Raw genomic sequence first — 115343 nt, forward strand, 5'->3', positions numbered from 1 at the left:
AATTCGCGGGTTAATTTGCCGATGGCGAGTAAGAGCTCGTCTTCGTTTTTGTTTTTCTCTAAATCCATGGGTTTAAGATTTTAATTGGACAGATAAAGTAACAGAAATTTACCCCATCTGTTCGCAGCCGTGGAATTTTAAGGGATAACCAATGAAACAATCCCACTCATTTATCGCGTATTTAACTTCTTTTACTGCCATTCATTTGGTTAAATTGTTTTGAGCAGGATTTATAAAACCTATCTCAATATGATTTATGAAGCGTGAAAATGCTAAAAGCATGACAAATTGGTCCTTGGCCAAAAGCGTATGTTTTTATTCAAGTCAAGCTTCCCAATTTATTTGGATCTGCCATTCCGGAAAAATTGAGAGGAATCATTTTTTATTTATGGAAGATACTTTTAAAAATGTAAAAAATTAATCGTTTGGGAATAAAGCCGATACCTTGGTTAAAATATCAGATTTGAAAAATTGGATGAGTTCTCATCAAGTAAATGAATTGGGATTTTTAATACTTGGTATTTGAGACTAGTCAATAAATTAGCGATGCTAATAGTATATCAGAATTGAATGGAATATTGTGTCGTGGGTATTTGTTTGGGTAAGGAATTGTCCCTGATAGAGAAAGGATCAAATGAAGGTAACATTCCATTTTAGAGTGCAAATATTTTAGTGCTCTATGAAAGAATTTACACATTTTTTCAGTGATAGTATTTGGGCATTGGCAATGCATTTGTTGAGAAAATTAATTCAGGAAATTGCAATTGGCCATTGGTAAAATGGATTTAACCGAAAAATATTATTTGTTTGCATTGTAGCGAAAGACCCTGCTAATCGCAGATATGATCTGTGGGATAACCCTCATTTTAAAATTTAATACTAAGCTCAAAAAACTCAAATGCTGTATGTAGCACAAATACTCGAGTTGGAATTAAGAATGAATTCTTAACACTTGCCGTATTTTGTGAGGAAGTTTGAACTCTGAATTGCTACTGGTTTTTATTAAAACTGTAAGGGTATCTTCCGCGATACTCTTCATAAAAGCCATCGAAGGAAATTTTATCGTTGGATTTTTCCATGGCTTTAATGAGTTCATCTACACTATTGACCTTCTGTCCATTGACGTGGGTGATGATGTAATTGGGAATCATATTGGTATTCCAAATTTTACTCTCCCTATAAATGCTAAGGACCCTCACGCCTTTCGTTTTAATATTGGCAATTTCTTTTTCACTAAGATCTCTGAGTTCAAATCCATATTCTACCAGCACCGGATCTCGTCGTGTGCTGATGAGCTCTGTAGAATTGATTTGATTTTTTAAAATCGCTTTGGTTGAAAATTTTGATCCATTTCTCCAATAAGCCAAACTTACAGGGGTTCCAGGTCTAAATCGACCTATGATTTCCTGCAGTTCGGACACCGAATGGACGATTCTATCATTGACTTCTAAGATGATATCATCCGGCCTCAATCCGGCCTCATCTGCTGCTCCGTCTTTGGTAATGTTGGAGATGTACACACCTGCAATCCGTTCAAGTCCGTATTGTTTGGCGCGTTGGTTGTCCACATTTTCAATGGTGACGCCCAACAATCCGCGTTGAACGTTTCCAAATTCCTGTAGATCATACACCACTTTGCGCACAAGATTTGATGGAATGGAAAAAGAATATCCTTCATAGCGACCCGTGAAAGTCATAATGGCAGTATTGATTCCGATGAGTTCGCCTTCAGAATTGACGAGAGCGCCTCCGGAATTACCCGGATTAACAGCAGCATCTGTTTGGATAAATGACTCTATCCGATATTGTTGGTTGTTGAGTATATTTATATTTCTCGCTTTTGCAGAAATGATGCCAGCCGTAACCGTGGATTGCAATCTGAAAGGATTCCCTACGGCAAGGACCCATTCACCAATCTGTGCAGAATCCGAGTTTCCAAAAAGCAAGTAGGGCAGCCCGGTCGCTTCTATTTTGAGTACGGCGAGGTCAGTATTTGGATCAGTACCAATCAACTTGGCCTGGTATTCGTGGTTGTCATTGAGCATGATCTGAATGGATTTGGCTTTCTCAATCACGTGGTTGTTGGTAACGATATAGCCATCTGGAGAAATAATGACACCTGAACCAGTGGATACACCCTTGTTGACCATGGGCATCAGGTCCTGACCATCTTGAATGCATTCAATAAACACCACAGCCGGCGTTGAAATTTTTGCTGCTTCAATAAAATGGGTAGGGGCGCTGGAGTGAAGATTGCTGTGGATCCGATCTGATTTTATCAGCCTCTCCAAGACTTGTTGGTTTTCAAGATGGCTTTTATCGGATTGCTGGAGCGCTGTATAAGAATCAATGTAAATAAAATGATGCAAGGCCCAGGTGAGCGTGGAAGCCAAAAGGGCGGTGGAGGCGACAATAATCCATAATTGTTTGGTCATAAACTATTTATGTATAAAATAAATATTTAATAATTTATTACAAAAACCATGCCTCTTTTTAAGAGAAAGGCATTGCTTTCGTTGTCAAACAAATAGGAGCTCTTATGGATTAACGAATCAAACTTAAAGTTGTCTTAAGTTCGACCAACCTGTTTGAACCGCAAATATCAAGTGTGCCGATAAACTGCACAATGTAGCTATCCATCGGAGCCAACTGGCCTTGATAACTTCCATCCCAGGCTTCATCCGGATCATTGCTTTCGAAAACCATCTTGCCCCAACGATTGTAAATTCGCAGACTGAATCCATTGGGTTCAAAAATAGCATCCTGGTCAAAAACTACTTTAAATTCATCGTTTTCTCGATCGCCATTGGGTGTAAAAACATTCGGCAAATGAATCTTGTTCTCCGCACCGCTTTCTTCCTGTTCCAAAGTAAAGAAAATCTTCATCGAGTCACAACCGTTTTTATTGGTAATGTAGGCGACGTAATTTCCTTTCGTCATAAAATTTTGAAGTGAATCGCGTCCAATGACCTCCCCGTTCTCGTTTCTCCACTCAAAAATGGCAGAATCATACGGAAAGTTAGATTGTTTGAACAAATCATACACATTGAGAGAAGTGTCTTTGCAGATCGTATGTGTCACTCTCAACCCATCGTACATCAGGGGTAAACCCAGTAATCTTCGAATGACAACAGTGGTGTCGAATTGACAATCAAATTGGTCATATATCCTGATAATATGGGGCCCTTCATCCAAGCCACTGTAAAAGTTATTGGGGTCTTTGGGACTTCCATCCACACTGTAACGGATAGGGGGCACACCCTCTTTGATAAAAATACGGATGCTGCCATTGGGTTCTGATCCGCAAACATGGCTCAGCTCTATGCGATCGAGGACAATGGTGGCGTAGGGCTGTACGACCAGAGTACCTGTATAATCACAACCGTTCTTTTGATAGACGCGATAACTATGTCTTCCTTCAAATTCAAAAGTGACCGTTCTTCCAAAATCATTGCTGCTCATTCTTCGATCGAAAACATCTCTCCATGAGATGGAATCAAAAAAACCAAAATCCGGAACCGTAAAAGTCACCGTCCGATTTTGGCAACTAAACCAGATCGGGTTAGGGATTCCGGCGGAGTGAACCACGGTATCGATCGTAACCACCATCGTGTCTGTAGAAATACATTCAGGGTTGGGTGTGCTGATGCGTGTGACATACGTCCCCGGAACGCGAATTATTTGGCGGATATTTCTTTCCTGACTGGATGAAATGCCAGGCCCTTTGAATTCAAAGCTGTAACTTGTTTTGTAATTCAACAAAGAAGCTGTAATGTCTAGGGTATCCTGACGACAGGTAAGCAATCTGTCCTGACCCAGCAGCGCTTGTGGAATGTTGAGATTCTTGGAAACTACAACGGTGTCGTATGAATCACAACCGTTGACACGATCCTCGACTTTAAAAACATATTCACCGGGTTGATCCACCACAGGCCTTCGCATGTTTGCATTGTTGGGATGAATTCCCGGCCCTGTCCAGCTCAAATTGGCATTGGCGTCCGCAATATTGTAAGATCCATCCAATACCACCGATACAAAATCACAGGTGATTGCTTTGTCCAGACCTGCGCTGATAATGGGCTGACCATCTTCTTTTGTAATCAGAATCGAGTCCAGGATTTCACAATTGAGCACAGTATCCCTTATCAGAATGTAATATTTTCCTGCCTGGCGGACGATAATTCTGTTGAGATTTCTATCCGCATCCGATACATTCGGACCTGCCCAGAAAAATTTTAGGTTTCTTCCGGTGGATTGGCTTGCATCCAATATTACAGTATCAGATCTGCAATTTAGATCTGAAGTTTTAAACAAATTAATTTTTGGAAGGCTATCAGGTTCTCTGACAATTACCGTATCAGTTGCCTCGCAGAGAGAAATCAAATGCTTGATGTGTAGGACATAGGTTCCGGGTTCTGAAATTTTGGGAGCAATGCTGTCCCTGTTTGTACTGTCAATGCCGGGCCCCGACCAGCTAATTTTGTAGTCTGCCCCCATTGAGCTAAAATTTCCACCAATGGTGATAGATGTCGAATCACAGGGCAAGGTTCTTTCTCTGCCGACGTCAGCCAATGCGGGTGTGCGGTTGATAAAAACCTCAACAGTGTCTGATGTTTCGCAGTTGTTTTGTAAATTCTGAACCCTCAGGACATACAGCCCGGGACGATCAACAGATTGAATGATTTCATTTTTGTTGCCCAATGAGATGCCCAAACCTGACCATTCCCAATAGTAACCCTGAATTAAATCCGAGCTGTCAGGAATTAACATTACTGTACTGTCCACACAATTGATCAGTCTGTCTTCTCCCGCATAGGCCAGGGGTCTGATGGTATCTATGGAAATCAAAATACTGTCAGAACCCATGCAGCCACTCAGTGAATCGATCACCGTGAATATATAGAGTCCTGGAGTTGACAGGCTTGGGTTTAATTCAAATTTGTTGGAAAAATCAATCCCGGGTCCCTCCCAATAAAATCCCCGATTTCCAAAGGTGTCAGGTCGTGTTACATCCATTTTAATGGCAGTAACAAGACAGTTTAAGGTTTGATCTGAACCCAAACCGGGATCAGGAGATGCAAACACCTGAATCCGGATCAAAGTGTCATGCGTGCAACCTTCAGGACTGAGGGATCTTGCCCTATACAAAGTGGTGACATTGGGGCAGATTTCAATTTGTGAGAGGGTGTCCCTGTTTTCCCAAATGGTCAAATTTACGGAATCCGAATTCAAATAAACCAAAGTGCATTCTCCTCTGCACAGCAAGGATTTATCCACTGTTACAGCAAGATTTGGCTGTGCCAATTCAACGATTTCCACAGTATCACTTCCAAAGCAAGCTCTTTGATCCTCTACCAATAAAATCACAGATCCTGGAGTTGAAACCAGGGTAATTTGTTCGGAAGTTCCGTCACTCCACTGGTATTTCTGCATTCCATCTGGGCCACTCAATTCTGTAAATTCTCCCTGACAGTAACTTAGCTGACCCCGTATTTCGCCATCTACATTGGGTGCGAATATCAATCTTACAGGGGGACAGGCAAAAACCGGAGCCGGGGGAAAAATAATTTCATTGCCTAGTAGGGTGGTGCCCTGGCAGTGACAATTTACATCTGAGATTTCACGATAATTGTAATAGTCAATGGTATCATACACCCATTCCTCTCGCCATTGTAAATTAATTCTTTGAATAGAATTCAGTGGGACAGGGTTTTGGTTGCCATCCGTTCCGTACAATTCAAAAATGATAGGCTCAGGTCCGTAGTGAGTGGGGCCGTTGGGAAGACTTAAAATAAACGCTTCGCCTCCGATTTCAATCAAAGAAACAAAATCCAACTTATGGTGATTGTTGCCATCAATATAATACCAGTTTCCTCCAAGGTGAACCGGAATAGCAACCCGAATCGTATCGATCAGCAAGGTATCAAGACAATCATTGGGATCCGAAAAACATTTTTCCAGAGGACATTTTTGATTTAACTCTTCCAACAATCCACCAGTGATAATACTGATAAATCTCTGAATGTCATTCCTTACGATTTGGTTGTTTTCGTCGAGTTCTATAAATGGAGGTTGGCTGGTGGTCCAGTTAAGTCTGGCAGTATCTCTTTGAACAAGAATGTTTTGTGAAATACTGTCCACCATGCAACTGTTAGAATCAATGCCAAATAGTTCTTGTTTGACCTGGTATGTTTCACATTCGCCTCTGATTGAAAATCTCCAAAGAGGTGTCAACGGAATAAATCCATTCAAAACCCTGATGGGCCCGCAGGAATCGGTCGGAGAGACATGACAGGGGGTGGATTGATAATTCAAAGAAATTGTGTGCTCTGTCTCCTGTAACCTAAAATTCCGGTTTTCAAATTGAATTTGAATGGTGTCTGTACTGATACAATTGCCTTGATCAATGTGATAGACAAATGAATATTCGCCACATGCTGTGACCCGTACTCGGATGCCTCCGGGAAACATGCTGTCCAATGAGATCAGCTGTCTGGAATCATTGCAATTAAAAGTCCAGAATCCACCTGGCGGACTGCCAATCAGATCCGCATCATAACCACATACCAATCTGTCCTCGCCAGCATCTGCACAATCCTGTGCGGACAAGGAATCAGAGTGAAAAAATAAAATGACAAGGAATAAGAAAGCTGATTTTACCATATGGGACGGTTCATTGAAACGGCAACAAAATAATGAGAATACATCAGACCTAAAGATTAAAAATTTCCTGATGACCAACCTATTCTTTTTCAAAGAATTAAGGAAGTAATCCAAATAAAAGGAATTGCAGTCAAGAATGCCCAGACCCGATGTTAGCGTATCAGCAATTGTTCTCTACCAGGCCCGGTACTCAAATATTTAACACTTACTTTCGCAAGCTCTTCGATTCTTTTTGTAAAATCAATCAGTTCCTTGGGCAATTGATGAAATGGGACATTTGGAATGGCCTGTTTCCAACCTTTCATTTCATACAACTTGACTGATTCAATGTCATTCATATCATAAGGCAACTCATGGTTCCATTGGCCATTTAATTGATAAGCTTCTGCCAAACAGATTGTATCAAAATCATTGAGTACGTCTGCTTTGGTGATACAAAGGTCTGTGACGCCATTGATGATGCAAGCATAACGAAGCTGAACAAGGTCAAGCCAACCACATCTCCTTGGTCTTCCAGTGGTAGAACCAAATTCGTTTCCGGATTTTCTCAAGCTTTCCCCGGTCTCATCTTCCAATTCTGAGGGAAACGGTCCAGATCCAACCCGTGTGCAATAGGCTTTGGCAATGCCAATAACACGGCGAATATTGCCCGGAGAAATTCCCAATCCGGTGCAGACTCCGGCGGTGATGGTATTGGAACTCGTGACATAAGGATAGGTCCCAAAATCAACATCGAGCATGGTTCCCTGAGCACCTTCAGCCAGTAAATTTTCTCCTTCGTTCAGGCGGGCGTGCAACCAATATTCTGCGTCAATTTTTTGAATCCCGCGAAGGGAATCTAGACTGTCAAACCATCGGGTTTCTTCAACATCAATATCAAATTCAACTTCGGGAAATTGACGAATAAACTGCAAGTGTTTTTGCTTTAATTTTCTGTACAATTGTTCGAAGTCAGCTTTGTCAATGTCGCCCACCCTCAGACCATTTCGACCGGTTTTGTCCATGTAACAAGGGCCAATTCCTCTCAGCGTAGATCCAATTTTGTCCTTGCCTTTAAAGTTCTCTGAGGCGAGATCAATCCAACGGTGTCCGGGAAGGATCAAATGTGCTTTTCTGGATAACAACAATCGGTCCAGAGCATCTTGTTTTTTAGGCAAAACAGATTGGATTTCTTTCTCCAGTGTAATCGGATCCAAAACCACCCCATTGCCTATCACATTGTAAACTTTGTCCCGAAATATTCCCGAAGGAATGGTGTGCAACACATGTTTTATACCATCAATATACAGGGTATGCCCGGCATTTGGTCCTCCTTGAAATCTGCAAACAACGCTGTATTGATCGGCCAGGTAATCGACGATCTTGCCTTTTCCTTCATCCCCCCATTGCAGCCCCAATATTACATCTACAGGCATTGGTTTTGATCATTTGGTAAAGCGCGAAGGTAGTTAAATTAAATATAATCCAAGATCTGATTGGCTTGCTCAGAAGTATTTCTGCCAGGGTTTCATAGATGGTTTGCAAAAAACATAGTTTCCAGAACTGAGTCCTGGATCTGTAAACAACAGACCCCATCGCAGGGTCTCCAGGCTGCAATGGAATTGCGGCCACTTGCAAATTTCCTTCCAACAACGAGACATGTCAGCTGACCAATGAATGTCGTCCAGAATAATACAAGTTTTCTTTGTCAGGAAGGGTAGTAATTTGGTCAAATACCTCTTGGTCGCTTCGCTTTGATGATCCCCATCCAGAAAAACCAGATCAAATGAAGGCCCCGTATATTCGTCCAGGAATTGGTCAAAATTTTTGTTTTCAATTTTAACATGAGTCATCCTCAAATTAGCCAAAAGGGTTTCAGCTTCCTTACAGAAAAATGGGTTTCCCTCAATTCCGGTTACCCGTGCATTGGGAGCGGCCAGACCAAGGGCCAGGCTGCTGATACCGAGACAAGTGCCCAATTCCAGAATGGATTGGGGATTTAGAAACCGGCACACTCGGAACAGGCTGTGCAAATGCTCTAAAGGCATCACAGAGCGGTGGGCAAACCTCCCCAAAATTTGACCGGCCTGTGACCTGGAAATTGAAAATTCGTCTTCAGGAATGAGTTCTCCACGGGAAACGATCTGGTATCTCATTTGCCAGATCAAATCAAAAGCATAATAATATTGGTCATGATCAAAGGATTTCTGAACCAGTTGAAATAGTCTGGGAGAGTGCAGTTGGTAGATGGTCTTGGACCGAATCCAGTAATCCAGGTAAATGTGAATTCTGTCAATAAGTTTCATCATATCTTACATCAATATATATAATTTATTTATATTTGTGTTTTCAATGGAGAATATATGACAAAGGTCGCAATTGGATTTAGTTTGATCTGTTTCGTTTTGCAGATGGGAATTGGGCAGGTCCGTTTTTCTCAATCGGGTCTGAGTCAGGAATTATTTTCTGGAATGGTCATGTCCGCTGCCGACATCAATGGAGATTATCAGGATGATTTATTGGTTCTGGATCAGGGAAGGTATTTGTGGGCTGGATACGGTACAGGAAAAGCACATTTTATCTGGGTGAGAATTCCGGTAACAACGGCAGTGCCACTTTGGTCCATTTCGGTGGCAGACATCGACCGAAATGGATTGGCAGATATAGTCTTGGGTGGAGATGAGCCCAATTTTCAAGTTCTTTATCAGAGAAGCCAAGGCAGGTTTGAAGCTACGCGATTAAACTTCCCCTATTTTTTTTCTCAAGCGGCTTGCTTTTATGATATCAACAAGGATGGTTGGATCGATCTGACCATTTGCGATGACAATGCCAAAACCAAAGTTTTTGAAAATCTGTCCGGTACGCTAAAAAACAACACCGCATGGATCGATCTCAGCATGGACCCCGCAAGCAATGAAGCCGGGAATTACGGATGTCAGTGGTCTGATTTTGATCAGGACGGAGATGGTGATTTGTATATTTCAAAATGCCACCCACATGCAAAGGATCCCAGAGATCCGCGGAGGGTCAATTTGTTTTACAAAAATGACGATCAGCGTTTTTTAGAGATCAGCGATCTGATGGGGATAGATTGTGGTGACCAAAGCTGGGTCTCTGTTTTTGGAGACATTAACGGAGACGGTAGAACTGATTTGATGGTGGCCAATCACTATGCGCCGAGCAAGGTCTATTTGCAAAATCACTTCGGGACCTATGATGACGCGACCATTGCTTCCGGGCTGGATTCTAAATTGGCCATTTTTCAGATGCTTTTGAGGGATCTTGACAACGACATGGATCAAGATTTAATCCTTTGCGGCAATGGCACTGAAATCTGGCTCAACAATGGTCGTGGCTATTTTGAGCAAGTTCAAACAGGATTGACTCCCTTCAGCTCCATGGTAGTTGGTGATTTTAATGAAGACGGCTTTCTGGATTTATACGGATCTTATGCTTATCTGATCAATAATATTTCAAACATTCCCGACAAGTTGTGGATCAACAATGGGAATGAAAATCACTGGATAAAACTTGGCTTAAAAGGCAATCTGTCCAATACGAATGGCATTGGAGCATTGATATACATCTGGACGGGAGGCACCATGCAATATCAGGAAATGCTGAGTGGAGAATCGTATGGAATTCAGAATAGCCTCAATCTCCACTTCGGGCTTGCTGATCATGAAGAAATAGACAGTGTAATTATCAAATGGCCTTCCGGGCGTGTTGATCGGTACGAGCAGTTATCGGCAAATCAATTTTATCTGATTACCGAAGGGCATTGCGCGGTTGAAAGGCAGAACTTAAGCCCGGCTATAGATACCATTGTATGTCTGGAGCAAAGGATTGAGCTGAGGGCAGAGCAGTTGGAAGATTCCATGATATGGAATATCGGCATTTTTGGACAAACCATAGAAGCTGATTCTTCAGGGCTGTATTTTTTTAGAATTGCAGCAAGTGACGGTTGTCAGAAAATTTCAAAGACGGTCAGTATACTGCTCAATCCTGAGGAGCACCCCAGATTGTCCCATCGATATCAGCAATTGATTTGTGCGGGCGAAGAAATTCAATTGTCCGTACCGGGATACAGTAATTTGATTTGGGAAAATGGAAGTTACGATGCCAATAGAATACTTTCTCAGGATGGAATTTATCATGCAATGGTGAAAGGACTCTGTTCGGATTGGTCTACCGACAGTCTCAAACTGACCATCGTGGATTTGCCAGTAGATCCAATCATAGAAAATGTTACTTTGACAGGTCCAGGATCTGCTACACTGATTTCCGATCAGATGAACACCGAATGGTTTAAGTCCAGGGAAGACAAAGAAGCCATATTTGTAGGAGATCAATTTATTACTCCGGTTTTACAAAACACGACCCGTTTTTTTGCTAGGACATTTTCGGTGGGAGATTTTGACCCGGTTACAGGAGGTCCTCTGGTGCCTGAATTCCATACAGCCGCTTACCACGCTCAGCATTTGAATCCAAGGATGGAATTTAAAGTTTTTCAAGATTTGATTTTGGATAGTTTGACTTTATATACAGATCGGGAAGCCAAGAGGACCATTCAACTTTTAGATGCGGATTGGTGGGTGGTACAACAACAGGATGTTTGGTTGACACCGGGTAAGAATCGAGTTTTTGTGGGTTTTGAATTATCCGGTCCCAACACGACTTATTTTTTAACGACCTCCACAGATACCAACATGGTTTACCTGAATTCAATGTCACCGAGATTGCAGCGCAGTGATCTCAATGTCCGGTATCCGATTCATCTGGAGGACAAGTTGAGGATTGTCCGATCTCAACATGGCGAGAATTATTTTTATGCATTTTACGAGTGGACCGTTCGCCCGAAACCACATCAATGTTATAGCGATTGGCAAGAGGTGATCGTCCAGATAGAGCCTTCTTCTTTGGACGACAATACGGACCTTGGGGGTTGTCGCTGGTGGCTAGCAGACGGCATGATCGCATGGGAGAATTGTGCCAATCGTAAAATCAACTACAGACTAAGTGACCTGTTGGGTCGAGTTATTTATGAGTTTCATCCAGGGAAACACGGTTTCAACTTAAGTGCGATTCTTGGGACTGGAATCTATATTTTAACTGTGACGGGGGATAAAGGAAGTATTTCATCCTATAAAATAACAGTGCATTGATTTTGTTTATTGAGTAAAAATATGAATGCAATTTTAATCTACAACCATATTTTATTTGAATTTTCATGGTAATTTATTGTCTGGTGTATAAGTGATTCATAGCAATGGGAAAGGCTCAGATCTTTCTTTCTTCCGAAATTTAATATTGACATAAACCTTTGTTATTTTATCCATTTAAGTGTTTCCTCATTCGACAGATTTAACTTCATTTTGAAGCAACATTACAAAATCTCTTTGATTTAATTTGAGAGTATATCATATTTGGTGATTCGCTAGATGGTGCATTGTAAGTTGCTAGGGTATTTTTGTATTAATGAAGGAACTATCTGAGTAGCGACTACATGAATTCAGAAAGCCCTTCCTAAGGACAGAAAGACTCTAAAAAGTTGAATGTTCCTAAAATAATAAAGCCCTTCTGTACAACAGAAAGGCTTTATGTTGGGTGGGGACTTCCTTCGGAACGTAAGATACTTATTGTTAAAATAATAAAGCCCTTCTGTACAACAGAAAGGCTTTATGTTGGGTGGATGATCCCCAAGTTGGCTTGGGGACGACCCAAAGGGTGGATGACCGGGATCGAACCGGCGACCCTCGGAACCACAATCCGATGCTCTAACCAGCTGAGCTACAACCACCAGATAATCATCAATCCTTGGATTTGATGGCGGAGGAAGAGGGATTCGAACCCCCGGACCTGTTACAGTCAACGGTTTTCAAGACCGCCGCATTCGACCGCTCTGCCATTCCTCCAAACGGCCGGCAAAGATAAGTCAGGCAACAGAATTATCAAAACCGTGTAGCAAATAATCACATTCAACAAAACAAAAGGCGACCCGTATGGATCGCCTTTCAGAACAATCTTTTATCTAACCTAATTAACTTCCGCAATGGAGGCAGCCGTCTTTCATTTCACAGACCTCTCCTTCTTTCATACTGTCAGTGACCACCGCACTGACTGATATGGAATCCAGAAGAGCACCTACGGTCTCGCTGCTGTATTTATTGCTCATCTCAGCGCCATGCGTGGTCTGGATGATGTCCACCTCGCTGTTTTCTTCGGTGACAAATCTTTTGTGGTGTTTTTCACCAAGGGTAAACTTAATGGGATCTACGGCGGATTTGGTGCGCAAATAATACATGCCGGTCTTAAGACCTTCCTGCCAGGCATGAAAATGCATGGAAGATAGTTTGCCAAAAGTGGCATTTTCTAAAAACAGGTTGAGGCTCTGGCTTTGACAAATAAATGCTCCCCGGTCAGCACTCATGTCGATGATCGCACGTTGGCTAATTTCCCAGGCAGTCTTGTAAAGTTCCTTTAACTCCTGAGGGATGGAAGGAATGCGTTGCACAGAGCCATTGTGGGCCATCAAAGTCTCTTTCATTTCTCTGTTCCACAAACCGAGACGGATCAAATCTTCCAATAGGTGTTTATTGACCACCATGTGATCTCCCGACAAGGTTCTGCGCGAATAAAAATTGGAGGTGTAGGGTTCAAAACACTCGTTGTTGCCCAGTATCTGAGAGGTTGAAGCAGTTGGCATGGGTGCCAACAGCAAACTATTGCGCACACCGTATTTCATGACATCTTTTCGAAGACCTTCCCAATCGTAGCGGTCTGGTGTGGGTTCTACGCCCCACAAATCAAACTGGAATTCACCTTTGCTGATCGGACTTCCTTCAAAAGATTCGTATGGACCGTATTTTTTTGCCTGTTCGCATGATTCGCTGACCGCCGCATAATAGATGGTCTCAAAAATTTCTTTGTTGAGCTTTTTGGCACCTGCAGAATCGAAAGGAAATCTCATCAGGATAAACGCATCAGCAAGACCCTGGACACCGATGCCGATGGGGCGGTGTCTGAAGTTTGAATTTCTGGCTTCAGGGATCGGGTAATAGTTGATGTCTATAATTTTATTGAGGTTTCTGGTGATGACTCGGGTGACATCTTCCAGGGTTTTGAAGTTGAAACTTCTGTTTTCAACGAATTTTGGTAGAGAAATACTGGCCAAGTTACAAACAGCCACTTCATCCGGAGCGGTGTACTCGATGATTTCAGTACAAAGATTAGAGGACCTTATCGTGCCCAGATTTTTTTGATTGGATTTTTTGTTGGCTGCATCCTTGTAGAGAATGTAAGGGGTACCTGTTTCTATCTGGCTTTCCAGGATATTAAACCAAAGTTCTTGCGCTCTGACAGTTTTACGCGCTTTGCCTTCGGCTTCATAGCGATGGTAAAGGGCTTCAAATTCTCCACCGTAGCTATCGTAAAGTCCCGGAGCTTCGTTTGGACAAAATAAAGACCATGAGGCGTCATCTTTCACCCTTTGCATGAACAAATCGGGAATCCAAAGCGCATAAAATAAATCTCTTGCCCTCATTTCTTCCTTTCCGTGATTTTTCTTCAGTTCAAGGAAATCTTCAATGTCCGAATGCCAGGGTTCGAGATACACGGCAAATGCTCCTTTTCTTTTTCCGCCACCCTGGTCCACATACCTGGCCGTGTCATTGAAAACCTTGAGCATTGGGATGATGCCGTTGGAAGTGCCTCCAGTACCCTTGATGTAAGATCCTTTGGCGCGAATGTTGTGCAGGCTCAATCCAATACCACCGGCGGATTGAGAGATTTTGGCACAACGGCTCAAAGTTTCAAAGATGCCTGAAATCGAATCATCGGTCATGCTCAACAGAAAGCAGGAGGACAATTGCGGTTTAGGGGTGCCCGCATTAAAAAGGGTAGGGGTAGCGTGGACAAACCATTTTTCGGACATGAGATGATAGGTCTCAATGGCGGCTTCAATGTCGCAACCGTGGATACCAACTGCTGCACGCATGAGCAAATGTTGAGGACGTTCGACCACTTTTTTGTCCATGCGAAGCAGGTAGGATTTTTCCAGGGTCTTGAAACCAAAATAGTCAAAACTATAATCGCGATCATAGATAATGGCAGAATCCAGCTTATCGGTATTTTGACGGATGACCTCTATGGTTTCGTCGCTGATGAGTCCTGCTTTTTGATCTGTATTTGGATCGATATAGTTGTAAAGCGCCTCCATGGTTTCACTGAAGGACTTGTTGGTATTCTTGTGCAAATTGGATACGGCAATCCGGGCTGCTAAAATGGCATAATCAGGGTGGACGGCAGCAAGAGATGCAGCAGTCTCTGCCGCGAGGTTGTCAAGGTCTGTTGTCTTGACACCATCGTACAGGCCTTGGATGACTTTTTTTGAGATCTCAATGGAGTCCACAAACATTGGATCCAGACCGTAACACAATTTTTTAATTCTTGCGGTGATTTTGTCAAAACTGACGTTTTCACGTTTGCTGTTACGCTTGATAACTTGCATGATAATTAAAGTTAAATGTTAGAAAAAACGGTTTAGTGATTCGAATTTGATTAGAATTCTTCGTCAATGGTGAATACCTTTTTTTCATGCCCGGCGGTCACCCCGGCTTTTTGGTACTCTGCTACGCGTTTTTCAAAGAAATTGGTTTTGCCCTGTATCGAAATCAAATCCATCCAGGGAAATGGATTCTCCGTTTGATAATATTTCTCATTGCCGAGAGACACCAGCAAGCGGTCTGCTACGAATTCAATGTACTGGCACATCATATCCGCATTCATTCCAATAAGTGCCACTGGTATGGCATCGGTGACGAATTCTTTTTCGATTTCTACGGCCTGAACAATGATATCCTGAATGGTTTCTTTGGGAAGTTTGTTTACAATATGCTGGTTGTACAACAAGCAGGCAAAATCACAATGCATTCCTTCATCGCGGCTGATGAGCTCATTGGAAAAACTCAATCCGGGCATAAGTCCTCTTTTTTTCAACCAGAAGATGGAACAAAATGATCCGCTGAAGAATATCCCTTCCACTGCTGCAAATGCGATCAATTGTTCTACAAAACTTCCCTGGCTAATCCAGCGAAGTGCCCAGTCCGCCTTCTTGCGCACGCAAGGGAGGTTGTCGATGGCGTTGAATAGAAAATTTTTTTCTTCTGCATCCTTTATGTAAGTATCGATCAACAAGGAGTAGGTCTCAGAGTGAATATTCTCCATCATGATTTGAAAACCATAGAAAAATTTGGCCTCGGTGTATTGCACCGAACGAACCATGTTTTCAGCCAGGTTTTCGTTGACAATTCCATCGCTGGCAGCAAAAAATGCCAGAACATGTTTTATAAAATGCTGCTCGTCTTTGGTGAGTTTGTTTTGCCAATCTACCAGATCTGCTTGTAGATCAATTTCCTCTGCAGTCCAGAAACTTGCCTCCGAATTTTTGTAAAATTTCCAAATATCGTCGTGTTGTATTGGAAAAAGGACAAATCGATGTGGATTTTCCTGAAGGATTGGTTCTGGTTTTTGATTCATTTTTACAGAGTTTGATGGTTGGTTTAGCATTGTTTTTTTCTAGGGGGCTCAAAGGTATCAGGAACTTTGAGATATATGATAATAATATATATATATTTTTTTTATGAATTTGTAAAATATTCTGTTTGATAAAGTTAAATGAAAATTATGGCTCCGTTTTTCAAATATAACATATTAAATTAAAATGTCATATTTATTCAACAAAGATAGACGCGAATGCAAATTTTGCAAGCAATACTTTTCCACATATTGTGGAAAACTTTAATAAGTGGAAGATCTTTAGAGCATTAACATGGGGCAATCGGGTGGAATACAAATAAAAGCTGTTTATAATACTTAAAAATATATCAAATAATCACTTAGATATATGTATTTTTACAAATGTGAGTGCGGTCCGCTTGCTCAGATCATGTCCTTTTTCCGAAAGAACCAAGTGATGCCAAGGCTGAACAAGATTGAAACGAATACGATCAGAAAAAAGGCATATTTGTTATGACCCAACCCGAATGGAATTGGAACATTCATACCGAAAAAACCAGCGATCAATGCAGGAAACAATAATGTAATGGTGATGACCGTCAATCGATTTACAAATTTATTCAGGTTGTTGGATATGATCGAAGTGTATGCCTCCATGGTGCCGTTGAGAATATTGGTGTACAATTGTGCCACCTCACGGGCCTGGTTATTGTCAACAATGATGTCCTCAAAAAACAGACTCAGATCTTCATTGTCCTTAATTCCCAGCAAGTCGGTTCGCCTTACCTTTATTTTAAGTAGTTCATTGGCGTTGAGGGAATTGACAAAATAGACCAAACTTTTTTCGATGCGCAGAAGATTTTTCAATTCTTCGCTACGGCTGGAATTATAGAGTTCCTCTTCGATCAGACTGCGTCTGAGGTTTAATTTTTTCAGACATTCCAGAAACATCAACACATTTTGTTCAAAAATTTGGAGGGCGAATAGTCTTTCATTTCGCGGATCAAAGCCCCTTACCTTCATGTCCACAAACTTTTCAAGAATAGGGCTCTCCTGCGAACAGACCGTTATCATTTTACCTTGCGTAAATATGATGCCAAGCGGAATTGTAATATAAATGGGGTCGTTCTCTTTTTCCGTCTCATTGTAAACAGGGGTATGAAGGATGATAGATCGGGCTTCTTCGTATTTTTCGTATCTGACACGCTCTTCAATATCAAGTGGGTCGGTCAGATAGTCAGACGCGATGTCCAGGCTTCCAGCCAATTGCGATATTTCATTTTCTTGCCAGGGAGGGCTGATGTGGATCCAGTGAGCCTCTCTCAGAAACTCCTGTTGGAAGAACTGACCTTCTTTGATGCCAAAGTAACGGATCATCTTTTTTATTTTCTGAGAGTAATAAAATCATTTTTAGGTCTGCTGAATTTCGGCTACAAAAGTACAAAAATCGGACCAAAACCAAAGACTCATTTATGATCCAAAATAAATTCACGAGCCGCCCCATGCACTTGTATCAATTTAAGGATGCTTCAAGCATTTGGCAAATTCTTATAAATTGAGCTTGTCAATGCTTAAAACGGGGAATTAAAGGCATCATCTTCGAAAAAGACACAAAAATCCTGATTTCCAGACTCGACACCTTTTATTATCAGCTTATGGTTTTATAATCAATCACATAGATAAAGTAAATTCGAATATTTAAATAGGCAAAGTATCCAACATTTCAATTTTTTAAATGCATACAGTACATACCTGTACGGCCATACTTTACCTCATTATTAATTAAGTATTAATTTTACCCTTCATACTTACAATTTATGCTTCTACAAAAATTCTATGTCTCTCTGATTTGCATCTTGCTGTTATTTAAAATTACCCATGCACAGAAATGGGGTTATGTGACCATGATTGCGCCTTCCGGATCTACGGCAATCACCTTACTGGATACGAACAGCAGGGTGGTAAAGACAATCACCGGCCTTAGTGGAGTCACCGGATATTCTTCACACATGGTTCCGGGCGGCTCTATCTGGCGTACTGTGGGAACAAATAACTCCACTTTTCGGGGAGGTGGAATTCACGGACGAATCCAGAAAATAGATTACAATGGCAAGTTATTGTTTGATTACACCATATCCAATGGCCAACAGTGTGCTCATCACGATATTTGCCCTATGCCCAATGGCAATGTACTTGTCATTGTCTATGAATTAAAAACCGCGACAGAAACCATGGCCAAAGGAGGGCCAAATTCAATCCGATACAACGAAAAGTTGCTTGAACTGAAACCAACGGGTCTGAATACTGCAGAAATTGTTTGGGAATGGAATCTTTGGGATCATTTATGTCAGACCACCAACCCTTCCCTGAGCAATTATGTGAGTTCAGCGCTCAGTAACCCTCATCTCCTCAATATTAATTATTTAAACACAAGGACGGATTGGGTCCACATGAATGGAGTAGATTACAATGAGGAGCTGGATCAGATTGTTTTGTCCTCTCATTTTTTAAATGAAATGTGGGTGATTGATCATTCTCTGAGCAAAGAAGAAACGCGCAATAATTCAGGAGGCAAGTATGGTGTAGGAGGAGGATTTATCTACCGCTGGGGAAATCCGGCGGCCTATGGTGCATCTGGAAATACAATTTTTAAAGTGATGCACGATGCCCATTGGGTCCCTAAGGGCAGACCCAGGGCAGGTATGCTGGCCGGTGTCAATAATCAGGGAGTGAGCAACAACCAGACAGCCATAGATTATTTTCAACCCAGCTGGGATGGTGAGAAGTATACTAAAAACGGTAACAACGCTTATCCTCCATCTACATATTCTTTCAGACATGCTGCTTTGGGTTATACCAGCAACATGGGCAGTGCCCAGGAGCTTCCAAATGGTAATATTTTGGTTTGCCTCGCCATTGCCGCACGGGTCTATGAAGTTGATTCTACCGGCAAACAACTCTGGAATTACCAGGGGATGATGCCCATTCCACAGGCTTTCCGGTATTCAAAATGCTTTATTGAGAACCCGACAGTGCAAATTACAGCATCTTCTCAACTCATAGAGCCCGGAGAATCTGTTCAATTAAGCAGTACGGTTGGTTCTACAGGCAGTACTGGCATCATTTATTCCTGGAGTCCTGCGGAAGGTTTAAGCGATCCGAATATAGCCAACCCTATCGCTACTCCGCAAAAGACCACCAAATATCAATTGACCATCAGCTCAGCAGAAGGTTGCACCGCAAGTAGTGAAGTGACCATTCGGGTGAATGTCATGGGAGCGATCGATTTGGAACTCAGTGCAGAAGATGATCAGATTTGTCTGGGTCAAATTACCCAATTGTTTGCAGAGGCAAACGGAGGCTCGGGTAATTACACCTACGAATGGTCATCAAATCCCGCAGGATTTAACTCCAATCAAGCGGATCCGTATATAAATCCTGAAGAAAATACCTGGTTTTATGTTTCAGTAAATGACGGAACCGAAACAGCGACCGACAGCATATGGATTGAAGTATTGCCCTTGCCCGATCAACCGAGCATTCGCAAGGAAGACAGTTTGTTGATTTCTTCAGCCTCGATGGGCAACCGCTGGTTTTTTTATGGCAATATTATAGAAGGTGCCATGGATTCCAGCTATCACCCAACGGAACATGGATCATATCAGGTGCAGGTAGTGGACAGCAATGGTTGTGCATCTTTCTTATCCGAACCTTATGAATATTTTCCCAATGGGAACAGAAATATTACAGCAGGATTCGATTGGTCCATTGTACCCAATCCGGTAATGGAAAGTTTCAGGATCGTTTCCTCTCAATTGCTCTTGGATAAACAAATAAACATCATCGATTTAACGGGAAGAGTCTATTTCAAAGGCAATGCATCTGGCATTGTGCATACCTTAGATTGGCCGTCCGGCACTTATCTCGTAGGACTTGTGTCTGCTCAAAAAGCGGTGGAATACAGGAGAATCATCATCAACCATTAATGTTTTGAAAGTTGTAATATGAATTATGCAAGCCTTTTTTTTGGTTTCATTCTATTGGTTTTTTTGCCGACCGCAAAGGCTCAGGAATTTTATGATCTGGATGAAATTCAGACCATCCGCATCTATTTTTCATCAAGCAATTGGAAACAGCAAATGGATACGGCCAAAGCGGGAGAGGAAGGCTATACTTTGGCAGATTCAGTTATACTTAATCAGAAGAGGTTTTTAAATTGTGGTGTAAAATTTAAGGGGAACAGCACTTACTCCGTGAACAGGAATAAGAATCCTTTGCACATTAAATTGGATTTTGTAAATTCTGCGGATTATCAGGGCTACGATGACATTAAGCTGAGCAATGGATGGAGTGATAATTCGATGATCAGGGAGCCCCTTGCCTATTTCATTCTAAGACAATATATGAATGCTCCAAAAAGCAATTTTGCGAAAGTATATATCAACAATGCCTACTATGGCCTGATGCAGAACACTGAAGACATCGATAAAAGGTTTGTCATTAAAAATTACCTGAGCTCCTATAATACTTTTGTAAAATGCAATCCTGAATCAATCGGTGGAAGTATTGGCAATGGTTCAAACCTGGAGTTTTTGGGATTCAATAAAGCAAGCTATACCAGTAAGTATGATGTGGAGTCTGATACAGGTTGGTCAGCATTCATGGATTTATTGCATTCGATCAATCAGGATTTTGAGCGTTTTGAGCAGATTGTGGATATCGATAAGGTGATTTGGATGTTGGCATTCAACAATGTTCTGGTCAATCTGGACAGTTACTCCGGTTCTTTCAGACAAAATTATTTTCTTTACCAAAATCATCATGGCATCTGGATACCTACGATATGGGATCTCAACATGTGCTTTGGAGGATTTGCCACACCGGGTGGAATCACCTCGGTTTTAACCCCTGCTACCATGCAAACCATGCCGTTTAATTTACACCGCAATGAATCCGGCTGGCCATTAATTTTTAAATTGCTCAATGAGCCATATTATTACAAAATGTACCTTGCTCATATGAGAACCATTTTGAATGAGAATTTTGTACAGGGACAGTTCAAAGATCTGGCCAATCAACTGCACCAAATGATTGATCAGGAAGTTAAAAATGATCCAAATTCTTTGGTCGCTCACGATCAGTTCTCACGTGCACTGACCGAAAATACTCCGGGCTACAATGGTGCTCCTGCCTCACCCGGCTTATTTCCTTTAATGGATGGCAGAGCCAATTATTTGCGCAATGTTTTGTCGTCAACCCCTCCGGCAATTGAGACGCCCCTTGTAAATTCTGCGCGCAGTTTTATGAGCACTGTTACAATTTCTGCTCGTGTCACCAATGCAACCAAAGTATTTCTTTTTTACAGAAACAAATTATCTGATTCATTTATCAAACTTGAAATGAAAGATGATGGAATGCACGGTGATGGAATGGCAAATGACCAGATTTATGCAGAAAGTTTTCTTTTAAATTCCGCGACGGCACAATATTATGTATATGCAGAAAATACCAATACCGGCCAATTCATGCCGGAAAGAGCTGCCCACGAATTTTATTCGATTGATGCCATAACACGCAGTGCAACTGCTGAAGATTTGGCCATCAATGAATACCAAAGTTCTAACAATGACATCATTTACAATGAAAAAGCAAATTTTGCGGATTGGATCGAAATTTACAATAAGTCAAGTGATATTCTATCCCTGGAGGAAATTTCTTTGTCAGACGATCCTTCTAAAAATAAGAAGTGGAACTTTGGGGCAGGACAATATATTCTTCCCAATGAATACAAGCTGGTCTGGGCAGACGATGAAAATGCGAATTATCTGGATCCCCATACCAACTTTAAGCTTGGAAACAATGATGCATTTCTTTCTATGAGTCATTCCGGTAAAATTATTTACGCCAATACCTACGGATCTATTCCTTCGAACAAGTCTTTGGGTCGATGTCCAGATGGGACAGGCCGATTTTTTATCTTGGACAGAGCCACTCCAAGAGAAAAGAATGCTTGTGCGACAGATAATGAAAATCTTCAGGATATCCTCTCCGTCAAGATTTTTCCCAATCCAGCCACTTCTTTTTTATCCATAGAAAGCGAAGATCCTTTTCTGCAGACTGAGATCATTGATTTAGCCGGCAAGACATTGGTGAATAAAACAGATCAGAGAACCATTCCATTACAGGACTTTGATTCGGGGATATTTTTGATCAAAACAACGGACTCTTCCGGAAGAGCCAGCTGGTTTAAATTTTTAAAACTTTGACCAAATGAAGGCCATAGAGTATCGCTTGAAATTGGAATGGACCGGCAACCTTGGGAAAGGAACATTCGGCTACACTCAATACGACAGGTCCTACCGGGTGAGTATGGATGGCAAACCCGATTTAGATCTCTCTGCGGATGTGCACTTCAGAGGAGAACCAAACAAATACAATCCGGAAGAGATGTTGCTGATGGCAGTATCATCCTGCCACATGCTGTGGTATTTGCATCTATGTGCCGATGCAGGAGTCATTGTGATGAATTACATCGACAGACCGGAGGCCACCTTGACTTTTGATCAGAATGGTGTCGGAAGAATGGAGGGATTTGTCTTAAAACCGGAGGTGTCTATTTCACCGGACAGCAATGCCAGTCGCGCCATAGAGTTGCACAAGGAAGCCAACAAAAGGTGTTTTATCGCCAACAGTCTAAATGTGCCGATCCACCACAAACCTGTTGTACTGTAGTATTTATTTATTCCTGGGTCCAGTTGGATCGAAGGCCTTGTACCTTTTCAAAAGAGTCTATTTTGTGAATTGTAGAAATATATTATATTTGTAAGCTTATTGTAAAATTCAAAAATTCATTCTATGAAAACCAATTGGAATCAATTTTGGCTTATAGTTCTTTTTGTTTCGATGTTTTCTTGTGATCAAGAAACCGGAGATTCCATTCAAGTGGACGATTCTGTTGCTACTTATGGAGCAGAGGCAGTTTTTGAATGGTATCGCCTGGAATGCAGAATTATCAAAGAGACACCGGGGTTTTTCCCGCCGCAGGCAGCCAGGGCTTTGGGATATACCGGAGTTGCACTTTATGAAAGTCTGGCACCTGGTTATGAGAAGCCCATAAGTTTGGCCGGGCAAATCAATGGTCTGGACACGGATATGTTGCCAAAATTGGAGTCTGGTTTAAAATACCATTGGGGGCTAGTTGCAAATGCCTGCTTGTCTCAAATAAACCAATTGATGTTTGAAAAGAGAATCACGGAGGAAAATAAGACCAGGATAAATGAATTGGAGGACAAATGGGAGGATCACTATTCTGAAGGCCAAAATGCTGCGGTGATCAATCGGTCCGTAAGTTTTGGGAGGTCGATGGCTTTGGCCATATTTGAGTATTCTAAAACAGATGGCGGCCACGAACAATATATAGACCCTTTCCAACTTCCTTATACATGGCCGGTTGTACAAGGGGCTTGGATTCCAACAGGTCCGGCGATGAATCCGTTGGCCCCAAAATGGCCCTCAAACAGACCTTTTCTCACGGACAATATTCGCGAGGCGCAACCTTTGCCGCATGTCGCTTATTCAACCGATTCTGGTTCTGAATTTTTTAAAGAAGCACAGGAAGTTTACAATGTTGTTACCAAAGCCAATTCGGAGCAAAAAGAAATAGCGCGTTTTTGGGCAGATGATCCGTTCAATACCTGTACCCCTGCGGGGCATACTTTTAATATTCTTACCCAGTTGTTGGAGGAAAACAGATCCGATCTTGGAATGGCTGCGATTGCGTATGGACGATTGGGTATTGCAGAGAATGATGCGTTTATTGCATGTTGGAAAACGAAATATGATTATTTTCTGATTCGCCCTTTCAGTTATATAAGACAGAATATTGATCCCAATTTTCAGACGATCATTGGCACACCTCCTTTTCCTGCCTTCACTTCCGGACATGCTACAGAGGCAGCTGCAGGTGCCGCCATTTTTGCAGACTTATTTACGAATGGGGATGGAAACTATGCTTTTACCGATCGCACCCAAATCCAGTTTGGTTTTTCGATTCGAAATTACAACAATTTCTTTCAAATGGCTGCAGAATGTGCGGATTCAAGATTATTTGCAGGTATCCATTACAACATGGACAACCTCAATGGATTGAAAATGGGACGTTGTGTTGGGGATAATGTCAATAAAAAAATCCGTTGGCCCAATAATTAATTGGGCAAGAGTGAATGGAAACAATAGAATGAGGTTCATCTATTTTCTGGTATTTTGTTCATTTCCTTTCTTTTGGTTAAATTGCTTTTTAAAAGATAATACTGCAAAGAATAAAGCCGAGCTTCAAAAGCTTGCCTCCCTTTTTTGTAAAGCTGAAAACCTGAAAGAAAAAAGATTCAAGCTTGCGGCAGAATTCAATACATTCGGAGATTCTCAAAACTCTCTTCAAGATAATTATTTCAGCGGAGAGAGAAAAGACTCTTTGATGGAAATAATGAATGACTTGGTACAAGAGACTAAAGTGATTGCGGATTCTATTCTTTATGTCCAAGATAAGATCTATAAGGATCTTGATATTACTGAGCGGAAAAAAATGGATTCTTTGTTTTTGCATGAAGTGAGCATTTTATGTCCCAATCTTCATGCGGAGCAATAATGTATCCAATTGGGAAATTGCTTCTTGATATTGGAATAAATGTTTGGATGTCTGTATTTTCAGGTATGCATATTCAATGTTTATAATCTTAAATTGTCAAAAGGATCCATCCCTGGACAATCGCAACAAGCAAGCAAATCTGTTTGAAAATCCAAGCCTTTAAGATTTTATCTTTTGACTCAGTTCTTGATTCTAAATTCCAGAATATCTTTTTAGATGCTGGCCTTAGAAAAGAAATATTAAGTACTCTAAAAATCAAGGCCACTGATCCGCATTTCTGATCAACAAGTGTGGTTATCGACCATCGTTTACTTTTTAACCATCCCTTTGATAAAGTCGGTTCAATTGTTTTGTGAGATTCTTGAGAATGTTATATTCCTGCTTAGAATCGTGGAAAAATTGAAAAAGACCTAGGATTAGGATGCTTCATTTTTTGATGCAATATTTTGATCCAATTCTTTGCCAAATATAAAATCATAAAATGGAATGGTATATCCCTTTTTAAGTAGAAAAAACAATGCGACACAAAACAAAGTGCTGAAAAGGATGATTGCGAAACAAATGCTTTGAATGACAATACCATCCTCATGTCCTTCCTGGAGCGGAAGGGTGGCAATGACAGCTGCTCCAAGTCCCTTTGGAATCATGATGGACAGGGTTGCTTTGTCCAATAGCGGGGTGGATTTAGAGATGACAAGCTTGACGGCAAATATTCGTACTACGAAAAGGGCCAGGGTGATAACTGCCCCCCATAAAAGCCAGTCGAGTCGATTGATTTGAATGCTGACGCCGATAAATACAAAAAAGAAAGTACGCAACAGAAAGACCATTTCACTAAAAAACTCTTTTTCTACCTGAGGCAATACAATACTTTGATTGGGAATGATTTTTTCCAATAGTTTGGGTTCGAAGTATTGCAGGTTGCCAATGGCAATTCCAAACGAGAGTGCCGTCAGTGGGCCACTAAAATGCAGATATTCTGCAAGGCCGTAAAGAATAAACAGAAAGGCAGGGGTTGAAAATTTGGTTGTTTTCAGGGTGGGAAATTGATTGATGATAAATGACCAGGCAAACGCTCCGCCGATACCAATAAACAGTGCAATAATCAGGGAAGCAATAAACTGAGAAGCCACCAGATTGGGATCCACCTGCCCGGTGATCATTAAACCCAGAATGCTCAGTGGAACGGCCAGCGTATAAACATCGGTTTCAGCGGATTCAATGATCAGGGTGGTCGAAGTTTTTGGCCGAACGGCAATTTTGCGAACCAATCCCACCACCACAGCAGAGGAAGTTCCACCCAGGGTCGAACCGATAAAGAGACAAGTTAATACAGGCAGGTCAAAAATAATTTTACATAAGACGAAAATGCTGAGCCATGTCGTAAAAAATCCAACGGTCGTTATTCCGGCGGATTCTTTAAAGGATGATCGGACTTCAGAAAATTTTAAATCAGTGCCACTTTCAAAAAGTATAAATATCAATACCAAATTGCTAAACAGAGAACCAAATTTGCCAAAGGACAAAGGATCCACCAAATGAAAAACAGGACCAATTAAAATCCCTATGAGAATTAGACCCAATACATCCGGAATGCTTTTGCGCTCAAAAACTCCATTCAGATAGTGACCCCAGAAAATGAAGAGCCCAATAATAATTATGATCAGTGAAGTTTCCATCGTGAGGTCTTGGGTTTTAGTGGATTTGAATTTGATTTAATTTTATTATGAACTGGTTGTTTTGGCTTTTATTTTATTCATTTGACTTTCAAACTTAAAAAATTGCAACTTTTACACCAACTTTGATAGGATTCATGCTGTGGAAATTTGTTTATATAAACGTAATATTCAGTGAATAATATACATTTACTATTTCTCATGTATCATTTTAACAGATTTGATAAATGATTCAATTTTGAATGATATGGCTTGCAAACATTTCTGCTTTGGCCTTGTACAATTTCAATACAAGCATTTGCAATGGACAAAAATACACCAAAAGAATATAGATCAATTGACAAATTGAGATTTCGATTTTTTGAAAGCTACTATTCAATACAACATTTTGAGATTTTTGACTTAAAGGATTGAGTATCGGTGTTTTCGATTTAATTTGGGTTTTGGGATGCTGTCCAATATTGAGTTCGTAAATATTTTATAAACTTCCATGCAATATTACAGCTGTCCAAAATAATTTTTACAAATCAACATTCCCACTTTTTGTCGCGCACGACTGAACGATCCAAGCTAAAAGCTTGGTAGAGTGCGACAGCGCTCTAAGTGAAGGAGCCGCGAAAGCGGATAATTAAAGCAGAGAACTATCTTTGTTTTATCCCTTGCGCCTTGTGTCCAATTTGTTAGCAGGCCAAAAGAAAGTAACATTCATGAAGTTTGATAAACAAAGGAAATTTTTTAAATTGCAATAACTGTTATGGGGGTTCAATTTGATAATAACGGTTTAAAATTAGTATTCACTTGTAAATCACTGGTCACATATCAAATTTAAACTTATTTTGGACAGGTGTGATGCAATATATTATCAAAAGGGAGCTGAAGTGACTGCATTTGTTGTGTCACCCATGGGTAGAGAACAGCAAAGGCGGTGACATGAATTTCTTTTACCCAAAGCAATGTTTGCGAGGAAAGTTAAAATGGATTTGATAGTAATATTAAAGAATATTTATGTTCACTTAAATAGGAGTAAATTCACATGAGTCCAATTTTATATTGCATCAGAAGAGTGATTACTGCAAAGAATACTAAAAATGATCAGGGATTGCTTGATGCAGAAGCGTATGCCAATTTTTTTCATCTTTTGTTTTCTTTCAGATTTTTATAGCGAAATTGATATTAGGATCTTGCATCAAAATTTCTTTTCAATTGCATTTTGATCAAATGCTGGAAGATCATTCAAAAATAAATGGGTAAAACCAATAAAATTAGAATTCTTTTATACTTCCCTAATCACAAAATTCAGAACTATCGTTTATTTTCTTTAAATCTTATCATTGTAAATAATTATCCTTTTCCTGTCAAGAGCAAAAAGAAATATATTGTAATACATGAAAACCATAAAGATAGTCGGCAGATCTATTTCACTGAGCAGTGTTTCGGGATGGCTTGTACTAATTTTATTGATCTCTCTCCCATTTCATAGAGGTCATTTGGATTGAGTAGATGATATTGGATTTAGCAATTATCCTGTTAGGGTAAGGTATAAGGCTTGAAGAAAAGATATCCGTTTAAAGCACTGAGTTTCATAGATTCTTTATTTGCCCAGGAGCGATCAGGAGGGATGGGGAAATTATAAATTCCTTTAGTAATTTGAGCAATTTAAGCCAGGTTTTGCAAGTAATCTTTATAAGCAATTGAACTTACTTAGAAGAAATTTCTACCTGCCGGGTATTTATTGTTGTCTTTGAGTATGGTCTATTTTGTAAATTTAAAATTTGAATTTAAAGTAAATTCGAATTTGAAACAGACATTGGCTCTGGCTTCTTGGCCTTCCGGGTGGTTCGTTTGACCAAATATATGCACGGAGTCAGGAGCAAGTACCCAAATTCCTGAAAGTAATCAACACCCATTTCGCAACCATTCGCAAGCTCCGCATTGTATTTGATGCCTTAGATATGAAGCTATTCTCTAAAAACACCGATACCTTTGGAGCGGCATGGGATACGTTTTAGCAGACTTTAGAAAGTGGTCCCACCTGGGCTTCACGCCTCTGGCGTGATAAACTTCTCGCCCAGGCAAAATTAAATTTTCAATAAAGTGGTCCCACCTGGGCTTCACGCCTCTGGCGTGATAAACTTCTCGCCCAGGCAAAATTAAATTTTCAGTAAAAGTGGTCCCACCTGGGCTTCACGCCTCTGGCGTGATAAACTTCTCGTCCAGGCAAAATTAAATTTTCAGTAAAAGTGGTCCCACCTGGGCTTCACGCCTCTGGCGTGATAAACTTCTCGCCCAGGCAAAATTAAATTTTCAGTAAAAGTGGTCCCACCTGGGCTTCACGCCTCTGGCGTGATAAACTTCTCGCCCAGGCAAAATTAAATTTTCAGTAAAAGTGGTCCCACCTGGGCTTCACGCCTCTGGCGTGATAAACTTCTCGCCCAGGCAAAATTAAATTTTCAGTAAAAGTGGTCCCACCTGGGCTTCACGCCTCTGGCGTGATAAACTTCTCGCCCAGGCAAAATTAAATTTTCAGTAAAAGTGGTCCCACCTGGGCTCGAACCTCAATATATTATTAAACACTAATGAACAATAACAAACACATTATCAAATAAATATAAAAAATACAGAACTTTAATTGTTTATTCGTGGTTATTAAAAGACGTTATTCTGTTGCAAAAAAGGAGGCAAATAGGGTGGCAAATTTTAAATCATCAATGTTTTTTATGGGTAAAGTGAGAGTAGTTATTAATAAGTCAAAGAAGGATCAAATGGGCTTGTGTCCTTTAAAAGTAAGAGTGACCCAAGGAGGAGTTAGAAAAGAGATCTATTTGCCAGATATAAAGGTAAAGCCAAGCAATTGGGATTCTACCAAACAAAGACTGATCAATGATCCAATGCTAAATGTTAGAATTCAGAATACCATTATGAAGCTTAATCAGGAAATAAACAAATGTCTTGCCCAAGATATTCCAGTCTTACCTGTAGACATCCTCCAAAAAGTCCAAAGTGGTACTATTAAGGCTACAGCTCCGGTATTAAATGCTGTTGAGTACTGTCAATCCCATTTTATGAAAAATTTATCTTTAGCATATAGCACAAGGAAAACTTACAATAGTTTTATAAAGGTACTTAAGGAATTTGATCCCAAAATTACACTGGATAAAATGGATGTAAATTGGGCTTCTAGATTTAAAGAGTTTCTTTTAAAAGAAAAGAAATTAGGCTTATACACTATAAATACAAGACTAAAGCATGTTAAGAGTATATGCAAACATGCGTATGATAACAAGGTTATTTTAAAATACCCACTTGAAGGGTTTAAATTATCTAAAGCAACTTCTAATAGGGAGCATTTGTCCATGGAGCAACTTAGAATATTAGAGTCCATCGCACCTGATGGAACTCTAATTAATACTTACAAAGCTTTTCTTTTTAGCTGCTATACAGGATTGAGATTTTCTGACTTAGCTACCCTCACCTATAAGAACATATTGATTTTACAAAAATCCACCGTTCCAGAATACAGGCTCCAATATCAAATGAGTAAAACTGGAAAGCAAATGAATGTGATGCTGTGTCAAAGAGCCTTGAAAATGATAAACATCAATAATGTTGGTAGTGAACTAATGGTATTTGATTTTTTATCACCCAATGATTTGGCCAAAAGCTCAGATAAAATGGCAATGAAAATTGAATCAGCCAATGCTCTTGCCAATAAGAGATTAAAGATTATTTACCAAGATGCTGGGATAAAGGATCATTTGTCTTTTCACTGCGCAAGGCACACTTTCTTTTGTATAGCCCTTGAACTAGGGGTTGACTTAATGAGCTTAAAGGAGCTTGGTGGCCATAGTGATTTAAAGGTAACCCAGGAATATCTTAAGGTAACAGACACTCGTAAAAATGAAGCAATGTCAAAATTTGATTCAATTTAATATTGATCGCTTAGCAGGAAAATTCAAATATTAGAATTGAATAAATTATTGATTTCATCTCATTTTTTAATTTTAGATTGTTATTTATTAATACATTATGTATTATGAAAATAAATATATATACTTTGTAGTATACTTCCCTTTACCTTTGAAGAACTTTGGTGCAATTGTTATCAAAGTGAAACTGATTTCTCTTGCCAAATATTTAAAAGTGCAAATATGAAATCTTAATCTTGGAATAATAATAATATGGTCTACCAAGATTAATGAAAGACCAGTAAGTTGTTCCTTAAGTGGAGGTAGTTACGGATACCTTTTTCTGAGGACTCCTGAAGGTGACAGTTTCCAAATAATAGAAGAATTTATTTTGTGGTTAATTTTTATTAGCGGTTAACCCTATGGTATTAAATGATAGAAGAATCTGGCTATTTATTAATACCATATAGTAAGGCTGATGTTTGATTTTTTAATTTTTTAAATAAATATTATGTTTTTGAAAATGTTGTCACCTGAACAAAAATGGATTAGTCAGGAGTATGCTATGGCCAAAACAGGCCTTAAAAGGACCACTCTTTATTTAATGCGATTACGCAATTTAATAGAGTGGAGCAAAGTGGGTAGGAAAGTGTTTTACAATAACCAAAGTATTGATGAATTACTAGATCGTAATTCAAATGAATTTAATTTTAAAACCAAAAATGATGCAAAATGAAAAAATTTAGACATATGCTTGAAATAGATTTTAATCAATTAAAAAAAGGAGGTAATAATGATTAATACAAAAATTCCATGGGCTGAACATACATGGAATCCATGGATGGGATGTGTAAAAATGTCAGCTGGTTGTGATTATTGTTACATGCATAGAATTTTGGCAAAAAATGGAAGTAATGGTTCTATAGTGAGGCGAACTAATCCTAAAACATTCAATAGTCCAATTCAAATACTTAGAGGGTCCTTAATTTTCACATGTAGTATGTCTGACTTTTTTATTGATGCAGCAGATCCATGGAGAGATGATGCTTGGAAAATTATTAAAAATACACCTCATCATACATATTTAATTCTCACAAAAAGAGTAGGAAGAATTAAGAATCATTTACCTTCTGATTGGGGGAATGGATATCCAAATGTAATACTAGGCACTTCTATAGAAGACCAAGCAGTAATAAACAGAATGGTGGTTTTGTCAAATCTTAAAACGCCTGTAAGTAGTTTCAAGCTATTTATAAGTGCAGAACCATTAATTGGTCAAATAGATTTTATTCAAAATCCAACACTTGAAGCTGCATTTGTGAAAATAGATTGGATTATAGCAGGTGGTGAGTCTGGTGATGCACCAGTAGGGACTCCAAATGTACCATTCTGTTACAGACCTTGTGACTTAAAATGGATTGATAAAATAATTGGAGATTGTAAGCTACACAATATGCCATTTTTCTTAAAACAAGTAGGGAATCATCTTGCTAGGGTACACAAACTTAAAGACAAACAAGGTGGAAATATTAATGAATGGGATCCAAATTATCAAATAAGACAATTTCCATGAAAGTATTATTCCTTACAAAACAAATAGGAGCAAAAAATACTCCTAACAAGAAAGTTAGCATAAAGGATGTTACAGCAATAGTAAATATTCCTAGTAACTTGGAAATAAGGGGGCTCATTAGAGAGTCCCCTATTCCAGTTAAGCATTGTTCTGAAAATCTTAATCAACAGGCGGACAAAGTAGCATATTTAATTTCACAGATAATAGATAGGCAAGCACTTAAGAAACAAAGTCAATTAGGTGTTGAATATGTTAGAATGAATTCAAAAATTATGCAGGAAACCATAAGAGATTATGATATTTATCTAAACTGGATGGTGAAAAATGGGATATTGGATTGGGACCCAATTTATATTCTAGGTGGGCATTCTAGAGGCTATAAACTAGGATTAAAGTACCAACAAAAGGGTATTCAGAATCATGTGATTACTTACCCTGTATTAGTTAATAAATTAGGAAAGGGAAATATTGATGCTCATTCAAAACAAAAATACCCAAAGCTGTTACATGATCTTAAGAGCTTAACAATAGAAAACTATAAAGGTGTAATTGAGGAGACAAATATTGGAAAATATAAACAATTGGCTTACAAAATCTCTGAATCAGAAATAAATGAAGAAATTAAAATAAAGGTTAAAAAGAGTGTGTACATTGGAATGAATAAAAAACAGTTGAAAAATGCAATTCACAAGCGTGCTATTGATAAAATTAGCAGCTGGCAAAATGCACTTTGTAAAATCAATGAGAAGCAATTTTACTTCAATCAGGACAAGACTTCATCTAGATTACATACCAGTGCAGTATCCATTAAAAAAGAGCTTAGAAAGCACCTAATGATAAATGGTCAAAGATTAGTAGCCTGTGATATAAAGAATTCCCAACCATATTTCAGCACTGGCTTATTTCTAAATCCTAAAAAATTTGAAAATATAATATTAGATTCAATACACCATTATAAAGGAACAAATCTAGATTGGGTATATGAAGCAGTCACCAATATGTTAGTAAAATTTGAAACTAGAATATTTCTTGATTCAACTAGGAATTATATCGATTTTGTTGCAAGTGGTGAATTATATGAGTTTATGGCTAAAGAATTATCAGTTTTAACTAATAAAAAATGGTCCAGAGAAGCAGCAAAATTGGAATTGTTTAAGGTATTATTTAGCCCACCTAGGTATAAAAATATCCTTGGTAGAAAAATTATGAAAAAGCATTTTCCTGAAGTTTTAAGGTTTTTTACCCTTATAAATTACGGATTCAGAAAAACTAAAGCTCAAACTTCCAATTTAAAGAATTATAGAGGTAATAGATTATCAAGAATTCTTCAAATTATGGAAAGTGAAACTGTCCTGGATGTTATTTGCAAAGAGCTGGAAAAATCTTATCCTAATATTCCTTTAATAACTATCCATGATGGAATTGCAACTTCTATTGGAAATCAGTACATTGTTAAGTCTATTATGGAGAGAATTCTTGAAGAGGAAGTAGGGATTGCTGGTAATGTAGAAATTGAATGGGATAAATGGGGAATTGGCAGATACCCTGCATATTAATCCTGATCTTAACCAATGGTTTATGGAAAATTTTAGGATCAGCCCAAGGCTTAAAATCAATATAATTTAATCATATTATTGTATATAAATATAATATATATTATAATTAATTTAATGTTTTAAAATTTAGAGCTTTTGGTTTATTTTAAGCCCTTGAAAACCACCCAACACCATATGCCCAATCAAAATCCTGAACAAAAGGCGAGAGATCAGATTGATGCCCTCCTGACAGCCAGTGGATGGTTGATCCAGGATTTTAATAGGATAAATCTTGCTGCAGGCCAGGGCATTGCCATACGTGAATACCAAACAGATGTGGGTCCTGCTGATTATGTCCTGTTTGTAGAAGGCAGGGCTGCAGGTGTGGTGGAGGCCAAGCGCGTGGAGGATGGTGGCAAAATGTCTATGCATGAATCACAGGTGGAGGATTACTCCAGGGCTAAATTGAAATACATCAACAACGAACCCCTGCCTTTCATATACCTCAGCACAGGTGAAATAAATCGCTTTGCGGATGCAAGAGACCCCAAGCCCAGATTCAGGGAGGTATTCAGCTTTCATCGTCCTGAGACATTGGCCAAGTGGCTGCGCAAGGGAAAATCCCTGCGTAAGGCTCTGCATGAAGATCTGCCAACCCTCATCACAGAAGGCCTAAGGGATTGTCAAATAGAGGCCATTACCAACCTGGAAAAATCTTTTGCATCTGCGAGACCCAAAGCTTTGGTGCAGATGGCCACAGGCTCTGGGAAGACCTTTACGGCTATTACCACAGTCTATCGTCTGCTCAAACATGCAAAAGCAGAAAAGGTCTTATTTCTGGTGGACACCAAAAACCTGGGTCAACAGGCTGAAGGGGAGTTTAGAAAATACCAGCCGCAGGATGACAACCGCCTGTTTCCTGAATTGTATGGTGTCACCCGCCTGAACAGCTCTTACATCCCACAGGATAGCCAGGTGTACATCAGCACCATCCAGCGCTTGTACAGCATCTTAAAAGGCACTGAACTGGATGAATCAGCCGAAGAAGAAAATCCAGGTGAATTCTCCTCTCAGGCCAGAGAACCCATGGCAGTGGTGTACAACGAAAAATTGCCCATTGAGTTTTTTGATTTTATATTCATCGATGAATGCCACCGCAGCATTTACAACCTTTGGAAACAGGTATTGGACTATTTTGATGCCATGCAGGTGGGACTCACCGCCACTCCAGACAACAGAACCTTTGGATACTTTAATCAAAACATTGTATCAGACTATGGCTATGAGAAAGCGGTCATCGATGGAGTGCTGGTCCCTTACAATGTGTACACCATAGAAACCCAAATCACGCAAAAAGGAGCCAGCATCAAGTTGGGTGAGATGGTGGATAAGCGCGAGCGTCTTACCCGCAAGAGGTTCTGGGAGACAGTGGATGAGGACGTGGAGTATAGTGGCAAACAACTGGACAAAGACATTGTAAATCCAAGCACCATTAGGACCATCATACGGGAGGTAAAAGACAAATTACCTCTGATGTTCCCAGACCGTTTTGACAGCAAAGGGGAGTTTGAAGTGCCCAAGATGCTCATTTTTGCTAAGACGGACAGCCATGCAGAGGACATCATAGAGATCGTCAGGGAGGAGTTTGACGAAGGCAATGATTTCTGCAAAAAGATCACCTATCAGAGCAAGGAAGATCCCAAAACCATCCTCTCCCAGTTTAGAAATGATTATTATCCACGCATCACAGTCACCGTGGATATGATAGCCACAGGTACGGACATACGCCCCCTGGAGGTGCTTCTTTTTATGAGGGATGTGAAAAGCCGCAGTTACTACGAGCAAATGAAAGGTCGTGGTACCCGCACCTGCTCCTTGGAAGAATTGAAAAACAAGGGTACGCCCAGTGCCAAATTTTCAAAGGACCACTTTGTGATCATTGATGCCATAGGGGTGGAACAATCCCAAAAGACAGACAGTCGCCCTCTGGAAAAAGCCCCAGGTGTATCCCTCAAGGAAGTGCTGCACCGCATAGCAGTGGGAGACCGCTCTGAGGAAATGATGAGCACCCTGGCCAATCGTCTCCTGCGTCTGGATAAACAAATCAACGAGCATGAAAAACAGGAGTTTGAGCAAAAAGCCCAAGGTCGCAACATCCCTCAGGTAGTCAGGATGCTACTGAATGCCCATGACCCTGATACCAAAGAAAACATCAAACAGGAGGTGCACAGGGAAATGCATGGACAGGCTCCCGCAGAAATAGAAAAGGAGGTTGAAAAAAGGACACATAAGGTACTGGAGGAAGCCATCCAGTGCTTCCACAATCCAGAATTGAGGGATTACCTCGTAGATGTCAGAAAAAAGTATGACCAGATTATCGATATAGTGAACATGGACAGCCTGACGAAGAGTGGCTGGGTGAAAGACCAGAAAGCCCATGCAGAGGAGCTGGTCACACACTTCAGAAGCTGGATAGACGAACATAAAAATGAAATCACAGCCCTGCAGATATTCTACGACCAGCCTTATAGGCGCAGAGAGCTCAGCTATCAGATGATCAGGGACCTGAGTGAGAAAATACTCCTGGAGCGTCCTACGCTCGCTCCCATGAAGGTCTGGAATGCCTATGCAGAACTGGAGAAAGCAGTGGGCTCTCCCAAAAATGAACTGGTAGCCCTGGTAGCCCTCATACGCAGGGTGGCAGGCATCGATGAAGCCCTGACCAGCTATGACAAAACAGTGGACCGCAACTTCCAGCAATGGCTGTTTAAAAAACAGGCAGGCACCCTGAAATTTACCAAGGAGCAAATGGAATGGCTGCACATGCTCAAGGAGCAGATCGCTACCTCCATCCATATAGAGGCTGATGACCTGGATTACACTCCCTTTGACTCCAAGGGTGGCAAGGGCAAAATGTGGCAGCTCTTTGGCGCAGAGATGGAGACAATCATTAATGAATTAAACGAGGTACTGGCGGCATGATAGAAGGAGTTATTGACAAGCCTAATCAGTGGGAAATTATAAAAATTGACCTAATAGGAGAACTTTTAAGAGGAATTACGTATAAAAAGGAACACTCTTCAATAGCTCCAATAAAAAACTATTTGCCAGTTCTAAGAGCAAATAATATTAATGGTGTGATCAATCATGAAGACCTAGTCTACGTTGATAAATTATATTTTTCAGATTTTCACTTTTTAATGAAAGGCGACATTTTATTTGCCATGAGCAGCGGAAGCAAAAATCTTGTTGGAAAATCAGCTCAAGTAAAAGAAGATTTTAAAGGTGGATGGGGCGCATTTTGTGCTGTTTTCAGAACTCATAATTTTGTCGACAACAATCTTGTGGCTTATTTTTTTCAAGCCCCATCGTATAAGACTTATATCAGCAATATTTCCAAGGGTGTTAATATCAATAATCTAAAAAGAGAACATATAACCAATTTAAACTTCCCCCTCCCCCCCCTCGCTGAACAGCACCGCATAGTGGCTAAAATAGAGGAGCTGTTCAGCAGTCTGGACAAAGGCATCGAGGCTCTTAAAACTGCGCAGCAGCAGCTCAAGGTGTACAGGCAGGCAGTGTTGAAATATGCATTTGAGGGTCGGCTTACAGAGGAATGGAGAAGGAATAATAGCCACCCTGTGCGTAATAAAATGCTTATAAGCCAAATTGAGGAAGCAAGAAATAAATATTATAAAGAGCAACTTGCTGAATGGGAGAGAGCAGTTAGTATGTGGGAAAAGATTGCAGATAAATCTAAGAAGCCTTCTAAGCCTTCTAAGTTAATTGAGCCTGAACCTCCAAGTGTTGACCATGAAAACAAAAAATGGGCAATACCTCATGAATGGTTGTGGACACAAATAGGATCTATCTGTTTTGTTACCAAGCTTGCTGGTTTTGAATATTCAGACTACGTTAAGTATAATGACAATGGTGATTTATCTGTTTTAAAAGCAGAAAATGCAGGACCAAATGGATTCAAAAGAACTGAGTATTCAAAAGTCTACTCAAGTTCAGTGCAAATGCTTAGAAGATCATTTTTGTTTGGCGGTGAATTATTAGTGGTATTTGTTGGTGCAGGAACGGGAAATGTTGCAGCTGTTCCAAATGATCAAAAATATTTTTTGGGACCAAATATTGGGATGGCAAGACCATATCTAGAAATCAACTCTAAGTATTTAGAATATCAGCTGCAGTCAGCACTTGGTAAAAGAATGCTCACAGCAACAATTAAAGCAGTTGCCCAACCATCATTATCAATGGGCACAATCAGACAAACTCCAATTGTTTTTACTTCTCTGGAAGAGCAAAATAAAATTGTCCAAGAAATTGAATCCCGCCTCTCCGTCTGCGACAAGATAGAGGAAAACATAGCGCAAAGCCTGCAACAGGCAGAAGCCCTTAGGCAAAGCATCTTGAAAAAAGCATTTGAGGGTAAGTTGGTCCCGCAAGACCCCAGTGATGAGCCTGCATCTGTTCTCATGGAAAAAATTAAAGCTGAACGAGCTGGACTAAATAAGAAAAAGTTAGTAAAATAATTGACGACTAAAATAAAAAGGAAAAAGTGCGATATGGCATCAACAAACGTGATAATACTTAATCGATATACCCAACTACCTGTCCTTCTCGATTATTTAGAGAGAGAAAAATTGGTTTTACTGGATCCTAAATCTTGGGAAGATAAAAACGACTCATTGATTATTGAAGAGTATAAGAAAAGAGCCTCAGTGAAATATTTATTTGCTCTATGTTTTGTCTTGGGGCATGAAACAATCCACCACTGGAAAACATTTTCAAATGGCTCAAGTGGATGTTGCATTGAATTTGATGCAGTCCAGTTGATTAATATTTTCAACAATGACAGTCAACTTCTCCATGGTCAAGTAAAATATAAAAAAATCAATGAATCAAAGCCAGGTAGTTTTGCGTTGGGTGAAATTCCATTTATAAAAAGATTGCCCTACAAACTTGAAAATGAGTATCGGGTTATTTGGCGAGGAAACAATCAAAACAACTTTGAAATTAATGTACCCATTAATATTGTTCAAAGAATAACTTTCAGTCAGCAAATGCCTATACCCGTATTTGAAACTGTTAAATCTATTTTGATGGATAGATATCCTAGCTTGAAAAGAAAGATTTTTATGTCAACTTTATATGAAAATAAAACTTGGATTAATAACTTTAGAGTAATACAATGAGCACAGAACAAAATAATACTTCAAGCATCATCTCCAAGGTATGGAGCTTTGCCACTGTCCTGAGGGATGATGGCGTAGGATACGGAGACTACCTGGAGCAACTGACCTATCTGCTTTTTTTAAAAATGGCAGATGAGTTCAGCAAGCCTCCCTACAACAGAGATCTTAAAATCCCACCAAAATGCAACTGGCAAAGTCTGACCGACAAAAAAGGGGCTGAGCTGTTTGATCATTACGTGCATACCCTGCATGAGCTGTCCAATGCTAAGGGATTTTTAGGTCAGATTTTCACCAAGAGCCAAAACAAGATCAATGACCCCTCCAAGCTGGCAAGGCTCATAGCCATGATAGACAATGAAAACTGGAGCACCATGGGTGCTGACCTCAAGGGCAAGATCTACGAGGGCCTGCTGGAGAAAAATGCGGAAGACACCAAAAGTGGTGCAGGGCAATATTTCACGCCCAGGGCACTTATCAGGGCCATGGTGACCTGTGTAAGGCCTGAGCCTATGAAAACCATAGCAGACCCTGCCTGTGGCACAGGAGGCTTCTTTTTGGCTGCCTATGACTTTATAGCAGATCCCAAAAACTACAGTCTGGACAAGAAGCAAAAGGAGTTCTTGAAGCTGAAGACCTTTTATGGCAATGAGATAGTGGCCAATACCCGCAGGATGGCCCTGATGAATCTTTTTCTGCACAACATTGGTGATTTTGAAAGCGACACCTTCATATCCCCTGCAGATGCATTGATTTCTGACAGTGGTCTGAGAGTGGACTATGTGCTGGCCAATCCTCCCTTTGGCAAAAAGAGCAGCATGACCTTTACCAATGAGGAAGGAGAGCAGGATTCTGAAGACCTCACGTACAACCGTCAGGACTTTTATGTGACCACCAGCAACAAACAGCTCAATTTTGTACAACACATCAAAACCATGCTGAAAAGCGATGGAAAGGCTGCTGTGGTATTGCCAGACAATGTATTATTTGAAGGAGGGGCTGGTGAGACCATCCGCAAGAAATTGCTTGAGGTAACCAACCTGCATACCATTTTGCGCCTGCCCACAGGGATATTTTATAAGCAGGGGGTAAAGGCCAATGTGCTGTTCTTTGACAACAAACCAAGCTCCAAAACTGCCTGGACCAAAGAGATTTGGTTCTATGACTTCAGGACCAACATACACTTCACCCTCAAAAAAAATCCCCTTAAATATGACGACCTGGCTGATTTTATAAAATGCTACAACCCTGAAAATATCCACAAACGCAAGGAAACCTTTGATCCAGATAAAAATCCAGAAGGACGCTGGAGAAAGTTCAGCTACGAGGATATTATTGCCAGGAATAAGACAAGCCTGGATATCACCTGGATCAAGGATAAAAGCCTCACTGACCTGGACAACCTGCCAGACCCTGATGTCTTGGCTGAAGAGATCATCGAAAATCTGGAGGCCAGTGTGGAGTGTTTCATGGAGATCATGGGTGCGCTCAAAAAATAAGGCATGGATTTACTAAAAAAGGAATTGAAAATACTCTTGATGCTGGTCTTTTTGTCAGGCCTTGGCTGCTTTGGAGGAGGGAGTTCCACAAGCTCCAGTTATTCAGATAATTCATCTGAACCTGAAGATGAAATTCAGGAGAATAAAATACTGAATGGACCCTATTGCGCAACCGTCCATTACTTCAACCCAAATACAGGCACCCAATCCGATTACCAATTGATTGTTGAGGTATCTGACAACCAGCTGCAGAGGATCAATTTTCCACAAGGATGGATGGATCAGTCTAATTTTTCAATGGTAGAGTTTGATGCCAACGGAAATACCCAATTTGTGAATGATAAGGGGTATCAGTATTCTGTGGAAATTATTGGCGAAGCTGATGACTGTTTCTCTGGCATGCCTGCCTTAAATCAATGTCTGGCGATTTTGGAAAATGGAATTCAATGTGAAAGAGTAACAGATAACCCAAATCGACTGTGCTGGCAACACCAAAGTGCAATACCCCCTGCTGAATCAAAACGAGTAACCGAGGCTGTATTCATCAATACAGATGGAAACGTCAAATTAAGAGTCAGTGAGGAAATGCGGGAAGAGGACATAAGAAAATTCAATTTAGGAGATTTTATCTCGCTTAGGGAGTACATCAACACTTTTGACTTTAAAACCACCGCTAAGCTTATGTACATCGAAGAGTTGGGTGATAACATCCTTTTTATCTCAACCTACACTGGAGGAGCTCACTGCTGTGTGCGAATAGAGGCATTCAAACCAGATAGAGGGTCTGATTTTTATTACTATTTGGACAGAATGTCCTTTGATGGCGAATTTATGAAGTTAGACTATCCATTTACAGTGAACCTATGGCATGAATATTTTCATTGCCCATACGCCTTTGGCTTCTCTGAATGCAATTATAAATTTTATAACGATTATCTACATATCGTAAATGGAAAATTTGTCCCCAAAGCCCAAGGAGACAAGGATCAGCTGGAGCAATGTTTACTGGAATTTTTTAGGACCAACCAAGTCCCTGAATTAATGGACAATTTTGATGAGGGTCAAAGAGAGGTGATACTCAATTCCTTAAGACAATTGTATAATCTCACCGAGGATATGGAGTACATCAAAAATCTCTACATGGAAAAAATGCCTCCAGTCAAGGATAAGCTCAAATTATGGAATGAGATGTCAGAAATCATCCTGTCCCAAAAAAGAACTTACGAAAAATTCCCATTTAGATGATTCGCTGAGCATTTCAAAGAATTAAAAAATTCAATTTTTTCTGACTGAGATAAAACCCGGATCTGTATGATTAAATACAAACCCGGGTTATTTTAAATTTTTACTAACATAATGTATAATATTAAAGCAGCCAGCTTTCCAATCTTCCAGCCTTTCCTTCAGCCAGTTCTTTGATGATTATATCCCCATTCACTCCTCGATCTATAAATCCATCTATATAGGAACTTTTATTGGCTTCCGTCATCAGGTTGTATAGATTCCAAAGGCTTATCTCTCCAGATTTGGATGAAAAGTTGGGGTCTGAAAAATAACCCCTGACCACTGAGTTTATCTGAGCGTCTGTGATCAATATTTCTGGAATTGAATCTCTCTCTGGATGGTGGGGATACATTCTGCATTTTCCAATAAAATGTGCAAACTGACTTTCTGTCAGGCTATAATTACCCAACTCCTCCATCCAGTTTAAGTGATTTTCAAACTGATATTTTTCAATCATCAATTTGATTTGCTGAGCGATTATTCTTAAAGAGTTTGCCTTTAAGTCCAACACTACCCCATCTGAACAAATGCAAAGATTGGAACATACCCATACCTGAAATCCCACGAAGAATTTGAAGTGCTGATGGGCCCTGTTATCCTTGCTCAGATTATCCCATGAATAGGATTTTACGCCTCCCACCACTAAGGAGAGCTCCTGACCTTGAATTACAGATTTAATATTTCCAATCTGATACAAATACATCATCCTTTCGTAATAGAGGGTCTTTTCATGGGGCAACAGTTCAACTGCCCTTTTATTGCGGGCTTCTGGAATTCTGCCCATGATTGGATGAGATACCCTGATCTGAGGCTTTGATACTCTGAAATCATGAAAATTTGACAGCACATCCCCTGTAATTTCAATCAATTGGGATTGGGAGATCAAAGGATGGTTGTCTTTGGTGAATACAGGGATGATATGCTCCTGCCTTAAAGCTTCCAGTTCACAGGGCAGTGTATTGGCTACTATAAAGGGCTTATCCATTTCATCCAATAGAGGATTAATTGTTTGTAGTTCCATTTTGCATTGATTTTGAGTTAATTAAATAATTTTTTCGACTTGTAAACTGTCCCAGAAGTTCTGGGAAGCGATCTTTGGATTGATAATACACCTGGCTAAGTTCATTGAGATCCTGGGCTCCCTCTATTCTCCTGATAACCTCCTCTACACCCTGATGACACCACTCCCTGATACTTCTGCCAGTGGATTCTGTCAGCATAAATTCAGGCAGATTGATAAACAGTCCTGTCCTATCCTTGCTGCAACTTGCATGATGCCTGATATCAAGATCAAATACCAGGGTAAATTCATAATCCACTCCATCTCTTTGAATGGCTTTCAGACCTACTTTTTCTGGGACCAGCTTACCATTGCCCTTGTCATTGAGTACATAATCCTGCTTAACCCTGAGGGTGGCGATGATGTGGGCATTGGAGCTTAGGATTTTAGTGATCAAGGCATTGTGCCTGGGTGTAACCTTTGCCCAATTGGAAAATGAATTTCCTGTAAGAGATGCGTGAAAATCAATCAGAAATTCCCAGGAATGGGAAAGTGAGTCCAGGATGATCACCTCCATGCCCTTTGATTCAGCAAGCTCGATGGCCTGGATGTATTTCTCAGGACTAAAGGGCGATTGAATAGCTATAATATAATACGTGCCCAGATGATCATAAAGATCAGATGAGCCATTTTCAGTGTCAATGATGCACACCTTTTCAAGATTTCCACATAAACCCTTAGCGATCAAAAGTGAGGAATAGGTTTTACCAGAACCTGCAGGCCCCTGAATGGCCATCTTAATGCTGGCTTGTCTTCTTTGTGCTTTGCGTATATTCATGTCTTAAATTTTATTACATTTGTAAATCAAATAAATACAAAAGAGGAAAAGGCGTACACTCAAAGCATACGCCCCTCCTGAAATGGCAACAGCTAAGCTTCAACCATTTTGCCATTAGTGCTGAATGTTCTCAGATCTGCCTTTAGCATTTCACCAAGAGGATCTTGAGTGTACTCCCACCTGTGAGAAAGTACCACTGACTCACCAGTCTCAGGAATTGTGTAGTTGTAAGGCTCACACTCTTGCTTGATGATAGCACCTGGAATTTTTTGACCTACCATAGTGGCTGCAATCTGTTCAGAAAATGTGGACATTATGCTACACTTTTTGGAAGTTGCATAGAATTTCCCTGTGGTTTGAGATTTGATGATCTCTAGATCACCTTGAAGGACCAGTACCACAAAAGACTGACCCTCCTGATTTTGCCTTACGGCATAAGAAACTACTGTTACCATTTGAAAAAAATTAAAAAAGTTATAAAATCCCCTGGTTGCAGGGGGGAGGGTATTTTTACTCTCCAAGAACTAGCCGGGGGCGTTGGTTGGGAGGTAAAGTCTTTCAATGCAAAAGACAAGTCTATTTTATAAAAAAAATGGTGAGTTGAATATGTATACTAAAGGTATTAATTGAACTACCTTTAGAAAAAAATAGTGAATCAACTAGAGGTAAATTAATTTTGGAGTTATTTTTGTTTACTAAAGTTTAGTATAGTTCACAAAAAAGGGTGGCAAAAAAGGAGGCAAGCAAATGTAATAGGTTGGTTGTCAGTGCTTTTAAAGGGTGAAAAGTGGTCCCACCTGGGCTCGAACCAGGGACCCTCTGATTATGAGTCAGATGCTCTAACCGACTGAGCTATAGGACCATCCTTAATTTTCTAAGGATTTTGTCGTCTCACCATCGATTACTACTACTAAACTGAAAATGAGACAATTGAAAAATGAAGTAGCGAAAAAAGTTGACCCATAAGGATTCGAACCTTAACAAACAGAACCAAAATCTGTGGTGCTACCGTTACACCATGGGTCAATTTCCTTCAAAAGAAGTGCAAATTTACAAGCTATTGCCAACTTTGAGAAAAATTTTTTGGAAAGCCCCGGTTTCCTATATTTTCGGATGCATTCGCTCTTATTCTTGGGGCCAATGGTTTGCAGGCCAGCCAATCTGCAAAAGGCATAATCAATTTATTAACAAGCCACTATAATTTGTTTTGTAAAAAATGAACTTTTCAAATCGCCTGTGGCTCGAAAATAATCTTTAGGTTTGCAGCGAAAGCACAAGTTCAATGGGTCAATTGGCAAAATCAATTTTTTCATGGCAAAATTCTTTTATTTCTCTGTCCTTTTTTCTTTGATTCAAATCCACGCAAGACCCCTGTATGTTTCAGCAGATTATGGCAATGACAACAATGACGGCAGTAAGCCTACCAATGCTTTTAAGACGCTGCAGGCAGCCGCCGACAAAACCAGACCCGGTGATACAGTCTGGGTGGATTATGGAATATATCAGTCAAAAGCCAAAGAGATTCTTCGGATAAAAAATTCGGGGACCGACAAAAAGTGGATTGTCTATAAATCCATCTCTGAAGACAGACCCATTATAAAAATTCAATTTGACGCTGCCATTTTAATTGACGGAGCGTCGTATATATCCATTGAAGGTTTTGAAATCAAACAGGATGATGAGTGGTATGACAAAATGTTCTTGGGGGCTGACCCCGATTTTAAAACTTCTACAGGCAATGGAATTACATCCCAGAGGGTGAGCCACAAATCTAAAATCTGCCATCACATCAAAATTCAGGACAATTTGATACACTCTTGTCCCGGGTCCGGTATCTTTTTTCAACACGCAGATTACCTGACCATACAATTCAACCAGATTTACGAAAATGGAGAGCTTAATCTAACCAATAACAGCGGAATTCGAATTCAACATTTGGTGGAATTTGATCAAAACGAAGGAGTACATATACTGATTAATGGTAACACCATTCATCATCAAAGAAGAAAATCCAGGCTGGAAGAAGAAATTGCCGATTGCGACAAAACATATAGCGGCAGTGGGATCTCCGTTCGCGACAATCGCTATGCCACGATAGACGCTTCCTCAAAAGGTTATCTTCAACCCATCCAAATTTCCAACAACGTGATTCACAACAATTCAGGCATAGGGATAGATGTGATTGAGACGGATCATCTAAAAATCATTCACAATACCTGCTTCCGGAATAACCGCAATATTTTTGTGAAATGTGGAGAACTCTATATTCGAAATTCTACAAATGGAGTTGTAGCAAATAATATCTTTTATGCAAATCAGGACAAAAGAGCAAGTCAGATCAACAATTTTGAAAGGTTTTTCATAAGTCACAATTTGTATTTTAATTCTCTCCAGTTTACAAGGGGTGAAGTTGATTTGGTGACAGATCCAATGTTTGTTAAAGCGAATAATTTTGAATCATTGGTTGATTTTCAACTGAAGTCGAAGAGTCCTGCCATAGATGCGGGAAATAAGCTTTACACCACAGCTTATGACCATGCGGGATCAGTTCGAATTCATGGCAGTCAGGTTGACATTGGGGCATACGAGTACATAGGCTCCAAGCCACATCCAAGAAATTACAAACCTGCCCATGTAGATGACAAAACCATTAAACTTTTTTGGCAGGCCGGCTATTCGGAAACCACCGATCAAATCCTGATTTCCAATCACAAAAATCGCAATTTTTCTGCCAGGCTTTTCAGGGGCAATGGTGTATTTATTCAACAGGTCATAGAAGATGAAAATAGCTATGGTGGAATCGAATTTGATGTCTCTGATTTTCCGGAAGGCTGGTATTTTGTGGTAGCCTATAATCAAATAGATTATTTTGTACAGCGATTTTATGTTAAATAATCACAGACCGGTGTCCGGGGATTGCACACTTCGCTCAGCCAAAATGTGATAAAATTGTACCTTTAGGCGCTAATTTTTAATTTAATCAGAATAAATACTCTCAAAGCAATGAAAAAATTTACTATTTTATTGGTTTCCTTATGTTTAGGAATTGCACTACCCGCGCAAACCGTTTTGTGGGGAGGCCCTAATGACCCCAACTCAAGTTTTTCAGCCGGCTTGGGCAATTGGACCACAAGGGGCTTAAGTTCCAGTATATCCGATTCTGCCTCCAATGCCATTTGGTCCTATACGGCTTCCGGAAATTCCCGGGGAGCTTATTCCGATTTGGCAGGGAGGATCAATTCACCCACTTTTGCCAACGGTGCCATCATTTTTGATTCGGATTTTCTCGACAATGGTGGGGTGGAAGGGAATGAGGGAAAAGGGGTCGCACCTTCCCCACACAGTGGTTCACTCACCAGTCCTTTGATAGATTGCTCAAGTTTTACTTCAGTAGCAGTTTCGTTTTATCAGTATTATCAAAATTTCTTGTCCGAATGTTTTTTGGAAGTGAGCGTTGACAGCGGATCTACTTGGACCAGAATCAGAATAAACCAAGACATCCTGCCAGGTAATGGCACTGCCAGAAACAATCATCAGGTAATTGACATTACTACCCATGCGGCTGGAAAATCAGGCGTCCAACTGCGTTTTATCTTTGAAGGTGATTACTACTTTTGGATCATTGACGATGTAAGCCTGGTGTCCCTTCCTGATTTGGATGTTGCGCTTGTCCAGGCTTTTTACAGTCCTTCAGCTTATAGCCAGCCACGTTCACAAATATGCCAAGATACTTTTAGGTTTAGTTCTACTGTGAGCAACCTTGGAGGTTTGGCACAAAATGAAGTGGTGCTTAAAGTGGAGGTATTGGATAAAGACAGAACCAGTGTTTTGTTTACCGATAGCACAGTGATTTCAACCCTGGAAGTAAATGACGACAACCGCAATATAGCAATGGCAGAACATTTTGTTCCAGACCAATTGGATTTGGGAAAATATTTCATCCGTTGGACCATAAGGGGAGGAGTTGGAACGGACTATAATCCAAGAAACAATGCCAGATTGGATTCCTTTGAGGTTTCATCCAGTCAATATTCTGTCGCTCCAAGAGTGAGGGGTGGTGTACGAGCCAATGGAGGGACTGCCTATTCTGTGGCAGCGCTCTATAAGACCTCTGATTGCTGGAATCAAAATGATAAATTCCTTGCCAAGGGAGCTGAATTTTCGCTGGTATATGGCTCTGGTGCTACCATCAAAAATTATATTTTCAAAATTTTACTTTTGAAAGTTCAGGATACCGTCAATGCTGATTTCAGTAATTTTTCAGCGGAGGGAGGTGTGTCCGGTGCGTCCACTGAACTATTGTCAGAAGAATTGTTTACAGGAGATGATGAAGCTGCTTATTCAATCATTGCCATTCCATTGACGGACAGCCGTACAGGCGGAGATCTGGTTCTATCTCCAAAGAGCCGTTATTTTCTGGTGGCCAGTCATCAAAATGAACCAAGTGAAGATGAAAATACCTGGAGATATCACGGTTCCAGTCAGGAGAAAAATTATAGCGGACATCCATTTACAGTGCCGGTCATTGACAATGCCGGATATTGGTTTGAATCATGGCCTGAAGGGGAGGCGCCATTCTTGAGATTAAATATTGAAGTGGTGACTAAGACAGATGAAGTAGCTCTGGCAGATCATGTATTGCGCGTATTTCCCAATCCGGTGGTGGATGATAATCTTCAATATCAATTGGAATTTGAAAACCCCACCAACGCAAACATTACTGTGTTTGATGTAAATGGAAGACTGCTTGATTTTATCAGCCACAAAAATGTAGTACATCTTAATCAGGAACTCAATGTATCAGGTTTGGCCGCTGGGCAATATTTTATCAGAGTTTCTACAGAAGAAGGAACAAAGACAAAATTGTTTAGCGTGCTTAGATAATTAGATCCTTCATTTTTAAAAACATAGTTGTCCGGCTTGAAACGTTATTTCAGCCGGACTTTTTTTTTACAATTTCTTATTTTTCTGATATATACAGGAAGTAGATCTTTTGGATTGGTTTTGTCGGCTAAACTCATTTGCCCGTATTCAAAGAATTGATGAGCCTTTCATGGATGTAAAAATTACTGAGAAGAAACATGCTCTTGTTCTATTTTTTGACCCCATTTTAAATCCATTGATCTTAGCGAAGACCCGCCTATTGAAAAAAAAAGCTGCTTGTTTTGCAAGCAGCTTTTCACCAATTCACGAATCTCAATTTACATATATTTCCTTCCCAATTTATTTTTTGTCAGAAGCCCCGAGTCCAGTTTTTGGGTTGTTGTCATCGATGTTCATCATCATCGGTACTGAGGTCCCATTGCCAATAATGATTTTTGAATTGCTGGATTTACTTAATTCCAACCATGCCTCCAGTGTTTTGTATTGAAGTATGTTGGGTGTAAGCCCTTCTGTTATAATTTTATTGGCATCTCTAAGTGCTTCGGCCTGAATAATTTTTCGTTCTGCTTCTTTTCTCTCTTGTTGAAGGACAAATTCCATTCTTTGAGCCTGTTGCTCAGCTTCCAATTTATCTTCAATGGCTTTGTTGATATTCTTTGGTAAAGAGATGCTTTTTAAGAGCACATTTTCCACCAAAATACCTTTGGATTTGAGGGTTTGCATCATTAATTCCCGGATGGCCACTTCGATCTCGGGACGATTTCCGCTGTGCATGTCTTTTGCAAAATATTTGCTGGTAACATCTGCTACAGCTGATCTGAATACCGGTAAGATAATGGTCTCTTCGTAGTCCAATCCCACTTCGATCAATAGATCTTTTGCAGATTTCTGTATCACCCTGTACAAAATTGAAACTTCGCTTTGAATGGTAAGTCCTTCTTTGGAAGGAATATTAATATTCACTTCAATATTTTCAGTTTGGCCTGAAACTTTAATAATAGTGCTCACAAACGGATTGTACACTTTTAAACCACTGGTATAGACCTTGTCATTGTATTTACCCAAAGTCCTTTTAATACCAAACTGACCTTGCTTTACAACTGTACAGGAGCTCAGGAGCAGGGTAAGCAATAGAAAGAAGAGGAAACCAATGTTTTTACTTGACACCATCGTTTTATTTTTTAAAATGTGATCTAAAATATTGAATAAAACAAGCATCCAATAGACATGTTTTGAATTTATTCATTTTAAGAATTATTTAAGAACCGATCGGATCAAACAACATAATATCAAACGGTTTAGAAAAAGGGGATTCTTAGAATCTCTTTTAGAACCGGATGTATTGAGCAGGATCCACGGGATTGCCTTTGTGCCATAGTTCAAAGTGAAGATGCGGTCCTTTGGTGAGGGTTCCTGTATTGCCAATGATGGCAATGGCTTCTCCAGAGCGCACGTTTGTTCCTGTCCTTTTGAGTAGTGCAGAATTGTGCTTGTAAACTGAAACCAGGTTGTTTGCGTGTTGAATTGAGATGGTATGCCCGTTTTCCAGGGTCCAATCTGACTGGATCACAACTCCGGGAAGGATGGATTTGATGGGCGAATTTTCAGGAGCAATAATGTCCAATCCGAAATGGTCCTTGTCCGGGCCAAAATGAGCTCCAAGAGTACCTTTTAATGGAGAGCTAAAAGGCAAATCGTACAGATCTTTATCAATATCAGTACCGCTGTTTGTAAAATTTCTGATCGGTTTACTTTGTTGTTTCGTGCTTTGTGATTTCCCGAGATTTTGCTGGTAATTGGCTCTTAACAAAGAATCTTCTTTTATTTTGGGAATTGGATTGCTAACTTCCTGATTAATAGTAATGTCCTTGGTGACATCGGCAGTTGTGATGGGTTCGTTGGAGATCATCCTCCTGAAATTATCAATATACACCTCTCTTGCTTTAAGTTCCTTGTCCAAATTTTCCAATCTTTTTTCTAATTGGATGAATTCACCTGTGTTTTTGACATCGCCATACCCTGGGATGTATGTTTTAAGAGGTGTTGCTATAATTAATGCCAAAAGAATTAATCCAGAAGCAAAAAACAAGGAACTGAGTAAAATATAAACATTCAACAGGGTTAATTTGTAGGTTTCAATTTCTTCAAAGGTATCTTCTTCTCTGATTATCAGCAAGAAACGCTTTTTAAGATGCGACTTAACTTTATCTTTTATTTTTTTTAGATCGAATGCCATTAATTTTACATTTTCATACAATAAAAAGCCTTGAAAATCTGTTATCTGCAGAATCAAAAAGCCGAATTTACTGGTTTATGTTTGTGAACAAATCATCCTTTTTGTTTTTTGCCTTTTCCCTTATCCTGTTTTTTAGTGCTTGCGTAACTAAAAGAAAGAAAGGTGATTCCTCTGCTCTTGGTCGCTTTTATCACAACACAACCGCAAAATATAACGCATGGTTTAATGCCAATGAAATACTCAAAACCAGCCTTCTCAACTTTGAGAGAAACCATAAAGATAATTATTCAGAGATACTCCCGGTATTTCCTTACAATGCCATAGCCAACCCCGACTCGGAAAAACCAAATCTTGATAAAGCCATCCTGAAGGTTTCTACGGATATCTCGATGCACCGCATCAGCCGTTGGACGGATGATTGCTATTTTATTTTGGCGAAATCCCAGTACCTGAAAAAGGATTACGAGACAGCAGAAGAAACCTATAAATTTTTACTGGAAGAGTATAGTCCCGCCAGCATCATACGGAATACAAAAAAGTTGAAGGAAAAGTCCAAGCTGGATCTCAAGAAGGAGAAGCAAAGAAAGTTAGAAGAAAAAAAAGAAGCTGCTGAAGCTTTAAAAAAGGAAAAGGCGAAATCCAGCAAGGCAAAATCAAAGGCAAAGCAACAGGCCAAAAAGAAAGCCCAGGCAAAGAAGAAAAAAGGAAAAACGGCCGCGAAGCCCAAAGTCAACCAAGTTCCTGCTTCCAGCAAGAAGGCGGATACCAATCCGGTGGTTAAAAAATCAGAGGATCGAGCACTTGCACCCATCACCGAAATTAAGAAGACAGAAAAAACACCCAACCTAAAAAATGTGGGTTCAAAGTTGGTACCACACAGACCGGTATATTGGGAAGCATCCATCTGGTCAGCCAAGAATTTAATAGAAAGGGCAAAATACTATGAAGCCGCATCCATCCTGAAAGAAATCGATTCGGATGCCAACACCCCTGAATATCTTTATGAGGATCTGAATGCCACATTTGCACATGTCTATCTGCGTCAAAATAAATATGAGCAAGCCATTCCCTATTTGAAGAATGCGATTGAATTTGGAAAATCGAAAAAACGCAAGGCCAGGTATGCTTTTATTTTAGGTCAATTGTACCAAAGGTTTAATCGGCCGGTGAGTTCAGATGAATATTTTGGCATGGTCCTCAAAATGAATCCGGGGTATGAGTTGAGATTTCAATCCAAAATGAACCTATTGCTCAATCAAGGATTGGGGACAGACAATGTGGCTGAAACTGAAAAATCCATCTTAAAATTATTAAAGGATCCAAAGAACAAGGATTTTGAACCCGAGATTTATTTTGCCCTGGGGCAGATTGCATTGAGGGCAAATAGAAGAGAAGAGGGAATTAACTATTTAAAACAATGTGTTTCAGCGCAGGCTACTAACAATGGGATCAAGTCCAATGCGTATCAAGTTTTGGCAGACCTTCATTTTGAATCCCAACAATATGGACTTTCAAAAAATTATTTTGACAGCACTTTGTTGCTTTTGGCCAAAAATGATCCCCGACGGGCCTATCCATCTAAAATGGTGGCTAACCTGAGTGAAATTGCCACCCAGCTTGATATCATTTATCTGCAAGACAGTCTGATCAAAATTGCAGGCCTTTCTACAAAAGAGAAGAGGGCTTTGGCAATACAGATCAAAAATCGCAATAAACCCAAAACGGTCAATCCAACCGGAGCAGGTGGATCGATGATTCCTGAAAATGCATTTGATAAAATGGGAATCGGCAGCAGCGGTTTCGGAGAGCGATTTGACCGAAGTCTGGTGGGGCAATCAGATGCCAATGCAGGTGGTAAAGATGGCAAATCAAGTAGTTACTTTGCCTACGACCAAAGGGCATTAAACAAAGGAAGAAGTACCTTTGAACAAGTTTGGGGAGTGAGAAATCTGGAAGACAATTGGAGAAGATCCAATAAATCTTCATTTGTTTCAGAATTCGAATCCATTACCCAGGGATCGGATGACAAAGCGGGAGAGAACCTGGAAGAGGACCTGGCGAACATCCTGCGCGGTATTCCTACTACTGAACAAGAGCTTGATGCAGCCCATAAAAAGATCCAGGAAGCCATGTTTAAATTGGGTGTATTGTACCGGGAGAAAATTGAACAATATAAAAAATCCAAAGAGACTCATCAGGATTTGCTGACCAGGTACCCCACATTTGACAGGAGAGAAGATGCCTTGTATTATATTTACCTGAACTGTGTCGAACTCAATGAACGGGAATGCGCCGATTGGGCTTCGAACGAACTGCAAACACAATATAAGAATTCTCGATACACCCGCATTCTTACCGATCCTGCTTTTGCCAGAAGTCTGGGTCAGAAGAAAGATGAATTGGTAGAATCCTATCATCAGGCTTATAAACTGTACGATGAAAAAGCATTTGAATCTTCTTTTCAGATATTAAATATCATAAAAGCAGGAAACAGATCTCCGCATCCGATCGATCCAAAGATTCAAATGCTATATGCTTTGTGCATCGCAAAGGTCTCCGGAAAAGATGCCTATATGGAAGAGCTAAAGAATCTGATTGCTCAATATCCGTCAACTCCTGAGGAAAGCAAAGCCAAGGAGATTATGCGATTCTTAAAAGGGGATGAAGAAGCATTTGGAACAGTCTCCATCACTGAAGCCAAAAAAATTGACTTCAAGCAGGAGGACAATAAAACCCATTTTGTGTTTCTCATATTTTTTAACCCTCCGGAACGACAAATGGATAAGTCCAAAATTGCCTTATCCGATTACCATGCCAAATACCATAAATTGGACAATTTAAAAATGACCAGCCTTGAGTTTGATAAAGATAAAAATACTTCCTTGATTTTGATTCGGCAATTTGAAAATAAATCAGCTGCCATGAAATATATTGCATCTGCTCAAAGAAACCAGGCCGAATACATTCCCGGAGTATCCAATTATGAGTTATACACTTCCACGCAAGCCAATTATCGATTAATTTTAGAAAACAGATCTTTAAAGGAATACCAGGAATTCTTCAAGCAGAATTACGTGCAATAAAAAAATGGCAAAGCCAATAAGCCGAGGAATCGATTTTAAGTCACAGCAGTTGCAATTCCACCAATTTCTGATAGATACAATGTGTAGCGCCTGAATGCTCCAAAAGGTAGTTTTTTAACTTGACTGCTTTATCGGTGCACCAGGATTCCTGTTCTGCACATTGAGCCAGTTGGGTGAGTGAATCCGGGTGTTGAATTTCAAATCCTATACCTAAATGGATCATTGATGCAGCCTCCGGAAATTTTCGGTGGGCCGGTCCAAAGCAAACTGATTTAAGATGAGCGGCTGGTTCCAGAATATTGTGAATACTTTTTCCAAATCCCCCACCCACATAAGCGAGGGAGGCTTTGGCATAAATGGACGAAAGTTGTCCTATCCCATCAATTATCAGAATGGGTAGATCAGTAGCTAGATTAAGATTTGAAAGTCTTACAGTGGCTGCCGGAAATTGGGACTCTATTTTTGCAAGATGTTTTTCATCAGGTTGATGAGGCGCAAGGATCAACTTCCAAAGATTATGATTCATGTTCTTCCAGGAAGAAGCAATTAAAGCCACATCATCTTCCCAAACGCTTCCTGCGACTAAAATTTTTTTACTTCCACAAAAATGGTTAACCAGTTCTGAAATTTCAGGGTTTTTGGCTATTTGAAGAACCCGGTCTAGTCTGGTATCACCACAAACTGTGTAATGTTCGATTCCAAGCCGACTTGCCAGAGTGGAAGATTCATTGTTCTGGAGGAAAAAATGCCTTCCTTGCAGAAGGATTTTGCGGAAATGGTTCATGAATGATCTGAATAAAATGTGATCTGACCTGAGGTGCATCGAAATATACACAAAGGGAATCTTGTTTAAATTCAGCTGATGGAGTGTCTCGTACCAAAAATCGTATTTTACAAAAATTACCAATTTGGGTCTGACCATTTGAAGAAAGGCAGAAACATCGCTTTTTGTATCCGATGGGAAATAGCTTACGACATTGACCTGATCGTAATTTTTTCGAATTTCGAAGCCGGAAGGAGAATAAAAGCTGAGCCACAAAAATGCCTGCGGATGATTTTTTCTAATTGATTCAATCAATGGTCTTCCCTGTTCAAACTCTCCAAGTGAAGAGCAATGAATCCAAATGGATTCTCTATGATCTGGATTCAAATGGACGTATTTCTTCTTCCATTGATTTCTTCCTTTTTTCCACAACAATGCATCTTTTCTAAAATAGGATGCAAAGCTTATCAAACTAAAATAAAGAGATACAAGCAATCTGTAAATCCACATCAATAATTGAATTTTTCACCATAATCCCCAATAAAAAAGGGTAGATACCAACCAAATTTGAATTGCAGGTATATATCCTTTCTTGAAATTCCTGATTCTGATTGCATGGTGTCGTAATTATATGATCTTCTGCTTTGTGTAAAACCCAAGATGGGTTCGAATCCTGTGTAAAAATTAATCCTGCCTGAATGACTTCTAAACTCATAACCGATAAATCCGGTGACAGATAGCCCATTGGTGAGTCGATCGTGCCCCTGTCTAAAGGCCAGATTGATTTGGCTTGCTGATCGTGAATCATCCTGGATTCTTATCCGATGTTGCAAAAAACCTAGCCCTAAAGACCACTTGAGCCCGTGTTTTGCCATTGACTGCGATCCGAGGGAAAAAATACCACCCGTAAAAATCTGGATATTGAAAGCCCTTTGTCTTAATCGAACATCCGTTTGGAATCCATCTTCTCCAATGATTTGCCCAAGGTCTGATGTGCGGTAGGGTTTCAGCACATCCTCATAAACCCTTGTTCCAAACAAGTAGGTCCACTTTATCCCAATGGGAAAGTGATATTGCGGGGGTTCATAGCTCAAACCCAATCCAACACATTGATTTGGACCATAACGATCACTCAGTTGCGCAAGAGCAGAGCCATAACCCAAGTGGATGTCCACAAAAATACCTTCATTGTTCTGCGCCACTTTTGAATTTTGTGAATGAACATTCAGCAGAATGAGCAGAAAAACTAAAGTTGATTGAAAACGAAGCATGTTGGTCTTTTATAGAACTTAAACGTTTGAATCGCAGGAATGCACAAATAAATGAAAATAATAAAAATTAAATTCAGCTCTTCCGTGCATTCAATGCAAACAGCTTTGACTCATAAAATGCAATCGATTGGTTTGGGTCCTAAGATCGAATATTACTTCCAGGCGCAAATAATACCTCCCATCAGCATCAATGTCAAGGTCCAAAACAAAGTGTTGATAAATGTCAGTTTGAATGATTTTTTCTCGTACATCCCATTGGTGGCCATAATGGGCAACACCAAAAATATTCCCACGAGCATCCCATGAACCATTCCATGCCTAAAAGTTCGAAACTCATTGGCGTATTCACCCTGACCTTCAAATTTGGCCAAAACTTCTTTTGCAGCATCTGCTCTGGCAGGATCTTCCACTGCATTTAACAGAGCACTGTGTACTCCTAATTGATGAATTGTAATGGGGTTTAAACTCATAGATAGCATAAATGAAAACAGGAGGGAAAGAATCATGGTTCTGGCCATGTTGAAATCTTTTTCGATGGCTTCTTTGGTAAGGCCCGTTTCTTTCATCCAAACAGTGCCCATTACTTTTTCATGATACCAAATAAATCCCAAAAAGCTGGGAACCAATGCAGCTACTAAAATGGCAATCCAATTCATAAAATTTGTTTGAAGTATTAAAAAAATTAGTAAAAATAACTATTTCACAATATTAAATTTTTGGACCAATGCACCATCCTGGGTGACCAATTCTACCAGATAAATACCGGATGGAGTTTCAGGAATTTTTAAATGTGCGATTTGTTGCCCTTGCATATAATGCGTTTTTGCAAGGAGGGTTTTGATTTTTTTTCCTTCAGGATCCAATAAGTTTATTTGAATACTTTGGTCTTTATTTAAGGTAAAATGAACGCTGATTTCTGAAACTGCTGGATTGGGAAATATAGAATATAGTTCAGATTTGATGGGAAAGTCCAATGGATTTGCATCAGGATCATCTAAATTGAGCACCAGGTTTTCATCACCAGTTTGATACAGGACATAGGAGAGTGGAAGATAGAACATTTCGTCCGCGGTACCTTCTCCCCAGGTTACCAATTTAGGGGGATTGTTGGGGTTGACCGGATTATTTACTGTATTGTCGTAGGTAGCAAAAGCATGTATTTCTGTGCCTTGTGGCAATACAATTAATTTTTTAAAGTAGTATCCACCCTGCCAGTTAAAGTCCCAGTCGGATATTTTGATCAGGTTGATTTGTTTTCCATCAGGGAGTTTGGCATATACTTCCCAGTCTTTTCCAAGCATGTGGCAATGTGGCCAAATTCCGATCAGGCTAATTTTCGTTGGAATCCGATAAACTGCATGAAATTTTTTCACCTGGTTGGATGGGATAATAAAGGGCCCATCCACCAAATCATTGGGTAATAAAATTTTGGAAAGTACATTTCTTTTTGCGGGTTCTGAAGCAAAAAACAAATTCACCACCGTACTATCTGATTCATCTACGCTGGTAGGTGCATAATGCATTTGCAAGACCAGATCTGAGCCTTTTGGCAGTTTCTGTGACATGCCATTTGTAAATACATTTGGTTTTTGCCCCGGAACATATCCTGGCAATTGGGGGTTGCCGGAAATGAAACCTCCATTGGTAAACCCATATTCAGGAGTTTTGGCATCTTCTTCCCGGGCTTTTCCGGTTGGATCCGCCCAAAACAAGGTGTGGTGGACTATTTTGCCATTTCCTGGCCTCATTTCCAAAGCCACAAGATCTTTATCTTCTGCAAGCTGGGTTGGAATCACAAAGTACCTGTATTCATCGTATCCTGTGCCCTTGTGAAGGTAGGATTGCGAAAAACTCAAAGTCAGATCAGGTGTACCAATTTGAGAACCTTTTGGGAAATTGGGGAAGGGCGGTTCCTTGGACATATCGCCTGGAGGCATTCCTGCATCCACCCATGCACCGATCATTTTTATCTGAGCATCTGTCAGAAAATTTTCATGTTGGTAGTTTTGATAGGTCGGATCTGGTTTCCAGGGGGGCATGTATTTAGATTGGGTCACATATTTTATATTAAGTGCCCGATCGCGGATCTCATTGTAATTGGTCAAAGGAAAAGGTCCGATTTCACCGGGTCTATGGCAGTTTGAGCAGTGTTTGTAAACAAGCGGTGCAATGTCTTCCGCAAAATTTTGTGAATGAAGGGTTCCGAAAATGAAAAGGAAAAAGCAGAAGCTGATGTACTTTGTCATAAAAGGTATTAATTGGTGTTGTAAATATCCAAAAATTATCACGAATGATTAAAGTTTTGTCAAAAAGCAACCAACTGCCTCGGTTTGAAAGGGCTGAAACTGCTTACCCTTGCTGATGTTTTCAAGGCAATCGTTCAATTCTCTGTTTGAAGCTCTGGATTTTCGCTTACCAATTGCTGCCCAACGGTCATCGATTCGCCCTTGATAAAGAACCGTTTTGGTAGGTTGATGAAAAATAATCACCTCGGGCATGACTTTAATGTGGTAGAACTTTGCCAATGATTGTAAACTATCCATTTTCCAAGGAAGGGGTATTTGGTACTTTTTGTGAAACTGATTAATTTCGGAATAGCTCGAACTGGGTGCCGGATAAATGGCTTCCATTTGGATGCTGTCGTTTTGATATTTTGACCACAATCGGATTATTTCAGGTGTATAGGATTGGGTAATCTTACATTCTTCCAACATAAAAAAATATACTTTGAATGTAGGATTTTGTCCGGAAATTTCTGAGATTTGAAACAGGATCCAAAGTAAAGACAGCACAAAGGATGATTTGATGGATATCATCTTTCTAAGACCCATCTAATGTGATAAAGTTTAAACCAGGGTATATCGCCATTCCTCAATATTTTAAGATGAGCAGGATGGGTCAATTGTAATGAATGTTACATTTTTTTGTTGGAGAAGAGTTTAACTTTGGGGCTTTAAAAAATGCCATGGACATTATTGGGTATATAGCCTCTGTTGTGATCGGAATATCTTTGGGTTTAATTGGAGGAGGAGGAAGTATTCTGACGGTACCTGTGCTGGTCTATCTTTTTGGAGTTGATGTGGTTACTGCTACTGCATATTCACTCTTTATTGTGGGTCTGACCAGTTTGGCTGGATCCATGGATGGTTTTAGGAAAGACCTGGTCGATCTCAAAATGGTGGCATGGTTTGGGATTCCTTCTTTAATTGCAGTTTTTTGTTCCAGAGCTTTTATCGTTCCATCCATTCCTGAGACTGTTTTACAGCTGGGCGGATACGAACTCACCAAATCTGTTTTTTTAATGCTTTTGTTTGCCATTTTGATGCTGGCCGCTTCATTTGGCATGATACGAAAGTCAAGAGTTGAAAATCAGCCTGCCTCAGAAAAAAGCTCATTCAATTGGATTTATGCTGTAATGGAAGGAGGAGTGGTGGGAGTTCTGACCGGAATGGTTGGTGCGGGGGGTGGATTTTTGATCATACCTGCCCTGGTGATATTGAGTAAACTTCCCATGAAAAAAGCGGTCGGGACCTCACTTGTTATTATTGCCATTAAGAGTTTAATTGGATTTTTTGGAGACCCACAACTTTTACAATTCGATTGGTGGTTTCTGATTTCAGTCAGTTTTTTTGCAATTTTTGGAGTTTTTATTGGTGGCAAATTGTCAAACCAAATTGATGGCCAACTCCTTAAACCAGCCTTTGGATGGTTTGTTTTGATCATGGGCTGTTTTATCCTAGTAAAAGAACTTTGGTTTTAATTGAAAATATAGATGGGGTTTTTGACTGAATATGTAAGTTTTGTTACAGAACAAATCTTTAATTAGTCCGAACTTTGTGGTATCAAATAATAAGCACAATTTATGAAAGTAGAACAAATATATACGGGATGCCTGGCACAAGGAGCCTATTATATTGTCTCAGAAGGAGAGGCAGCCATTATCGATCCTTTGCGGGAGATTCAACCATATCTTGACCGAATCAAAAAAGATGGAGTTAGGCTTAAATATGTATTTGAGACCCATTTTCATGCCGATTTTGTCTCCGGGCACCTTGATCTTAAGCGAAAAACGAATGCGGAAATCGTTTATGGTCCGAATGCTGAATGTGAGTTTGAGTGCATTTCTGCCGTAGATGGTCAGATTTTTGAACTTGGCAAAGTAAAATTTAAAGTACTTCATACTCCCGGGCACACCATGGAGAGTACATGCTTTTTATTAATTGATGAGAACAATAAGAATCACGCTATTTTTTCAGGCGATACTTTGTTTCTTGGAGATGTGGGCAGACCAGATTTGGCTCAAAAGGCCAGTAGCATGAGCCAGGAAGATTTGGCTGGAATGCTTTATGATAGTCTGATGACTAAGATCATACCCCTGGAAGATGATGTCATTGTCTATCCTGCACATGGAGCAGGAAGTGCCTGTGGAAAAAATATGATGAAGGAAACGGTGGACAGCTTAGGTAATCAGAAGAAGGTCAATTACGCACTCAATCAGCCGGACAGGGACACATTTATTAAGGAAGTGACTGCAGGTTTGTTGCCTCCGCCCGGGTATTTTGGAGCAAATGTCAGCATGAATAAGAAGGGTTATGAAAATGTGGAAGATGTGATTCACAGAGGCCTTACTCCATTAAATCCTGAAGAATTTGAACGATTGGCTGAATCCAGTTCAGCTTTGATCTTGGATACAAGAGATGCTGCATTATTTTATCAAAAATTTATTCCTCAATCCATTAATATCGGATTAAAAGGTGACTTTGCCCCTTGGGTTGGATCAATGATTGTGGATGTAAAGCAAGCTATTTTATTGGTAGCAGAAGAAGGTACCGAAGAAGAAGCTTTGATTCGGTTGAGCAGAGTCGGTTTTGACCATGTTTTGGGCTATCTCAAAGGAGGGATTCAGAGCTGGGAAGCAGCAGGGAAGGAACTGGATCGTATAGATCGGATTGGGGCCGAATCATTTAAAAATTTATATCAAGAAAGACATCCAGTTGTACTTGATGTCAGAAAAGAGTCAGAATATGACGCCGAGCATGTAGAGGGAAGTATAAACAAGCCTCTTTCAGAAATTAACGATTGGATACACTTGCTTGATCCAAATATTCACTATTACATTCATTGTGCTGGCGGTTATCGAAGCATGATAGCGGGCAGCATATTGCAGGCCAGGGGATTTAGAAATTTCAGCGAAGTGGAGGGAGGATTCAACGCCATTCGAAAAACAGCTATTCCTGTAACTCAGCTTGCGTGTAAAAGCAAATTAAGTTAGATATCTTTCCATAACGGTATGTGTAGAATTTATGGCGTCCTTGACGTCATATCAGTAGTTATTTGCAATTTAATTTTTTCAAATTTATAAATTTATAATTATCATGGGTATATTGAGTAATTTATTTGGTTTTGGTACAGGAAATACGGATCTGTCCAAAATGATCCAGCTTGGCGCATTTCTGGTGGATGTCAGGACGCAGGCAGAATTTTCAGCAGGGACGTTTAAAGGTGCAGTAAACATTCCACTGGATACTTTGGAGCGCAACATTTCCAAGTTCAAAGGGAAAGAGAACATCATTGTTTTTTGTAGAAGTGGTGCAAGATCAGCTCAGGCTAAGTCCATACTACTACAGCATGGAATTCAAAACGTATTCAATGGTGGTGCCTGGGATGAGCTGGCCAGATTGGTAAAATGAAGAACAAACTTAGAAAGCCGAGATCTTTTAACGGATAATCAATAACTTCTTAGGGTTTCTTCGGGATAGTTGCAAGAAATAAATTCCATTTGAGAGAGCCTCGACATTCAGCTCTTTGTAGTTGACACCCTGATTGGTTTTTATGGGGTGGCTTGAATAAATTTTGCCAGAGATGTCTGAAAAGCTTATTTGTTCCTGTTGATCACTATCCGAGTAGTATTCCAGATAAATGGTATGATTTGCTGGATTTGGATAAACGGAATAGGTATCTTCATTGTGTGCCAACTGGTAAACAGCCTGGATTTTCATCTCATTGATTGGAAAAATATTTAAAGGGGATGAAAAGCTTGTATCCTTCCCTATGAGCCAGTAGGCAAATCTATAGCCAGGCTTTCGGGTGGCATTCAACTGAACGGAGTTGCTCGTAAAATATTGGCCTGAAAATGGAAAATCATTTAAAGTCAAGGAATTTAGCTGTATGACACCCGCATCTTTTGGCAATGTTTCAACTGTAATGGTACATAGCGAATCTTGTTTCATTTCCTTCCTGATATGCTCAAAAGCAAATTCTGGTCGGAAAGTGATGTAAGTTCTAAGCTTCGTATTTAATTCGTTCTTCCATTCGCCTACATTCGAACCCCATTTGTTGAAGTGAGCATGCATGGCTGATTCGAGGAATAACTCAAGACTATCTAAAACTGCCATCATTTTGGATGGTCGAAATGAAGTATTGATTAAATCAGCATATCGATTGATAAAATAATTTTTGAAAGAGTCATTTTTTAGCAGCGCTTTGAATATCGAGATGTGTTTGTTGTGGTCTGCCACAGGCCCGAGAATTCTGCCTAAGTTACTCTCGGTGTGTGCTGCCCATGGAAATGCATTGAGACATACGTCAGAATCATAAAACAAGTAATTCCATTTTCCCTGATCCTTTTTTCTCCAATACTTGACATTGTTGTTGGGCCAATCCCAATTGTTGAAATAAGTCTCAGCAATCAGATAATCACAAAAACCGGGGATGTCCAGAAATTTCTCTGTAAATTCATAATTTTCTTTCTTGCTTAAGTCATGCGTGACAATGTAATGATACAGAGAATCAAAAGCCATTCGATCTCCCGTTATTATCAAACTGTCGTCCTCCAGGAAGTCAATTTGCTCTGGCAGTAGTTTGTATTTTGCAAGAGGGTAATAGGAATCGAGTTTTTCCCTGACCTCCATGAGACCATAAAATTCACCATTTATATATACAATAACAGGTTGATACCCATTGGCAATTACATTTAATTTTTGACTGTTTATATAATGGCATAAATATCCATCTCTCAAATGTGCTTTGTTAAAATCACTTCCGGAGTTTCTCAAAACAATTCTTTTAAATAGATCAGACTCAGGTAGAGAAGGAAAGAAGGGGAAATTGATCAGGGCTTGTCTGTATTTTTCTTTTGCATAAATCCTCATTGGTTTCATTGCCTGAGTTCTGGTTGATTTTCCGCCATGAACGGCAATGTCAAACCTTCCTTCAAAAATTATTTCCCCAAGATTTGAAAAATAACTAATATGGGCTGGTATCTCCTTCTCGGACCAAAAGTTGGCCCCATAATAGGGATATTCAGAAGAGGCATTTGGGCCTGACATAAAAATACCTGTTGTACTGTCAAAAAGTAACTTTGAATCAACAGACAAATAAAGCAAGGGCATCCGGTAAGTTGCGGTGTCCATGTGAAAACTTGAATGAACGATGTCTGAGCTCAATCGTGTATGATTATAAGCGATGGCTTTGACAGTCATGCTTTGATTCACCAGAATGGGACTATGATAAATTAATGATTGATCCGTAGGATCTGTCCCATCGGTTGTATAATATATTTTAATTCCTGCCTGAGTTGAGTTTAATTCTACTTCAATTGGCTGATGGTAAAAACCTGATGGTAAACTAAACTTAGGGTTTTGAACTTCGCAACTTTGGGATTCTTCATTCGATTCATTTTTTTCAAGTGGGGTAGCCTGACCAGAACAAAACCATTGTCCCATCATGTCAGAAACATAAGTGTGATCAACAGGAATAGGCCCAAATTGTAAGGAATCGATCCATCCCTTTTCATTCGACCAAAGTCCAAGAAATTCTCCATCTTTGGAAAGACTAAAATTGGTATGCCATTGTGAGGATACAATTCCATCTTTTCCGGAAGCAAAAAAGAGATGGAAGGATTGAGGAGGCATGCTTATCGCGGGTATGGCCCATTTATTTGGCTTATCCGGATTGTCCGTCAGAAAAAGGTTTTTGATGGTCAAGAAGTTTGAAGAGGAATTGTAAATTTCAATCCAATCCTCATATTTGAATGAGGCATCCGGCAACAGGGTTTGATTGTCAGGACAAAATTCTGATAATCTGATTTGCGCAAACGACCCATTCAATATCATTGACCCGAGAAGAAGTCTGATAAATGGCTTCCACAGATTGTTCATTGTGCATTTTGTTGCAACCACAGATCTCATTACAACGCTTAAAATGGATAAATTGATTACATTTATTTGCCTTTGGCATGGATTAAAGTTATTAGTTTTGTCATTGAATTTTATATTTTGCTTGTTTTCAATGCTTTAATTTTTATTTCGGGGAAAGATATTCTGCCTTATGCCAAATTTAAAAGAAATGTGTAACAGCGAATTCAATTCGTCAGGGCTCTTGTATTAATATTGAATGATAAAGGGATGGTGAAGTTTTTCCAAAATATACTGGTTTTAATTTTATTGATTGGTGTTGTCGATTTCGGTCACTCACAATATGCAATTGGATTGAGGGGCGGTGCAGTCATTTCCCGTTTCCAGTTTTCTGATCCGATAACTGAGTTGGGGGTTCAATATAGAACCCACTTCCAGGTAGCAGTTCCCCTTCAAATACAATTAAATTCACGCTTGTACTTACAGTTTGAAGCACAGTTTATTCAGAAAGGAGTCCGCCTTTTTTTTAGGGACCAGGTGGACTTTTATGACTATCGGATCAATACACAATTGATTGAATTTCCAGTATTGTTAAAGATGAATTTTAGTAGTTGGGACTCCAAATTGTTTTTATTTGGAGGACCAGGCATGGCTTATTATATGACAGGTAAATACAGAGAATATTACTCAGAAAAAGACGAAATATTTGATATCAGAAACCGGGTCGATTACAAAGGGGTCAATCGGTGGGATATCATCTTGCAGCTAGGTGGAGAATTCGCCTGGACCCTCTTTAGAGATTGGGAAATGTTTTTAGATGCAAGGTATCATTTTGGTTTTATCAATTTTGATTATTTGGCGATCGGACCATTGGATGAAGTCCATTCAAGAAGTATTTCCTTGAGTATTGGTGTAAAGAAATTATGGGAAAATTGAATTGGTAAAAATTCAGAGAACTCAGGATGCAGACGATAATTGGTAAAGACGTTGTAAAATCAGCTCAATTGTTAAGAGAAGGAAACGTAATTGCGATACCCACCGAAACAGTTTATGGTCTTGCTGGAAATGCATTAAACAGCAAAGTGGTCAGTCAGATATTCAACATAAAGGGAAGGCCAATCACCAATCCCTTGATTTTACATGTCAACAGCGTTGATCAAGCCAAGTTGTACAGTTCTGAATGGCCTGAATGGGCAGAAATACTTTCGATGGAATTTTGGCCCGGACCTTTGACTCTTTTGCTAAAAAAGACTGGATTAATCAATGATCAACTGACTTCTGGCTCTGATCGGGTAGCCATCAGAATACCCGCTCATTCCATGACCAGAGAATTATTGTCGATGCTTGATTTTCCTTTGGCGGCGCCAAGTGCAAATCCATTTACTTACATCAGTCCAACCACAGCAGAGCATGTTTTGAAACAACTCGGTGGTAAAATTCCGTATATTTTAGATGGAGGTCCATGTAAGAAAGGACTTGAGTCCACCATCGTCGGAATGGAAGAAGGTCAGATATATATATACAGAGAGGGCGCTGTCACCGCTGAGCAAATTTCTAAATGGTTGGGGCCTATCAAAATAAAGGTTAAGAATGATGAAGATAAATCGACTGAAGCTCCTGGAATGTTGCAAAAGCATTATTCTCCGTATACCAGATTATTAGTTACAGAGGATGCAATCTCATGGAAAGAATTGGGACATGAAAAAAAGCTTGGTTTTGTGTTATACAACAGCCCTGCTTATTTATTTGAGGAATTTCCTTGCGTTGTCCTTTCACACACCAAAGATCCGGATGAGGCTGCTTCCAATTTGTATGCAGCATTGCATGCACTGGATGCAATGGGTTTGGATCTGATCATCGCAGAACTTATGCCCGCAGAGGGAATTGGCAGGGCAATCAACGACCGTTTGAGGAGAGCTGCTAATTCATAAAACAAGGTGGAGCCCAAAATACGCCTGCAGTGGCAAGAGCTTGAAAAATTTTTAGACCCAATCTTGAATGAGGTAGTTCATTGAAGACCTTGGTGTTTATGGATTTAAGTTATTGTATTTATATTTGCAGGGTTTCATTTTGTAAGGATGACTTTGTGTTTTTTAAAATTGAAATTGTTAGATGAATACGGAGTATAGAGTCTTATTGGTGGATGATGATCGCACTTTAAGTCCTTTGGTAAAAGAATATTTACAGGCAAAATCTTACCAATGTGATTTGTTTCACAATGGATTTGAAGCCTTGAAATTTCTCCATGAAAATTCGGTGGACATTTGTGTGTTGGATATCAAAATGCCATTAAAGGATGGCTTTGAATTGGCCAGAGATATTAGAATTTTACTCCCGGAGGTCCCTTTCTTATTTCTTACTGGCGAGACGGATAAAGAGGATCGCATTAAAGGATTGGAGGCTGGGGCGGATGATTACATCATTAAGCCTTTCAGTATGCAGGAACTCGAATTAAGGATTCGGGCAGTTTTGCGAAGATACCTTGGACACCATAAACCAAAATCTGATAGCCTAATTTATCAAATTGGCATCTACCGATTCAATCCTTCCAGTAGGGAGTTAAAAAATGAGCAATCCATCAGAAAACTCAGCGCCATTGAAGCAAAATTATTGAACTTATTTTGTCAGTCAGAAGATTGGATTATTGATCGTGAAGTGGCATTAAAACGGATCTGGTCTGATGAAAATAATTTTCGCGAGAGAAGTTTGAATGTTTATGTCAGTAAGCTTAGAAATTATCTTAAGGAGGATCCTTCCATAGAGATTATGAACATTCATGGTTCAGGATATAAGCTTTATTTTAAATAGTCGTTCACAATTGTCCAAAATAATTTTTACAAATCAACATTCCCACTTTTTGTCGCGCAAAAAGTGGACAAAAACGCAGCCTTTTCTAAGGCGGCATCTTCCTTGGTTCTATTGGGCTTAATTTGGTTCATTTTGCAAAGTTCTCTGTTGGGACAGATTTTGGGCGCTGTATATTGACGCTCCATAATGTCATTTCATTTGGATGGTATGTTTGATGGGTGCATCATATTAGTTTCAGTTAAAGGAGCGACAATATAAGGCGCTATTTCCAAAATCTGTCCTTCTTGGGCCGCTGACGAAAAGGCTCTTAATATTAATCAATATTTAGATTGAAATATCAGGAAGAATGATGGTTTTCAAGCATTTCAATGCGGCCTAGGGCTCCGTAGCTCGGGTACCCAACCAGTGAATTTCGCGGTCATGCTAAAAACTGTCTGAGCCCAACGGAGGAGCTACCCACAATGACGGAGTTTGCGAAGCGAGGATTGGGGAGCACAGTAGGAGAGGTAGAGGCGAGTTTTTTTAGCATAGCGAAAGAGCTGCAGTTGGGTGAGCGAGGAGTCCAGCCGCGAGTTTTCTTTGGTTTCTTTCTTTTGACGACCAAAAGAAAGTAACATGCATATAGTATGAAAAACATAAAATATTTTTTAAATTACAATAGTTGTTATGGAGGTTCAATTTTAAAATATCGTTACAAAATTTGTATACACTTGTAAATCAATAGCCATATTCTCAAATTGAAATTATTTTGGACAGATGTGATAGTCGTTTTTTATTAATTCGGTGATTGAATTAATTTTTTCTTTTAACTGAAAACTTAATTCCAAGATTTGACCATGCGCGTCAAAGTGATTTGAATCAGTTTGTTTTTCTAAAGTGTAAGCCATATTAACCGCATCAACATCCTGAAGATATGCCAATTGTGTTTTTAAACTGTGTGCTTCAATAGAAGCTTTTTTAAATTCTTCATTTTGAATGTGCGAGATGAGTTTTTCCAGTTGCCGTGGTGCTTCATTGTTAAAATTATAGAGAAATTTATGAACAAGTTCTTCATCGCCAAATAAATTTTGCAATAAACTTAAATCAATCACGGTTCCAGTTGTTTTTTAAGTTTATAAAATAAATCAACGGGGTCGATGGGTTTGGTGACAGTATCATTCATACCGCTATCCAGGCATTCTGTTATTTGTTGAGAGATGGCGTTGGCAGTGAGGCCGATAATGGGTATGGATTGGGCTTTTTGGCGATGGTCTTTTCTGATAAGTTTGGTGGCCATAATTCCATCCATAACAGGCATTTTAACATCCATAAGAATTAGATCGTAAATGTTGTTATTTAGTTTTTCAATGGCGATTTGGCCGTTCTCCGCGAGGTCCACCACCGTTCCAGGCATGTGCTTTTTAATTAATTCAATCGCCACCAATTGATTTATTGGACTATCTTCCACCAAGAGTAGCTTATAACTATTTTTGAAGACGAGTTTTTGAGTTTCTCCTATCGATTGGGTCTCATTGGCTTTCGCCTCCATATGGATGGAAAAGAAAAACTCAGAGCCCTCACCATGCTTTGATTTTACGGTGAGTTTACCGCCGAGAATTTCTACCAGATGCTTGGAAATAGACAGGCCAAGACCAGTACCCTGATTGCCAATAATTTCTTTTTCATGAATTTGTTCGAAGCTTTCAAAGATGGTGTCAAGTTTCGCGGCAGGGATACCAATCCCCGTGTCTTTTACTTTGAAGTTTATTTGATAAGTACCATTTTTATTTTGAATGGATCGTACATCCAAAAGCACGCTGCCTGTATCCGTGAATTTGATGGCATTGTTGATGAGGTTGGTGAGAATTTGAAACAATCTGACTGGATCGCTCTTTAAAACATTGGGAATCTGTTCTGAAATCTGAATTTGGAACAAAAGATTTTTCTCTTGTGCTTTGGCAGATAATAAAGTATTAATTTGATCCAACAAATTTCGAATGTTGAAGTATTTTAGAACAATGGAATATTTTCCACTTTCGATTTTTACCTGATCCAAAATATCGTTGACAATGAAGAGCAGGTTTTCGCAGGATAATTGAATCGCATTTAGGTATTGTTTCTGTTTTTTATCAAGGTCTGTATCGAGTAGTAATTTGTTGAGTCCAATGATGGCATTCATTGGTGTTCTAATTTCGTGACTCATGTTTGCCATAAACATGGTTTTGTATTTTGCCGTTTTTTCAATTAGCTCATTTTTCTTTTTAAGTTCCAGGGATTTTTGATTAATTCTATAATAGATTGAAATCAAAAGTATTGAAAGGCCAAGCAGTGTTCCATAGAATAAGTTGGTCATATAGAAAGGAGCTGTTACTTCTATCTCCAACCTTATTGGATTTTTTGATTTTACACCATCTTCAGTCATGGCGTAAGCCTGAAAGATATAGTTACCAGGTTTTAAATTCGTATAGATGACCTCTCTTTTGTTTTCATTGTTTATATATGCCTCATCAAAGCTTTCAAGTTTATAATAATAGCTGATCGATGATTGCCTGATGAAATGATTGGATGCAAATTTGATGGAAAGGGACTTATCATGAAAATCGATTTTGATTTTATCAACAAATTCAGGAGCCAATTCTGTTGGATATGGCTTGTTGAGTACTTTTATTTCTGTGAGGTATATGGCGGGAGAACTTGTATCTTTTTTGAAATGGTCAGGCTCTACAATGGCAAGTCCATTAGACATACAAAAGTAAATTTGACTTCCATTGTATGAATACGATTTTTGATTAAACAATCCCTTTCCGTCTATTAAGGAGTATTTATTTAAGTAAGCATTCATTGGTTCATATTTATACAGTGTACTTCCAGCTCCAATCCATAAGTTTCCATATTGGTCAGTCTCCATGCTGTTGGTAAACTTTGGCAAATAAAATAAAGTATCTGACCTTTGGATTGAGCGGGTATTCAGATTGTACTGATATACATAGTGAGTGGTGCCTACCCAAATTGTGGAATCCAATGCTGTTATTTTTGTAATATTGCCCTCAATATTTTGATTATTTTCATTCGTAAGAATGTCTAAATTGTTTGAACTGGGTTGATACCTGCATAATTTCTTATTCAATACAAAATATATTTCACCGCTGTTCGATTGACATAGTTTGGATATTCTTCCAATATTCAAATTGTTATTTAGTTTTGAAGGTGCAATTAATTTATTGATTTTGGTTTTTGTATTATAAAAGTGAATGCCTTCTTTGGAAGGTACAATGATTTGATCGGAATTAAATTGATCAGGAATTATAAAATTGTAGCTTAAATCTTTAAAAAACGCCGCATGGTCCAATTCTTCCATGGTGAACAAGCCTGGATTAAATTTATAAAGACCATAGTGGTATCTTGTGCAATATATATTCCCTTTAGTGTCTCTGAATAAATTGCTTAGTTCCTGGTATCCTTTTTGTTTGTTTGGTGAAAAAGAAATTTCTTCTTTGAATTTCATATTTTTATCTATAAAATATAGTCCTTTTAGTGTGTTGACAAAGAAATTTCCCATCGAATCATCACAAGCCATAAGGACAGAATTTTGAATGTTGTTTTTGCCTTTTGCGATCTGGACTAACTTGTAGGGATTGCTGTGATGGGGCAACATCGCAAGACCGTTGAATAAGCCCACCCAAATATTTTGATCTCTGTCCAGGAATAAGGAGTAGACATTATCCCCTTGGAGTCCGTCTGGATCAGACGGATTGTATTTATAATGCTGGATGATTTTTTTGGACTTTGTGTCATAACGTATCAGACCATCGGTGATGGTCCCAATGTTCATCACTCCGTTGGCTTGTCTGAGGATGGAATGAGTACCACCATTTAACACAGCCAGCTTAAGATCTTCAAACTTTTTAGCGTTTTTATCAAATATTGACAGGCCGGAAGAATGGCAAATCCATATTTTTCCATCCGTATCTTCTTCCATACCCAGGACCTCAATGGGTTCTCCGGTCAAAGGATTTTGATAAACATATTGATCAAGTGATTTATGATTCAGATTTACTTTGTAAAGTCCGGTGGTTCCGCCGATCCAAATATCTCCTTGTTGATCTATGCGAATGGATCCACTGTGTCTGCCATGTCTAAATTCCGGATGCAAATAGTGTTCAAAGGTCTCCTTAAGCGGGTCAAAACAGTCGACACCCAACGAATGTACGATCCATATATTTCCCTTGCGATCTTCCGCAATGTCTTTGCAGGAAGAATGTGCCAGCGAAAGTGGATTGTTAGGAGAATGATCATATCGTTTGAACTTTCCCGTTTTCCTGTTAAAGTTGTTAAAACCATTGGATGTGCTGACCCAAAATTGACCTTTTGAATCCTCTAAGAAACAGCTCACCCAGTTTGCTGATAGAGAGTTGCTGTCTTCTTCATTATACACATAACTGGTAAAATCAAAACCATCAAATTTATTTAGTCCACCCATGGTGCTAATCCAGATAAATCCATACCGATCTTGCTTAATGTCAAACACGTGATTTTGAGACAGACCATCATTGTTGTCCTTAAACAACCATTTTTCAAACAAGTGCTGTCCATAGCTCATGTTTGTTGAAACAGACCATCCTAAGATTATCCAAATTCTGTAATAAGTGAGCAAATTTTAATTTTTGATACGGCAAGTTAGCTGGATAATATGATTCAGCATCCATAAGGGTGGATCATCGATGTGTTTTTTTACCATTTTTAATACTTTTATCTTTAAAATTGAGTTCAATCAATGTTTTGTTTGCCCATAACTCGATTTTTTTTAAAGTAAAGTGATTAAGGCATCCGGCTTTTAGAACGAATTTCCCTGAATCTATAAAAAAACCCACCCCTGTTACACAGAAGTGGGTTCGAAAATATTTTAATTAAACCTTATTTTACTCAACAACCCATAACCTTAAATTGGGATTACCAAGATTCACACCTGCTCCGGAAGCATTGAAGATGGAAACTCTGATTTGGTTAGGATTTACAACATAAGCAGAGATATGACATCCCTTTAGATCTGCGTCAATTGAAGCAACGATTATGTTCCCAAAGTTGACGCCCTGTACGTTAATAATGGGAGATAGAAAGGTCTGGTTGTTGCTTATGGTTCCAATATTTATACTTGAAGCAGAAGTGCCACTGGTCGAGATTTCGATGGTTCCGGGACCGTTTTTGACATCAATTCCTTTTCCTGCTGTAATGGTGGAAAGTACCGGAGTTCCGTTTGCTGCACCGATGGGTATCTGGCCATTGGTTGCGACCCCGAGTGAATGAACGCCATTGGTACCCCTTCCTACCATTAAACTATTATTGGTAATGTTTGCCACACCCGTACCTCCATTTCTGACAGGAAGTATGTTGGTGACTTTTTCAGTTAAGTCAATGGTTGAATTGGCAATGTCCTCGTTAAGAATTTCTTGGTTCAGTATTTTAGCGGTTGTAATCGCGTCGTCGGCGATGTCATCTGAATAAAAAGCATAAGGTACAGACATAAACTGTTGATTGCTTACCAAGCGGAAATTGCCGTCATTTCTGCTGGATATCTCCACTTTTAAAAACTGGTCAGCATCTATCCATGGAATGTCCAACAATCGTGTATACAGGCTATTGGTGCTTCTGGTTCCTTTGCCAATGATAAGATTGAACAAACCAAATTTATCCGTGGTGGTGGTATGTGTTTCTTCCCACTGGATCGCCCCATTAAGTCCTTTTGTAATTGAGAATCTCACACCAATGGATTTTTCATACAAAGGCTTTCCTTCGACATCCATTCCAACAATTTCTTTACCAAATTCATCAATGGCGACGGCCTGAAAATAGATGCCATTTAAATCGCCAATGTTTTGCGCCATCAAGCCAAAATTTGTGATGGTGATGCAAATAAATATTGCTTGAATTATTTTTTTCATATCATTTTAGTTTTATGGTGGAATAATTAAAATTTAAATTGCAAACCCAGAGTCAATCCTAGGGCTGTATTGGACGATTTTTGATCTGTGGTTTTTTCTAGATTGCCAAGTCCCAACAAATAGTCAAAAGACACATAAGCTGACATATCATCGGTCAAAACGATTTCAGCACCCGGCGAGAAAATCAATCCTAGATCAGAAGTTTTCATTGATTCTTCTTCAATAATGTTAAAATGATTGTTGTTGAGAACCTGAGATCCCTGAAGCATTTGGGCTAAATAAAATGATACCATCAGGTAAGGACTCACATGGCCTAATTTGTATTTATACCCAATGCCCAGATTTTCTTCAAGATACTTTAAGTTCCAGGAATACTGACTACCATCATAACTAAGGGTCGAGCCGGCATTTCTCATTCCCACGCCTATTCTCAACATAAGACCCATATCGAAATCATACCTGTAGGAAATTCTATATGCCCCGGTATAGATCCCGTTGTATTCCTTATTGAGTTTTTCCCCCTGACTGTCTTTGAATTTAAAATTCGAAAGCAACTGTGATGCATCAATCGTAAGAGATGATTGTGCAAAACCTATAAATGTCCAAAACATGAGGACTACACTAAGCCAAGCATTTTTCTTCATAACATGGTTTATTTAGATTATTTGTGAATAATTAATTGATAAGTTATTGACGCACCTTCGGGATCTGAGATCTGCACAAAATAGTTGCCATTGGGAATGGCCTGTAAGTCCATGGTTTGCACGGTCCAATTTTTCCAAATTTGATGGAGTATTGTTTTTCCAGTCAGATCCGATAAGGTAATCTGAGAAGTTTCATGAATGCATTCTGAGAAAACATGTAACTCCCCCGAAGTTGGATTCGGACTTAGGCGAAAATAAAAATTAGAAAGTTGTTCCTTTGGGAGTTGTTTGATTTTGAGAATTACTGGTTGTTGAAATCCCTGAAACACGGCTTCATTTTGCGAACCAATACCTGCACAGGAATAAACTTGTCCAACGGTGGAACTTAGATAGATTTGTTCCACCGGCCCGGAGGACCCGAGACAAGAAATAGCCTGTCGTTTAAGGGATTGTGATACTAGATTGTGGGAGAGCAAAACCATTGTAGACACAAGGATTGCACTCCAGTGTGGGTTAAATTTTACAAGCTTCATAAAAATGGTTTGTATAGGTAATTTAAATGTGGCACTTACAAAAACATTGGTAATACGCATGAACAATCTTCAAATGGTCGAGTGCAGCTTTTAGAAAACAACAACTTGGAATCGGGAATGGGATTTTTCAAAGCAAAGTTAAAAGAATTCTGCTTTCAAATAGAAATATTCCATTAAAAAAAATAAGATTTAAGACTAAAGAAGTTGTAAGGCATTAAAAAGGGTAAAAAGTTGGAAGATTGCGATTAGAGTTGAGCGAATCCAATGGCAGAGCGCTTATCCAAAAGGGTTTTTGTATCATAAAAAACCCCAGCCTTTTGAGCCGGGGTTTTTATATTTAGTCTTTGGGAATCACCTAACCAAAATTTATATCATGATAAAATCAAACCGTTGTTTCATAAAAGTAACCAGAATGGACTATCGGAAGAGATTTGCATTTCTTTGGCCTTTGGACTTCAAAATGCGTCACTAAGTATTTGTAAATCAATCCCTAACTTATTAACCCGTGTTTACCCTGCCTCCGATAGTCCAGCTTCTGGATCCCATTTTCAATATTTATTCAAGCAATCGATACTCTTTACTTTTAAATTGTATTCGATGATACAAAGGTCAGGATTTGTAAATTGTCATGTCTCAGGGAAAACCCTGATTTTTAAAACTCAGGGTTTTCCCTGAGAAAACGCTTTGTCCAGAGGGATCTGGATCATCACGGAAGTACCTTGATTTGGGCGAGAGTCCACTTCCATTTCCCCATTCAGGTAATTAACCCTTGAGCGAATGTTTTCAAGACCCATTCCGTTCGTTTTCAACTGTGTATCGTACCCAATGCCATCGTCTTCTACCGTAATTTCCAGATCATTTTCGATAATTTGTACTTGAATGAAGATTTCTTTGGCACTTGCATGCTTTATGGCATTGTGTACCAATTCCTGCACAATTCGATAAACCTGGGTTGAATTTTCTGAATTTAGTAGGGGGGTGTCTTCCAGCCCTTTGGTTTGAAGAAAGACATCAGGTCCCTCGTTGTTTTGATATCTGTTGATCAGATCCTTGAGGGCATCCAAAAGTCCCAGATTGTCAAGGGCACTCGGTTTTAAATCATGGGCTATGTTGCGCACTTCTTTACAGGCTACATCAATCAGACCATGGACTTTTTTATACTCGGTAGGTTCCTGGGAAGCCAAATGATCCATGCCCAGTTTGTCAAATCTCAGTTTGATGGCAGACAGCAAGCCCCCCAGACTATCGTGCAGGTCTTTGGCAATGCGTTCTCTCTCTACTTCTTGCCCCCGAATCATGGATTGCATGGTTTGAAGGGTGAGATTGTTTTCCAGTTCTTTTATTTTTTGATGGTTGATTTCTTCGCTTTGTTTTAAGATTATTTCGTTGGCGCTTAATTTTTGCTGGTAAAAAAGGACAATTAAAAATACAGCAATCAGAATAGCTCCAATTCCAAATAGCAATGAGATCATGGTAAAATTAGATCTCCTGGTTTTCAATTCAAACAAGCGCTGACTTTTGGCGAGATCAATCTTCTCCTCTCTGTTTTCTTTTTTGTCAAATTTATCGATGACCCTAAAAATTTCTGCTTGGGTGAGCTGTAAATTTAAGCTGTCATTGATTGAGATGTACTTTAAAAGTTCTTGATTGGCTTCCTTATATAACTCCTGACCTTGCAGGCAGTTATAAATTTTTTGATGCAGTTGTAATTGGTCGGCCAAATAGCCAAGACTGTCAAATATATGGTTGGCAATCTGATAGGCAAGACAGGCTTCAGACAATTGAAGTTTGCGCTCGTAATAATCACCTATGATACGGTAACTCATTCCTTCCAATTCTGATAATTTGGATGCTTTTGCATACTTTAATACTTTACCCAAATTAACAAGGTGGCTGGTGTCCTGAATGCTATCTTTCAAAGCAGTGTTGAGCAATAAGTATTTGTGTCGAAAAAAAGGATTGTTTTTAGTGGCTTTTTCAGATTCAATGGCTCCTATAAAATAGGAAGCCTGTTCTGGATTATTGGCCTTGTATTGTACCATCGCCATCAACAAACAGGTTCTCACCAAATCCTGGCTCATTTTGTTTTGTGCAAAATAAACGTGACAATATTCAAGCGTAGAAATACTTCTGGAATACCAGCCAAGAATCCCATAAAGTTTACCCAGGATAAAGCGGTATTTGTGGACCTGATTTTGGTCGTTTTGATTGTTGTACTTTTGAATTAAAGAAATGGTAGGTTGCAGGGCTTCGAAAAAATTCTGATCTTGAATTAATTGTGCAATTTGCCTGTCAACACTATCAAGGAGTTGGGTGTCCGATGGATTGACCTGATTGTCGGGATAAAATATCCTATAGTCCTGAGATAAAAGATTATTAAATATTATAGAAATAAATAATATAATAATTTTTAACTTCATAGGCTCTGTGCAAAGATATCGACCCCTGATCTCGCCAATCTCAGGGAAAACCATGATTTTTTGAAGAATCGTATGATGTCTTAAATTAATTTTTGTTCGTAAGCAGCGCGGACAAGACCCGCCGAATTTTTCACATTGAGTTTAGAAATCAGACTGCTCCGGTGCGTTTCTACCGTTTTTAAAGAAATGAACAGTGATTTTGCAATGTCGTGTGTGGTATATTCCTTGACGATGAGTTCCAAGACCTCTCTTTCCCTTCTTGTCAATTTGGGATAAATGGCATATTTGCTTTTTTTGGTGTTTTTATCTGAAGAAAGGCCAGCCATAATGGTTTCAGTAATTTCTTTACTAAAGTAAGTTTGACCTTTAGAAACTGTTTCAATGGCTTCAATCAATTCATTGCTGCTGGTGTTTTTCAAAATATAACCAATTGCCCCATTTTTCAGAATCTCAGTAACGATGCTTTTGTCGCTGTACATGGATAAGGTCAAAATGTGAATATTGGGATTTTGATCATTAATGGTTTTACAAAGCTCGATTCCACTCATGTCCGGCAGATTGATGTCCAATAGGAGCACATCAATATTTAAATGGCTGATCGCATCCATCAAATCTTTACCGGAATGGTATTTTGAAATTAAGTCAATATGATTTTCATTGGAGAGAATTGATTCAATTCCATCCACGAACATCATGTGGTCATCCACAATGGCTACTCTGATCATTTTTTTGCTTGAATAAAAAAAATAAGAACTACGGAGTATTCATGAAGATTCACCTTTTTATACAAAAGGTCTGCAGCAAAGATATTGAAATTTAAGGGAACCAAACAAATGATTTACTGCCATTTGTTGAGTTGATTTACAACAGCGCGCATATCCTTGGGCAGGGGGCAATTAAAATGAAATTTCTGGTCGCCAAGATTGAATTCGATCGCGGAAGCATGCAATGCTGTGCGGTGGATCAAATCAGGACCCTCTTCTTCAAACTTTCCCCGATAAACCTTCTTTTTAATATCCTCAATTTTAAGATTGGGCTTGAGTCCGTATAGCGGGTCACCCACAATGGGACAGCCTATATAGGCCAAATGGACCCTGATTTGATGGGTTCTTCCTGTTAATGGTTTACATTCCAATTGGGAAAAGTTTTTCCAGGTCTTTGAAAGTTTATAGAGTGTCTCAGAAGTTTTGCCTTTTGGATGAATGACCATTCTTCCATCATTGGAAGCGGAATGCGCAATAGGCGCCTCAATTAATCCTTCTTCAAATGGTGGAGTACCTTGACAAATGGCAATGTATAATTTATGGATCTGTTGGTTTTCAAATTGCAAATTCAATAATTTATGCGTCTCCGCGTTTTTTGCAAAAATCAAAAGTCCGCTGGTGTCTCGGTCAATTCTGTGAACGACCCAAAGGTTTTGAATTTTTTGAGAAACCATATTGAATGCATTTGGTTTTGCCGGGTCAAATCGATCCGGTATGCTCAATAAACCTGATGCTTTATTGATCACAATAAAGTCTTCGTTTTCAAAAATTATCTCAACAGAATGCTTAGGTATCAATCTTTGTATTGGTTGGGTATGTTTTTGTAGGTTTGGTGGTTGAATAAATAGTAATGCACAAAAAGTGAACCTTTCAACACACCTTTTAGTTTCTCCGGTCCAATTCTAAGCTGGTTGATTTTATAAGAATTGTTTTCTTTTTTTTGAATGAGCCAAAGGGTCGAAAGAATGGACCATACATAAGCTTCTATCACTTTTAAAGTGAGTTGAATTTTACCAGACCACAGATATCTGATACTGATCAAAACATCCAAAATGAGGCGCAGAGGTAGCAATAGAACCAGATACCAATAAGGTGTATTTTTAAAAATTGTACTTAGATTATTTCTGAAATTCAAAAATACTTTTTTGGGATTGCTGTAGTCCAATGTCCCTCCACCTAAATGGAAAACTTTCGATTCTGGTTCATACCAGATTTCACCTCCTGCTCTTTGAATTCTCCAGCAAAGGTCAATTTCTTCCTGGTGGGCAAAATAGTCCCCGTCAAAGCCGCCAATCGCCCTAAACATAGCTGCATTGACTAGAAAAGCGGCTCCGCTTGCCCAGAATATAGGTCTGGCATCGTTGTATTGGCCCGAATCAGCTTCAACAGAATGCATCATCCTTCCTCTGGAAAAAGTATATCCCAGAAGATCAATGAGACCACCGGCAGCGCCGGCATATTCAAATTGGTCTGGATGCCTGGAAGAAAGTATTTTTGGCTGGCAGGCCATAATTCTTGGATTTGACTGAACCCTGCGAATTAATGGACTTATCCAGTCGTTGGTTACCCTAACGTCTGAGTTTAGCAATATAAAATAATCTGCGTTTACCTGCTTAAGTCCCCGGTTGTATCCTTCTGCAAACCCATAGTTTTTGGATAATCTTACAATTTTTATTTCGGGATAACTTTGCTTTACCCAAAGCAAACTTTGGTCTGTTGAAGCATTGTCAATCAGATAAAGTTCGGTATGGTGTGGCAGGTGATCAAATACAGAAGGTAAATATTCCTTTAAGATATTTTCGCCATTGTAATTCAAAATAACAACTGCAATTTTCGGATCCTTCATTTGATTGGTCATGGTAATCATGTACCTGTCCAATACATCATTTATTTTTTGATCATCCCTTTGAATTTGTTCTTTTAACAAAGTAAGATCATCAAATTTCTCATCCTCTCTAATGTAATCTATGATTTCTACCAGCATGTTTTTCTGATAGAGATCTCCATTAAAATCTTTCAAATGAATTTCGATGGATGGCGCCATGTTTGAGCCAAGAGTCGGCCTATTGCCAATGTATAATAGACCTCGGTAAATAACTCCTTCTAAATGAGCAAGAGCAGCATAAATCCCCGAATTGGGAATAAGCTTTGATTTTTCTCCAAGCTCTAGATTTGCAGTCGGGTAACCCAATTTATTTCCTATTTGCATTCCTTTGACGATCTGACCAGAAATCAAATATGGTTTCCCCAACAATTGGGTGACTAGACGAAATTCATTTTTGCGAATGGCATCTCTGATTTGTGTTGAACTAATTTTTTCATACTTCAATTCCTGCTTGCTGATTTCTTTTAATTCAAAATTTCCCTGGGCAGCGTATTTTCGAAGTAACTTGAGGTCCCCTTCGCTATTCATTCCAAACCGGTGATCAAATCCTATCACCAGTGTATGCGGTTTAAATTGTCGAATAATGAAATTTTCAATGTATTCTTCAGCAATTTGCTGAGAAAATTCAAAGTTGAATGGAACCAGGATGACATATTTTAAACTGGTTTCAGACAGAAGTTTTATTTTTTCCTCGGTGGTACTCAGTAAATATGGATGGGTATTTTCCTGATCCAGAATTTTCCTGGGATGGGGATCAAATGTTATCAGAACAGAGTCAGAATTATTTTGTTCGGCCAATTGACAAACCTGATTAACAATCTCACGGTGTCCGAGGTGAAAACCATCAAAGGCTCCTATTGTTATAACAGGATGATTGAAATCCGGAAGTGCATCTTGATTAAGGCGTAAAACTTTCATGTATGATTCTGCAAAAATATAAAAACAGAAAAGGCTTCGGACATATTATAAACACAATGGATTAATTTTGGGATTTATTTAACAAATGATCAATGGATGAATTATTGGAAAAAATCGTAGGTGTTCTAAAGGGGATCCAAGAACCTGAGACAAAAGTTGACATTGTCAGCTTGAAAATGGTAAGAAATTTGAAAGTAATTGACCACAATATTTCTTTTGACCTTTATCTGCCCAATCAGAATTACAGCCATAAAGAAATCTTGTATTCGTCCATTGAAACAGCCATTCAACTAAATTTTCCTGAATATAAAGTGCACGCCCATTTTGTAATCAAATCGGCTTATGCAGAAACACCCAATGCATTGTTGCCACAAGTGTCAAACTTTATAGCAGTTTGCTCCGGAAAAGGTGGTGTGGGAAAATCAACAGTTTCAGTCAATCTGGCCATTGCACTGCACCGGATGGGTTTTAAAACCGGTCTGCTCGATGCGGATTTGTATGGACCCTCCCTTCCCACCATGATGGGTATTAAGAACATTCGTCCACAAGTCGTCGAAAAAGAAGGTAAAAAGCTTTTGGTGCCCGTTATGGCACAAGGTATTCCGGTAATTTCACTGGGCAATATTATTGAACCTGAACAAGCTGTTGTATTGAGGGGTCCAAGGCTTGCTGCCATCATCAAGCAGTTTTTTCAAGAGACTCATTGGCCCTCATTGGATTATTTGATCATCGATCTTCCTCCAGGTACCGGAGATGTTCAGCTGACACTTGTCCAAACCATTCCTCTGACCGGTGTAGTGATGGTGACCACTCCACAGGAAGTGGCCGTGATTGATGCGATAAAAGCTGCAAATATGTTTAGCATGGATCAAATCAAAGTCCCTATTTTAGGGGTAGTGGAAAATATGTCCTGGTTTGAACCGGAAGACAATCCAGGGAAAAAGTATTATATTTTTGGGCAACATGGAGGTACCCGTTTGGCACACTTTACCCATTCGACCGTATTGGGTCAAATACCAATTGTTGAAACTTTGCGGGAAAGGTCCGACAATGGGACTGTCTTTGATACCATAATAAATGAGAGTTACCCTGTTTTGTATTCCCAGATTGCTGCATCGCTCGATCAGAAAGTTCAGTTGCGCAATTCAATTTTATCTCCCACGCAGGCAGTTTTGCCTTCTATCTGAATCCAGAGTCCATGAAAAAAGATCAAGATTATCTCGCTGGGTTAATAAGACAAAAGAAGAGTTTTCTTTGCGTTGGCCTGGATCCTGATTTGTCGAAAATGCCTGATAGTTACACCACCAACGCAGCTCCTCTTTTCGAATTTTGTAAAGATGTTATTGAATCGACCAAACACACAGCCATTGCCTATAAGATCAACATTGCTTTTTTTGAAGCTTTTGGTCCTGATGGTTGGAAGCAATTGGAAGATCTTAGAGCGATCTTACCGGAAGAGTCTCTTGTGATTGCTGACGCCAAAAGAGCAGACATTGGAAACACCTCTGAGAAATATGCTCAGTACTTTTTTGAAAGATTAAACGCAGATGCATTGACATTGCATCCTTATATGGGAATAGACTCTTTGGACCCTTTTCTGGCTTATCCCGACAAATGGTCTGTTGTTCTTGCATTGACATCAAACCCCGGAGCTGCAGATTTTGAGCTTCAGAAGATGGCGGATGATTCTTACTTGTTTGAATTGGTTTTAAGAAAATTTGGGAATTCAACATATTCTGACCGTGTGATGTTTGTGGTAGGCGCTACCCATTCAACTTATTTGGAAAGAGTGAGAAAAAATGTTCCAGATGCTTTTCTATTGATTCCAGGCGTTGGGGAACAAGGTGGAAATCTGCAACAAACCATCTTGACTGGACGCAATCAGAAGGAAGGTTTGATTATCAATGTGGGAAGAAAAATTATGTATCCCAAAGGCAAGGACACCAAGCCACAAGATATTCAGTTTGCAGCTGAAGAATTCCATCGACAAATGAAGGAATTTTTTTGATTCAGCTCAAATCAGAAAAATAAGGATACCAAGCCACTTCTCTTCATTATTTAACAAGCCCGCAGCCTAATAAGACTGTTTTAGTATTTTAATTCGTTGGCGGATGTTGGTTTGGATAGATGTTACTTCAAGAAAGTATAGTCCATCTGGAATTTGCTGCAGGTCAATGATTACCGGAGAAAGAGATTCCTTATTTGTTTGACTTAAAATCAATCCAGCTTTTTGATCAAACACTGACACTACCACTGGTTTGGGGATTCGGGCATCCAGATCCAAGCGGAACAAGCCTGTGCCCGGGTTTGGATAAATTCTTAAAAAGTCAGCATTAGGATTGTCTAAAAAAGAAGGTACCAGGAAAATAGAGTCTGATTTTGGACTTTCGCAGTTGTTATGGTCGATTACGGATAATTGATAAAACCCTCTTTTGGATAAGATCAGTTCAGGGTCTGTACTGCTTGATTGAAAAATACCATCTAAAAACCAATTGTATGTAATAAATCCAGGATCGGTTCTTAAAGTGTCTCCAATGATCCGGATTTCTGGTTTGGCTGGTTTTGGGTGAATGGTGATTTCAATTTCCGGAGAGCTTTCAGACAAGCATCCTTGTTGATCAAGGGTCTTGAGTGTATAGGATCCAGATTTAGTGGCGGGAAAGTTTTTCTGATTGGAATTTTCTACCAACACGGAATCAAGGTACCATTGATAAGTAACAAGTTCAGATTCATCACATGCGATGAGCATGATGGTATCCCCTTCGCAGGCATTGGCCTTTAATATTGGAGTGATACAGGCAATTTTTGCTGGACTATTTTGCAACAGAAAATCTTTTTTGACCATACACTGACCTTGGCTGACTGTCACAGAATAAGATCCTGCAGCCAGATTTTGAATCGATGCAGTGCTGTCCCCATTGCTCCAAAGAAATTTCAAGTTGCTCCCTCCGTTCGTGATTTCAATTTTGCCATCTGATTTGCCATCACAACTTGGATTTGAGATGATCTCACGAATCGATAAATTACAGGTGTCGCTGATTCTGAAAATTGCTCCATTTGGTCCTCCTGTTCCGATATCGACAAGATACAGATTTCCTGCATGGTCTTCGCCAAAAGAAGACAATCGGAATCGTGTGTGGGTGTACATGCGCTGATTGTTAAAACTTGTGTCACTTTGCCTGTCTAATCCCCAGACTATGCCGCTGCAATAATCCCCATAGATGTATTTCCCATATAGATAGGAGCAACTGTCAGCGCGATAGACATAGCCACCAGTCACTGAACATCCAAGTACAGATTCGTCTCCCTTATAGGCGATGACCGGAAAAACATAGGTGTTTCTGGGTGCACAACCATTGAGATTAAATGTAGCGTCTCCTTCATAACACCTCCAGCCATAGTTTTCTCCGCCGGAAGAGTTTGAGGCTTGGAAATTGATTTCCTCCCATTCTCCCTGTCCAACATCACCAATCCATTGATCTCCTGTCAAACGGTCAAAGGAAAACCTCCATGGATTTCTAAGACCTATGGACCAGATTTCCGGTAGCAAAGAAAGAGATCCAACAAAAGGGTTGCTGGGGGGAATCTTATAACCAACCGTGGTGTCCACATCAATTCTTAGCATTTTACCCAGTAAACTTTTAGGGTTTTGCGCATAATTTTGTGGGTCGCCACCACTTCCACCATCTCCCATACCGATATAAAGATATCGATCCATGCCAAATTTAATACAGCCGCCATTGTGATTTCCATAAGGTTGCGGAATGTTTATAAGGATCCGCTCACTGAGACTATCTGCCTTATTTGGATTGTTAGGCCTAACCAGGTACTCTGCTACAATCGTATTTCCCGCTCCCTGAGCGCTGTAGTTGACATAAAACTTACCATTGGATGCATAGTCAGGATGAAATGCCATGCCGAGCAAACCTTGTTCATTTCCTCTGCTGTTGACCTTGCTGACAATATTCAGATAGGGATCGGGTAACAAAATTCCATTTTGAATAATGCGAATTCTTCCTTGTTTTTCTATGACAAATATCCGATCATCTCCAGCATGGGTCAGGTAAACAGGCAAACTCAGATTGCCCGTCACTTGAGTTAAACGGATGGCATTTTGGGCCAAGGAAAAATGGCTGATCAGAATTAAGAGAATGGAGAAAATTTTATTCATCGTCAATTTTTTAATTAAACACTGCATATTTGATCACATGACGATTGCCTTGTGTATCATTGAATTGAACAAAGTAAATACCCGGCGGACCTTGCCAATCCACCCAAACAGCTTGTTCTTGATGTAGATCGTTTAATCTATTTTTAAACAACAAGCTGCCATCTGAATGAAAAATTTGGAGAAGCAGACTTTTATGGAATTGTGTATTCAGGAAGTGGAATCCGGTTTGTGAATGATTTGGATTTGGAAATATTTTTATTTTGCTCAGCAGATTCAGATCTTCGGAACCAACATTCATTCTTACCACGAAGGAAAAAATTTGGATGCAATTATTTGCATCTCGCACGGTAAGGGTATAGTTTCCTCCGCTGAGATTATTCACAACAGAAGTGTTGGCTCCATGGGACCAACTGTACCGATAGGGTTCTTTTCCGCCTTTGATTACCACTGAAATCGATCCGTTGGCTGTGCCGTTGTCAGGCCTTATCAGGGTATCGGATACAAACATCACTGGAAAAGAATTTAAAGTAAGTCGGACGATGCTGTCACAACCAAAGCGGTTGGGGACTGGTAATTTGATGAAATGGATTCCGGGGGTTTTGTAAGTGCCTCCAAGATAGGGATAATCAAAACCAAAGCAAGCAGAATCGCTTAAAAATCGCATGCTGCTGGGCACATTGGAAATTTGTATGCACGCTGTATCCCTGCATCCATTATCAGCCTGAACAATCAAACAATATTGCTTTCCAGTATCAATACGGATGCTCTTACTTGTTTCACCAGTGGACCATTGATAAGACATAAAATCAGCATTGCTGGAAATAAAAGTGTCTCTGCCCTGGCACAAACTTTGGGGTCCAGTAATCTCTACAAATGGAGCGGAAGATGATTCCACTTCGACACAGGATGAGCCAAAGCAATTGTTTGCATCGGTTACACTTACACAATAGATGCCCGGACCATTGACAGTCAGCATCCTTCCGGTATGACCGGTAGACCACAAATAGCTGCTGTAATTTTCCCCGGCATCAAGGGTGGTGCTCTGTCCGGTACAATGAAATTTAAAACCACCAATTTCAGGCATCAGTTGATTTTGAAACCGTACATTGATCAATATAGTGCGTTCACAAAACTCCGTTCTTCCTTTTAATTCTACGACAAACAGACCCATGCTATCGACACTGATCTGTGTCCAGTTGCTGTCAGGGTGTGAAAAACGAATTGGTCCCGGCCCTGAAACCTTCCGCCAGGTATTTTGGATGATGTTGCCAGTAGATGATAAGACACCATCCATGCCGCAAAAAACTTTATTACCACCAGCAGACAATATGGGTCGTGGTATAAAATAAACTACCTGAGGTGCGGAATAAGACAGGCAAGGGTGTCGTAGGTTTACCTGCCCCTGTGTATTGTTTTTTGTTATGACTTGAGATACATAATAGGGAGTATCAAACTTGTACCTGGAAGGGTCAAAGGGAAATACACCATTTTGAGCAAAGCGAATCAGGCTTCCGATGGGTTGTTCGGGATTTGAATAGATGATGTAAACCAAAACATCGCCAGGACCCATAATTTGATTTCCAATGCCTTGGACATCTACATTTTGACCCTCACAGATTCTAAGCGTATCCAATCTCATGTCCCCAGCCAACCCTGTGCATCCACAATCATGGTTTCCGGAAACAGTAAGTAGGCAACTTTTCGAATCTTCAATTTCGATGAAATAATTGGATTTGCAATTTTGAAACGGGCTGGAATAGCCAAATGATGTAGTGTCAATCGATCCCATACCTGATTTAATCTTGTATGGTGGAGTTCCACTCCGTATGTAAAAACGGACCGAATATGCAGAATCATTTCCTATCTTCGAAAAAGAAAGACTATCGGCCAACATTTTTGGTAACACCTCAAAATCATAAGACAAATCTGCAGTGGTATCACATGCATTTGCTGCGCGCATTTTTAAACGGTATAACCCAGAGCTTAGATTTTTTAAATTGATGAAAGTGTCAGTTGAGTATTTATAAAGGGAATCATTGACAAACCATAAATAATGGCTAGCTCCAAAGACAATGGGCGCCGTATAAAAATGATCATTGCCATCCGGACAATAAGCTTTGGCACCATTGATTGCTCCATTTTGATTGAGTTGCAAATCTGTTTTTCCCTGAATGACTTTGATTAAAAATTCACAGGTATTACCCCTGCATCCGTCTATGATTATTTGATAGGTCTTTCCTTTTACAAAACCACCTCCTCCAATGGTAAAAGGCTGATTGCTGCATTGGCTTTGACAATAGAGCGGAGCCTGATCCAGACAATCTTCTTGAATCAACATCTGTATTCCTTCGTATCTTCCTGTGCTATCTTCCACAACATTGCAATTTCTGGGAAAAACCTCTAGTACAATGGTGTCATGGGTAGCAATAAATAAGAGGTGCGATGAATTTTGTAAGCTTAAAGAAGAGTCGCAATAATACAAACGGCTGGTATCTCTCTGGCCGCTAAACAACAATCCGCAATAATCATGAAGGTTCCTTGTGCTGCATAAGACGGGAGCATCTGCACATTGTCTGCCAGCCAGAGGTTGATTGCATCTTCCAGCTTCAAATACTACAACGCGGCTTCTTCCAATTTCAATTTCAAAATTGTTGAATCGATCATTCCGAACTGAACCAGAATAGTAACCTTCATCGATCTCAGATGCATTGATAATTTGATAAAAATTTTGATCCGTAATTGTGAGGTCTTCGTCGTCTTTTATCCATTTGTAATTGTTGTCAGGGACATTTCCATCCACATTGAGTCGTATGGCATAATTTGTACCAGCAGTAACATATAAAATACTATCCAGTGGAATGGGTTTTTGTGGATTAAATTCAAAATAAACATTTCTTGGCATGTTGAGGAGTGGGATCAAATCCTCAAATGAAAATAAATTATTTTTGATATCCAGTCCAAACGGGGGCACATTACCCCAGGATCGCACCAAACTATAATCCGGAATCGAACTAAAATTGTTTTCCTCGATTCTCAAACTGATCAATGGGGCATTTGTCCAATCCGGTACCATGCCGGTAAAATGGTTGTTGTTTAACCACACACTTTGCAAATTGGTCAAAGCGCTGAAGGCTGGTGAAATGTTGCCTCTGAATTGATTGTTGGAAAGATATAGTTCTCTGAGGTTGGTGATCGCGCTAAGGCCGATTGGAATTACCCCAGAAAATTGATTGTTGCTCAAATCCAATACCCGTAGAGACGTCATCGAAGAGAGTTGTTCTGGAAGGGGGCCGTAAAACTGATTACCAGCAAGAATCAAGTCTTGCAGAAAAAAAAGTGAAAGAACTGAACCTGGAAATTCTCCTGTTAATTGATTGTTGGATAGTGTGAGGTAACGCAGTCCGGTAATGTTCTTAATGGATGGGGGGATTTCTCCGGTAAGTTGATTGGCTTCAATATTGAGGTCCAGCAATTGATTTAGAAAACCGATGTTGCCGGGAATTGGGCCGGTTAATTTATTGTCATAGAGATAGAGCAATTGGAGATGACTGAGATTGGCCAATTCTACAGGTAAAGTTCCATCCAGATTAAGCCCCTGAAGTCTCAATGCAATCACGCATCCGTTGGCATCCAGCTCTACACCATACCAGGTATGGATGGGCTGAGCCAAATTCCATCGGACTAGCCATTGTAAACCATTGGTGCTTTGATACAATTTAACCAAAGCCAATGAGTCAGAAGCTCTGTTCGATTGTATTGGGTTGATGGTGTTTGAATACATACCGACATTTATTCCCCACCAAGTAAGTAGCAAAAACAAATAATGCATTTTTCAGTAATTCTTTATGTTGAATATAAAATTTACAACATTGCTTAAGAAATAGCGAAATGTTCGCGGGAAATTCCAGTTAAAATTACAAATATTTCAATGGTCTATTGAGAAAAATTCGTAGTAAATTATAATGTAATATATAAAAGTTTGATATTAAGAATGAAACTTATGGCTATGACCATATGTGAACTTCTTGTTCCAACTCAATGCCAAACATTTTTTGGACAGAGGCCCTGATCTCATCCGCTAACAGGATTATTTCCGGAGCACTCCCGTTTCCATAATTTACGATGACAAGTGCTTGTTGTGTATGGGTTCCAACGTTGCCTTTTCGTATCCCTTTGAAGCCTGCTTCCTGGATTAACCAGGCTGCTGGAATTTTGACCTGATTGTTTGCAAGATGGAAGGCCGGAATATTTGGAAAGCTGATTTTTAAAGAATCAAAATGACTTGAGCTCACTACAGGATTTTTAAAGAAACTGCCTGCATTGCCAATGATTGTCGGATCCGGCAATTTTGAAGTTCTGATTTCAATCACTGCATTGCTTACATCTTTGGGTGAGGGTTGGAAGATTCCTTTTGCTTTGAGATGGCTGTGGAGATCTCCATAGTCAAGTTTGAGTTTGGCTGTCCTGCTCAATTTCAAATGTACATGAGTGATGGCCACCTTTCCTTTAAGTTCATGCTTAAAGATACTGTCTCTGTAAGCCAATCGGGCACCTGTTCTATTGATGGACAAATTTTTTCCTTCGGGTAAATGCACCCCCTCACAACGCACAAAAGAATCTACAAGTTCGACCCCATAGGCCCCGATATTTTGAACGGGTGCAGCGCCAACAGAACCCGGTATCAGGCTCAGGTTTTCCAAGCCAAAAAGACCGTTTTCGATGGTCCAAAGTACAAGTTGGTGCCAGTTTTCGCCGGCGCCAATCCGAAGAATCACTTCATCTCCCGTGTCGTGGATAATTTCCTTTCCTTTTATCTCCATTTTGATCACCGGTCTGGAAAGCTGGGGCATCATAACTATGTTGCTGCCTTCTCCCAAAAGATAATACTCATGGGGAGCACATCCAAAGAAAGAATCCAACTCAGATTCTTTATGGACAATTAGCAAGGTCGGACAAGCAGAATCCAATTGGAATGTATTGAATTTTCGCAAACTGATCATGGCGCGTTTGGTTTGACTCATGATTGATATTGAGGTCTGATCTTATTTTGCCTGGATTTGAATAGTTGTGTTTTGCTTAGTATCCCAATATTAAAACTCAAGGCTTGATCTGCTCCGGCACCTATCCTGGTATAGAGATACATCGAATACCCACCGACTCCTCCACCGACCGCAAGTTCTAGGACATAAGTTCGAAAGAAAGTACGCTTTAGTCCTGGATAATTTTTGCTTAGCCCAAACCATTCTGTGCGATTCATTTGGACCCCAAGCCCGGCGCTGTAACCGATTAATTTGTCGGTACTGGTACCACTCAAAGCGCCATAATTGTATTTGAGCAAAATGGGAAAGCCAATGGCGCCAAGCCCTTTGTATTCCTGGAGGTCTAAGGATAGTGGAGCAAAGTTGGCGGCTGCTTCCAAGGCTATTCCATTGTTTTTTATGCCATGGGAAAGTTGGACGCCAATGGGAATGCCCGAAAAAACAGCTCCTGACGACCTGCTGTGCATGGATTCTTTGGTGTAGGGATTGGTGTAAATTTGGTAAACATCTATGCCAGCAATGATAGATGTTTGGAATTGTGCATTAATAGGGTAGAATGAATTCAGGAAAATAAAGGTGAAAAAGCCAATAGTGATTAAAATTTGCTTGGATTGCATGCCCAAAAGTAGTTTATTGAATGAGAATATTACTCCGAAAAATTTTAAAATAGATGGATTGTTCGCGTTTGGAAGGATTGTGATTGATTTCATACGGCTATGTAGATTTTTAAGAGAAGGGTTTCCGATCTATATTTACATTTGAAATAAAAATTGGCCCATGGATCCAAATCATATCATTTCTAATGCTTTCCCTCCCAGAGAAATCGCTCGAATGGTCGAGGACTTTGGCGTTGTCAAATCCAAAACAGCAGCCTGGACCATTCTCATTCTGGCTATCTTGGCAGGAGCATTTATATCCTTGGGTTCCATCTTTTATTTATTTGCAATAACGGGTAGTTCATTGGGATTTGGAATCACCCGAATCATTGGTGGTTTGTGTTTTAGTTTGGGATTGATCTTAGTGATTATAGCAGGAGCTGAATTGTTTACCGGAAACAACCTAATTGCCATGGCATGGGCCAGCGGAAAGATAAAGACCCGTGAAGTATTCAGAAATTGGCTACTAAGTTATGCCGGCAATGTGATTGGATGCCTTATTACAGTTTTATTGGTTTATCTGGCAGATCTCGGTTCTTTTGCTCAAGAAGAAATCAGGCAAAATGCTTATAAGCTCGCAGAGGCAAAGGTCAATCTAACTCCTACTACTGCTTTTTTTAGAGCGGTCTTGTGCAATGCGTTGGTTTGTCTTGCCGTTTGGTTGACCCTTGGTGGTCGTAGTTCCACCGACAAAATTTTGTCAATTGTCTTTCCTGTGACCGCATTTGTCACACTGGGACTTGAGCATTCGATTGCAAATTGGTTTTTTCTACCCTATGCGTTCATCTCTGGTGGAAATCTTTCAATGGACTCGATTTTTAGTAATTTGGTATTTGTGACCTTGGGAAATATCGCCGGGGGAACCATTTTGGTGGCAAGTGTTTACTGGTTTGCCTATTTAAGTCCCCGACAAATCGGAGATTAAGGGCTAAAAATTGTTTTTTAATTATGTTTAAGAAAACGCAACAAAGATTAAACAAAGCTGTTGTACTTGGCTTAAATATCAGCCAATGAATTGTTTAAAGTACCCAGGTTTCTTTTCCATTGTTTTTTTCTTTTTTGTTTGTTCTTCATTCATTTCAGCACAAAGCGGGGTGTTGATTGGTAAAGTGATCGACTCTGAGACTCAATTGCCTTTGACGGGTGCCATTGTGCGCCTGGAAGAAAGCGAGTTGGGTATTGTTGCAGACCTGGATGGAAATTTCAAATTAACTTCCATCCCTCCGAAATCCTACAATATAACTGTCTCAATGCTTGGGTACAAGCCGGAAACTAAATTCAATGTGGTGATTACAGCCGGCAACAGCTCCCAACTTAATTTTGAATTGCAACCTGATTCAAAGGCTCTTTCAGAGGTTGTAGTATCGGTAAATAAAAGCACAAGAGTGGCCAAGGTGGAAACTCCTTTGTCTATTCAAAACCTTTCAGCAGAAGAAATCAAGAGCAATCCTGGTGGAAATTTCGATATTTCGCGGGTGGTTCAGGCTTTACCTGGAGTAGGTGGAACATCTGGAAATGGTAGTTTTAGAAATGATCTGGTCATCAGAGGAGGTGGACCGAATGAAAATGTTTATTACCTGGACGGAGTCGAAATTCCAGTCCTCAACCATTTTTCCACCCAGGGAGCTGCAGGTGGGCCCACCGGAATGTTAAATGTTTCCTTTATTGAAGATGCCACCTTATCCAGTTCGGCTTTTCACGCCCGATACGACAATCCACTTTCAGCTGTTTTGCAATTTAAACAGAGAGACGGCAATAAAGATCGCTTTCAGGGCAATTTTAGATTGAGTGGTACGGAAGCTGCTCTGACGGCAGAAGGGCCTCTAAGCAGTAAAACAAGTTTTTTGGCATCCGCCAGAAGGTCTTACCTCGATTTGTTTTTCTCATTGATCGATCTTCCCATCAGACCCAACTATTGGGATTTTCAGTACAAACTGACTCATCGGATCGATGCAAAAACCACCATCACCGCCATCGGACTCGGGGCCATTGATGAATTTACTTTTGCCTTACCGAAGAATGCCACTCCCGAAAATCTTTATGTACTCAGCAGCAATCCGATCATTAACCAATGGAACTATACCCAAGGATTTACCCTGAAAAGAATTAGAAACAAGGGCTATTGGAATTTGACCTTTAGCAGAAATATGTTTAACAACCGCCTGGACCGGTTTCAGGATAATTTTGACGGGAAGCAAAACGACGAATCGAAACGCAGTTTGAAAATCATTGGTCAGGAGATTGAGAACAAATTGAGGTTTGAACAAATTTTGGTCATTGGACCCTGGAAATATTCTTTTGGAGCCAATGGACAATATGTCAAATACAACAATGATGTTTTTACCAGGGCAAGACCTGAGATCAGAGATAGTTTGGGTAACATCATTCAACCCGCCATTTCTTTTGATTTTCTGACCGCGATAGACTTTTTTAAATATGGAATTTTCGGACAGATCAACCGCAGACTTCTAAACGAAAGACTTTCTCTTTCCTTTGGAATCAGATCGGACGCGAATTCAATTTCCAATGTGGGTGCCAAAAATTTAGTCAACACCCTAAGTCCAAGATTAAGTGCTTCCTATGCTCTGAATAATGATTGGACAATCAACGCCAGCGCAGGAAGATACTACAAATTATTGCCCTATACAAGCCTTGGCTTTAGAAATGAGACTGGCAATTTGGTCAATTCTGATTTGCCCTACATCAGGTCAGAACATCTGGTAATGGGTTTGGAATTCGTGCCTAGGTCTAATCTGAGATTTACACTGGAAGGATTTTACAAATGGTATTCAGATTATCCGGTAAGTGCCATAGACGGAATTTCTCTGGCCAATCTTGGAGGTGATTTTGGAATCATCGGTAACGAATCAATCCTGTCGGTTGGTAGTGGAAACACATTTGGATTTGAATTTTTTGCACAACAAAAACTGGCCAGAAATTTATTCTATACTGTTTCCTATACCTTTTTTCATTCGAGATTTGCCGGAGTAGATGGTCAGTTGCTCCGATCCGCCTGGGACACCAGACATCTCCTGTCTTTATTGGCAGGATATAAATTTAAATACAATTGGGAACTCGGAATCAAGTACCGTTACCAGGGAGGAACTCCTTATACACCCTTTGATCTTGAAAGGAGCAGGGTCAATTACCAGGTGGATGGAAGAGGGACATTGGATTTCACCAGATTAAACGGAAACCAGCTCCCGGCCTTTTCTCAAATGGATCTTAGGATTGATAAAAAATGGAATTTTAAAAAAATAACATTTGATCTTTTCATAGACGTTCAGAATCTCCTCGTGACCAACAATCCCGGATTTCCATCTTATACTTTTAAAAGAACAGTCGACAATACTAATTTTGAGACAACGGATGGAATGCCGATTAAACAAGACGGATCCAATGCCATTCCTATTATATTGACAGAAAGCGATCCGACGGTTGTGCCAACCATTGGGTTCATTTTGGAGTTTTGATGGTAAAGTATTCCTTTTGATGGAAGAGTCATTTTTTTCAGTAGGCCGTTTGATGTTTTCAATTTTGGGTTATGGAGTAAGCTACATCGAATTTTTAGGGACCATTTTTGGGATATGCGCAGTTTGGTTGGCTGCTAAATCAAAGATGTTAACCTGGCCCGTTGGCCTGATCAATGTTGTTTTGTTTTTTATGATTTATTTTCAGGTGCAGTTGTATGCTGACATGTTTCTGCAGATTTATTTTTTTGCCATCGGTTTGTACGGCTGGATATTTTGGAAGAAAGAAGAGGAGCAAAGAAAATCGATTCATGCACTGAATCGATTTGAAATTGTGCAAGCTCTGATTTGGATTCTACTATTGACTGCTGTGTTGGGTTGGATGATCTCCAAAATTCATCTTTGGTGGCCGGCTTTATTCAATAAAGAAGCTGCCTTCCCATATTGGGATACATTGGTAGCTGTGGCCAGTATTTTTGCAAATACCTTGTTGGCGAGACGGGTGATACAAAATTGGCCCATTTGGATCGCAGTAGATTTAATTTGCATAGTTCTGTATATCTCCAAAGGAATTTATTTTGTGGCCTTTGAGTTTGTAATATTCACCCTATTGGCATGTTTGGGTTGGTATGAATGGAATAAGAAATTCCAACTGCAATCGATGAAATCTATTGCGACTACCTGAAGCCAGGTTCGATATATTTGGTCAGGATAATTTTTTGAATGCATTTTCAAGATCGCTGATCAGATATTCTGAATTTTCCAAGCCGATATAGAATCGGATCATTCTGTGATCTTGTTTTTCTCCGTCAAATTCCATTCGTTGGAGGCCAGCACAACGCGGAATAATAAGACTTTCATGCCCTCCCCAGCTGACGGCCATTTTGAATGCGGTGAGTTCTTCACAAAATCTTTCGATCTTATTGAGATCCTTGCATTTTAATACAATGGACAACAAGCCACAGGCTCCTGACATTTGTGAGTTGGCCAAATTGAACTGATCAAAATCCGGATCAAGCGGGAAAAAAAGTTTTTCTACTTCTTCTCTTTGTTTTAAAAATCTCAGGACATTTTGAGTTGTTTTTTGGATTGCCTCTAACCGGACGGGTAGGGTCCTGAGACCCCGAAGCAGTAACCATGCATTGAATGGTTGAATACCATTGCCTGCCAAAAGATATTCTAGATCAAAGATTTTCCGGAGCAGCGTTTTTCTTCCGGACAGAACTCCCGCAACCACATCGCTGTGTCCGCCTATGTATTTGGTAGCTGATTGAAGTACCAGATCAATTCCCATCTCAATGGGCTTTTGAAACAAAGCTGTACAATACGAATTGTCCACAACGGTAAGTATGCCTTTTTCTTTGGCCATTTGGCTGATGGCTTTCACATCCTGGATTCGAAAATCCCAACTGTTGGGAGATTCCAGATAAATAATCTTGGTTTGATCTGTTATTTTTTTTCTGAATTCTTCCGGGTCTTTGCCTTCTACATATTGAGTATTAATTCCAAATTTTGGAAGGAAAGAATCGAATAACTTTTGTGCCCAGGTATAGACACCACTTACGGCTATAATTTGATCACCTGATTCAACAAAGGGTACCACCGAAGAGAAAATAGCAGCCGCTCCGGAATTAAATACCAAGGCATCTTCTGCCCCGTCCAATGCGGCCAATTTCTTACGGAGAATGTCCACAGTGGGATTGTGTCCTCTACTGTACAGATAACCGCTGTATTCATTATGCAATCTGCTTCGAAGTTCATCGACAGTGTCAAACGAGAAATTGCTGGTCTGCACGATGGGTGGCGCAATGGCGTTGTAGTATTCGTGGCGATCCTCCCCAAGTTCGTTTAAGATATAGGATAAATTCATATTGTATTTTTTCGATTGAAATATTTTATTAAAGCAAAATACAGTAAGACAAACCCACAAAAAATGAACAGTCCAGTTAAACTTAAAAAAGGATTATCGATGGCTATGCTGAAAGCGACAAAGAGATAGCTCAAAATAAATACAAGGGTGGTCAATGGAAACCACCACAACTTAAATCCGATGTTTTCAGAATTTTTCTTTCTAAAGTAAAATAGGGTGGCAGCCCCTAGTGCCATTCCTGCAGAATCCAAAACCATGACAAATCCCATAATCTGGTCGAATGTTCTTGCCCAAATGAGAATGATTAAACTGATGAAGGTGAAAACATACAACCAGATTTTGGGCTGATCCCGAAGCAATGGTTCTTTAGTAGGGTGAGGCTTACGGTGATCCTCAGCCATGGCCTGCATAATTCTGGGATTCGTCATTAACATCACATTCAAATAAGATTGCGCACCAATAAACAAGAGAGCAGAAAATGTTAATAATCCAATGGTGCCAAAAACTTTCTCACCCACAATGGACGCAATACTGGTAGCAGTTTTCAATTCATTAAATCCAATGATTTTGAAATAGGAATAATTTGCACCCAAATACAAAATAACCACTATCAACATACCCAGCACAATGCTTTTGGGAATTTTGCTTTTGGCTTCTTTTGCATCACCACCAAAGTTGATCGTGTGTTGATAACCACCATAAGTAAAACATACTGCGACTAGAGCAAGTCCAAGTGATTGCAAATCATTTCTTTGGTATCCATTGAGATCTGAGAGTGGTATCGGGATCTGTTGGTGGTCAAAAAAGAACTGACTGAAGATGATCATGATCAGCATTCCTATTTTTAAAATCATCAGAGCATTCAATGTGTTTGCACTCAATTTGAGTCCTCTGGTATTGATGGTAAAGAAAATCAAAATACTTAGCGCTGCAATCCATGATTTTGCTGCATCATTGAAAATTATCCAGGATCGTAAGGTAGCGCCAAGGTAGTCCACACCGATCAATGCAATCCCACCCAGCGCTGCAGCATTGGCAATGACAATGATGGCATTCAGTGCAAAGGCGATCGAAGGATGGTAACACTCTGCAAAAATTTTATAATAACCACCGTTTACTGGATTTCTGGCGCCGATTTCCGCAAAAGTCAAAGCTCCGCAAAGTGCAATTACACCTCCTAGGATCCAGGCTGCAAAAAAGATAAAAGGAGTTCCCGACGCCATCGCCACATCAGATGCTGTCCTGAAAATGCCCATACCTACCACCAGTCCGATGGTGATCATGGTGAGAGAAAACAAACCGAGTGATTGTTTCATATTGATTCAGCTGTAAATATAGATTCTTCATCTTCATCAGCAAGTTTTGATTTTTGATTGCCTACATTTGTGGAGAAATGAAAATGATACGGATCATTTTGTGGGCTGTTTTTTTAAGCTTATTTTCTTGTGGTTCAGATCCTGAGCTGACCAGCGAGATGTTGATCAGGAGGCTGGAAGAATTAGAACCTGATTTAAAGTTGCGGGCCTTTCTATTGCCCTCTTCAGATAGTTTTTCTCTGATTCCTCAGGATTCGCTCAATCCCGTCAATGCATTAAAAGTGAATCTTGGCCGACTTTTGTTTTTCGATCCGGCAATATCTTTTGATCCAAAATGCAAAGCCGCCTCAAAAACTTTCAGCTGTGCAAGTTGCCATTTTGCAGAGGCAGGGTTTCAGGCTGGTTTGAAACAAAGCATTGCAGGAGGAGGGCGAGGGTATGGTTATTTAAGACATAAGCATCCCCTTTGTGACAGTATGGACCTGGATGTTCAGATGATCCGAACACCCAGCATTCTTAATGTGGCCTATCAAGAAGTGCAGTTGTGGAGTGGAAAAATTGGAGGACAGGGAATGAATGCAGGACTGGATTCTTTGTGGCGGGGTGATGCTTTTTTATCATTGAATCAATTGGGTATGTCTGGCGTGGAGACTCAGGCCAGAATTGCCTTAGAGGCACATGGGATGCGCATGAGTCCTGAATTGCTTTTGGAAACTAACTATAAACAGTTATTCGATGAGACCTTTCCAAATGAAAAGGATGATCTGCGCTACAGGAGATTTAGTATGGCAAAGGCCATTGCGGCGTTTGAGCGGACGGTTATGGCCAATAAGTCTGCCTGGCAGAACTGGTTAAGGGGAGATACCATTTCCTTAGATAAAAGTCAATTGCATGGCGCCTGGCTTTTTATTGGAAAAGCGGCCTGCTATAGATGTCATTCCGGACCGGCGTTGAATTCTATGAGTTTTCACGCTTTGGGGATGAATGACATGGAGGGTCCGGATATAATTCGAAAAGACAGTTCTAATCGACATCGATTGGGTAGAGCAGAGTTTACCAAACGGGCAGAGGATTTATACAAGTTTAAAACTCCTCAAATCTACAATCTTAAAGATGTAGAATACCTTGGACATGGGGGTAGTTTTTGTAGTGTTGAGGAAGTGGTGAGATACAAGAATTTGGCCATTCCTCAAAAAAAGTCTATATCTAAGCAATACCTTTCGCCTTTGTTTCAGCCTTTGGGATTGACAGAGAAGGAAATAAAAGACCTGGTGAATTTTATAGAAAACGCCTTATGGGATCCCGATTTGACCAGATATCAGCCTGCAAAACTACCATCCGGTTTATGCTTTCCAAATGCAGATCGGATGTCCAAAGAACAATTAAATTGCTTATGAATCGTTGAAGTTTTTAATCTTGAAAACCAAACTTATTTATCTCATCACCACCTCTGATTGGTCCTACGATCAAAGATTGCAACGCATTTCAGAAAGTTTGCAAAATGCAGGATATGCAATAGTTCCAATCTCCAGATTAAAGCATAAGAAACAAATCCTTTCACCCAATCACAGAACCATAAGTCCTTTGTTTGAGAGGACACTTTTATTTTACCTGGAATATAACATCCGCTTGTTTTATATTCTCCTGATCAATCAATGGGACATCGTTTACAGTGTGGACGCTGACAGCTTGCTGGCAGCTTCTTTGGCAAAGTGGCTCAAGCGCAAGCAATTGATATTTGATGCGCATGAATACTTTGAAGAAAGTCCGGAAATTGTAAACAAGCCCTTTGTAAAATGGGTATGGGAATCCATTTGTAAATTTGGCATCCCCAAAGCAAATTTATGTTTGACCGTTTCCCAATCCCTGGCAGATACATTGGGTAAAAAATACAATGTAAATTTTTTAACCATCCGGAATCTCCCTCTGCAAAAGGAATCCGGTGGTGTTTATGCTCCATTTGAGAAAAAAATCATTTGGTACCAGGGTGTTTTGAATGTGGGAAGGGGCCTTGAGCAGATGATTGCTGCGATGGTTCGTTTGACTGATTTTGAATTGCACATGGCAGGAGAAGGTGACTTGTCCAATGACTTGCGTAAGTTGGTGGATGAGTTGGGATTGTCCTCACGTGTAAAATTTTTAGGCTGGAAGCATCCAGATCATTTACACCAACTGGCTTCTGAAGCTTGTATTGGTATCAATCTGTTGGATGGATTCAGCGGTAATTACTATCATTCATTGGCCAATAAGACTTTTGATTATATTCAGGCAGGTTTACCCGGTATTCACATGGATTTTCCGGAATACAGAAATTTGAAGAAGCAATATGGTGCTATCCAATTAATCCCTGAACTTTCGGAAGAAAGCATCATAGCTGCAATAAAACAGATGATTGATCCCGTTTATTACACGCAATTGAAACAAGAATGTTTTGCAGCTGCAAAAATTTTAATCTGGGAGGAGGAAGAAAAATGGCTGCTGGAAGGCTTGAAAAAAGTGTAAAATAAAAGCCTTATTATTTCACATCCTCCTTTTTTACCTGCTACCTTGCTCGTTTCCGGATTTGCTTTCTAAGCTTTTGACCGGCATTGAGTATGTCATGGATGATTGAAATAAACAAGGAAAGGTCTTGAGGGTCTAGTGTAATTTTTAGGCATGAGCTTAATGAAGAGAGATTCATATACACTAAGATTGTTTAATCATTTTTTTGGTCGTCTATTTCTTAGCCAATTTTTCCTCTGTGATGGACTCAATATTTGGACAGCCAGCCAATTTCATGGTGATCTCAAATTCTGCCAGGATATTTTTTGAGATTTCAACAACACCCTGGCTACCGTTGATAGCCATTCCATAGACATAAGGTCTTCCCAAAAGCACAGCTTTGGCACCCAAGGCCAAAGCAATAAAAATATCTGTGCCGGTTCTAATTCCACTGTCAAGAATGAGCGGATAATCTTGTGGTATAATTTTTTTTATTTCTACCAATGCTTCAAGACTGCTAAGTACTTTGTCTATTTGACGGCCTCCATGATTTGAAACCACAATCCCATCAATTCCTATATCATGTGCTTTTTTAGCATCATTTGGATGTAAAATGCCTTTAAGTAAAACAGGAATATTGGAAATTTCTTTAAGCCAACGGATGTCCTCCCAGTTTAATTCGGGTCTGCTGTATATTTCAATAAAATTTCTGACGGCCTTAATCGGTTCTTTGCTTTTTAAATTACTCATATAGGATCCTGGATAATTCCTGAGTAGTTCGTGAAGCAATCTCAATTTTTGGAAGATATTACCGGTTGACTTTTGGGTATGCAGATTGACGTCTTGAAGTAAGGCCTTAAAAACAGGATCTGAAGTATACTGGGCTATCCCCAGTCCTCGAATAAATGGTAAATACGCATTGTTTAAATCTCTATGTCTCCAACCCAGGGTGGTCGTATCCAAAGTGAGTACGATGGCTTTGGCACCACAAGATTCTGCTCTATATACAAAACTTCTGACCAGTTCTTTTGACTTGCTAAAATACAATTGAAACCAAAAGTTTTGTGAATGCAAAGCCCTTGCAATTTCTTCCATCGGGGTGGAAGCCTGATTTGAAATGATCATAGGAATCTCGGTTTGCTTGGAAGCTTTTGCCAAAAGAAGATCTCCTTTTGGTCTTGCAAGATCAAGCACACCAACAGGCGCATACATGATGGGCCAAGGTAAATCCAATCCCAAAATTTCTCTATTGGTATTTAAATTTTGAATACCGGAAGCTACAGCAGGAACAATATTCCATGAAGAAAAAGCAATTTGATTATTCAGAATACCTTCTTCCTGTCCGGCACCGGTAGCAATGTATCCAAATGCATTTTTTGAAAGAATTTTTGAAGCCTTTTGCTCCAGAGTTTTAAAGTCAATGGGTAGTTTGGGTTTATGCCCCATTGCACCTTCGGTGTATATCTCTTTTTGCCTATCTGCTGGATTGAAAATGGGAAACATCAATTTTCAATGATTAAAATGTATTTATTTTTTTTGCCGTTTTCGATTAGAATAAATTTTTCTTTTAGCAAATCGGAAACCTGCACCCTGTGTTCGATTTGAGATATTTTATACTTGTTAATGGTCAATGCATTGCTTTGAACGGCTCTCCGTACTTCACTTTTAGAGCTAAAAACAGGACAGAATTCAGTCAGTAACTGGGTCAACTCGATCCCATTTGCCAATTCACTTTTTCTCAAATGAAAAGAAGGAATTTCCTTACTGACCTGGCTTAAATCATGGATGTCCAGACTGTGTAAAAATTCGGTAGAGCTGTCTTTTCCAAAGATAAGCGAACTGACTTTTTCAACACTTTGCAGTGCTGCTTCTCCATGAATCCGCTCGGTGATTTCAGCAGCAAGGATTTGTTTGAGCCTTCTGGGATCATCCCGGTATTCAGATTCCAACTGTTCGATTTCTTCGCATTCTTTAAAGCTGAAGTAACGAAAGAGCTTTGGCAAATCTGCATCATCCGCATTTAACCAAAATTGATAAAACTTGTAGGGACTGGTCAACTCTGCATCCAACCAGATGTTCCCTTCTTCCGATTTTCCAAACTTGCTACCATCGGATTTGGTGAGCAGGGGAGTAGTGATCGCAAAAGCTTTACCATCCGCAATGGTTTTTGAAATATAATCTGTCCCGGCAATGATATTTCCCCATTGGTCCGAACCTCCCATTTGCAACTTGCAGCCATAATCCTTATAAAGACAGTAAAAATCATAGGCTTGCAGGAGCTGGTACGTAAATTCAGTGTAAGATATTCCTGTTTCTAATCTTTTTTTTACAGATTCTTTGGACAACATGTAATTGATGGTCGTGTGTTTGCCCACGTTTCTGAGAAAATCCAACACATTCATATTCTTGTAAAAGTCAAAATTGTTGACCATTACTGCCGCATTCTCTCCTTTTTCGAAGTTTAAGAACTTATGAAACTGTCTTGATTGAGCCAGGATATTGGCATCGAGCTCATCGATGGTCTTCAGGACCCTTTCCTTGTCTTTGCCGGAGGGATCGCCGATCCTGCCAGTTGCTCCACCCATCACCACCAGCGGTTTATGACCACAACGCTGAAAGAGGCTCAACAACATGATTTGTACATAATTGCCCAAGGTCAGTGATGGAGCCGTTGGATCAAAACCTATGTATCCTACACACATGCCATCTTGCAAATGCTCCTCCAATCCGGGAGTATGGTCATGGAGCATGTTCCTCCTCTCTAGTTCTTTTATAAAACTTCTTCTGGCCATCTTGTTAAGCTTCTTCTGTCGATTATTGGGGCCAAAGATACAGCCAGATTGTATAATAATGGATTTACAAGTACAAATGCATTGCAATTCAATGTGAATCAAAGCAGAAGCCGATTCTTGCTGGAGAATCATTGTTTAAATAAAGTATGATTAATAAAGAATCCAAATAGAACTGCAATACAGAAATAGTATTTCGTCCATTCCTGGAGTTAATGGACCAGAGTACTGTATCTTTGCGTCCGCACATTATCAGCTATTATTTGCATTAAAATGGATGTTAGTCGGTTTATCGCCCAAAAGACCTATGGATCATTCAGTCGGTCACTGATTCGCAACATTATTCGAATTAGTATAATATCCACTGCACTGAGCATGGCTGTGATGATTGTCGCCGGTTCTGTTTTTGAAGGTTTTAAATCACAAATTGCATCCAAGGTGTTTGGCTTTTGGGGTCATATTCATGTGACAGATTTGCAGGTTAGCAGAAGCATTGAACCATTTTTAATTTCTAACAGCGACAGCATTGTTGATTTGATCAACCGAGCAGATTACAAGTCCATTGGACTGAGGGAAGATGCCGTTTCAGAAACAGAAAGATTTGTGGTGCTTCCTGCGATTATAGGAAACCATCAGGGACAGGAGGGCCTGTTCTTAAAAGGGGTAGATCCTGAATTCAATCCTTCCTTTGCAAAAGAATTCCTGAAGGATGGACAATGGTTGGATTTTGCGGACAGTCTTTTTTCGAGGGATGTTTTAATTTCTGAACAATCGGCCTTGAAAGCCAAAATAAATGTAGGTGACGCGGTGATTGGTCATTTCGTACTGGATGGTAAAATGATCAAAAGAAAACTTAAGGTAACTGGAATTTATCGGACTGGTTTGGAAGAATATGACCGCAAGTTTGCCATCGTTGATATTCGTTTGCTTCAGGATCTGCTTGGATGGAAACCCGATGAAGTAACAGGGATTGAAATTTTTGTCAAAAATCTATCGCAAGCTTCTGTCATTAGTCAATATTTGTACGAAGAAGTACTGCCTTCCAATCTTTACTGTGAAACCATCCGCGAAAAATTTCCAAATATTTTTGAATGGCTTGCCCTGCAAGACATCAACCGCAGCTTTATTTTGGGTCTGATCTTATTGGTTTGTATCATCAACATGGTCACTACCACTTTAATTTTAATTCTAGAGCGGACACAGATGATTGGTTTGTTGTCTGCATTGGGAATGGATCTTTGGAACCAGAGAAAAATATTTATCCGTTATGGGATTCAGATTGTATTCAAAGGAATTTTGTCAGGTATGGTTATCGGGATCGCAATATGTTTGATTCAATGGAAATGGAAGTTGATCAAACTAAGTGAGGCAGACTATTACCTCGATCACGCTCCGGTGGCTCTGAATCCAATCACCTGGTTTATCCTGGCTCTTGTCTTTTTTATCACCATAACGGCAAGCCTTTTGATCCCTTCATGGCTCGTATCTAGAATTCGTCCTGTAAATGCCCTCCGATTCAGGTGATCCATTAAAATTCATCGCACCTGTCCAAAATAAGTTTAAATTTGAAATGTGACCATTGATTTACAAGTGAGTACTAATTTTGAATCGTTATTATAAAATTGAACCCCCATAACAGTTATTGCGATTTAAAAAATTTCTTTTGTTTATCAAACTTCACGTAAGTTACTTTCTTTTGGCCGTCAAAAGACGACTGAACGATCTGCGAAGCAGTTTTGAGCAACAGCTCAAAAAGTGAAGGAGCCCCCACCAATAAATTGGGGGCAAGGCGCAAGGGATAAAACAAAGATAGCTCGCTGTTTCAATTCTCCGCTTTCGCGGTTCACTTCGCCATCGCACTGTCGTACGATGGTATCCTGCGTGGCAGGATACTTCGCTACGATCACCTCGCTCACCCAACTGCAGCTCTTTCGCTATGTGACTGACTGGTGGTCCCCATACGGGGAACATTGGAGTGACACAAAGTCACTCCAAAAGGAGGGAACCGTCCCTCAAAGGACGGCTTGGAGTGCGCCGCCTCGATGGCCCATTCTTTTGTTTATCTTCCCACAAGCGCTAACGCGTTCTTTCGCTTCTCGTGCTGTCGCACTCGACCACTCCTAAAGTCGTGGATCGCTCAATCACTGCGGAGTCCTAAGCCGCATTGAAATGCTTGAAACCCATCATTCTTCCTGATATTTCAATCTAAATATTGATTAATATTAAGAGCCTTTTCGTCAGCGGCCCAAGAAGGACAGATTTTGGAAATAGCGCCTTATATTGTCGCTCATTTTACGGAAACTAATATGATGCACTCATCAAACAAACCATCAAAATGAAATGAAATTATGGAGCGGCAATATACAGCGCCCAAAATCTGTCCCAACAGAGAACCTTGCAAAATGAACCAAATAAAGCTCAATAGAACCAAGGAAGATGCCGCCTTAGAAAAGGCTGCGTTTTTTGGTACTCCGCTTTCGCGGCTCCTTCACTTAGAGAGCTGTCGCACTCTACCAAGCTTTTAGCTTGGATCGTTCAGTCGTGCGCGACAAAAAGTGGGAATGTTGATTTGTAAAAATTATTTTGGACAGAAGTGAAAATTCATATATTTATAGTGCCGTTATGTTATTGGAATTTCTTCGATAAAGTTCAAGTTCCAATCTTTGTCTGTCAAATTCTATTTCATAAGTCCAAATGAAGCATTAGAATTTGTGATGAACGCGAAATTGAAAATTTAATCTAGACTTCTGATGAGGACCCTCGGTGGTACAATGCTGACGAATCAAATAGATTAAAAAGCATTGATTTTGAAGCCATGTTTGAAAGGGTTAAAATCTCTAATACAAAAATTGGGGATAAGAGGACAATATTTGAAAAGAGATAGGCTTAGAGCAGAATTCCAGTGACACTTTTGGGATAAGCATTTATTTTCGAATGGCTTCCACAGGATCCATGCGGGATGCCTGCAATGCGGGGACAATTCCTGCAATCAGACCAATGACAATCGCTAATCCGATTCCCATGACAATGTTGTGAAGAGAAACAAACATTTCCATGCCCGCCATTTTGCCAAGAAAGCCAAGGATTATCGCAACAAGCAACAAACCGATAACGCCTCCGATCAAACAAAGTATGATTGCCTCCAGCAAAAACTCGAGTAAGATGTAAAATCTTTTTGCACCAATGGCCATTTTGATACCAATGAGAGGAGTCCTTTCTTTTACAGAAACAAACATGATGTTGGCTACACCAAAAGCACCCACCAACATGGCAAATATCCCAATCAAAAATCCAGCGGTATTCACCACTGAAAATACTTTTGAGATTAAATTGGTCAACATCGTAAGTTGATTGATGGCAAAATTGTCAACATCGGCTGGTTTGAGCCCCCTTGCTGGACGAAGGATGCTGACAATCTCTTGTTTAAGATCTTCCTGATTTACGCCCCTTTTTCCTTTGACACTCAACGAGGTTCTCCATTTTGAAGCTGAATGCAAAGAAATTTGTTTTGCCAAAGTGTTCCAAGGAATAAATGCAGCCTGATCTGTTGGCATAATATTGATGATGGATTTGCCTTCTTTTTTCAAAACCCCGCACACTGTAAAATATTTACCAAATGTTTTGACCCTTTCGCCAACTGCTGGTTTACCCTCGAATAAATTTTCAGCCAACTGATGGCCCAGTATAATCTGTTCACTACCATTGTAAAATTCGGAACCTGAAAAATACCTTCCTTCCGCAAAATCAAACCGGATGACCCGATCGTGCTCTTCTGTTATACCTGCAAAATAAGCCCCTTCTACATAGGATTGCCTGGCTTTGATCATGCCTCCAGGTATAAAAGCAGAAAGTGAGGAGGCCGAACTTAGTTTTGACTTTTTTTGGATGGCTTTTAGATCATTCATTGAAGGAGAAGGCCTTCCAATATATTTCCAATAGTTTTGTTTAGGGTCTTCATTCCAGGGTTCCTTTCCTACATAAAGGACGTCGTTACCCAGTTTATCAAAACTATTAAGGATGTTCTCTTCCAGAGAGTCCACTGCGGAAAGGACCGCAATGACACAGAATATTCCTATAACAATTCCCAATAATGTCAGAAAGCTGCGGAGTTTGTTCCCCGTCAATTGTGACATCGCCTGTGCAAAGCTTTCTGTTAATACTCTGAAAATGACCATTATATAAGAATATATGTCAGGCAATAATATATTTCATGCATGGGCGACCTAAAAAATAATTTACTTTAAATTAAACAATATAAAGATTTTTTATACATTATCTATCCATTAACGAAACAAAAATACAGATTTGACATTCCCTTGATAAAATAATTATTTTTGCGGAAAATTAGAAGACCTCTACATGCGTACAAAATTATCTCAGTTTAATTTCAGTTTACCTAAAAATTTAATCGCTCAATACCCCTCTCCTGAAAGATCAGAATCCAGATTGATGGTGATTGACAGAGCTTCCGGTAAGATTGAACACAAGCACTTTAAAGACATATTGGATTATGTTCAAGACAAAGACGCCCTGATTATAAACAATACCAAAGTTTTTCCAGCCAGAATGTATGGTCGAAAAGAAAAAACAGGTGCCAAGATTGAAGTTTTTCTACTCCGCGAGCTCAACCGCAAAGTTGGACTTTGGGATGTACTGGTAGATCCCGCGCGTAAAATAAGAGTAGGCAATAAATTGTATTTTTATGACAAGAACAACAAAGAAGTTCTTGTGGCAGAGGTAGTCGACAACACCACATCAAGAGGTAGAACCATCCGCTTTTTGTATGATGGCGATGAGGTAGCCTTCCAGAATATTCTAAAGACATTGGGCCAGACACCATTGCCCAAGTATATTACCAGGCCTGCAGAACCAAGCGATATAGAGCGATATCAAACCATTTATGCGAAAGAAGTTGGAGCCGTGGCGGCGCCAACCGCGGGTTTGCACTTTAGTAGAGAGCTTTACAAGATGCTGGAAATAAAAGGTGTTAATTTTGGCGAGGTCACCCTGCATGTAGGTATGGGAACTTTTAGATCCATTGAGGTAGAGGATTTGTCCAAACATAAAATGGAGGCAGAATATTTTAACATACCCGAAGAAACTGCCAACCTGGTCAATGCAACGAAAGATCTGGGAAAAAAAGTGATTGCAGTTGGCACAACATCCATGAGGACCATTGAGTCTGCGGTTACCGCGCACAATCGATTGAAACCGGCAGAAGGTTGGACCAATGTATTTATTTATCCACCTTATGACTTTAGAATCGCAGACGCTATGGTGACCAACTTTCACCTTCCAAAATCGAGCTTGATTATTATGGTATCGGCATTTGCAGGACATGAGTTGTTGATGGATGCCTACCACATGGCCATCAACGAAAAATACCGTTTCTATAGTTACGGTGACGCTATGTTGATCCTTTAATAGATTGGGGAACCTTTTTGGACAAAATTCAATTATACAAAAAAACCGTTATAAATAAGCTGATATGTATTGGACCTTAGAATTAGCACATCATCTGGAAGAAGCCCCATGGCCAGCCACTAGAGATGAATTGATCGATTACGGAATCAGAAGTGGGGTGCCGATCGAAGTCATCGAAAATCTTCAGGAGTTGGAAGACGAAGAGGAGATTTATGAATCGATGGAGGATATCTGGCCGGATTATCCAAGAAAAGACGACTTCCTTTTTAATGAGGAAGAGTTTTAATGAATTGCAACAGAAAAAAATGGAATCCTGCAGGTATCGCACTTGCGGGATTTTTTAATTTAGAATTGTTCATCCGATCACAAGGATATCCGATTCTGGAAAAAGACCGATATTTATCCCGATGATAATTGCCATAGACGGTCTTTCTTCCTGCGGTAAAAGCACGATTGCCAAGTCAGTAGCTAAAACATTGGGAATCCATTATGTAGATAGTGGGGCAGCTTATCGGGCTGTAACCTTGTTTTGTCTCCAAAACAAAATCCAACCATTGGATGAAATAGCAGTGGCAGAAGTTTTACCCCGGATTCAGTTGGATTTGATTCCTGAGATTCCAGTGAAGGTGTTTTTAAATGGTAAGGATGTCACTGAAGAGATCCGCAAACCCGAGGTTTCAAAATATGTCAGCGAAATCTCTAAAGTAAGTCCGGTTAGACGAAAGGTCGTTGAGTGGCTTAGGGAATTTGCAAAAGAAAATTCTTTGGTAATGGATGGAAGAGACATTGGCTCGGTTGTTTTTCCCAATGCTGATTATAAATTTTTTGTAAGAGCCGATGATTCGGTGAGGGCTCAAAGACGATTGGAAGAATTGATCCATAAGGGAATCTCCATCAACTACGAGGAAGTTTTGGAGAATTTGCTGCATCGGGATCTGATGGATTCTACCCGGGCGGATAGTCCTCTGATTAAAACTCCGGATGCATTAGAAGTGGACACGACCCATCTAAGCCCGGAGCAACAATTGATTCTTGTTTTGAGACATATGGGACATTGAGTAGGCCATTCATGAGCTTAAATTGGCTTTGTTCCAGAAGGTTCAACCGGTGCAATTGTATTTCAATTGAATTCGGTACACAAGATTCTATTTCACCCGGAAGTAAATTATCTCACAAATTTTGCCACCTTTGTTTTTTTAATATTTAAATGTACATTCTTTGAAAAAAATATTTTCTGATTTTTTGTTTGATGGCCATCAAATGAGAGCCAAGGGAGCAATCATCCTGGATGAAGACGGTAAAATCTTGCAGTTGTTGGATGAAACTGAGTATCGTCCTCAGGAATTTGAACATTTCCCGGGATTGATCTGTCCGGGATTTGTCAATGCCCATGGCCATCTTGAACTATCCCATCTAAGAGGAAGATTGTCAACCGGGACCGGCTTACTAAGCTTTCTTCGATCTGTGGTTACTATGCGCGATGTCGATCCAAGTTTTATTGATGAATGTATTGTAAGGGCAGATCGTGAAATGTGGGAGGAGGGAATTGTTGCAGCAGGCGATATTTCCAATAAACCGGATACGATTCGCACCAAAGAAACCAGCAAGATAAAATACCACACATTTGTAGAAGCATTTGATCTTTGGCAGTCTTCCATGGCGGACCATTTTTTCAATACCTATAAAACTGTTTACGATCAATATGGTGATCTCCCCAAGTCAATGTCTCCTCATGCACCCTACTCGGTAAGCCCACAGCTTTTTCAAAAAATCAATTCTTTAAACCGAAACAATGATATTTTGTCGATCCACAATCAGGAGGTGCAAGATGAGGATTTAATGTTTCTGAACAGGGGAGGCGGATTTATCGAGTTTATCCAGAACTTTGGATTTAGCATGGATCACTTTATACCAATTGGTAAAACTTCCATCCATTATACCATGGATCATTTAAAACATCCTGGAAAACTATTGCTCGTGCACAACACCATGATGAATACAGAAGACATCTCTTCCGTTCTTTTTTGGAATCCATATTCTTATTTTGTCACGTGTCCAAATGCCAATCTTTATATCGAAAACCGTCTGCCCGATTATCATAAATTTACGAAATTGAATGCAAAAATTTGCATTGGAACTGATTCACTGAGTTCCAATTGGAGACTTTCGATCCTTGAAGAGATAAAAACAATTTTGAAGTATCAATCAGATATTTCAGCTGAACAAACCCTGCAATGGGCTACTTTGAATGGGGCAGAAGCCCTTGGGATGAATGATTGGGCGGGTAGTTTTGAATCCGGTAAAATACCAGGCGTCTTGTGGATCCAGAATTTTGCACAGCTGGACGGTAAATTCGTTTTGGATAGGAGTGCAAAAGTTTTGAGACTCTTTTAATTCTTCTCATACAAGCAATGCATTCTTTAGCTTACATTTCTCAGAGGACTGAAATCCCTCAAAAACAAATTCAGAAAACACTGGCTTTGTTGCATTCAGGTGCCAGCATTCCTTTTATCGCGCGTTATCGCAAGGAACAAACCGGATCACTGAACGAAGTAGATATTTTTGCCATCCAAAAATTTCAATCTGAATACACCGAGCTTTCGAATCGCAAGGAGTATATTATTAAAGCCCTCGAAGAACTGGGTGTATTGACCAAGGAATTTGAACAGAAAATAATCCATTGTCAGGATTTGAAGAGTTTGGAAGATTGGTTTGCTCCCTATAAAAAAAAGAAAAAAACCAAAGCTGACCTGGCCAGAGAGAATGGTCTGGAACCCCTGGCTTTAAAGTTGATGTCCAATGCCCATTTTGATTTGGACAGCGAAGCCACCAGACTGGTTTGCGAAACTTTCGCCGACAAGAATGAAGTTTTGGAAGGAGTGCGGCAAATTGTTGCAGACATCATTCACAAGGATGATGAGATAAGAGGCAGACTCCAGGGAATTTATTTTAAAACCGCCTTGCTAAATTCGAAATTGATCAAGTCCAAAGAAGCGGCGGCCCAAAAGTATAAGGACTATTGGGATTTCAAGGAACCTTTGTCAAAAATACCTCCCCATCGTTATCTGGCAATTTGCAGGGCTGAGAATGAAAAATTGGTAAGGCTTGTCATAGACTCAGACGAGGAGTACATGCTGGGGTTGCTCCATAGAAAATATCGATGGCATCATCCTGTCTCCCATGCCAGGCAGGTGGAAATGGCGGTAAAAGACGCATTGGATAGGTTGATTTTGCCCTTGATCGAATCCAGACTGCGCAGCGAATTGAAAGACAAATCTGATGTGCAATCAATTGAAGTTTTTGGAAAAAATTTAAGACAAGCTCTGCTGGAAGCTCCTTTGGGCCAAAAGTCAGTTCTTGCCATTGATCCTGGTTTTAGAACAGGTTGCAAATGCGTGTGTCTTGATGCTTCCGGAAATTTGCTGGATTATTTTACCATCTTTCCAGTAGAACCGGTAAAGGATGAAAAGGGATCTATGACTCGAGTTCTTGCCTACTTAGGAAAATACAATATAAAGACTGTGGCCATCGCCGATGGTACCGCCGGAAAGGAAGTCAAACAATGGCTGGAGCAATATCCCCAAACCAGGGATTTTGAAATTTATTCGGTCGATGAGAGCGGGGCTTCGGTTTACTCAGCATCAGCAATAGCAAGAGAAGAATTTCCCGATTTGGATCTCGTTTTCAGAGGCTCCGTCAGTATTGGGAGAAGGTTGCAGGATCCATTGTCGGAATTGATTAAAATTGATCCTAAATCCATCGGCTTTGGGCAATATCAGCACGATGTAAATCAGAAATGGCTTCAGGAACGTTTGGATTTTGAAGTGAGCAGTTGTGTGAATGCTGTCGGCGTACAATTGAATACCGCTTCTGCATATCTTTTGTCATACATCAGTGGTATAGGTCTAGTATTGGCACAAAGTATCGTACGATTTCGCAATGAAAATGGACCTTTTAAGACCAAGAGAGATCTGCTGAAAATATCCAGATTGGGGGACAAGGTATTTGAACAGTGCGCCGGATTTGTGAGAATAAGAGAAGGAAGTCATCCATTGGACAATACTGCCGTGCATCCGGAAAGATATCCATTGGTGGAAAAAATGGCAAAGTCAATCGGGAGTAGTTTGGATGCATTGATTCGTGATGCCTCACTGATCGAAAAGATACCCTTTTCTAATTTTGTGGACGAAGAATGTAGCTCTGATACTTTAGAAGACATTCTCACAGAAATAAAGAAACCTGGGATTGATCCAAGAGGAAGGCTGGAAGTATTTTCCTTTGACCCTAGAATTCAAACAATACAGGATCTCCAAATTGGTATGTGTTTGCCGGTCATGGTTAAAAATATCGTTCAGTTTGGGATTTTCGTGGATTTGGGCATCAAGGAATCTGGTTTAATACATGTCTCTGAAATGAGTCACGATTTCGTAAAAGATCCATCTCAAGTGGTGCAACTACGACAGAAACTCATGGCAAAGGTGATCGGTTTGGATTTGCCTGCAAAAAAAATTCAAATGTCCTTAAAGCTATAAATGAAACGAATCAGTTGTTAGATCTGTTTTTGCAAAGAATAGTTCATTGATCCAACAAAATCTGCTGGAGTCTTATTTTAAATACTCTTGTCAAGGGTAAAGCTGAAAGTACTTCCATTGCCCTCTGTGCTCCTTACTGAAATTTTTTGCTGGTGACTTTCCAATATATGTTTTACAATGGAAAGTCCAAGTCCACTGCCGCCTTTGTCTCTTGAGCGACTTTGATCTGCACGGTAGAATCGGTCAAAAATGTGTTTTTGGTGTTCCTTGGCAATGCCTTCACCATTGTCGGAGACCTCGATCAGGACTTTGTGTTCCATATCGTAAAATCCCACTTTTGTCCAGCCTTCCTTTCTGCCGTATTTGATGGAGTTTTGGATCAGGTTGCCTATCACAATACGGATCATTTCTTTTTCAGCCGATACAAAAAATGCATCATCCGCACCAGCTTTTAGCCCGAGTGAGATTTGTTTTTTGAGGGCTGACTCTTCAAAGTCACTCATAATTTCAAGCGTGAGCTTGCGAATATCGAAACTGATTTTTTCAGGTTCTGATTGCCTGGATTCTAGCTTGGAGATCGTCTCCAGATCTTCGATAATGGTCTGCAGTCGATCTGCATTTTTTAAAGCTTTTTGTAAAAAACGGTCTCTGACCGCAGGATCATCCACACCGCCTTCAACCAGTGTTTGAAGAAATCCCTGGATATTGAACACCGGCGTTTTGAGTTCATGGGATACATTGCCAATGTATTCACGTCGATAGTCTTCGAGCTTTGACAGTTCTGCCATATCAGTCTCTTTTTGATTGAGCCAGTTTCGCACTTCCTTTTCAGCAATGGTTAAAGGAGAGACAGGAGCGTTGGCCGTAGAATTTTCGGAAGCATCGGGATTCTCAATATCATGAATCAATTGATAGATGACCTTAAGTCTTTGGTAAACAATCCTATTGAGCAAATAGTGTAGTACAAAATATGAAATCAAAATGGTGATAAGTACCCACCAAAAAATGGTGCTAAACTGTGTTGTAAATAAGCCTGCCCAGCTGGTAAAAAGCAAAACAGCGAGGGTGGTTATTCCAATGATAAAAGAGAAAAGGAGACTGAGCTGATTTAAGCTGAGGTGACTTATTTTTCTAAAATTCCAGTTTATATCCAATGCCTTTGATCGTCTTTATGTATTTATCATCGAGCCTTTCGCGGATTTTTCGAATGTGCACATCGATGGTTCTTTCGCCGACAAGCACGTCCTGACCCCAAACTTTGTTGAGTATTTCTTCCCGTTTAAAGACTTTTCCGGGTTTTTCAGCGAGCAAATATAATAACTGAAATTCTTTTCTTGGAAAATCAATGGGTCTACCCGAAACATAGACCTGAAATGCTTCCGGATCAATTTTTAAATCCCCCAACTGTAAGACCGCATTGCCATTGGCTTGGGCCACGTCGATGTCTCTGCGCAAAATTGCCTGGATTCTACTAAGCAATACATTGGGTCTGATCGGCTTTGCAATAAAATCATCCGCTCCGGTATCCAACACATTGATCTGGGTTTGGTCATCGGTTTTTGCCGTCAAAAAAGCAACTTTGGTTTTTGATTGTGGGAAAGAGGATTTGAAATGTCTGAGAAAGGACATGCCATCCATTTCTGGCATCATATAATCCACCAAAATAAGACGTGGTTCAAATTCTCTTAAAATATCCAGTGCTTCGCGACCATTTAATGCGGATTTTACTTCAAATCCTACATTCTTTAACTGATAACAGATAAAGTCCAATGTATCTGCCTCATCATCGATAACAAGAATCTTGATGCCTTTAATCATATTGTTATGCAAAATTACGGCCTTTGATACTTAAGAGAGGATCATCTGATATTACTAAATTATTAATTCAATATTTGATATCCGAACCTTCCTGAGCACCTTTCTTAATAAATAGTTCATTTACCATGGAGCGAATTTGATCCATGTCAGATTTCCTATTTTTGTAATATAAGCTGGATTCTATAAAATCTGTGTCGTTGATTTGGTGTTTTTGAAGGATGAGTTTTCGGTTGGATTGAATCATACTGTCTCTTATATGTAGCGAAAGCGGCTCGAGGGCAGCATCAAGGTAATACAATTCTGAAAGAATCTGAGCCATGGTTTCTTTTGGAAGAATTGATTTTGACTTTTCAGCTTGACAGGCAGAGACAATAAGTATGGTAATCAGGATACAATTTTTCATTTAACTGGATCGATCTCTTGGGTAATATTTCTCCACCATCTCAAGGTCTTCCCATTTGGTCTCTGACCATCCATTGTTATTGGTTTTAAAACAAATGATGGCACAGGTTGGGATGGCTTCCAAAATTCCATTTTTTGTTTTCATTACAAAATACTCAATGATGGGATTGTGTCCGAAGATTGCGATGCTTTCAATGTCAGGATCAGCACTTCTGACGATGTCCAAATAATCATCTTCATTTCCGAAATACAACAATTCTTTTACGATGATTTCACTTCCTGGCGGGTTGATGGTTTGATTAAAAATGAGCGCCGTATTCAAGGCCCTGGTGGCTGGACTTGATACCATCTGCAGACCACCATCGAGCTGTTTTTTTAAAAGCTCTGCCATTTGTGCCGCATCTCGTAAACCTCTGGTATTCAATGGTCTGTCCATATCTGACAGACCTGGATGATCCCAGCTTGATTTGGCATGGCGGATAAGGTGAAGCTTTTTCATCATTTCAATGTGTGGAATTATCTTTAACTTTCCGGTTTTATTTACAAATAAGGAGAGCTTTTTGTTTTGAAGATTTTTTTGGACAACATAGAATTCCAAATTCCAGCGGACCAGTTGGAACAAATCAAAATGGCTTGTGAATCCGGACAAGTGCGAAAGGTCTCACAAATGGCTTTGCAGGAATGGTCGTATTTGTTGAGATGGGAAGACAACCTGCTGGAATGTAAGTTAAGTTTTACAGCGCAATCTGTGAGTGGAGTACATTGTGCGTGTGGCTGCCATTCTGCAAAAAATCCTTGTATACATGCCTGGACCCTGGCTTTCTGGCACATGAATTACAAGGACCGGACCAATCAATCCATGCGACAGGAATTAAGATCCCGAAAAAAATTAGTCATTTCTGATCTCCAGAATAAATCTCATGCTGAGTTGGTTGATTTTATTTCAATCGCCTTAAAATTTTATCCCGACCTCTTCAAATGGTCCACTTTACTTTTACCTTCCCTACCCAAAGATGAAGCTGTTTTTGACTTTTATTTGAATGCTCTGGCAGAATTTGATCAAAATGGGCCAGGTAGAAGTCAAATTCAAACCATTAAAGTATTAAAAACAAAACTGATTGTTTTGGATCAGCTTTATGAAAAATCCATGCAGTATTATTTACAGGGAGAAATGGAAAGGCCATTTTACATTTTACTTGCATTGGTGGTAACTACCTATCAATGGTTACGTGATATTCCATCCAACAGCCAATCTAAATTCAATCAAAAAATTATTCATTATACCCAAACCATTCATCAGCTCATCAAAACCGCGAAAGCCCCGGATTTGCGAGTTAAGATGTTTGAATGTCTCATTGAGCTGATTGGAAAATACCCCAACCACATCATACATCGACATGATAATCTTTGGGCTGCTTTGTTTTTATTTACAGAACAAAGAAAAAGAATCAAGGACTTTGAAAAAACTGAAATTCCAGTGATGTTTCACAAAGCAGAAACTTGGACAGAAAGCATTGAATTGCTTTGGTTTCTTTATCATCAGGTGGAACTATCCTCTTGGACGATTTGGATACAAAAAGATGGATTTTTAGAAAACATCAATCCAATGCATTTAATCCAATTTTGTCGGGAGATTTCAGATCGTGCTCAGGAAAAGAAAGCACATGATTTGTTAAAACTCGTTTATGCGAACAGCCTTCAGACCGAATGCAGACAAATTGCCATCGAAGGTCTGTTGGGAATGTATATCCAGCAGCAACAGGTGAATCAGCTGATAGAATTGTCAGCTAAAGCCGGCCTGGA

General features: G+C 39.8%; 80 protein-coding genes and 4 tRNA genes (2 of these 84 cut by a window edge). 38 read left to right on the forward strand and 46 right to left on the reverse strand.

The features are described from left to right. The 5 genes from IPM48_10600 to IPM48_10620 all read right to left on the reverse strand — a co-directional run. Nucleotides 1-68 carry the beginning of an acyl-CoA carboxylase subunit beta gene (locus IPM48_10600; GenBank protein MBK9272037.1) on the reverse strand. Its footprint begins 1558 nt before the window's first position, so only the first 68 of its 1626 coding nucleotides appear in the window; it begins with the start codon at nt 66-68; its stop codon lies off the left edge, out of view. A gap of 921 nt (nt 69-989) precedes the next feature. Next, nucleotides 990-2435: a trypsin-like peptidase domain-containing protein gene (locus tag IPM48_10605; protein MBK9272038.1), complete on the reverse strand. Its 1446-nt coding sequence runs from the start codon at nt 2433-2435 to the stop codon at nt 990-992. A 109-nt stretch (nt 2436-2544) separates the two neighbouring features. Continuing rightward, a complete protein-coding gene (locus IPM48_10610; protein ID MBK9272039.1) occupies nt 2545-6663 on the reverse strand; it encodes a gliding motility-associated C-terminal domain-containing protein in 4119 nt (1372 codons plus the stop codon). 152 nt (nt 6664-6815) lie between these two features. Then, nucleotides 6816-8078 carry an adenylosuccinate synthase gene (locus IPM48_10615; GenBank protein ID MBK9272040.1) on the reverse strand — a complete coding sequence of 421 codons (1263 nt, stop codon included), beginning with the start codon at nt 8076-8078 and terminating at the stop codon, nt 6816-6818. Nucleotides 8079-8147: 69 nt separating this feature from the next. Then, entirely contained in the window at nt 8148-8948 is an 801-nt protein-coding gene (locus tag IPM48_10620; protein ID MBK9272041.1) for a class I SAM-dependent methyltransferase, read from the reverse strand. A 57-nt stretch (nt 8949-9005) separates the two neighbouring features. On the opposite strand from IPM48_10620, the gene IPM48_10625 reads away from it, so the two are divergent. After that, entirely contained in the window at nt 9006-11807 is a 2802-nt protein-coding gene (locus IPM48_10625) for a VCBS repeat-containing protein (protein ID MBK9272042.1), read from the forward strand. 561 nt (nt 11808-12368) lie between these two features. Here IPM48_10625 and IPM48_10630 read toward each other — a convergent pair. The 5 genes from IPM48_10630 to IPM48_10650 all read right to left on the reverse strand — a co-directional run bounded on the left by IPM48_10630 (nt 12369) and on the right by IPM48_10650 (nt 17535). Next, nucleotides 12369-12442: transfer RNA gene (locus tag IPM48_10630), tRNA-His, on the reverse strand. Nucleotides 12443-12469: 27 nt separating this feature from the next. Continuing rightward, a tRNA-Ser gene (locus tag IPM48_10635) sits at nt 12470-12557 on the reverse strand. A 125-nt stretch (nt 12558-12682) separates the two neighbouring features. Then, a complete protein-coding gene (locus IPM48_10640) occupies nt 12683-15151 on the reverse strand; it encodes a ribonucleoside-diphosphate reductase subunit alpha (protein ID MBK9272043.1) in 2469 nt (822 codons plus the stop codon). A gap of 50 nt (nt 15152-15201) precedes the next feature. After that, nucleotides 15202-16179 (reverse strand): ribonucleotide-diphosphate reductase subunit beta, encoded by a 978-nt coding sequence (locus IPM48_10645; GenBank protein MBK9272044.1) that lies wholly within the window; start codon nt 16177-16179, stop codon nt 15202-15204. A 402-nt stretch (nt 16180-16581) separates the two neighbouring features. Next, entirely contained in the window at nt 16582-17535 is a 954-nt protein-coding gene (locus IPM48_10650; protein MBK9272045.1) for a magnesium transporter CorA family protein, read from the reverse strand. A gap of 440 nt (nt 17536-17975) precedes the next feature. Between IPM48_10650 and IPM48_10655 the strand changes: the two genes are divergently transcribed. The 5 genes from IPM48_10655 (at nt 17976) to IPM48_10675 (ending at nt 24802) form a co-directional block, all read left to right on the forward strand. Further along, nucleotides 17976-20144, forward strand: coding sequence for an aryl-sulfate sulfotransferase (locus IPM48_10655; protein MBK9272046.1), 2169 nt, complete (start codon nt 17976-17978; stop codon nt 20142-20144). An 18-nt stretch (nt 20145-20162) separates the two neighbouring features. Beyond that, a complete protein-coding gene (locus IPM48_10660) occupies nt 20163-22424 on the forward strand; it encodes a CotH kinase family protein (protein ID MBK9272047.1) in 2262 nt (753 codons plus the stop codon). A 4-nt stretch (nt 22425-22428) separates the two neighbouring features. Then, the gene (locus IPM48_10665; protein MBK9272048.1) at nt 22429-22890 is read left to right on the forward strand and encodes an OsmC family protein; all 462 of its coding nucleotides are present in this window, start codon (nt 22429-22431) and stop codon (nt 22888-22890) included. Nucleotides 22891-23013: 123 nt separating this feature from the next. Beyond that, nucleotides 23014-24366, forward strand: coding sequence for a vanadium-dependent haloperoxidase (locus IPM48_10670; protein ID MBK9272049.1), 1353 nt, complete (start codon nt 23014-23016; stop codon nt 24364-24366). Further along, entirely contained in the window at nt 24332-24802 is a 471-nt protein-coding gene (locus IPM48_10675) for a hypothetical protein (GenBank protein MBK9272050.1), read from the forward strand. Before IPM48_10670 ends, IPM48_10675 begins: the two co-directional genes overlap by 35 nt. Nucleotides 24803-25218: 416 nt before the next feature. Here the strand turns inward: IPM48_10675 and IPM48_10680 are convergent, their stop codons facing one another. After that, the gene (locus IPM48_10680; protein ID MBK9272051.1) at nt 25219-26481 is read right to left on the reverse strand and encodes a cation:proton antiporter; all 1263 of its coding nucleotides are present in this window, start codon (nt 26479-26481) and stop codon (nt 25219-25221) included. Nucleotides 26482-29117: 2636 nt separating this feature from the next. Here IPM48_10680 and IPM48_10685 point away from each other — a divergent pair. From IPM48_10685 to IPM48_10725, 9 genes are all read left to right on the forward strand, one after another. Continuing rightward, nucleotides 29118-30407: a site-specific integrase gene (locus IPM48_10685; GenBank protein MBK9272052.1), complete on the forward strand. Its 1290-nt coding sequence runs from the start codon at nt 29118-29120 to the stop codon at nt 30405-30407. A gap of 487 nt (nt 30408-30894) precedes the next feature. Then, nucleotides 30895-31119: an excisionase family protein gene (gene xisR, locus IPM48_10690; GenBank protein MBK9272053.1), complete on the forward strand. Its 225-nt coding sequence runs from the start codon at nt 30895-30897 to the stop codon at nt 31117-31119. 57 nt (nt 31120-31176) lie between these two features. Further along, nucleotides 31177-31956, forward strand: coding sequence for a DUF5131 family protein (locus IPM48_10695; protein MBK9272054.1), 780 nt, complete (start codon nt 31177-31179; stop codon nt 31954-31956). Further along, nucleotides 31953-33512 (forward strand): hypothetical protein, encoded by a 1560-nt coding sequence (locus IPM48_10700; GenBank protein ID MBK9272055.1) that lies wholly within the window; start codon nt 31953-31955, stop codon nt 33510-33512. Before IPM48_10695 ends, IPM48_10700 begins: the two co-directional genes overlap by 4 nt. A gap of 174 nt (nt 33513-33686) precedes the next feature. After that, nucleotides 33687-36473: a DEAD/DEAH box helicase family protein gene (locus IPM48_10705; protein MBK9272056.1), complete on the forward strand. Its 2787-nt coding sequence runs from the start codon at nt 33687-33689 to the stop codon at nt 36471-36473. Then, complete coding sequence (locus IPM48_10710; GenBank protein MBK9272057.1) at nt 36470-38029, forward strand: restriction endonuclease subunit S; 1560 nt, start codon at nt 36470-36472, stop codon at nt 38027-38029. Before IPM48_10705 ends, IPM48_10710 begins: the two co-directional genes overlap by 4 nt. A 33-nt stretch (nt 38030-38062) precedes the next feature. After that, nucleotides 38063-38692 (forward strand): hypothetical protein, encoded by a 630-nt coding sequence (locus IPM48_10715; protein MBK9272058.1) that lies wholly within the window; start codon nt 38063-38065, stop codon nt 38690-38692. After that, on the forward strand, nt 38689-40188 hold the full coding sequence (locus IPM48_10720) for an SAM-dependent DNA methyltransferase (protein ID MBK9272059.1): 1500 nt from the start codon (nt 38689-38691) through the stop codon (nt 40186-40188). The genes IPM48_10715 and IPM48_10720 overlap by 4 nt, the downstream gene beginning before the upstream one ends. A 3-nt stretch (nt 40189-40191) precedes the next feature. Beyond that, on the forward strand, nt 40192-41433 hold the full coding sequence (locus IPM48_10725; GenBank protein ID MBK9272060.1) for a hypothetical protein: 1242 nt from the start codon (nt 40192-40194) through the stop codon (nt 41431-41433). Between the two features lie 121 nt (nt 41434-41554). Here IPM48_10725 and IPM48_10730 read toward each other — a convergent pair whose 3' ends face one another. From IPM48_10730 to IPM48_10750, 5 genes are all read right to left on the reverse strand, one after another. Continuing rightward, entirely contained in the window at nt 41555-42493 is a 939-nt protein-coding gene (locus IPM48_10730; GenBank protein ID MBK9272061.1) for a DUF3871 family protein, read from the reverse strand. Continuing rightward, nucleotides 42474-43310: an AAA family ATPase gene (locus tag IPM48_10735; protein ID MBK9272062.1), complete on the reverse strand. Its 837-nt coding sequence runs from the start codon at nt 43308-43310 to the stop codon at nt 42474-42476. The genes IPM48_10730 and IPM48_10735 overlap by 20 nt, the downstream gene beginning before the upstream one ends. Before the next feature lie 92 nt (nt 43311-43402). After that, complete coding sequence (locus IPM48_10740) at nt 43403-43765, reverse strand: hypothetical protein (GenBank protein ID MBK9272063.1); 363 nt, start codon at nt 43763-43765, stop codon at nt 43403-43405. Nucleotides 43766-44098: 333 nt separating this feature from the next. Continuing rightward, a tRNA-Ile gene (locus IPM48_10745) sits at nt 44099-44172 on the reverse strand. Nucleotides 44173-44265: 93 nt separating this feature from the next. After that, a tRNA-Gln gene (locus IPM48_10750) sits at nt 44266-44336 on the reverse strand. Between the two features lie 285 nt (nt 44337-44621). On the opposite strand from IPM48_10750, the gene IPM48_10755 reads away from it, so the two are divergent. Together IPM48_10755 and IPM48_10760 are read left to right on the forward strand one after the other, a co-directional pair. Next, complete coding sequence (locus IPM48_10755; protein MBK9272064.1) at nt 44622-46205, forward strand: right-handed parallel beta-helix repeat-containing protein; 1584 nt, start codon at nt 44622-44624, stop codon at nt 46203-46205. 108 nt (nt 46206-46313) lie between these two features. After that, nucleotides 46314-48194, forward strand: coding sequence for a T9SS type A sorting domain-containing protein (locus tag IPM48_10760; GenBank protein MBK9272065.1), 1881 nt, complete (start codon nt 46314-46316; stop codon nt 48192-48194). A 339-nt stretch (nt 48195-48533) separates the two neighbouring features. On the opposite strand, the gene IPM48_10765 is transcribed toward IPM48_10760, so the two are convergent. Together IPM48_10765 and IPM48_10770 are read right to left on the reverse strand one after the other, a co-directional pair. Next, a complete protein-coding gene (locus tag IPM48_10765; GenBank protein ID MBK9272066.1) occupies nt 48534-49364 on the reverse strand; it encodes a prohibitin family protein in 831 nt (276 codons plus the stop codon). 157 nt (nt 49365-49521) lie between these two features. Continuing rightward, nucleotides 49522-50370: a M23 family metallopeptidase gene (locus IPM48_10770; protein ID MBK9272067.1), complete on the reverse strand. Its 849-nt coding sequence runs from the start codon at nt 50368-50370 to the stop codon at nt 49522-49524. Nucleotides 50371-50507: 137 nt separating this feature from the next. Between IPM48_10770 and IPM48_10775 the strand changes: the two genes are divergently transcribed. Continuing rightward, entirely contained in the window at nt 50508-53513 is a 3006-nt protein-coding gene (locus IPM48_10775; protein ID MBK9272068.1) for a tetratricopeptide repeat protein, read from the forward strand. A 40-nt stretch (nt 53514-53553) separates the two neighbouring features. Here the strand turns inward: IPM48_10775 and IPM48_10780 are convergent, their stop codons facing one another. From IPM48_10780 to IPM48_10800, 5 genes are all read right to left on the reverse strand, one after another. Then, nucleotides 53554-54786, reverse strand: a complete 1233-nt coding sequence (locus IPM48_10780) for a 3-deoxy-D-manno-octulosonic acid transferase (GenBank protein ID MBK9272069.1) — start codon at nt 54784-54786, stop codon at nt 53554-53556. Further along, nucleotides 54786-55547, reverse strand: coding sequence for a hypothetical protein (locus tag IPM48_10785; GenBank protein ID MBK9272070.1), 762 nt, complete (start codon nt 55545-55547; stop codon nt 54786-54788). The genes IPM48_10780 and IPM48_10785 overlap by 1 nt, the downstream gene beginning before the upstream one ends. Before the next feature lie 152 nt (nt 55548-55699). After that, a complete protein-coding gene (locus IPM48_10790) occupies nt 55700-56203 on the reverse strand; it encodes a DUF1761 domain-containing protein (GenBank protein ID MBK9272071.1) in 504 nt (167 codons plus the stop codon). A gap of 39 nt (nt 56204-56242) precedes the next feature. Next, nucleotides 56243-57793, reverse strand: a complete 1551-nt coding sequence (locus IPM48_10795) for a T9SS type A sorting domain-containing protein (GenBank protein ID MBK9272072.1) — start codon at nt 57791-57793, stop codon at nt 56243-56245. Between the two features lie 48 nt (nt 57794-57841). Next, the gene (locus IPM48_10800; protein ID MBK9272073.1) at nt 57842-58378 is read right to left on the reverse strand and encodes a hypothetical protein; all 537 of its coding nucleotides are present in this window, start codon (nt 58376-58378) and stop codon (nt 57842-57844) included. 134 nt (nt 58379-58512) lie between these two features. Between IPM48_10800 and IPM48_10805 the strand changes: the two genes are divergently transcribed. From IPM48_10805 to IPM48_10815, 3 genes are all read left to right on the forward strand, one after another. Next, nucleotides 58513-59307, forward strand: a complete 795-nt coding sequence (locus IPM48_10805; GenBank protein MBK9272074.1) for a sulfite exporter TauE/SafE family protein — start codon at nt 58513-58515, stop codon at nt 59305-59307. A 102-nt stretch (nt 59308-59409) separates the two neighbouring features. Then, complete coding sequence (locus tag IPM48_10810) at nt 59410-60819, forward strand: MBL fold metallo-hydrolase (protein ID MBK9272075.1); 1410 nt, start codon at nt 59410-59412, stop codon at nt 60817-60819. Between the two features lie 103 nt (nt 60820-60922). Next, a complete protein-coding gene (locus IPM48_10815; GenBank protein MBK9272076.1) occupies nt 60923-61237 on the forward strand; it encodes a rhodanese-like domain-containing protein in 315 nt (104 codons plus the stop codon). Between the two features lie 27 nt (nt 61238-61264). On the opposite strand, the gene IPM48_10820 is transcribed toward IPM48_10815, so the two are convergent. After that, on the reverse strand, nt 61265-63706 hold the full coding sequence (locus tag IPM48_10820) for a CotH kinase family protein (protein MBK9272077.1): 2442 nt from the start codon (nt 63704-63706) through the stop codon (nt 61265-61267). A gap of 246 nt (nt 63707-63952) precedes the next feature. Here IPM48_10820 and IPM48_10825 point away from each other — a divergent pair, with 246 nt between their 5' ends. The 3 genes from IPM48_10825 (at nt 63953) to IPM48_10835 (ending at nt 66490) form a co-directional block, all read left to right on the forward strand. After that, nucleotides 63953-64618, forward strand: coding sequence for a PorT family protein (locus IPM48_10825; GenBank protein MBK9272078.1), 666 nt, complete (start codon nt 63953-63955; stop codon nt 64616-64618). Nucleotides 64619-64644: 26 nt separating this feature from the next. Further along, nucleotides 64645-65613 (forward strand): threonylcarbamoyl-AMP synthase, encoded by a 969-nt coding sequence (locus tag IPM48_10830; GenBank protein ID MBK9272079.1) that lies wholly within the window; start codon nt 64645-64647, stop codon nt 65611-65613. A gap of 181 nt (nt 65614-65794) precedes the next feature. Continuing rightward, entirely contained in the window at nt 65795-66490 is a 696-nt protein-coding gene (locus IPM48_10835) for a response regulator transcription factor (protein ID MBK9272080.1), read from the forward strand. 743 nt (nt 66491-67233) lie between these two features. Here the strand turns inward: IPM48_10835 and IPM48_10840 are convergent. The 9 genes from IPM48_10840 to IPM48_10880 form a co-directional block, all read right to left on the reverse strand. Then, on the reverse strand, nt 67234-67581 hold the full coding sequence (locus IPM48_10840) for an Hpt domain-containing protein (protein ID MBK9272081.1): 348 nt from the start codon (nt 67579-67581) through the stop codon (nt 67234-67236). Then, nucleotides 67578-71069, reverse strand: coding sequence for a response regulator (locus IPM48_10845; protein ID MBK9272082.1), 3492 nt, complete (start codon nt 71067-71069; stop codon nt 67578-67580). Before IPM48_10845 ends, IPM48_10840 begins: the two co-directional genes overlap by 4 nt. A gap of 319 nt (nt 71070-71388) precedes the next feature. Further along, complete coding sequence (locus tag IPM48_10850) at nt 71389-72408, reverse strand: hypothetical protein (protein MBK9272083.1); 1020 nt, start codon at nt 72406-72408, stop codon at nt 71389-71391. Nucleotides 72409-72434: 26 nt separating this feature from the next. After that, nucleotides 72435-73052: an outer membrane beta-barrel protein gene (locus IPM48_10855; GenBank protein ID MBK9272084.1), complete on the reverse strand. Its 618-nt coding sequence runs from the start codon at nt 73050-73052 to the stop codon at nt 72435-72437. Nucleotides 73053-73069: 17 nt separating this feature from the next. Beyond that, nucleotides 73070-73585, reverse strand: coding sequence for a T9SS type A sorting domain-containing protein (locus IPM48_10860; GenBank protein MBK9272085.1), 516 nt, complete (start codon nt 73583-73585; stop codon nt 73070-73072). Between the two features lie 659 nt (nt 73586-74244). Beyond that, on the reverse strand, nt 74245-76005 hold the full coding sequence (locus tag IPM48_10865; protein ID MBK9272086.1) for a sensor histidine kinase: 1761 nt from the start codon (nt 76003-76005) through the stop codon (nt 74245-74247). An 80-nt stretch (nt 76006-76085) separates the two neighbouring features. Further along, complete coding sequence (locus tag IPM48_10870; protein ID MBK9272087.1) at nt 76086-76730, reverse strand: response regulator transcription factor; 645 nt, start codon at nt 76728-76730, stop codon at nt 76086-76088. Between the two features lie 113 nt (nt 76731-76843). Next, nucleotides 76844-77566: an RluA family pseudouridine synthase gene (locus IPM48_10875; protein ID MBK9272088.1), complete on the reverse strand. Its 723-nt coding sequence runs from the start codon at nt 77564-77566 to the stop codon at nt 76844-76846. Then, entirely contained in the window at nt 77563-79572 is a 2010-nt protein-coding gene (locus tag IPM48_10880) for a bifunctional riboflavin kinase/FAD synthetase (GenBank protein ID MBK9272089.1), read from the reverse strand. Before IPM48_10880 ends, IPM48_10875 begins: the two co-directional genes overlap by 4 nt. A gap of 92 nt (nt 79573-79664) precedes the next feature. Between IPM48_10880 and IPM48_10885 the strand changes: the two genes are divergently transcribed. Further along, on the forward strand, nt 79665-80759 hold the full coding sequence (locus tag IPM48_10885; GenBank protein MBK9272090.1) for an Mrp/NBP35 family ATP-binding protein: 1095 nt from the start codon (nt 79665-79667) through the stop codon (nt 80757-80759). Between the two features lie 11 nt (nt 80760-80770). Further along, nucleotides 80771-81580: an orotidine-5'-phosphate decarboxylase gene (pyrF, locus tag IPM48_10890; GenBank protein ID MBK9272091.1), complete on the forward strand. Its 810-nt coding sequence runs from the start codon at nt 80771-80773 to the stop codon at nt 81578-81580. Nucleotides 81581-81646: 66 nt separating this feature from the next. Here the strand turns inward: pyrF and IPM48_10895 are convergent, their stop codons facing one another. From IPM48_10895 to IPM48_10910, 4 genes are all read right to left on the reverse strand, one after another. Further along, nucleotides 81647-83743, reverse strand: coding sequence for a PQQ-dependent sugar dehydrogenase (locus tag IPM48_10895; protein MBK9272092.1), 2097 nt, complete (start codon nt 83741-83743; stop codon nt 81647-81649). Between the two features lie 10 nt (nt 83744-83753). Further along, nucleotides 83754-87572 carry a leucine-rich repeat domain-containing protein gene (locus tag IPM48_10900; GenBank protein MBK9272093.1) on the reverse strand — a complete coding sequence of 1273 codons (3819 nt, stop codon included), beginning with the start codon at nt 87570-87572 and terminating at the stop codon, nt 83754-83756. A 175-nt stretch (nt 87573-87747) separates the two neighbouring features. Beyond that, nucleotides 87748-88764, reverse strand: coding sequence for a UDP-N-acetylmuramate dehydrogenase (gene murB / locus IPM48_10905; protein MBK9272094.1), 1017 nt, complete (start codon nt 88762-88764; stop codon nt 87748-87750). Further along, entirely contained in the window at nt 88761-89492 is a 732-nt protein-coding gene (locus IPM48_10910; protein MBK9272095.1) for a hypothetical protein, read from the reverse strand. The genes murB and IPM48_10910 overlap by 4 nt, the downstream gene beginning before the upstream one ends. A 67-nt stretch (nt 89493-89559) precedes the next feature. Here IPM48_10910 and IPM48_10915 point away from each other — a divergent pair, with 67 nt between their 5' ends. The 3 genes from IPM48_10915 (at nt 89560) to IPM48_10925 (ending at nt 93593) form a co-directional block, all read left to right on the forward strand. Continuing rightward, on the forward strand, nt 89560-90363 hold the full coding sequence (locus tag IPM48_10915) for a formate/nitrite transporter family protein (protein MBK9272096.1): 804 nt from the start codon (nt 89560-89562) through the stop codon (nt 90361-90363). An 85-nt stretch (nt 90364-90448) separates the two neighbouring features. Further along, nucleotides 90449-92911 (forward strand): TonB-dependent receptor, encoded by a 2463-nt coding sequence (locus tag IPM48_10920; GenBank protein ID MBK9272097.1) that lies wholly within the window; start codon nt 90449-90451, stop codon nt 92909-92911. A 19-nt stretch (nt 92912-92930) separates the two neighbouring features. Continuing rightward, nucleotides 92931-93593 carry a nicotinamide mononucleotide transporter gene (locus IPM48_10925; GenBank protein MBK9272098.1) on the forward strand — a complete coding sequence of 221 codons (663 nt, stop codon included), beginning with the start codon at nt 92931-92933 and terminating at the stop codon, nt 93591-93593. Nucleotides 93594-93614: 21 nt separating this feature from the next. Here the strand turns inward: IPM48_10925 and IPM48_10930 are convergent, their stop codons facing one another. After that, nucleotides 93615-94778, reverse strand: coding sequence for an aminotransferase class I/II-fold pyridoxal phosphate-dependent enzyme (locus tag IPM48_10930; GenBank protein MBK9272099.1), 1164 nt, complete (start codon nt 94776-94778; stop codon nt 93615-93617). Next, on the reverse strand, nt 94775-96094 hold the full coding sequence (locus IPM48_10935) for an APC family permease (GenBank protein MBK9272100.1): 1320 nt from the start codon (nt 96092-96094) through the stop codon (nt 94775-94777). Before IPM48_10935 ends, IPM48_10930 begins: the two co-directional genes overlap by 4 nt. Nucleotides 96095-96177: 83 nt before the next feature. Here IPM48_10935 and IPM48_10940 point away from each other — a divergent pair, with 83 nt between their 5' ends. Together IPM48_10940 and IPM48_10945 are read left to right on the forward strand one after the other, a co-directional pair. Continuing rightward, nucleotides 96178-97491: a cytochrome-c peroxidase gene (locus IPM48_10940; protein ID MBK9272101.1), complete on the forward strand. Its 1314-nt coding sequence runs from the start codon at nt 96178-96180 to the stop codon at nt 97489-97491. Nucleotides 97492-97510: 19 nt separating this feature from the next. Beyond that, nucleotides 97511-98596, forward strand: coding sequence for a glycosyltransferase (locus IPM48_10945; protein ID MBK9272102.1), 1086 nt, complete (start codon nt 97511-97513; stop codon nt 98594-98596). A gap of 213 nt (nt 98597-98809) precedes the next feature. On the opposite strand, the gene IPM48_10950 is transcribed toward IPM48_10945, so the two are convergent. Beyond that, nucleotides 98810-100078 carry an alpha-hydroxy-acid oxidizing protein gene (locus IPM48_10950; GenBank protein MBK9272103.1) on the reverse strand — a complete coding sequence of 423 codons (1269 nt, stop codon included), beginning with the start codon at nt 100076-100078 and terminating at the stop codon, nt 98810-98812. Beyond that, the gene (locus tag IPM48_10955; protein ID MBK9272104.1) at nt 100078-101367 is read right to left on the reverse strand and encodes a tyrosine--tRNA ligase; all 1290 of its coding nucleotides are present in this window, start codon (nt 101365-101367) and stop codon (nt 100078-100080) included. Before IPM48_10955 ends, IPM48_10950 begins: the two co-directional genes overlap by 1 nt. Before the next feature lie 270 nt (nt 101368-101637). Here IPM48_10955 and IPM48_10960 point away from each other — a divergent pair, with 270 nt between their 5' ends. Further along, nucleotides 101638-102888: an ABC transporter permease gene (locus IPM48_10960; GenBank protein ID MBK9272105.1), complete on the forward strand. Its 1251-nt coding sequence runs from the start codon at nt 101638-101640 to the stop codon at nt 102886-102888. A gap of 1400 nt (nt 102889-104288) precedes the next feature. Here the strand turns inward: IPM48_10960 and IPM48_10965 are convergent. Further along, nucleotides 104289-105539, reverse strand: coding sequence for an ABC transporter permease (locus tag IPM48_10965; protein ID MBK9272106.1), 1251 nt, complete (start codon nt 105537-105539; stop codon nt 104289-104291). A gap of 184 nt (nt 105540-105723) precedes the next feature. On the opposite strand from IPM48_10965, the gene queA reads away from it, so the two are divergent. From queA to IPM48_10990, 5 genes are all read left to right on the forward strand, one after another. Continuing rightward, nucleotides 105724-106788: a tRNA preQ1(34) S-adenosylmethionine ribosyltransferase-isomerase QueA gene (queA, locus tag IPM48_10970; GenBank protein ID MBK9272107.1), complete on the forward strand. Its 1065-nt coding sequence runs from the start codon at nt 105724-105726 to the stop codon at nt 106786-106788. Between the two features lie 64 nt (nt 106789-106852). Further along, entirely contained in the window at nt 106853-107074 is a 222-nt protein-coding gene (locus IPM48_10975; protein ID MBK9272108.1) for a DUF2795 domain-containing protein, read from the forward strand. 121 nt (nt 107075-107195) lie between these two features. After that, entirely contained in the window at nt 107196-107846 is a 651-nt protein-coding gene (locus tag IPM48_10980; GenBank protein MBK9272109.1) for a (d)CMP kinase, read from the forward strand. Nucleotides 107847-108006: 160 nt separating this feature from the next. Further along, on the forward strand, nt 108007-109182 hold the full coding sequence (locus tag IPM48_10985) for an amidohydrolase family protein (GenBank protein MBK9272110.1): 1176 nt from the start codon (nt 108007-108009) through the stop codon (nt 109180-109182). Nucleotides 109183-109199: 17 nt separating this feature from the next. Beyond that, nucleotides 109200-111320 (forward strand): helix-hairpin-helix domain-containing protein, encoded by a 2121-nt coding sequence (locus IPM48_10990; protein ID MBK9272111.1) that lies wholly within the window; start codon nt 109200-109202, stop codon nt 111318-111320. A 77-nt stretch (nt 111321-111397) separates the two neighbouring features. Here IPM48_10990 and IPM48_10995 read toward each other — a convergent pair whose 3' ends face one another. The 4 genes from IPM48_10995 to IPM48_11010 form a co-directional block, all read right to left on the reverse strand. After that, nucleotides 111398-112474, reverse strand: a complete 1077-nt coding sequence (locus tag IPM48_10995; GenBank protein MBK9272112.1) for a sensor histidine kinase — start codon at nt 112472-112474, stop codon at nt 111398-111400. Further along, nucleotides 112452-113138, reverse strand: a complete 687-nt coding sequence (locus tag IPM48_11000) for a response regulator transcription factor (GenBank protein ID MBK9272113.1) — start codon at nt 113136-113138, stop codon at nt 112452-112454. Before IPM48_11000 ends, IPM48_10995 begins: the two co-directional genes overlap by 23 nt. Nucleotides 113139-113205: 67 nt before the next feature. Further along, nucleotides 113206-113541, reverse strand: a complete 336-nt coding sequence (locus tag IPM48_11005; GenBank protein ID MBK9272114.1) for a DUF4296 domain-containing protein — start codon at nt 113539-113541, stop codon at nt 113206-113208. Next, nucleotides 113542-114039: a histidine phosphatase family protein gene (locus tag IPM48_11010; protein MBK9272115.1), complete on the reverse strand. Its 498-nt coding sequence runs from the start codon at nt 114037-114039 to the stop codon at nt 113542-113544. 114 nt (nt 114040-114153) lie between these two features. Between IPM48_11010 and IPM48_11015 the strand changes: the two genes are divergently transcribed. Continuing rightward, nucleotides 114154-115343, forward strand: partial view of a hypothetical protein gene (locus tag IPM48_11015; protein MBK9272116.1) — the 5' portion only. 451 nt of this gene lie beyond the right edge of the window; only the first 1190 of its 1641 coding nucleotides appear in the window; it begins with the start codon at nt 114154-114156; the stop codon falls past the right edge of the window.

The organism is Saprospiraceae bacterium, assembly GCA_016715965.1.
GTDB lineage: Bacteria > Bacteroidota > Bacteroidia > Chitinophagales > Saprospiraceae > Vicinibacter.

Excerpts from the sequence above, each read along its gene's own strand:
- IPM48_10605 (MBK9272038.1), bottom strand. The coding sequence starts at position 2,435 with ATGACCAAACAATTATGGATTATTGTCGCCTCCACCGCCCTTTTGGCT.
- IPM48_10610 (MBK9272039.1), bottom strand. The coding sequence starts at position 6,663 with ATGGTAAAATCAGCTTTCTTATTCCTTGTCATTTTATTTTTTCACTCT.
- IPM48_10615 (MBK9272040.1), bottom strand. The coding sequence starts at position 8,078 with ATGCCTGTAGATGTAATATTGGGGCTGCAATGGGGGGATGAAGGAAAA.
- IPM48_10620 (MBK9272041.1), bottom strand. The coding sequence starts at position 8,948 with ATGAAACTTATTGACAGAATTCACATTTACCTGGATTACTGGATTCGG.
- IPM48_10625 (MBK9272042.1), top strand. The coding sequence starts at position 9,006 with ATGACAAAGGTCGCAATTGGATTTAGTTTGATCTGTTTCGTTTTGCAG.
- IPM48_10640 (MBK9272043.1), bottom strand. The coding sequence starts at position 15,151 with ATGCAAGTTATCAAGCGTAACAGCAAACGTGAAAACGTCAGTTTTGAC.
- IPM48_10645 (MBK9272044.1), bottom strand. The coding sequence starts at position 16,179 with ATGAATCAAAAACCAGAACCAATCCTTCAGGAAAATCCACATCGATTT.
- IPM48_10650 (MBK9272045.1), bottom strand. The coding sequence starts at position 17,535 with ATGATCCGTTACTTTGGCATCAAAGAAGGTCAGTTCTTCCAACAGGAG.
- IPM48_10655 (MBK9272046.1), top strand. The coding sequence starts at position 17,976 with ATGCTTCTACAAAAATTCTATGTCTCTCTGATTTGCATCTTGCTGTTA.
- IPM48_10660 (MBK9272047.1), top strand. The coding sequence starts at position 20,163 with ATGAATTATGCAAGCCTTTTTTTTGGTTTCATTCTATTGGTTTTTTTG.
- IPM48_10665 (MBK9272048.1), top strand. The coding sequence starts at position 22,429 with ATGAAGGCCATAGAGTATCGCTTGAAATTGGAATGGACCGGCAACCTT.
- IPM48_10670 (MBK9272049.1), top strand. The coding sequence starts at position 23,014 with ATGAAAACCAATTGGAATCAATTTTGGCTTATAGTTCTTTTTGTTTCG.
- IPM48_10675 (MBK9272050.1), top strand. The coding sequence starts at position 24,332 with ATGTCAATAAAAAAATCCGTTGGCCCAATAATTAATTGGGCAAGAGTG.
- IPM48_10680 (MBK9272051.1), bottom strand. The coding sequence starts at position 26,481 with ATGGAAACTTCACTGATCATAATTATTATTGGGCTCTTCATTTTCTGG.
- xisR (MBK9272053.1), top strand. The coding sequence starts at position 30,895 with ATGTTTTTGAAAATGTTGTCACCTGAACAAAAATGGATTAGTCAGGAG.
- IPM48_10695 (MBK9272054.1), top strand. The coding sequence starts at position 31,177 with ATGATTAATACAAAAATTCCATGGGCTGAACATACATGGAATCCATGG.
- IPM48_10700 (MBK9272055.1), top strand. The coding sequence starts at position 31,953 with ATGAAAGTATTATTCCTTACAAAACAAATAGGAGCAAAAAATACTCCT.
- IPM48_10705 (MBK9272056.1), top strand. The coding sequence starts at position 33,687 with ATGCCCAATCAAAATCCTGAACAAAAGGCGAGAGATCAGATTGATGCC.
- IPM48_10710 (MBK9272057.1), top strand. The coding sequence starts at position 36,470 with ATGATAGAAGGAGTTATTGACAAGCCTAATCAGTGGGAAATTATAAAA.
- IPM48_10715 (MBK9272058.1), top strand. The coding sequence starts at position 38,063 with ATGGCATCAACAAACGTGATAATACTTAATCGATATACCCAACTACCT.
- IPM48_10720 (MBK9272059.1), top strand. The coding sequence starts at position 38,689 with ATGAGCACAGAACAAAATAATACTTCAAGCATCATCTCCAAGGTATGG.
- IPM48_10725 (MBK9272060.1), top strand. The coding sequence starts at position 40,192 with ATGGATTTACTAAAAAAGGAATTGAAAATACTCTTGATGCTGGTCTTT.
- IPM48_10730 (MBK9272061.1), bottom strand. The coding sequence starts at position 42,493 with ATGGAACTACAAACAATTAATCCTCTATTGGATGAAATGGATAAGCCC.
- IPM48_10735 (MBK9272062.1), bottom strand. The coding sequence starts at position 43,310 with ATGAATATACGCAAAGCACAAAGAAGACAAGCCAGCATTAAGATGGCC.
- IPM48_10740 (MBK9272063.1), bottom strand. The coding sequence starts at position 43,765 with ATGGTAACAGTAGTTTCTTATGCCGTAAGGCAAAATCAGGAGGGTCAG.
- IPM48_10755 (MBK9272064.1), top strand. The coding sequence starts at position 44,622 with ATGGCAAAATTCTTTTATTTCTCTGTCCTTTTTTCTTTGATTCAAATC.
- IPM48_10760 (MBK9272065.1), top strand. The coding sequence starts at position 46,314 with ATGAAAAAATTTACTATTTTATTGGTTTCCTTATGTTTAGGAATTGCA.
- IPM48_10765 (MBK9272066.1), bottom strand. The coding sequence starts at position 49,364 with ATGGTGTCAAGTAAAAACATTGGTTTCCTCTTCTTTCTATTGCTTACC.
- IPM48_10775 (MBK9272068.1), top strand. The coding sequence starts at position 50,508 with ATGTTTGTGAACAAATCATCCTTTTTGTTTTTTGCCTTTTCCCTTATC.
- IPM48_10780 (MBK9272069.1), bottom strand. The coding sequence starts at position 54,786 with ATGTGGATTTACAGATTGCTTGTATCTCTTTATTTTAGTTTGATAAGC.
- IPM48_10785 (MBK9272070.1), bottom strand. The coding sequence starts at position 55,547 with ATGCTTCGTTTTCAATCAACTTTAGTTTTTCTGCTCATTCTGCTGAAT.
- IPM48_10790 (MBK9272071.1), bottom strand. The coding sequence starts at position 56,203 with ATGAATTGGATTGCCATTTTAGTAGCTGCATTGGTTCCCAGCTTTTTG.
- IPM48_10795 (MBK9272072.1), bottom strand. The coding sequence starts at position 57,793 with ATGACAAAGTACATCAGCTTCTGCTTTTTCCTTTTCATTTTCGGAACC.
- IPM48_10800 (MBK9272073.1), bottom strand. The coding sequence starts at position 58,378 with ATGGGTCTTAGAAAGATGATATCCATCAAATCATCCTTTGTGCTGTCT.
- IPM48_10805 (MBK9272074.1), top strand. The coding sequence starts at position 58,513 with ATGGACATTATTGGGTATATAGCCTCTGTTGTGATCGGAATATCTTTG.
- IPM48_10810 (MBK9272075.1), top strand. The coding sequence starts at position 59,410 with ATGAAAGTAGAACAAATATATACGGGATGCCTGGCACAAGGAGCCTAT.
- IPM48_10815 (MBK9272076.1), top strand. The coding sequence starts at position 60,923 with ATGGGTATATTGAGTAATTTATTTGGTTTTGGTACAGGAAATACGGAT.
- IPM48_10820 (MBK9272077.1), bottom strand. The coding sequence starts at position 63,706 with ATGAACAATCTGTGGAAGCCATTTATCAGACTTCTTCTCGGGTCAATG.
- IPM48_10825 (MBK9272078.1), top strand. The coding sequence starts at position 63,953 with ATGGTGAAGTTTTTCCAAAATATACTGGTTTTAATTTTATTGATTGGT.
- IPM48_10830 (MBK9272079.1), top strand. The coding sequence starts at position 64,645 with ATGCAGACGATAATTGGTAAAGACGTTGTAAAATCAGCTCAATTGTTA.
- IPM48_10835 (MBK9272080.1), top strand. The coding sequence starts at position 65,795 with ATGAATACGGAGTATAGAGTCTTATTGGTGGATGATGATCGCACTTTA.
- IPM48_10845 (MBK9272082.1), bottom strand. The coding sequence starts at position 71,069 with ATGAGCTATGGACAGCACTTGTTTGAAAAATGGTTGTTTAAGGACAAC.
- IPM48_10850 (MBK9272083.1), bottom strand. The coding sequence starts at position 72,408 with ATGAAAAAAATAATTCAAGCAATATTTATTTGCATCACCATCACAAAT.
- IPM48_10855 (MBK9272084.1), bottom strand. The coding sequence starts at position 73,052 with ATGAAGAAAAATGCTTGGCTTAGTGTAGTCCTCATGTTTTGGACATTT.
- IPM48_10860 (MBK9272085.1), bottom strand. The coding sequence starts at position 73,585 with ATGAAGCTTGTAAAATTTAACCCACACTGGAGTGCAATCCTTGTGTCT.
- IPM48_10865 (MBK9272086.1), bottom strand. The coding sequence starts at position 76,005 with ATGAAGTTAAAAATTATTATATTATTTATTTCTATAATATTTAATAAT.
- IPM48_10870 (MBK9272087.1), bottom strand. The coding sequence starts at position 76,730 with ATGATCAGAGTAGCCATTGTGGATGACCACATGATGTTCGTGGATGGA.
- IPM48_10880 (MBK9272089.1), bottom strand. The coding sequence starts at position 79,572 with ATGAAAGTTTTACGCCTTAATCAAGATGCACTTCCGGATTTCAATCAT.
- IPM48_10885 (MBK9272090.1), top strand. The coding sequence starts at position 79,665 with ATGGATGAATTATTGGAAAAAATCGTAGGTGTTCTAAAGGGGATCCAA.
- pyrF (MBK9272091.1), top strand. The coding sequence starts at position 80,771 with ATGAAAAAAGATCAAGATTATCTCGCTGGGTTAATAAGACAAAAGAAG.
- IPM48_10895 (MBK9272092.1), bottom strand. The coding sequence starts at position 83,743 with ATGAATAAAATTTTCTCCATTCTCTTAATTCTGATCAGCCATTTTTCC.
- IPM48_10900 (MBK9272093.1), bottom strand. The coding sequence starts at position 87,572 with ATGCATTATTTGTTTTTGCTACTTACTTGGTGGGGAATAAATGTCGGT.
- murB (MBK9272094.1), bottom strand. The coding sequence starts at position 88,764 with ATGAGTCAAACCAAACGCGCCATGATCAGTTTGCGAAAATTCAATACA.
- IPM48_10910 (MBK9272095.1), bottom strand. The coding sequence starts at position 89,492 with ATGAAATCAATCACAATCCTTCCAAACGCGAACAATCCATCTATTTTA.
- IPM48_10915 (MBK9272096.1), top strand. The coding sequence starts at position 89,560 with ATGGATCCAAATCATATCATTTCTAATGCTTTCCCTCCCAGAGAAATC.
- IPM48_10920 (MBK9272097.1), top strand. The coding sequence starts at position 90,449 with ATGAATTGTTTAAAGTACCCAGGTTTCTTTTCCATTGTTTTTTTCTTT.
- IPM48_10925 (MBK9272098.1), top strand. The coding sequence starts at position 92,931 with ATGGAAGAGTCATTTTTTTCAGTAGGCCGTTTGATGTTTTCAATTTTG.
- IPM48_10930 (MBK9272099.1), bottom strand. The coding sequence starts at position 94,778 with ATGAATTTATCCTATATCTTAAACGAACTTGGGGAGGATCGCCACGAA.
- IPM48_10935 (MBK9272100.1), bottom strand. The coding sequence starts at position 96,094 with ATGAAACAATCACTCGGTTTGTTTTCTCTCACCATGATCACCATCGGA.
- IPM48_10940 (MBK9272101.1), top strand. The coding sequence starts at position 96,178 with ATGATACGGATCATTTTGTGGGCTGTTTTTTTAAGCTTATTTTCTTGT.
- IPM48_10950 (MBK9272103.1), bottom strand. The coding sequence starts at position 100,078 with ATGTTTCCCATTTTCAATCCAGCAGATAGGCAAAAAGAGATATACACC.
- IPM48_10955 (MBK9272104.1), bottom strand. The coding sequence starts at position 101,367 with ATGGCCAGAAGAAGTTTTATAAAAGAACTAGAGAGGAGGAACATGCTC.
- IPM48_10960 (MBK9272105.1), top strand. The coding sequence starts at position 101,638 with ATGGATGTTAGTCGGTTTATCGCCCAAAAGACCTATGGATCATTCAGT.
- IPM48_10965 (MBK9272106.1), bottom strand. The coding sequence starts at position 105,539 with ATGGTCATTTTCAGAGTATTAACAGAAAGCTTTGCACAGGCGATGTCA.
- queA (MBK9272107.1), top strand. The coding sequence starts at position 105,724 with ATGCGTACAAAATTATCTCAGTTTAATTTCAGTTTACCTAAAAATTTA.
- IPM48_10975 (MBK9272108.1), top strand. The coding sequence starts at position 106,853 with ATGTATTGGACCTTAGAATTAGCACATCATCTGGAAGAAGCCCCATGG.
- IPM48_10980 (MBK9272109.1), top strand. The coding sequence starts at position 107,196 with ATGATAATTGCCATAGACGGTCTTTCTTCCTGCGGTAAAAGCACGATT.
- IPM48_10990 (MBK9272111.1), top strand. The coding sequence starts at position 109,200 with ATGCATTCTTTAGCTTACATTTCTCAGAGGACTGAAATCCCTCAAAAA.
- IPM48_11000 (MBK9272113.1), bottom strand. The coding sequence starts at position 113,138 with ATGATTAAAGGCATCAAGATTCTTGTTATCGATGATGAGGCAGATACA.
- IPM48_11005 (MBK9272114.1), bottom strand. The coding sequence starts at position 113,541 with ATGAAAAATTGTATCCTGATTACCATACTTATTGTCTCTGCCTGTCAA.
- IPM48_11010 (MBK9272115.1), bottom strand. The coding sequence starts at position 114,039 with ATGAAAAAGCTTCACCTTATCCGCCATGCCAAATCAAGCTGGGATCAT.